Genomic DNA, 115343 nt, shown 5'->3' with positions numbered 1-115343 from the left:
CGCCAGTACTCCTGTCGTGAGCGGGACCAGTAGGTGACCCGACCCTCGGTCATCGTCCGGCGGACGGCCTCGGCGTCCATCCACCCGAGCATGAGCACCTCGCGGGAGTCCCACTGCTGCACGATCGCGGGGAGCAGGCCTTGCGCGTCGAAGGTGAGCTGGCCGATCGCGGTCTCCGGATCGGCGCCCACGGGGATGGTGATGTCCGCGCTCATGCCCGCACCGTCCAACCGGCGTCGGCGAGTTCCTGTTTGACCTGGCCGATCGTCAACTCGCCGTTGTGGAAGACGCTCGCGGCGAGGACGGCGTCGGCACCCGCGGCGATCGCGGGTGGGAAGTCGGCGAGGCGGCCTGCTCCCCCGGACGCGATGACCGGAACCCGGCTGATCTCGCGCATGGCGCTGATGAGCTCGGTGTCGAACCCGGCCTTGGTGCCGTCGGCGTCGATCGAGTTCACCAACAGCTCGCCCGCACCGCGTTCGATCGCCTCGGTGGCCCAGGCGAGCGCGTCGAGCTCGGTCTCACGTCGGCCGCCGTGTGTCGTGACGATCCATCCGGATGCGCTGCCGGCGTGTCGCTTCACGTCCAGGGAGAGGACGAGGACCTGAGCGCCGAAGCGGTCGGCGATCTCCCCCAGCAACTCCGGCCGGGCGATCGCGGCGCTGTTCACGCCGACCTTGTCCGCCCCGCTGGCCAGCAGCCGCGAGACGTCCTGGGTCGAGCGGACCCCGCCGCCGACCGTGAGCGGGATGAAGACCTGCTCGGCGGTGCGGCTGACGAGGTCGTAGGTGGTGTCGCGTTCGGCGACGGTGGCCGTGACGTCGAGGAAGGTCAGTTCATCGGCGCCCTGCTCGGCGTAGCGCTTCGCGAGTTCGACCGGGTCGCCGGCGTCGCGGAGGTCGAGGAAGTTGACGCCCTTCACGACGCGCCCGTCGGCGACGTCGAGACAGGGGATGACTCGGGTGGCGAGTGACACGGAGGCCTCCGCAATGCGACTGGGACGGGTGATGATGGAGGGGCGACTCAGAGTCGGGCGGCGTGGATGGCCGTGACGAGGATGGCGCGTGCGCCGAGCTCGTAGAGGCGGTCCATGACGTCGTTCGCGTCGCCGCGAGGGATCATGACCCGGACCGCCACCCACTCGGGGTCGCGGAGCGGCGAGATCGTCGGCGACTCGATGCCACCGGCGACGGCGGTCGCCTGCTCCAGCAGCCGGACCGGGAGGTCGTAGTCGACGAGCACGTACTGCCGCGCGACGAGGACGCCCTGCAGTCGGCGGATGAGCGTCGCCGTGGTGGGCTTCGTCTCCGGCGACGCGATGAGCACGGCGGTGGAGTCGAGGATCACCGGGCCGAAGATGCCCAGGCCGGCCTTCCGGAGGGTGGTGCCGGTGGACACGACGTCGGCCACCGCGTCCGCGACCCCGAGCTGGACGGCCGACTCGACCGCACCGTCGAGGTGGACGAGCGTCGCATCCACTCCGGCGTCGCGGAGGAAGTTGCCGACGAGGCCGGGGTAGCTGGTGGCGACCGTCTTCCCCGCGAGATCGGAGAGCTCGGAGAACTCGTCGGCCGGTCCGGCGAAGCGGAACGTCGAGCCGCCGAAGCCCAGCTCGGCGAGTTCGGTCGCGGCGGAGTGCGAGTCCAGGAGCAGGTCGCGCCCCGTGATGCCGATGTCGAGGGCGCCGGAACCGACGTAGGTCGCGATGTCGCGCGGACGGAGGTAGAAGAACTCGACGTCGTTCCGTGCGTCGACGACGTGGAGCTCCTTGGTGTCGCGACGGGTCGCGTAGCCGGCCTCCTGCAGCATCTCGACGGCGGTCTCGGACAGCGAGCCCTTGTTGGGCACGGCGACTCTCAGCATGGGGTGACTTTCGTGTTGTGCGATGGTGTCTCGACAGGGTGTTCAGGAGGCGCGGCGCATGCGCCGCGACGTGCTCCTACAGATGTCGGTAGACGTCGGCGGGGGTGAGCCCCTTCGCCACCATCATCACCTGCACGTGGTAGAGCAGCTGCGAGATCTCCTCGGCCGTCTCGGTGTCGCTCTGGTACTCGGCCGCCATCCAGACCTCGGCGGCCTCCTCGACGATCTTCTTCCCGATGCCGTGCACACCTGTGTCCAGTTCGCGGACGGTGCCGGAACCCTCCGGCCGGGTCTCGGCCTTCAGGCGCAGCTCGTCGAACAGCTCGTCGAAGGTTTTCACGTGCTCCAGGGTACCGGTTCCGGGCGGCGGCGCGCACCGCGGGGGCGCTCGACCGGCCAGCCGAGTCAGTGTGTGTGCGTCGACGCCTCGGCTGCGGCCCGGAGGAGCGCGATGTTCGAGGCAGGATCGGAACCGCTGTAGACGGCCGACCCCGCGACGAAGGTGTCGGCACCGGCGGCGGCCGCGATCCCGATCGTGTCCGCGGAGATCCCGCCGTCGACCTGGAGCCAGACGTCGAGACCGGTGCGTGCGACCTCGGCTGACAGCGCCTGCAGCTTCGGCATGGTCTCCGGCATGAACGACTGTCCGCCGAAGCCCGGTTCGACCGTCATGACGAGCACCTGGTCGAACTCCGGCAGGAGTTCCAGGTACGGCTCGATGGGCGTGCCGGGCTTCACGGCGATCCCGGCACGTGCCCCGATGGAACGCAGGCGTCTGGCGAGGGCGACGGGGTCGCTGGTGGCCTCGGCGTGGAACGTCACCGAGAACGCCCCGAGCTCGGCGTAGCCGGGAGCCCATCGATCGACGTCCGAGATCATGAGGTGGACGTCGAGCGGGACCGGAGACACGTCCTGGATGCGACCGACCATCTGCGGACCGAACGTGAGGTTCGGGACGAAATGGTTGTCCATGACGTCGACGTGGACGAGGTCGGCGCTCGCGATCCGCTCCAGGTCGGCCTGGAGGTTCACGAAATCGGCGGACAGGATGCTCGGGTTGATGCGCGCGGACATGTGCTCGAGCCTATCGATCGACAGTGGGTTCGGCCGACTCCGCGGGCTTGCGGAGCAGCGCGATGTACATGGCGTCGGTGCCCTGGCGGTGCGGCCAGAGCTGGACCGCGCCACCGGGCGCCGCGGCGTCGAGCGGTTCGGTCGTGACCTGGTCGAGCACCGCGGAGGTGTCGAGTCGCTCCATCCCGGGGTGGGCTCGCAGGGCGCTCTCCACGATCAGTGCCGTCTCGCCGACGTGCGGCGAGCACGTCACATACGCCACGATCCCGCCGGGAGCGAGCGCGGTGATGGCGGCGTCGAGCAGTGAGCCCTGCAGTCGGGTCAGTTCGGAGACGTCCTTCGGGGTCTTGCGCCACCGCGCCTCCGGGCGTCGTCGCAGTGCGCCGAGCCCGGTGCACGGGGCGTCGAGGAGGATGCGGTCGTAGGTCCCGGGATGCTCCGCAGCGAGCTTCGTGCCGTCGGCGGTCGAGACCGACACGTCGAGCGGGACACCTGCGAGGGCGCGTTCCACGAGACGGGCCCTCGCGGGGACCAGTTCGTTCGCGTCGAGACGTGCCTCCCCGGCGAGGGCTTCGGCTGCGAGCAGCGCTGCCTTGCCACCCGGCCCCGCGCAGAGGTCGAGCCATCGCTCGCCGGGCCGCACCGGTACCGCCCGCGTCAGCGCGAGCGCGGCGAGCTGCGAGCCCTCGTCCTGGACGCGGAGGCGCCCGCCGCCGGTCCCGACGAGTTGGACCGGGTCGCCGCCGGGGCTCCGGAAGCCGTACGGGGAGAAGCGGTTCGGCTCGGCGTCCTCGGGCCGGTCGGCGAGCCCTGGGAGCGCGATGAGGTTCACCTGTGGGGCGAGGTTGTCCGCGGCCAGCGCCTCCTCGAGTTCGTCGCCGCGGTCCTGCAGGTCGAGCGCCTGTCTGATGGCCCGAACGACCCACGACGGGTGGGCGGTGCTCACGGCCAGGCGATCGGTGTCGTTCGTGACCTCACCGAGCAGGATCCGCTCCCACTCGGCGGGTTCGGTCCGCGAGATGGTGCGGAGGACACCGTTGGTGAAGCCGGCCGCCGACCGCGAACCGGCGGACCGGGCGAGCTCGACCGACTCGTTCACGGCGGCGTGGCCTGCGACGCGCATGGAGAGCAGCTGATGGGCACCGAGCCGCAGAACGTCGAGGATCGCGTCGTCGATCTCGGTCACGGGACGATTGGCCGCGTGCGCGATGACGCGGTCGTAGTACCCGCGTCGGCGGAGGGTGCCGTACGTCAGCTCGGTCGCGAGGCCGGCATCCGCCGGACTCAACTTCGCCTCGGCCAGCCGGTGCGGCAGGAGGAGGTTCGCGTAGGCGTCCGAGGTGCTGACGGCGTGGATGACGTCGAAGGCCACTCGGCGTGCCGGCTGCACGGTCGCCGAGTCACGCGGCCGGGTGGGACGCTGGCGTCCGCGTCGGGGTTCCTCGTCGCGGGGCCGTCGGTCGCGGCGGCGCTGGCCCTCGGGCTGCTGGCCGCTCACGCGGTGACCAGCCGATCGGTTCCAGCGGACGCACCGCGCCACCAGTCGGCGGCGGGCATCGCCGTGCGCCCGGCCGGCTGCACCTGCAGGAGTTGCAACGGTGTGTCCGCCGTGCCGACCAGGACGAGGCCGTCGACGGACACGATCGTCCCGGGCGCCGGCGGGTCCGTCGGCATCGTCGACACGGGGACGGCACGGTGCACCTTCAGCCGTGCCTCGTCGAGGAGGGTGAACGCGCCCGGCTCGGGGGTCACCCCGAGGATCTGCGACCACACGTCGGCGACGGGGCGGTCCCAGACGATGCGGCCGTCCTGGCCGTCGAGCTTCGGCGCGAGCGACACCTCGCCCTGCTGCGGGGCCGCGACCGCGGTGCCGGCGGCGATGGCGGCGACGACCTCCGCGGTGAGCGGTGCGCCGAGCTCGGCGAGGCGGTCGAGGAGCTCCCCCGAGGTCTCGCCCTCGGCGATCGGCGTCTCCACCGACGCGAAGACGTCTCCGGCGTCGAGAGTCGGCACGAGCTGGAAGACCGACGCACCGGTGACCGCGTCTCCGGCCATCACGGACCGCTGGACGGGCGCCGCGCCGCGCCAGGCCGGCAGCAATGAGAAGTGCAGATTGATCCAACCGTGTGCCGGCGCGGACAGGAGGGGTTCACGGACGAGCCCGCCGTACGCGACGATCACGCCGAGTTCCGCACGGAGCGCGACGATCCGCGCGGTCGCGTCGTCGTCGAGACGTGCAGCGCGGATGACCGGGAGCCCGAGCCGTTCGGCGGCCGCTGCCACCGGCGACGGGGTCAGGACCCGCTTGCGGCCGAGCGGGGCGTCGGGTCGGGTCACGACGGCCGCGATCTCGTGCCCGGCCGAGACGAGGGCGTCGAGCGTCGGTACGGCGACGGCGGGGGTGCCGGCGAAGACCAGCCTCATGCGGTTCGGACTTCGTGGACGGGGTGGATCATGACAGCATCTCCGGATCGTCGAATCGTACTCTGAGTGTAGGCGGGGCTTTCGGTGCTCGCCTGCCGGGGGTCGGACGTCGACGCTTCGCCGCCTGCGCGACGACGGTCGCCCGCAACTGCTCGGCGACCGCCCTGGCGTGGCCGTAGTCGACCCGCAGGATCGCGACGCTGTCGCCCGCTTCGTCGACGGTCGGGCCGAGCACGCGGCTCCGGTACTCGGTGGGTAGCGCGGCGAGAGCGGCATCGACGGCGTCGCGGGTGCCGGTGAGGGTCGCGCTCCGGACCGCGGGAGGGAACCCGAGCTCTCTGCGTTCGGCGAGCTCCTCGCTCGCGAACCGCGGCTGCTGCCACAGGGCGAAGGCGTTCGCCACGGGGGCCTCGACGCCGATCAGCAGCACCGGTGCACGCGCAGCGGCCAGGGCTGCGGCGTTCGACCACCACCGCAGGCAGTCCTCGGCGACGCGGAGCGACTCCCGCGCCAGCATGCGGTCGGCGTCGACCAGGAGGACGGCGGCATAGCCGCCCGCTGCGACGGGCTCCGCGCCTCGGGTCGCGATCACCAGCGCCGGCTCCGGGCCGACCTCGAACTTGGGGGCGTCGCCGTCCGACACCACGACCCGGTATCGGGGGAACGCCCGGCCCAGCTCCTCGGCGGTCCGGCCGGTGCCGGCGGCCGTGACGCGGAACGCGGTGTCGTGACAGGTCTCGCAGGACCACCCGGCCGCGAGGTGACCGCACCACCGGCAGGAGGGTTGCGAACGGGCTGTGGCGAGTTGGAGTGGACCGTGGCACACCGAGCAGTGGGCCCTCGTCCCGCACCGTCGACAGGCGAGGTGCGGCGCGTACCCCGGCCGCGCGACCTGGACCAGCACGGGTCCGTGATGCAATGCCTCGTCGACCGCGCGCCACGCGCTCGACGGGATCCTCGCCTGGCTCGTCATGGCGTCGTCGCCGCTCGCCCGGGACACGACGACTCTCGGTCGTACCGGCGGGGTCGGTGCGACCTCGCGCAGCCAGCCGAGTTCGACGAGTCGCTGCGTCTCGGTACTGCGTGAGTGCGCGGCGAAGACGAGGGCGGAGCCGCTCATCTCCTGCCGGGTCAACGCGACGTCGCGGGCGTGCACATAGGGGGCGAGCTGCTCCTGATGGAGGGGGTCGCCGTCGTCCCAGAGGGCGATGAGTCCGAGGTCGTGCGCCGGTGCGTAAACGGCCGACCGGTTGCCGACGACGATCCGGGGTACCGGATGCAGTCCGTCCAGGTAGGCGCGGTAGCGAGCAGCCGGGGTCTGCTTCGCGTCGGCCCTCGCGACCGCGTCACCGACACCGAGGTCGTCGAGCGCCGCCAGGAGGTGTTCGACGTCCCGGTAGTCGGGGACGCACAGGATCGCACTCCTCCCCTCGGACAGCTGGTTCACGGCGAGAGCCGCCAGCGTGAAGGACCAGTCGGGGAGCCAGACGCCCGCGCTCGTCGCGGTCAGGGTGGGGATCGCGCTGATCGCGTACCGCTCCCCCGGCGCGAGACGGTCGAGGGTGCCAGGGGCGAAGCCCGGGACGGTGCGCCGCTCGACCGACGGAGGCTCCGGCGGGGTCGCGGCGGTCCAGGTCTTCTCCACCCGGACCTGTCGCGGCGGAATGGCGAGACGCAGGACGTCCATCGCGCTCCCGGCGCTGCGATCCGCGATACGGCGTGCGAGCGTCCACAGGGTCGGGGTCAGGACCGGTACCGACGACACGACCGAGCTCAGCGGGCTGAGCGCTCCGCCGAACTCGCTCGAGTCGGCGAGGTCCACGATGAACCCGTTCGCCGACCGCCCGGCCGAGCGCAACGGGACCGAGACGCGCGCGCCGAGCACGGCGTCATCGGCCAGCTCCTCGGGAATGGCGTAGTCGAACAGATGGTCGAGCTGTGGCAACGGGGAGTCGAGTACCACCCTGGCGACCCTCGCGCCGACCACGGCTACAGCCCGGCTGCTGACCGCAACGCCTCCACCCGGTCGAGACGCTCCCACGTGAAGTCGGGGAGCTCGCGGCCGAAGTGCCCGTACGCCGCAGTGGCGGCGTAGATGGGGCGGATGAGGTCGAGGTCGGCGATGATCGCGGCCGGACGGAGGTCGAAGACGTCGCGGATCGCGCGCGTGATGTCCGCCTCCGGCACATGGGCCGTCCCGAAGGTCTCGACGTAGAGTCCGACCGGCGCGGCCTTGCCGATGGCGTAGGCGACCTGCACCTCGAGACGTTCGGCGAATCCGGCGGCGACCGCGTTCTTCGCCACCCAGCGCATGGCGTATGCGGCCGAGCGGTCCACCTTCGACGGGTCCTTCCCGCTGAAGGCCCCACCGCCGTGTCGAGCCGCTCCGCCGTAGGTGTCGATGATGATCTTGCGTCCGGTGAGCCCCGCGTCGCCCATCGGGCCACCGACGACGAAGATGCCGGTCGGGTTGATCAGGTGCGTCACGTTCGAGCTGTCGAGTTCGACCGTCGCGAGGACCGGTTCGATGACGTGACGCTGGACGTCGCGACGCAGCTGCTCCGTGGAGACACCCGGATTGTGCTGCGTGGAGACCACGACCGTCTCGACGGTCTTCGGGAGGAAGCCGTCGTACCCGATGGTGACCTGGGTCTTGCCGTCCGGGCGCAGGTAGTCGAGCTGGCCGGACTTGCGGACCTCGGCGAGTCGCTCCGCGAGACGGTGTGCGATCCAGCTGGGCAGCGGCATGTACTGCGGCGTCTCGGTGGTCGCGAACCCGAACATGATGCCCTGGTCGCCCGCGCCCTGGAGGTCGTAGGCGTCGACACTGGACTGCTCGCGGGACTCGAAGGCATGGTCGACTCCGGCGGCGATGTCGGCGGACTGCGAGCCGATCGAGACGCTCACGCCGCAGGAGTCGCCGTCGAATCCGATGTCGGACGAGGTGTAGCCGATGGACCGGATGCGCTCGCGGACGATCGTCGGGATGTCGACGTAGCCGCTCGTGGAGACCTCACCGGCGACATGGACGAGCCCGGTGGTGACGAGCGTCTCGACGGCGACTCGACTGCGCGGATCCACCTCGAGGAGTGCGTCGAGGATGCTGTCCGAGATCTGGTCGCAGATCTTGTCGGGATGTCCCTCGGTCACGGATTCGGAGGTGAACAGGCGCAGCTCGGTCATGCGGTCTCCCGTCGGAAGTGGTGGTGCGATGGTGGAGGGATCGGCCGTCGCGGTGTTCCGGGACCCGACCGTTCATCACTCTAGTCGAGGCCTCGGACACGTCGTCCGTCCATGACGCAAGGCGTCGCGGTGGTGGGAACGGGCCCGACACGACGAATCCGCCGGTCGTCTGGCGCCCGGCGGATTCGTCGTGGTGAAGCGGTTATTCGGCGATCGGCTTGATCTGGAGCTTGTCCTCGTTGATCTCGTGCATCGCGATCGAGAGCGGCTTGTCCTCGACGGACGAGTCGACCAGCGGCCCGACGTTGTCGAACAGGCTGCCCTCGTGGAGGTCGGCGTAGTAGTCGTTGATCTGGCGCGCGCGCTTGGACGCGAAGATCACGAGTGCGTACTTGGACTCGACCTTGGTGAGCAGGGAGTCGATGGGCGGATCGATGATGCCCTTGAGCTTGTCAGCCATGCAGGTTCACACTCCTCGTGTGGTTGTGTTCGGGGAAGATCGGATCGATGCGGGGTGCGCGTCGGACGTCAATCCCCGTGAATCTTCATCAAGTCTACGACCTCTTGGGCCGCGCGGGCCACGTCGTCGTTGACGACACGGTGGTCGAACTCGTCCGCGGCGGCCAGTTCGACCTTCGCGGTGCGCAGTCGGCGCTCCCGTTCCTCCTCGTCCTCGGTGCCTCGTCCGACCAGTCGACGGACCAGTTCGTCCCAGCTCGGGGGCAGCAGGAACACCAGGGTCGCCTCCGGCATCGCCTCCCGGACCTGCCGGGCACCCTGGATGTCGATCTCGAGCAACGCGCTGTCGCCGGCCGCGAGCGCACGCTCGATCGGCTCGCGTGGCGTGCCGTAGCGGTACGCGTTGTGGACCGTGGCGTGCTCCAGCAGGCGGTCGCCCTCGATGAGGCCGTCGAACTCGTCGTCGGTCACGAAGTAGTAGTTCACCTCGTGCTGCTCCCCCGGCCGGGGCTTGCGTGTCGTGGCCGAGACGGAGAGGTGGACCTCCGGGTAGTGGTCGCGGATGTAGGCGGCCACCGTCCCCTTGCCGACGGCCGTCGGGCCGGCGAGCACGACGAGTCGGCTGCGCGCGGTGCCCGGGTAGCGTTCGGCGATGAAGGCGCGGAGGCGATCCCGCTGCAGTCGGCCGAGACCGCCGAGGCGCTTGACCGAGGAGATGCCGAGCGATTCGAGGATCCGCCCCAGTTTGGTGACGCCGACACTCGGGATGCTGAGGAGGTACTCGGTGATGCGGATGCCGCCCTCGATGCCGTCCGGATCGGCGGTCGCGGCGTCGAGCACCTCCAACGGGGTGCGGGCGCCGGAGGCGATGGACGCCTTGACGGTCGCGCGGGCGCGGCGCTTGCGAACGGCCTCACGTGAGGCGGCGGCCCGGTCGACCTCCGGCATGTTCCTGCCGGGCTGGTCCTGCTCCTGGTCAACCACGGGCGCTCCTCACGGCTGCGACGGAACGTTCGACGGCGTCCGCGATCCCCGAGGGTCCGGCGGCGAGGATGCTCCGGGACTCGGAGACGATGACACCCGGTGCGAGGTCGCCGTAGATGGATCCGAGGTCGGCGACCGCAGCTCCCTGGTGGCCGAAGCCGGGTGCCAGGATCGGGAGCGTGGTCGTCGGCGGTACCTCCGTCAGGCCGAACTCCTCGAGACGGAGCGTGGCTCCGATGACCGCACCGATCGAACCGGTCGCCCCGGGGTGGTGCCGTGCGTTCCAGTGGTCGATCTCGTCGAGCATCGACGCCGCGACGGTGAGGCCGGCCCTGTCCTCGGCGAGCTGGACGTCGCGACCCTCCGGGTTCGAGGTCGCCGTCAGCACGAACACGCCCTTGCCGTGCTGCTCGGCGAGCTCGAGTGCCGGCTGCAGTGAGCCGAAGCCGAGATAGGGGTTCACGGTGAGGGCGTCGACCTCCAGCGGTGAACCGGGGGTCAGCCACGCTTCGGCATAGCCCTCCATGCTCGTCCCGATCTCACCGCGCTTGGCGTCGCCGATCACGAGGAGCCCGGCGTAGCGTGCCGCGGCGAGGACCCCTTCGAGGGCGATGTACCCGGCCGACCCGAACCGTTCGAAGAACGCCACCTGCGGCTTGACGATCCCGGCGCGACCGGCTGCGGCTTCGACGACGGCGAGGCCGAAGGCCCCCGCGCCGGCGGCGGTGTCGGGCAGTCCCCACGCCTCGAGCAGGAAGCGGTGCGGATCGATGCCGACGCAGAGTCGGCCCGACCGGACGAAGACCTCGTCCAGTCGGGTTCCGAACGAAGCCGTCACGAGCGCGCAGCCCGATCGAGTGCGTACTCCTGGAGCGAGCGGACCTCGAAGCCCCCGCCGAGCGCCTCGAAGGAGCCGACCGCGGCGGTGAGCTGCGCGATCGTCGTGAAGAGCGGCTTGTCGGCCGCGACGGCGGCCGCGCGGATCTCGTAGCCGTCCGCGCGAGCCGACCGGCCACTCGGGGTGTTGATGACCATGTCGACCTCGTCGCGGTTGATCAGGTCGACGATCGAGTCGTCCTCGCCCGCGGCCGTGGTCTCGCTGTACTTGCGCACCGTCCGGGCACTGATGCCGTTCCGGTTCAGCACCTCGGCCGTGCCGTCGGTCGCGAGGATGTCGAACCCGAGCTGCTGGAGGCGCAGCACCGGCAGGATGATCGAACGCTTGTCGCGGTCGGAGACCGAGACGAACACCGTTCCGCTCGACGGCAGGCCGCCGTAGGCCGCCTCCTGGCTCTTCGCGAACGCGCGCGGGAAGTCCTTGTCGATGCCCATCACCTCGCCGGTGGAGCGCATCTCCGGGCCGAGCACGCTGTCGACGATCTGGCCGTCCTTCGTGCGGAAGCGCTTGAAGGGCAGCACGGCCTCCTTGACCGACACCGGGGAGTCGATCGGGACCCGGGATCCGTCGACCGGGGGCAGGAGCCCGGAGTCCTTGAGCTCGGCGACCGTCGCGCCGGTCATGATGAGTGATGCGGCCTTCGCCAGCGGGATGCCGAGCGCCTTCGACACGAACGGCACCGTGCGGGACGCACGCGGGTTCGCCTCGATGACGTAGAGGATGCCGGCGCCGATCGCGAACTGGACGTTCAGCAGACCACGCACGCCGATCCCCTGGGCGATCGCGAGCGTCGCGTTCCGCACCCGGTCGATCTCGGCGCGACCGAGAGAGACGGGCGGCAGGGTGCAGCTCGAGTCGCCCGAGTGGATACCGGCCTCCTCGATGTGCTCCATGACGCCACCGATGTAGAGCTCCTCGCCGTCGAACAGGGCGTCGACGTCGATCTCGATCGCGTCGTCGAGGAAGTGGTCGACGAGCAACGGCTGGGCCGGGCCAACGATGCCCTGGTCCTCGATGCGCACGAAGTAGTCCGTGAGCGAGGCGCTGTCGTAGATGATCTCCATGCCGCGTCCGCCGAGCACGAAGCTCGGGCGGACGAGGACCGGGTAGCCGATCTCCTCGGCGACGCGCAGCGCACCCTCGATCTCCACCGCGGTGCCGTTCTTCGGTGCGACGAGGCCGGCGGCGTCCAGGATCTCCTGGAACTGGCCGCGCTCCTCGGCGAGGTCGATGGCGGTCGGCGTGGTGCCGAGGATCGGGACGCCTGCGGCCTCCAGACCCTTCGCGAGCCCGAGCGCCGTCTGGCCGCCGAGCTGGACGACGACACCGACGAGTTCGCCCGACTCGCTCTCGGCGTGGATGACCTCGAGGACGTCCTCGAGCGTGAGCGGCTCGAAGTAGAGGCGGTCGCTCGTGTCGTAGTCCGTCGAGACGGTCTCCGGGTTGCAGTTGATCATGATGGTCTCGAAGCCGGCGGCCTGCAGCGCGAAGGAGGCGTGCACGCAGGAGTAGTCGAACTCGATGCCCTGGCCGATGCGGTTCGGGCCGGACCCGAGGATGACCACCTTGCGGCGGTCGCTGGCGACCACCTCGGTCTCCGCGTCGTAGCTCGAGTAGTGGTACGGGGTGAGCGCCGGGAATTCGCCGGCGCACGTGTCGACGGTCTTGTAGACCGGGCGGACACCGAGGATGTGGCGGACCTCGCGCACCTCCTGCTCGCCGAACCCGCGCAGCTGACCGATCTGCGCGTCCGAGAAGCCGTGGTTCTTCGCGGTACGGAGCACCTCGGTGTCGAGGCGTTCCGCCGCGGCGATCCAGTCGGCGACGTCGTTGATCAGGACGATCTGGTCGATGAACCACGGGTCGATCTTGGTGGCCTCGAAGACCTGCTCGGCGGTGGCACCCTTGCGGAGCGCCTGCTGCACGACGACGATGCGGCCGTCGGTCGGGGTCTTCATGACCTCGAGCAGCTCCTCGACGCTGCGGGACTCGTCGCCCCAGTGGAAGCTGGAACCGCGCTTCTCGAGCGACCGCAGCGCCTTCTGCAGGGCGGTGGCGTAGTTGCGTCCGATGGCCATCGCCTCACCCACCGACTTCATGGTGGTCGTGAGCGTCGGGTCGGCGGCGGGGAACTTCTCGAACGCGAAGCGCGGCACCTTGACGACGACGTAGTCGAGCGTCGGCTCGAAGCTCGCGGGCGTGACCTTCGTGATGTCGTTCGGGATCTCGTCGAGGCGGTACCCGATGGCCAGCTTCGCCGCGATCTTCGCGATCGGGAAGCCGGTCGCCTTCGAGGCGAGGGCACTCGAGCGCGAGACACGCGGGTTCATCTCGATGACGATGATGCGGCCGTCGGCCGGGTCGACCGCGAACTGGATGTTGCAGCCGCCGGTGTCGACGCCGACCGCGCGGATGATGTCGATACCGATGTCGCGGAGCTTCTGGTACTCGCGGTCCGTCAGCGTCAGGGCGGGGGCCACCGTGATCGAGTCCCCGGTGTGCACGCCGACCGGGTCGACGTTCTCGATCGAGCAGACGACGACGGTGTTGTCGGCCGTGTCGCGCATGAGCTCGAGCTCGTACTCCTTCCAGCCGAGGATCGACTCCTCGAGGAGCACCTCGGTGGTCGGGCTCTGGTGGAGGCCGTCACCGACGATCCGGCGGAGCTCCGTCTCGGTGTACGCGAAGCCCGAGCCGAGGCCGCCCATGGTGAACGAGGGGCGCACGACCAGCGGGTAGCCGAGGTCCTCGGCGTAGCCGACGGCCTCCTCGACCGTGTGGGCGATGTACGAGCGGGCCACGTCCGCGCCCGCGTCGAGCACGAGCTGCTTGAAGATCTGGCGGTCCTCGCCCTTGTTGATCGCCTCGAAGTTCGCGCCGATGAGCTCGACGTCGTACTTCTCGAGGATGCCGTGCTCGTGCAGCTGGATCGCGGCGTTCAACGCCGTCTGGCCGCCGAGGGTCGGCAGTATCGCGTCGGGCTTCTCCTTCGCGATGATCGTCTCGATGACCTGCCAGGTGATCGGCTCGACGTAGGTCGCGTCGGCGAAGTCGGGGTCGGTCATGATGGTCGCCGGGTTCGAGTTGACGAGGATGACGCGGACGCCCTCCTCGCGCAGCACGCGGCATGCCTGGGTGCCCGAGTAGTCGAACTCGGCGGCCTGCCCGATGACGATCGGCCCGGAGCCGATGACGAGGACGCTGTTGATGTCGTCGCGCTTGGGCACTAGTTGTTCTCCTTGGTGCTGGAAGTGGTGGCGTGGCCGGTCACGAGGTCGCGGAACCGGTCGAACAGGTAGACCGCGTCGTGCGGACCCGAGGCGGACTCGGGGTGGTACTGGACCGAGAACGCGGGGATGTCGATGCAGTTGATGCCCTCGACGACCTCGTCGTTCAGGCTGTAGTGGCTGACTTCGGCAAGGCCGAACCCGGCGGGCGTCTCGTGGCGGCCCTCGATCGGCAGGTCGACTGCGAAACCGTGGTTCTGCGAGGTGATCTCCACCCGACCGGTCGCCTTGTCGAGGACCGGCTGGTTGATCCCGCGGTGACCGAACGGCAGCTTGTAGGTCTCGAAGCCGAGCGCGCGGCCGAGCAGCTGGTTGCCGAAGCAGATGCCGAAGTACGGCACGCCCGCGCGGAGCACGTCCTGCAGGAGGGCGACGTGCGCGTCGCTCGCGGCCGGGTCACCGGGGCCGTTGGAGAAGAACAGGGCGGACGGCTCGAGCGCGAGGACCTCGGCCGAGGTCACCGACTGCGGCAGCACCACGACGTCGAAGCCGCGAGCGGCGAGGTGGTTGAGCGTCGACGTCTTGACGCCGAGGTCGAGGACCGCGACGGAACCGACGCGCTCGCCCACCGCCGGTACGGTGTACTGCTCGGTCGTGGAGACCTGGCTCGACAGGTTCAGACCGGCCATCTGCGCGCCGGCTCGGACGAGACTGAGCTGCTCGGCGCCGGACAACTCGAAGTCCTCGCCGGAGAACACGCCGCCGCGCATGGAACCGGCGGAACGGATGTGCCGGGTCACCGCGCGGGTGTCGATGCCGCTGATGCCCACGACGCCGTCCTGGACGAGTTCGTCGTCGAGCGAGCGGTCCGCTCGGAAGTTCGAGACGACGCGCGACGCGTCACGCACCACGTATCCGGCGACCCAGACGCGGGCGGACTCCATGTCCTCGCGGTTGACGCCGGTGTTGCCGATGTGCGGCGCGGTCATCAAGACGATCTGTCCGGCGTAGGACGGGTCGGTCAGCGTCTCCTGGTAGCCGGTCATGCCGGTGGCGAAGACGACCTCGCCGAGCGTGCGGCCGGTCGCGCCGTAGGCGTGCCCGACGTAGCGGTTGCCGTCCTCGAGGACGAGTACCGCTGGACTGGGTGGGGTGAAGGAGGTCATGGTCAAGCCCTCTCGTGAGGCGGTGGGGTGGAGTCGTCGGCCGAGGTGATGTCGGCGACGGTGTCTGGGGTGCCGGTCGGCCGGAGTCCGGCGTCCGCGGCGGGGATGAGGCTCGTGACGGTGTCGATGATGCGGGCGCGGTCCGCCTGCTCGAGGACGCGGAAGGTGCTGTCCGCGATCACCGTCGGGACGGGGCGCCAGCTCAGGCGGATGAGCCCGCCCGGCTCGACGACCCGGTCGATCGTGAGGTTGGTCTGGTCGACGCCGACGATGCTCGTCGCCGGGATGAACGTCGGCCGCTCCCCCGGGACGTCGACGACGACTCCGGCGGCACCGAGTTCGAGCGTGACCCGGGATCGGTAGCGCAGTCCCTGCAACGCCAGCCGTTCGAGCGGCTGGTCGTGCTTCGACGTCGCGACGTAGAGGACCTCGACCGTCAGTGACGGGACCGGCCGCGGGTCGGGGAGCTCCGCGAGGGGACCGACCTGGGCGTCGCGCGCGACGCGGCGTCGCCAGGCGAAGGCCATGAGGGCGAGGATGCCGAGGAGGACGAGGGCGACGAGGACGGCCGCGAGGATCCGCCCGTCCATCAGTGCTCGACCTCCGCGGATCGCGCGGCACGGCGTGCTGCGGCCGCGACCTGCTCCGTCGGGAGCACGGCGCCGTCCAGGACGGTCGCGTAGCCCCGGTGGAAGGTGGCGACGACGCGGCCGGGCAGCTCCAGGCCGAGGTAGGGCGAGTTCACGCCCTTGCCGGCCAGGTCGGCCGTGCCGAACGGACGGGTGGCGGCGGTGTCGTAGAGCACGACCTCCGCCGGAGCACCGGCCTCGATCGAAGCCCCCTGCCCGGTGATCCGTCCGATCCTCGCCGGCGTCGCCGAGAGCACCCGGGCGACGTCGTTCCAGTCCAGGAGCCCGGTCGCGACCATCGACGCGTGCACGACGGAGAGGGCGGACTCGAGGCCCACCATGCCGTTCGCGGCGGCGTCCCACTCGCAGTCCTTGGCCTCGACCGGGTGCGGTGCGTGGTCCGTCGCGACGATGTCGATCGTGCCGTCCGCGAGGGCCTCGCGCAGCGCCTGGACGTCCTCCGCCCGTCGCAGGGGCGGGTTCACCTTGTACCGGGCGTCGTAGCTCGCCACCAGCTCCTCCGTGAGCAGCAGGTGGTGCGGCGTGACCTCGGCCGTGACGGGGATGCCCCGGGCCTTCGCCCAGCGGATGACGTCGACGGAACCGGCCGTCGAGACGTGGCAGATGTGGAGGCGGGAACCCACGTGCTCGGCGAGGAGCACGTCGCGGGCGATGATCGACTCCTCAGCGACAGCCGGCCATCCGGTGAGACCGAGCTCGCCGGAGAGTGCGCCCTCGTTCATTTGCGCACCGACGGTGAGTCGGGGCTCCTGCGCGTGCTGGGCGATCACGCCGTCGAAGGCCTTCACGTACTCCAGCGCGCGACGCATGAGCAGCGGGTCTGACACGCAGAGGCCGTCGTCCGAGAAGACCCGGACCTTGGCGCGTGAGGAGGCCATGGCGCCGAGTTCGGCGAGTCGTTCTCCGGCGAGTCCGACCGTCACGGCACCGATCGGCTGCACCGTGGCGTAGCCGGCGCGCTCACCGAGCGACTGCTCCTGCTCGACGACCCCGGCCGTGTCGGCCACCGGCGAGGTGTTGGCCATCGCGAACACCGCGGTGAAGCCGCCGGCGGCTGCGGCACGCGTGCCGGTGAGCACCGTCTCGCTCTGCTCGAACCCGGGTTCCCGGAGGTGCGTGTGGAGGTCGACGAGCCCGGGCAGCGCGAGGAGGCCGTCCGCGTCGATGACGGTCGCGCCGACGGCGCTCAGCCCGGAGCCGCGTTCCGCGATCCGTCCGTCGCGCAGGAGGAGGTCGGTGCGTGTCCCGTCGGCGAGCGTCGCTCCGGTGATCAGGGTGACGTCGTGGTTCGAAGTGGGCTCAGACACGGGTGGATTCCTCTCGATCGCCGGACAGCAGCAGGTACAACGCGGCCATCCGGACCGACACCCCGTTGGCGACCTGTTCGAGGACGGTCGACCGGGGTGAGTCGGCTGCCCCGGACGAGATCTCCAGACCGCGGTTCATCGGCCCGGGGTGCATGACAATGCTAGCCGGATCGAGGCGGGCGAGCCGCTCGTCGTCGAGCCCCCAGCGCCTGGAATACTCCCGGCTGTTCGGGAAAAAGGCGGCGTGCATGCGTTCGGACTGGATCCGGAGCATCATCAGCACGTCGGGACGCTGGGCGATCGCGTCGTCCAGGTCGTAGCGGACGGTTGCCGGCCAGGGGCCGAGGTCCACCGGAAGCAGTGTCGGCGGGGCGACGAGGGTCACCTCGGCGCCGAGCGTGTCGAGCAGCCAGACGTTCGATCGGGCGACCCGGGAATGCAGGATGTCGCCGACGATCGTCACCGCCACCCCGTCGAGCGCGCGACCGCGGGAACGCTCGCCGTGAAGGCGCTTGCGCATCGTGAACGCGTCCAGGAGGGCCTGCGTCGGGTGCTCGTGCGTCCCGTCCCCCGCGTTCAGGATGCCGGCGTCGATCCAGCCGCTGTCGGCGAGGGTCTGCGGCGCACCGGAGGCGGAGTGTCGGATCACGACGGCGTCGGCGTGCATCGCGGCGAGGGTCTGTGCGGTGTCCTTCAGGCTCTCGCCCTTCGAGACGCTCGACCCCTTCGCGCTGAAGGTGATGACGTCTGCGGACAGCCGTTTGGCGGCAGCCTCGAACGAGATGCGCGTGCGGGTAGAGTCCTCGAAGAAGAGGTTGACGACCGTCTTCCCACGGAGGGTCGGGAGCTTGCGGACCTCACGGAACTGCGTCTCGGCCATGTCCTCCGCGACGTCGAGGATCTCGATCGCCTCGTCGCGGGTGAGGGTCTTCGTCGACAGCAGGTGCCTCATTCGCCGCTCCCCTCGATCGTCACCGAGTCGTCGCCGTCGAACTCCGTGAGCCGGACGAAGATGCGCTCCGCCTGCGAGGAGGGCAGGTTCTTCCCCACGAAGTCGGGGCGGATCGGGAGCTCGCGGTGGCCGCGGTCGACGAGCGCGGCGAGCCGCACGACGCGCGGGCGGCCCAGGTCGGTCAGTGCGTCGAGGGCGGCGCGGATCGTGCGTCCCGAGTACAGGACGTCGTCGACGAGGACGACCGTGCGCCCGTCGATCCCCTGTGGCGGCAGCGTCGTGGGCTGCGGTGCACGGGTCGGGTGCTTCGCCAGGTCGTCGCGGTACATCGTGACGTCGAGTGCACCCGAGACGATGGTCGCGCCCGAGATCGAGGAGATCGTGGCGGCGATCCGCTTCGCGAGGATGACCCCGCGCGTCGGGATGCCGAGGATCACGAGGTCGTCTGCTCCGCGGTTGGACTCGAGGATCTCGTGGGAGATCCGAGTCAACGCCCGCGCGATGTCAGCTTCGTGCAGCACGGTACGTGCGCTCATCGCCGACTCCCTTCTCCGCCTCTCTGGACGGTCTTAAAGGTTGTCTTGGTCAACACCCGAGCCTAGCAGTCGGATCAGGCCTCGTAGAGCTCCAACGGGAGGCCGTCGGGATCGAAGAAGAACAGCATCTTGCGCGAGGTGTGCGGGTCGATCCGGACGTCTTCGACGCGGACACCCAGCTCCACCAGACGGGCGTGGCCGGCGTCGACGTCGTCGACGGCGAAGGCGAGGTGGCGCAGTCCGAGCGCTTCGGGCCCGGATGCGCGCGCCGGCGGGTCCGGGAAGGAGAACAGCTCGATGAGGTACTCACCGTTCAGGGCGAGGTCGCCCATCCAGGAGTCGCGCTCGGCCCGGTACACCTCGGTGAGCAGCTCGCAGCCGAGCACCGAGGTGTAGAAGCGCTTGGAGGCCTCGTAGTCGCTGGCGATGATCGCGATGTGGTGCACGCGCTTCAGCGGCAGGGCCGGGCCGGTCTCGTCGCTCATCGTCACCGCGGGTTGATCTGCGAGATCTTGCCGAGCAGGCCGTTGATGAAGCCGGCCGAGTCGTCGGTCGACAGCGTCTTGGCCGCCTCGACCGCTTCGTCGATGGCGACGCCGTGCGGCACCTCGTCGTTGAACAGGATCTCCCAGATCGCGATGCGCAGGATGGCCCGGTCGACCGTGGGCATCCGCGCGAGCGTCCAGCCCTGCGCGTACGTCTCGATCTGTTCGTCGATCTCCTCGGCATGGTCACCGACGCCGTCGACGATTTCTCTCGCGTACAACCACGAGGCCTGGCGGTCGGGCTCGCTGACGGCGCGAGAGGCTTCCGCGGACAGGACTTCAGCGAGGGTCTGCTGACGGACGTCGGCCTGGTACAGCAGATCGAGGGCGCGCTTGCGCGCCTTGGTACGAGCGCTCACTCGTTGACGCGACCGAGGTAGTCACCCGTGCGGGTGTCGACCTTGACCTTGGTGCCGGTCTCGAGGAAGAGCGGGACCTGGATCTCGTAGCCGGTCTCGACGGTCGCCGGCTTCGTGCCACCGGTCGAGCGGTCGCCCTGGAGCCCGGGTTCCGTGTAGGTGACCTCGAGGATGACCGACGCGGGGAGTTCGACGTACAGCGGGTTGCCGTTGTTGAGCGCGACCGTGACGTCCTGGTTCTCGAGGAGGAAGTTCTTGGTGTCGCCGACGACGACGGCGGGGATGGTGATCTGGTCGTAGTCGCTCTTGTCCATGAAGACGAAGGAGTCGCCGTCCGCGTACAGGTAGGTGAAGTCGCGGCGGTCGACGTTCTCGACGTCGATCTTCGTACCGGCGTTGTACGTCTTGTCGACGACCTTGCCGGTCATGATGTTCTTCATCTTGGTGCGGACGAACGCGCCACCCTTGCCCGGCTTGACGTGCTGGAACTCGATCACCGTCCAGAGCTGCCCGTCGATGTTCAGGACGATGCCGTTCTTGATGTCAGCGGTAGAAGCCATGCGCGAGAATGTCCGTTCGTGGAAAGTGTGCGGCCGGATACGACCCAACGAACGAGTGTAACCGCTGCGAGGACCCGTGACCAACGCGCGCGTGGCGGACCAGGGCGCCTCGCACCTCACTCGGTGCTGCGGCGGACCACGAGGTCGAGGGCGAGGCGGTACGAGTCGAAGCCGAAACCGGCGATCACGCCGGTCGCGACACCGGAGATCACGCTCGTGTGCCGGAACGCCTCTCGGGCGTGCGGATTCGAGAGGTGCACCTCGACGAGCAGGAGACCCGCCTTCGTGACCATGGCCGCCGCGTCGCGGAGCCCGTAGCTGTAATGGGTGAACGCCGCGGGGTTCAGGATCACGGACGAGCGGGAGTCGACGGCCTCGTGGAGCCAGCCGATCAGCTCGCCCTCGTCGTCCGTCTGACGCAGGTCGATCCGCGTCCCGTCGCCCGCGTCGGCCTCGAGCACGGTGCGCAGCGCATCGAGGTCGGCCGAGCCGTAGACATCGGGTTCACGGCTGCCGAGGCGTCCGAGGTTCGGTCCGTTGAGGACGAGCACGGTGGTCATGAGTCGAGGGTATCCGTTCGGGACGAGCGCTCGCGGAGCGCGCCGGCGTCGGTCAGGAGCCGATCTCCTGGTAGGCGGCGAAGAGCAGCGAGGTCTCGGGCCCCTGGAGGACGGTCGGCTTGGCGAGGTCGTCGAGCACGATGAACCGCAACATCGAACCGCGCGTCTTCTTGTCGCGCTGCATCGTCGCGAGCAGGGTGTTCCAGCGGCCCACCGGATAGGCGATCGGCAGGCTGAGGAGCTCCAGGACGCGACGGTGGCGGTCGACGACCTCGTCCGACAGCCGGCCGGCGAGGCGGGACAGCTCGGCGACGTACATCATGCCGATCGCCACCGCGGCACCGTGTCGCCACTGGTACCGCTCGGCGTGCTCGATGGCGTGCCCCAGCGTGTGCCCGTAGTTGAGGATCTCGCGGAGCCCCTGTTCGGTGAAGTCCTCGCTGACGACGTCGGCCTTCATCCGGATCGCGAGCTCGATGCAGCGGCGGAAGGCGGGCGTGTCGGGGTCGGTCGCGGCGTCGACGTCGGCCTCGATGAGGTCGAGGATCTCCGGGTAGCGGATGAACCCGGCCTTCGCCACCTCGGCGAACCCGGCGAGGATCTCGTTCTTCGGGAGGGTGTCGAGCGTGTCGAGATCGCAGACGACGGCGGCCGGGGCGTAGAAGGCGCCGACGAGGTTCTTGCCTTCCGCGGTGTTGATGCCCGTCTTGCCGCCCACGGCCGCGTCGACCATGCCGAGGACCGTCGTGGGGACCTGCACGAGGCGGACGCCTCGCAGCCAGGTGGCGGCGACGAAGCCGGCGAGGTCGGTGACCGCGCCACCGCCGAACCCGATGACCGCGTCGGAGCGCGTGAAGTCGGCCTGCCCGAGGACTCCCCAGCAGAACGCGGCGACCTCGACCCGTTTCCCGGCCTCGGCGTCCGGCACCTCGGCGAGCAGTACCTGGTACCGGTCGCTCAGGGTCTCGCGGAGCTTGGCCGCCTTCTCACCCAGCGTCGCCGGGTGGACGATGAGGACCCGCTGCACGCCGGTCCCGAGGGCGTCGACGAGCACGTCCTCCAGCCCTCTCCCGATCGTGATGGGGTACGGGGAGGATCCCGTCACCTCGATGACGGTCCGCTCGGTCGGGGTGGTCGGTTCGGTGCTCATGCAGGCTCCTTCACCCAGGCGACGAGCTCGTCGACGATGCCTGAGATGGGTCGGTGCGAGGTGTCGAAGGTGACATCCGCGAGTCGTTCGTACACGGGACGCCGGGCGGCGGCGATGCGCGACCACGCGCCGGGGTCGTCGCGGAGCAGTGGACGCTTGTCGAGGTTGGCCCGTGCCAGCACGGCCTCCTCGGTGACCGTCAGCAGCACGACGCGTGCATCGGCGAGCTCACGCTGCGTGTCCTCGTCGAGGACCGCTCCCCCGCCGAGCGACACGATCGCCGGCTGCTCGAGCGCGGCGGCGACCGCCGCCCGCTCCAGGGCGCGGAAGTGAGGCTCGCCGTGTTGCTCGAAGATGCGCGCGATCGCGCCGTGCTCGCCGGACACGACGCTGTCGGTGTCGACGAACGGCAGGCCCAGGCGCTTCGCCAACTGCTTGCCGACCCGGCTCTTCCCCGACCCCATCGGTCCGATGAGGACGACGGGGAGTCGGAGATCGGCGGCCTGCTCAGGCATCGGCGCGGGAGGCGTGGTCGCCTCGCGTGCGCAGGTTCGACGGGATCGCTGCCAGGTATCCGTCGAGGTTGCGCTTCGTCTCGGGGACGGAGTCGCCACCGAACTTCTCGAGCACCGCTTCGGCGAGGACCAGGGCCACCATCGCCTCGGCCACGACACCGGAGGCCGGGACCGCGCAGACGTCCGATCGCTGGTGGTGCGCGGTGGCGGCCTCGCTCGTCGCGACGTCGACGGTGCGGAGCGAGTGTGGGACGGTCGCGATCGGCTTCATACCGGCGCGGACGCGGAGGACGGTACCGGTGGTCATGCCGCCCTCGGTGCCGCCGGCGCGATCGCTCTGTCGGGCGATGCCGTCGCTCTCCTGGACGAGCTCGTCGTGGGCCGCGGAACCGCGACGCGTCGTCGTGAGGAAGCCGTCGCCGACCTCCACACCCTTGATGGCCTGGATGCCCATGAGCGCTGCTGCGAGCCGTGCGTCGAGTCGGCGGTCCCAGTGGACGTAGGAGCCGAGTCCCGGTGGGAGTCCGTAGGCCAGGACCTCGACGATGCCGCCGAGGGTGTCGCCGTCCTTCTTGGCCGCGTCGACCTCGGCGACCATGCGCTCCGAGGTCGCCTTGTCGAAGCAGCGCAGCGGATCGGCGTCGAGTGCGTCGACGTCGGCCGGGACCGGCAGTGGGCTGTCTTCGGGAACGCGCACCGGGCCGATCGACAGCGTGTGGCTGACGAGGGTGATGCCCAGCTCGCCGAGGAAGGAGCGCGCGACGGCACCGAGGGCGACGCGCGCTGCGGTCTCGCGTGCGCTGGCGCGTTCGAGCACGGGACGCGCCTCGTCGAAACCGTACTTCTGCATGCCCGTCAGGTCGGCGTGACCGGGACGCGGACGGGTGAGCGCGGCGCTGCGGCCACGCGACTTGTCGGAGATCTCGGTCGGCTCGGGGCTCATGACCTCGGCCCACTTCGGCCACTCGGTGTTGCCGATGCGGATCGCGATCGGGCTGCCCATGGAGAAGCCGTGGCGGACGCCGCCCGACAGGTTGAGCTCGTCCTCCTCGAACTTCATGCGGGATCCTCGGCCGTAGCCGAGCTTCCGTCGGGCGAGGTCGGCGCGGACGCCGTCCATGGAGATGGGGACGCCGGACGGGAGTCCCTCGAGGACGGCGATGAGTTCCGGGCCGTGAGACTCTCCGGCAGTGAGCCAACGAAGCATGGTCCTATCCTTCCATAGAGCCGGGACGCGACCGTGCGCCTTCGGTCGACGGCCCGGCGGGCGTGCAGGTGGGCGACGGATGCGTCTGGAGCGGTCAGTGCGAGGCGACCGGCGCCCCGGTGTGATCGAGGTGGACCGTGTCGAGCATCGCCCGGAGCACCGTCGTCTCGTCCTCGAGTGGCAGGAGCGGATCGCCGAGGACGAAGATCCGGACCTGGAGCAACGCCTGGTGCACGAGCATCGACAGCCCGCTGAGGACCGACCCGCCGGCCTGCGACCACGCCTCCGCGAGCACACTCGGCCACGGGTCGTACGCGACGTCGAGGAGGAGCGCGCCTGGAGCATGGGACAGGACCGGACCCGGTTCGGTGAGGGCGCCGCCGGGAAGGGTGCTGATCACGAGTGGTGCGTCAGGCGTCTCACCGTCGAGCGGCCCTGAGGTGAACCGCAGCCCCAGCCGGCCGGCGAGGTCCTCGAGTGGTCGCGCCTGGGCCGGTCGTCGGAGCGACACGTGGACGTGCTCGGCACCGAGGTCAGCCGCCGCCATGATCGCCGACGAGGCCGTCGCTCCCCCGCCCAGGACGACCGCGGACGCGATCGTGTCGACTCCGGCCGCCCCGATCGCGCGGACGATGCCGCCGACGTCGGTGTTGAACCCCTCGATCCGACGGGATCCGTCCTCGGCTCGGCGGAGACGCAGCGTGTTGACCGCCCCGGTCTCGGTTGCGGCGCGGTCGGCCACGTCGGCCAGCTCGAGCGCGCGATGCTTCAGGGGCATGGTCAGCGAGAGCCCCCGCCAGTCCGAGCCGAGGTCGTCGAGGAAGGCCGAGAGGCCGGCCGCCTCGAGTTCGTGGCGACCGTAGTCCCAGTCGAGCCCCAGCACCCGGTAGGCGGCCTCGTGCAGTGCCGGGGACTTGGAGTGGGCGATGGGCGCGCCGAGCACGGCGAGCCGCGGCTGCCCGTCCTCGCCGTGACCCGGCCCTGTTCCACTCATGCGCGCCACGCTCCCGCTACTGGTACTCGGGGTGCTCGTCCATCCAGGACAGCCACTTGTCGACCGCGGCCTCGTGCTCCTCCTGGGTGGTGGAGAAGATCGTCTCGCCGGAGTCGAGGTTCCAGGTGACGAAGTAGAGCCACGGTCCGTCGGCCGGGTGCAGCGCGGCGTCGATCGCGAGGTCGCCCGGGTTCGAGATCGGTCGCACGACCATGCCCGGGTGGACGTAGGTGTTGTACGGGTTCGAGGCGTCGGCGCGCTCGGCGTCCGTGGTCGACACCCGGTGGGTGTTGCCCGTCCCGTACGCGACCGTGGCGTCGGACTGCAGCAGACCGCTCTCCCACTGGGCCGGGTCCAGCCGGTTGAGGAAGACCCGCGACACCTTGTAGTAGTCGTCGCGGAGGCCGGCCTCCTTCTGGATGAGCGAGGCCAGGACGATGGTCTTCCAACGATCCTCGGGCTTCACCCCGGCGTCGTCGAGCGCCTGGAACGACCGGTTCACGAGGGTCTGGAGGACCGCGTGCGCATCGCCGCCGTCGGGGAGGCTGTAGGTCGCCGGGAAGAGGAACCCCTCGAGCGAGGTCGCCTCGGCGGGGAGGCCGAAGGACGCGACGTCGGCGGCCGCCGCCTGGAGTTCCTCCAGCGGGATGCCGGTGCCCTCCGCGATCGACGGCAGGGCGTCCTGCTCAGCGGTGCCCTCGGGGATGACGAAGGTGTCCTCCATGCGGTTCGCCTCATCGGTCAGGGCGGCAAGGGCGGATTCGGCGCTCATCTTGAGCTTCAGCTTGTAGGCGCCCGGGAAGAACTCCGGCTGGGTGGGCTGGGCGAGGAGGAGGTCGTAGAAGGCGTCGAACGACTTCGTGACCCCCGCGTCGTGCAGGCTCGTCGCGATGTCCTCGCCGATGTCGCCCTCGTTGACCATGACGACGGCCTCGCCGCTGCCGGCACCCTCGTAGTCGTTCGGTTCCTCCCAGCCGAGGACCTTGCGGATCTGCGGCTCGTAACTCGTCCACACGACCGCGGCGCACGCGACGAGACCCCCGACGACGACGATCGACACGATGAGTGCGATGAGTCCGCGTCGGCCACGTCGGCGCTTCGGCGGTTCCCCGCCGGCCAGCGCACGACGGCGCCCCCGATGGATCGGCTGCGGCCCGCTGTCGTTCGCCGTGTCGTCCTCGGCGAGCAGGTCCTCGAACGCTGGGATGGTCGTGGTCCTGGCCCGGGACGCTGAGGAATCGGTGTCGTCCGACTCGGGCGCACGTGAGGTCGGCCCGCTCAGGGGTGTGTCGCTCGCGGCAGGCTCGCTGACACTGGAGTCGCCCGACGACGCCGTCGTGGGGTCGGCCGACGACGCAGCGGTCGGGGCCGGTTCGGCCGTGTCGCTCGTGGCGTCTTCCTCGACGGGCTCGGACGGCGTCGAGGCCGCTTCCGCGGCCTCACGCTGCTGACGTGCCTCGCGTCGGGACAGTGGCACCGGCTGCTCCCCCGCGGCGTTCCGTTCGGACGTGAAGAGGTCGGCGAGCGGATCGTCTGCTGGGTTGTTCTGAGGTGTCAGATTCGACACAGGCACGTCCTGTTCACGGGTCGACGGGGCTTCCGGGGGGTCGCCCCGAACCGCGTTCGGCGTCGAGGGCGTACTGCAAGAGTATGACGGCCGCCACCTGATCGACAATCGAGCGGGTCTGCTTCTGTCGTTTCCCAGCGGAGCGCAAGGCGCTGTGGGCGGTCACCGTCGTCAGGCGCTCGTCGACGAGACGGGCCGGGACACCGGTGATCGATCTGAGCCGGGCCGCGAACTCCCGGGCGTCCTGCGTGGACGCCGTGTCCTTCCCCGACAGGGCGATCGGGAGACCGACGACGAGCTCCACCGCGCCGAGTTCTTCGGCGATGACCGCGATCGCCCGGATGTCGGCATCGCCCCCGAGGTCCCTTGGGACCGTCTCCACCGGCGTGGCCAACAGGCCGTCGGGATCGCTTCTCGCGACCCCGACCCTGGCCTTCCCGACATCGATCCCGAGTCGGACTCCGCGGCGGAACTCGTCCGTCACGTCAGGCGATCTCGCGTGCGATCGCCGCGAGGGCGTCGCCGAGCGCGGTGGCGTCGACGCCGCCACCCTGTGCGAGATCGTCCTTCCCGCCACCGTTGCCGCCGAGGACACCGGCAGCGACCCGGACGAGGACGCCTGCCTTGAGCCCGGCGTCGCGGGCACCCTGGTTCGTCGCGACGACGATCGCGGGCTTCCCGCCGACGACCGCGCCCAGGGCGACGACCGCCGGGCTCGCGCCGAGCTGCTCGCGGAGCTGCGTGACGAGCGTCCTGACGTCGTTCGGTGACCCGAGCTCGCCCAGGTGCTCGGCGACGAGCGACACCGGGCCGACGTGGTGAGCGGTCTGCGCCAGTGCCGGGAGGCGTTCGCTCAGCCCACGGGCTTCGAACGCGGCGATCTTCTTCTCTGCGGCCTTGAGGTTCGCGACGAGTTCGGCGATGCGGTCGGGCAGCTGCTCCTTCGGCGTCTTGAGGCTGCCGGAGAGCTGTGAGACGAGCGCGCGCTCGGCGGCGAGGTCGCGGAAGGCCTCGAGTCCGACGAGCGACTCCACCCGACGGTTCGTCGAGCCGACGGACGACTCGCTGACGAGGTTGATCAACCCGATCTCGGCGCTGGAGCTGACGTGGGTGCCCGCACACAGCTCACGCGACCACGGTCCGCCGATGTCGACGACGCGGACGGTCTCGCCGTACTTCTCACCGAACAGCGCCATGGCGCCGAGCGCCTTCGCGTCGTCGAGCGCCATCTCGCGGGTGCTCACCTGCAGGTTGTCGCGGATGGCGTTGTTGGAGATCTCTTCGATCTCCGACTTCGTCGCCGGTGACAGCGGCTGGTTCCAGGTGAAGTCGAGCCGGAGATAGCCGGCCTTGTTCGACGAACCGGACTGGTGGGCGCTGTCGCCCAACACCTGCCGGAGGGCGGCGTGGATGATGTGCGTGCCGGAGTGCGCCTGCTGCGCGCCGCGGCGGTAGCTCGCGTCGACGATGGTCGTCGCCGGTGCGTCCACGCCGACCTCGCCCTGGCTCACCTGCACCTTGTGGGCGATGAGACCCTTGACCGGCTTCTGGACGTCGAGCACCTCGAGCTCGTATCCGGGACCGACGATGACGCCCTGGTCGGCCTCCTGCCCGCCGGACTCCGCGTACAGCGAGGTCTCCGCCAGGATCACCTCGGCGATGTCACCGGCGACCGCGCGCTGCACCGGGTGGCCGCCCACGATGATGCCGAGGATGCGGCTCTCGGTCTCGAGCTCGGTGTAGCCAGTGAACACGGTCTCGCCCTTGGCGCGGATCTCGCTGTAGACCGAGAGGTCGGCGAGGACACTCTTCTTCGCCTTCGCGTCGGCCTTCGCCCGCTGGCGCTGGGCGGTCATGAGCGAATCGAACGCGTCGCGGTCGACGGAGAGGCCTGCCTCCTCCGCGATCTCGAGGGTCAGGTCGATGGGGAACCCGTAGGTGTCGTGCAGGAGGAACGCGGAGTCGCCGGCGAGGGCCGTCCGGCCCGTGCCCTTGGTCTGCTCGAGCGCGAGGTCGAGGATGGTCGTGCCGCTGGCCAGCGTCCGGAGGAAGGTCTCCTCCTCGGCGTAGGCGCTCTGCGAGATCCGGCCGAAGTCGGTCTCGACCTCGGGGTAGGCCGCCTTCATGGCGTCGCGCGACGCGGAGAACAGCTCGGGGAACGTCGCGGTGTCGACGCCGAGGAGGCGCATCGCACGGACGGTCCGTCGCATGAGGCGGCGGAGGATGTACCCGCGTCCCTCGTTCGACGGGGTGATGCCGTCGCTCATGAGCATGAGCGAGGAACGCACGTGGTCGGCGATGACGCGCATCCGGACGTCGTCGTCGTGGTCGGCGCCGTACCGACGGCCGCTCAACTCGGCGGCGCGATCGAGGACCGGGCGCACCTGGTCGATCTCGTACATGTTCTCGACGCCCTGCTTGAGGAAGGCGACCCGCTCGAGCCCCATGCCGGTGTCGATGTTCTTCTTCGGGAGTTCGCCGACGATGTCGAAGTCGACCTTGCCGCGGACGTTCTCGATCAGGTACTGCATGAACACGAGGTTCCAGATCTCGACGTACCGGTCGTCGTCGGTCGCCGGGCCGCCGTCGGCTCCGTACGCGGGACCGCGGTCGAAGAAGATCTCCGAGCACGGGCCGGCCGGTCCGGGCTGACCCGTCGACCAGTAGTTCGTGTCCTTGTCGAGCCGCTGGATGCGGTGCTCGGGGAGCCCCGCGACGCGCTTCCAGAGGTCGATCGCCTCGTCGTCGTCCTTGTACACGGTGACCCAGAGGTCCTTCTCGTCGAAGGCGAGGCCGCCGCTCGACTCACTGCCGGTCAGGAGCTCCCACGCGTAGGTGATCGCCCCCTCCTTGAAGTAGTCGCCGAAGGAGAAGTTGCCGTTCATCTGGAAGAAGGTGCCGTGCCGGGGCGTCTTGCCCACCTCTTCGATGTCGTTGGTGCGGATGCACTTCTGGACGCTCGTGGCGCGATCGAACGGCGCAGGGACGACGCCGGTGAGGTACGGCACGAACGGCACCATGCCGGCGACCGTGAAGAGGAGCGAGGGGTCGTCGCTGACGAGGGAGGCGGAGGGGACGACGGTGTGCCCCCGATCGCCGAAGAAGGTGAGCCAGCGGGAGCGGATGTCAGCGGTGTCCATGGTGTCCGTACGTCAGGGGTGTGCGTGTCGATGTTCGTGCGCTGCGGCGATGCCCGTCCGGGCGTGCCGCTACGGCTTGGTGAGGTCTTCTGCGGCGTCCTCGACGCGCGCGACGACGGACTCCGCCGTGTCGCGCAGCTGCGCCTCGCGCTCCTTGTAGGCGTCGCCGACGGTGTCGGTGAACTCCCTGACGCGTGAGTCCAGCTCGGAGAAGAACCGCTTGCCGGACTGTGTCTTGTTGATCTCGTGGGCGACGACGAAGCCGGCGCCGATGCCGACGATCAGCCAGAACGCGTTCTTCATGGGGAACTCCTCATCTGCGGTGCGACCACCCGGGCGTCGCCGGGCGTACCAAGCATCCATCGTAGTCGAGCGCGGTGGACCGATGGCGTCGTACAACGACGAAGAGGCACCGGCCGGAGCCGATGCCTCTTCGTGTGGTGCCCGGAGCCGGGCCGCAGTCCTAGCGGGCTGCGTAGTACTCGACGACGAGCTGCACTTCACAGGTCACGGGGACCTCAGCGCGCTTCGGGCGACGCTCGAGACGTGCCTGGAGCTTGTCGAGCTCGACCGAGAGGTACGCGGGCACCTTCGGCAGGACGTCGACGTGACCGCCGGCAGCGGCGACCTGGAAGGGCTCGGTGCCCTCAGAGCGCGGCTTGACGTGGATGAGCTGACCCGGCTTCACGCGGAAGGACGGGCGGTCGACGAGCTGGCCGTCGACCATGATGTGGCGGTGCACGACCATCTGGCGAGCCTGAGCCGTGGTGCGGGCGAAGCCGGCACGGAGGACGAGCGCGTCGAGACGGGTCTCGAGGATCTCGACGAGGTTCTCACCCGTCAGGCCCTGGGTGCGACGTGCCTCCTGGAAGGCGATCTTGAGCTGAGCCTCGCGGATGCCGTACTGGGCGCGCAGACGCTGCTTCTCGCGCAGACGGACGGCGTAGTCGCTGTCGGCCTTGCGCTTGGTGCGGCCGTGCTCACCGGGAGCGTAGGGACGCTTCTCGAGGTACTTGGCGGCCTTCGGGGTGAGGGCGATGCCGAGTGCCCGCGAGAGGCGGGTCTTGCTGCGGGTACGTGACTTGGTAGACACGGTTTCCTTTCGATGAAGTCTCAAACGATGAATGACCGGCGCGAAGACGCGTCGGTGATCCGGAATCACACCGGACAAAGTCAGAGGGGTCCGCCGGGGCTGTTCGGCTACAGAACACGCCCGTCGAACACGGTGATCGAGCAGCCGCGCAGTCACACCGGTTCTAGGCGAATCAATACTAGCACGACGTGCCCCGGTCGCCGGGCCGCCGCGACCCGACGTTCACTCGCCCCGGACGATCTTCCGGAGTTTGTCCAACCGTGCCGAGATGTCGCGTTCGTGGCCGTGGTCGGTGGGCTGGTAGTACCGGACGTCGCGGAGCTCGTCGGGCAGGTACTGCTGGGCGACGACGCCGATCGGGTGGTCGTGCGGGTAGCGGTAGCCCTTGCCGTGTCCGAGGCGCTTGGCGCCCGCGTAGTGGGCGTCGCGCATCGGCTTCGGCACACGTCCGAAGGCTCCAGCCCTGACGTCGGCGATGGCCTGGTCGATGGCCACGTAGGCCGCGTTCGATTTGGCGGCGGTGGCCAGGTACACCACGGCCTCGGCCAGCGGGATACGACCCTCGGGCATGCCGATGAACTGGACGGCGTCGGCGGCCGCCACGGCGATGGGCAGCGCCTGCGGGTCGGCGATGCCGATGTCCTCGGCCGCGGAGATGATGATGCGGCGGGCGATGAAGCGCGGGTCCTCCCCCGCCTCGATCATCCGAGCGAGGTAGTGCAGCGCGGCGTCGACGTCGGATCCGCGGATGCTCTTGATGAACGCGCTGATGACGTCGTAGTGCTCGTCGCCGTTGCGGTCGTATCGGAGCAGGGCGCGGTCGACCGCCTGCGAGACGAGCTCATCGGTGATGACGGGACCGCGGGGCGCCCGCGTCGCGGGGTCGGAGTCGGCGTCCGCCCCGTCATCTTCGTCTTCATCATCCTCATCGCCGACGTCGAGGAGGCCCGAGTCGTCGAGATCGAGCTCGTCGGGATCGACCGGAGCGCCGAGATCGGAGTCGGCGGCGATCGCGGCCGCCTCCAGTGCCGTCAGGGCTCGTCGGGCATCGCCGGACGACAACTGGATGATCGCGGCGCGGGCCTCCGGCGTCACAGTGAAGCGACCGGCCAGGCCGCGCGGGTCGGTCACGGCGCGGTCGATGAGGATGCCGAGGTCGTCGTCGCTCAGCTGTTCGAGCGTGAGGAGCAGCGAACGCGACAGCAGCGGGGAGATGACCGAGAACGACGGGTTCTCGGTCGTCGCGGCGACCAGGATGACCCAGCCGTTCTCCACGCCGGGGAGCAGGGCGTCCTGCTGGGCCTTCGTGAACCGGTGGATCTCGTCGAGGAAGAGGACGGTCGAGCTGCCGTAGAGGTCGCGGCTCGACATCGCCTCCTCCATGACCTGCCGGACGTCCTTGACGCCCGCCGTCACGGCCGAGAGCTCCACGAACCGGCGGCCGGAGCTGTGCGCGATGGCCTGCGCCAGGGTCGTCTTCCCGGTGCCCGGTGGGCCCCACAGGATGACGGACACGGCCGCCTGCGTCCCCTCGTTGTCGCTCGCCAGGCGGACGAGCGGCGAGCCGGGACGGAGCAGGTGCTGCTGGCCGGCGACCTCCTCGAGGCTGCGGGGCCGCATGCGCACGGCGAGCGGAACCGGTGCGCCGGCGATGCCGGGTCCTCGACTGAACATTCCACCAGGCTAGCCGCAGCCTGCGACACGCGGACCCGCTGCAGAACGGGGTCGCCGCCGTCGTGCGTCGTTTGGTCCGCGCGGAGCGCTCCCCGTAAGGTTCTCCTGGGCAGTCCGCCGCGGGCGTGGTGCCAGATGACAGCGCGATGCCGCCGCTCGGCCGACGGCACCTGGAGGGAACGACGTGGCAACGAGCAAGGGTCCGGACAAAGAGGCACGCGCAGCACGCGCACGACTGCGCGCCTACAACGCCCGGCGCACCGTGCACGAGCACCGCTCGAAGCGCCGCGTCCGCGACAACGTGATCGCCGCGGCGGCGCTCGTCGTCATCCTGGCCGGTGCCACGGCTGCGCAGGTGTTCTTCTTTGCCGGCGGTCCGGGCACCCCGGTCGCGACGCCCACGGCTTCCGCCGAGGCCGGGGCCTGCGGTGTCACCGGGGCCACGGACGGCGCGAACACCGGCGAGGTCCCCGCGAGCACCATCGCCGAGGACCGTGACTGGAGTGGTGAGATGACGATCAACGACGTCGTCATGAACCTCACCCTCGACGGAGCCTGCGCGCCGCAGGGCGTCTCCTCCTTCATCTCCCTCGCCCAATCCGGCTTCTACGACGGCGTCACCTGCCACCGCCTCACGACGAGCGGCATCTACGTCCTGCAGTGCGGCGACCCCGACGGCACCGGCACCGGCGGCCCCGGGTACAGCTACGGCCCGGTCGAGAACGCACCGACGGACGACGTCTACCCGGCCGGCACCATCGCCATGGCACGCCAGGGAGGGAACGGCTACAGCAACGGTTCGCAGTTCTTCCTCGTGTACCAGGACTCGACCATCCCGTCCGACGCCGCCGGCGGCTACACCGTGCTCGGCCAGATCACGAGCGGTCTCGACCAGCTCGTCTCGGGTGTCGTGTCCGGCGGTGTCGCAGACGGCAGCGGTGACGGTGCCCCAGCGGTCCCCGCCACCATCACGTCGGTGACGGTCCAGTAGCGCGTGCAGTAACCTGCACCAGACGGAACCGACCGGCGCAAGCGGTCGCCCCGAGCAGGACTCGGGGTAATAGGCTTGTGGATCGATCACGATCGCCACGAACGGCGGTCAACACACAGCAAGGGTGATGCGCGTGACCAGTCCAGAGATCGAACCGTGGGGCCGTGTCGACGACGACGGCACCGTCTACGTCCGTGAGGCCGACGGTGAACGAGCGGTCGGACAGTACCCCGACGGTTCCAAGGAGGAGGCGCTCGCGTACTTCGAGCGCAAGTTCACGGACCTCGCCGGACAGGTGACGCTCCTCGAGCAGCGCGCGAAGCGCGGTGCACCGGCGACGGACGTCGCGAAGGCCGTGAAGTCGATCACCAAGCAGGTCGAGTCCGCCAACGCGGTCGGCAACCTCCAGGCGCTCCTGACCCGCCTCGCGGCGCTCGACGGCACCGTGAGCGAGCTGACCGAGGCGCAGAGCCAGGAGACCAAGGCAGCCCTCGAGGAAGCGGCACGTGCGCGTCTCGCGATCGTCGAGGAAGCCGAGCAGCTCGCGCAGCAGGATCCGGCACGGGTGCAGTGGAAGCAGACCTCGGCGAGACTCGACGAACTCTTCGCCGAGTGGCAGCGCCAGCAGCACGACGGTCCGCGTCTCGCGAAGAACGACGCCAACGACCTCTGGAAGCGGTTCCGGACGGCGCGCGCGACGATCGAGCAGCACCGTCGTGCGTTCTACACGGAGCTGGACTCGGTCCACAAGGAAGCACGCGCGATCAAGCAGAAGCTCGTCGAGCGCGCCGAGGCCCTCATCGCCAAGGGCGCCGAGGGCATCCCCGCCTACCGCAGTCTGCTCGACGAGTGGAAGGCCTCCCCACGTGCCGGGAAGCGCCAGGATGACGCACTCTGGGCGAAGTTCAAGGCCGCGGGCGACGCGATCTACGGCGCGAAGGCCGAGATCGACGCGCGCGACAACGAGGAGTTCCAGGGCAACCTGGATTTGAAGCTCGCGGTGTTGGCGGATGCCGAGCCGATCCTGGCCGACACGAATCGGGACTCGGCGCGCAAGGCGCTCACCGACATTCAGCGTCGGTGGGACGAGATCGGCAAGGTCCCGCGCGAGCAGGTCCGCGTCGTCGAAGACCGTCTCCGCAAGATCGAGACCCACGTCAAGCAGCTCGAGGACGAGCACTGGAAGCGCAACAACCCCGAGACGAAGGCGCGTACCGAGGGGCTCGCGAGCCAGCTCGCCGACGCCATCGCCAAGCTCGAGGACGAGGTCGAGGCTGCACGAGCCTCGGGTGACGCCGACCGGCTCACCGCGGCCATCGAGGCGCTGGATGCACGCAAGGCGTGGCTCGGGGCGATCCGCTAGGCGGATCCGCTCCACCAACCGCGTGACGGTCGCGGTTCTCCACAGATCCGTCGACGATCCTCCTGCTACCGGACGGCTACAGGAGGATCGTCGTATGTCCACGGCACTCCAGACGTCCTCCCCCATCGAGCCAGACTGCGCGACGGATCCCTCGGCCTCCACGAGCCGCCTCCCCGCCTACCTCCAGCCACCTGAGCTCTCCGTCGCCGAGCTCGCCGCCGCGCGGCTCGACGGCGAGCTCTTCGCCTTCGAAGACGGCTACTGCAGTGTCGACGAACCCGACACCGTCAGGCTGCGCGCGGCGGTCCTCGAACAGCTGCCCGGGCTGGCCGGCGCGGTCATCGCTGAGACGAGTGCCGCCTGGCTGCACGGCGCGGCGCTCATCGCACCGAGGGTCCACACGGGCTTCGTGTCGATGGAACGGCGCAGCGCGCGTTCGCCCCGCTTGCGTCTGCGTCAGGTGTCACTCCGCCCCGACGACAGCGAGCGGTGCGGCGCACTGCGGGTCACGACCCCCACGCGCACGGTCGCGGATCTGGCACGGCGCACCGGCGCCGAAGCTGAGGAGGCCATGACGACGATCCGCAACTACTTCCTGCTCGGGCTCACCAGCCCTGAGGAGGTCGTCGCCTGGGTCCGCTCCGTCCCGCGGGTCCTCGGCGGCACACGGATCGTCCGTGTCGTGTCGAGTGCCACCGAGGTGATGCTCCCCGGCCTCGAGCCGACTCGGAGCGAACTGGCGTCCTGGTCGCTCCCGCTCAGCCGCCGTTGACCCGGTAGACGTCGTACACGGTGTCGATCCGCCGGACCGCGTTCAGCACCCGGTCGAGGTGGGTGGTGTCGCCCATCTCGAACACGAAGCGGCTGATGGCCAGGCGGTCGCTCGAGGTGTTCACCGTCGCCGACAGGATGTTGACGTGGTACTCGGACAGCACCCGCGTCACATCCGACAACAGTCCAGCTCGATCGAGTGCCTCGACCTGGATCTGGACGAGGAACACGCTCTTCGACGACGGCGCCCACTCCACATCGATCATGCGCTCGGGTTCCTGCAGGAGTCCCTGGACGTTGTGGCAGTCCGAACGGTGGACGGAGACGCCGGAGCCCCGCGTGACGAACCCGACGATCTCATCACCCGGCACCGGGGTGCAGCACTTCGCGAGCTTGACCAGGATGTCGGGAGCACCGAGCACGAGGACCCCGGAGTCGCTGTTCTGCAGCCGCTCACGGCGGCTCCCGCGCACCGGGACGGTGTACTCGGCGTGCTCGCTGTCGGCGTCCTTCTGCAGGAGCGCGACCACCTTCTCGAGCACGGACTGCGTCGAGACGTGGCCCTCGCCGACGGCCGCGTAGAGCGCCGTGACGTCCTCGTAGCGCAGCTGCGCCGCGACCTCGGCGAACGAGTCCTGGTTCATGAGCTTCTGGAGCGGCAGGTTCTGCTTGCGCATCGCCCGCGCGATCGCGTCACGGCCCTGCTCGATGGCCTCGTCGCGTCGCTCCTTCGTGAACCACTGGCGGATCTTGTTCCGCGCCCGAGGGCTCTTAACGAAGTTCAACCAGTCCTGGCTCGGACCGGAGTCGGGGTTCTTCGAGGTGAAGACCTCCACCACGTCGCCGGTGTTGAGCGAGCTCTCCAGCGGCACGAGCCGCCCGTTGACCCGGGCGCCCATCGTCCGGTGGCCGACCTCCGTGTGGACGGCGTAGGCGAAGTCCACCGGCGTCGCGCCGGCGGGCAGGCCGACGACACGCCCCTTCGGGGTGAAGACGTAGACCTCCTTCGCACCGATCTCGAACCGCAACGAGTCGAGGAACTCCCCCGGGTCCGCCGTCTCCGCCTGCCAGTCGGAGATGTGGGCGAGCCAGGCCATCGAGCTGTCGGGCTCGGCGGAGGACGCGGTCTTCCCGCTGTTCATCCGCTCCTTGTACTTCCAGTGCGCGGCGACACCGAACTCGGCCCGCTGGTGCATCTCGTTCGTACGGATCTGGATCTCGACGGGCTTCCCGCCCGGTCCGACGACGGTGGTGTGCAGCGACTGGTACAGGTTGAACTTCGGCGTGGCGATGTAGTCCTTGAAGCGCCCTGGGACGGGGGTCCACCGCGCGTGGATCGACCCGAGGACCGCGTAGCAGTCGCGGAGCGAGTTGACGAGGACACGGATGCCGACAAGGTCGTAGATGTCGTCGAACTCGCGGCCGCGGACGACCATCTTCTGGTAGATCGAGTAGTACTGCTTCGGACGACCGGCGACCTTGCCGCGGATCTTCTGCGCCTTGAGATCCTCGTTCACCGCGTCGATGACGTGCTGCACGTACTCCTCGCGCTGCGGCGTCCGCTGTTTGACGAGCGATTCGATCTCGGCGTAGAGCTTCGGGTACAACACGGCGAAGGACAGGTCTTCGAGCTCCCACTTGATCGCCTGGATCCCGAGGCGGTGCGCGAGCGGTGCGTAGATCTCGAGGGTCTCCGTGGCCTTCTTCGCCGCCTTCTCGGCCGGGACGAATCCCCAGGTCCGGGCGTTGTGCAGCCGGTCGGCGAGTTTGATGATGAGGACGCGGATGTCCTTCGACATCGCGACGATCATCTTCCGGACCGTCTCGGCCTGGGCGCTGTCGCCGTACTTGACCTTGTCGAGCTTCGTGACGCCGTCGACGAGCATGGCGACCTCGTCGCCGAAGTCCGCGTGGAGTTGGTCGAGCGAGTAGTCGGTGTCCTCGACGGTGTCGTGGAGGAGGGCGGCGACGATCGTCTTCGGTCCGATGCCGAGGTCGGCCAGGATCTGGGAGACGGCGACCGGGTGCGTGATGTACGGCTCGCCGCTCTGGCGCTTCTGCCCGGAGTGGGCTCGCTCGGCGACCGTGTACGCACGTTCGATGAGCGCCAGGTCGGCCTTGGGATGGTGCTGCCGCACCGTCCGCATCAGGGTGTCGACGGCGCCGGCCGGCTGTGCCTTCGAGAAGATCCGTGGGACGAGACGGCGCAGGGAGGCCGTCGAGGATGTCGTGGTGTCCGCCATCTCAGGCCTCCCTGCGCTCGTGCACGCGGTTGTCGGTCGCTGTCAGGGTCAACGCGCCAGCGGCGCGTCTGCTTCCGTGCGTTCGCCCTCGGCGTCATCCGAGGTCTGAGCGCGCTCGCGCGCCTGCAGCACGCGCTTGTCGTGCTTGGCGATGCGGGGCTCGTTGTGCCGGAAGTTCGCGTAGAGCGGTGCGGCGACGAAGATCGTCGAGTACGTGCCGACGAGGATACCGACGAGCAGAGCGAGCGAGATGTCGCGCAGCGTGTCGGCACCGAGGACGAAGGCACCGAAGAACAGGATCGCCGCGACCGGGAGCGCCGCCACCACGCCGGTGTTGATCGAGCGCACCAGGGTCTGGTTGACCGCGAGGTTGACCGACTCCCCGAACGTCCGGGCCGCGCCGTCGGCGTCGAGCGTCGTGTTCTCGCGGATCTTGTCGAACACCACGACGGTGTCGTACAGCGAGAACCCGAGGATGGTGAGGAAACCGATCATGGCGGCCGGCGTGATCTCCCAGCCCGTCGCGGCGTAGACACCGGCCGTGATGATGAGGTCGTGCATGAGGGAGAGCAGCGCGGCCGCGGACATCTTCCAGGTGCGGAAGTACAGGGCCATGAGGATCGCCGCGAGCACGAGGAACACGATGAGGCCGACGATCGCCTGCTTGGAGACGTCCTGACCCCATGACGGGCCGATGAACGAACTCGTGATGTCGGACTGTTCGACGCCGTAGGCCTCGGCCAAGGCTGCCGACACCTGCTGGGTGACCTTGTCGTTCTTCAGCTGGTCGGTCTGCACGCGGACCGAGTTGCCGCCCACGACGGTCACGTGGGTGGTCGCGCCGCTGACGACGGACGCGACCGCGTCTTCGGCCAGCGTCTGATCGGTGCTCTTGACGTCGGCGATCTGGAACTGCGAACCACCGCGGAACTCGATGCCGAAGTTGAATCCGCCCTTGACGACCGGGATCAACACCGAGAGGACGACCGCGACGATGGCGATCGTGTACCAGATCTTGCGCTTGCCGACGAAGTCGTAGGAGCGCTTCCCGGTGTAGAGCTCGTTTCCGAACCGTGCGAACGCACCCATCAGGAGTCCTTCCCATCGGTCGGCAGATCGTCTGCTCTGGTGTCGGAGCCGCCTCCGACGAGGGCGGCCTGCTTGCGCTCGGCGATCGTCTGGCGCTTGGCCGCCTCACGGCTGCTGGACGCGGCCTTGGCGCCGGGCACCGAGACGGGCTTCCGGAACTCTGCACGACCGCGGTAGATGGCGCCGAGCGCCGACGGGTCGAGACCGGTGAACGGCTTGCCGCTGTTGAAGAGCTTCGTCTGGCCGAGGAGCTGCATCATCGGGTGGGTGAACAGCAGCACGACGATGACGTCGATGATCGTGGTCACGCCGAGGGTGAGGGCGAAGCCGCGGACGTTGCCGATCGCGAGGACGTACAGCACAACGGCCGACAGGAGGTTGACACCCTTCGCCGCGTAGATGGTGCGCTTCGCGCGCTTCCAGCCGGCTTCGACGGCGGACTCCAGACCGCGGCCGTCGCGGAGTTCGTCCTTGATGCGTTCGAAGTACACGATGAACGAGTCCGCGGTGAAACCGATCGCGACGATGAGACCTGCTATCCCGGCAAGGGAGAGCCGGAAGCCCTGACGCCAGGACATCAGCAGGATCACCACATACGTGAGCACCGCTGCCGCGACGAGCGAGGCGATGGTCACGGTGCCGAGGAGCCGGTACTGGAACAGCGTGTAGATGACGACCAGGATGAGCCCGATCAGACCGGCGATGAGGCCGCTCTCCAACTGCGTCGAACCGAGGGTCGCCGAGATGGTGTCCTGGCTCTGCACGACGAAGCTGATCGGCAGGGCGCCGAACTTGAGCTGGTCGGCGAGGGTCTTGGCGGACTCCTCGGTGAAGGAGCCGCTGATCTCCGGCTTGCCGTCCGAGATGACGGCGAGCGACTGCGGTGCGGAGATGACATTGCCGTCGAGCACGATCGCGAACTGGTTCTGCGGGCTCTGCAGCGAGGTCAGGCGGCCGGTGACGTCGGCGAAGAGCGCGGTGCCCTTTTCGTTGAAGACCGGGTACACCGCCCACTCGCCCGTGCTGGCACCTGACGACGTCGTCTTGATGCCGGCGCTCGCGTCGGACAGGTCTTCTCCGGACACCTCGACCGGGCCGAGGACGTACTTGAAGGTGCCGTCGACGTCGCACGTGATGAGCGGCTCGGCAGCAGGCGCTGCGGTGGCGTCGAGCGAGTCCGCGTTCGCGGCGCAGTCGTAGGCTTGGAAGGCGGCGTACAGCGCGGGCGTCACCTGCGACAGGTCGCTCGCGTTCGTCGGCGACGCGGTCGGCGTGCTCTCGAGGCCCGGATCCGGCGTCGGATACGGGGTCGAGGCGCCGTCCTCACCGATGAAGGTGTTGGACGGCTGACCGGGAGTCAGCTGCTGCGAGGTGAGGACCGGACGGAACTCGAGCTTCGCGGAGCTCTCGATGCGGTTCAGCGTCGCTTCGTCGGGGGTTCCCGGGATCGAGACGACGACGTTCTGACCCTGCGTCGTGATCTCCGCCTCCGACACGCCGGACGCGTCGACGCGCTGGCGGATGATCGCCACGGCCTGGTTCAGCTGCTCGTTGGAGACCGTCTGGCCGGACTCCAGCTTCGGCGCGAGGATGATCTGGGTGCCGCCCTCGAGGTCGAGGGCCAGCTTGGGCGCCCATGAGCTGTTCCCCCAGAGGACCCCGGCCGCGTTGATCGCGAACAAACCGATGAGGATTACGCCAAGCCAGGTGAGCGAACGCCACGCTTTCTTGACCGGAGTCGACTTTGCCAAACTCGGAACTCAGCTTTCTCTGCCGGCGGTGGCACGACGGCCACCACCCGGGAAGGGGTTGGGACTAGTCGTCGCTCTTCTGCGGCTTCGAGGTGTCCTCGACGCGCTGGCCGAATTCGGGCTTGGAGAGGTCGAGTGTGGAGGCGTCGTCGGGGATCGACTCGACGACGGGGGCCTCCTCGGCGGTCTCGGCGACCGTCGGTGCGACGACCGCACCCGCGTAGCGCGGGTCGATGGTGACGATGACGCCGGGGGCGATCTCGACATCGGCCTTGCGGGAGTCGCGGTCCATCGAGATGAGGGTGCCGTAGACACCGAAGCCGGTGAGCACCTCGGCGCCGGGGACGAGCTTCTGCTCGGTCTCCGCGGCTTGCTTCTTCCGCTTGTTGTTGCTCACCATCATGAACACGATCATGACGCCGGCGAGGCCGAACAGGACGAGGGTCATTGCATCCACGATGGGAACCTTCCAGAGGAGATTGAGGGCGGGAGACGTTGGGAACGCACCGCCAAAGGGAAATTATAGGCCATCGAGGGTCGAGCCATGCTGAGAAGGTGTTCTGCCGAAGTGCCGCCAGGCGGCCGGGGTCGCCACGCGGCCCCGTGGCGTGCGCGTGATGAGGCCGATCCGGACGAGGAACGGCTCGACGACGGACTCGATCGTCTCCGCTTCCTCGCCGACCGAGACCGCGAGCGTGCTGAGCCCGACCGGGCCTCCGGCGAAGCGGTCGAGCATGCCCTCCATGACCGACCGGTCGAGTCGGTCGAGACCGAGGGCGTCGACGTCGTAGAGCTCGAGCGCGGCCTGGACGGTCTCCAGGTCGGCGCGGCCACCGTGCACGAGTGCATAGTCCCTGACCCGGCGGAGGAGTCGGTTGGCGATGCGCGGCGTACCCCGACAGCGTCCGGCGATCTCGGCGACGGCCCGACCGTCGATGTCGAGCCCGAGCATGTCGGCGGTGCGGTGCAGCACCTGCTGCAGTTCCGGCTCGTCGTAGAACTCGAGGTGGGCGGTGAACCCGAAGCGGTCGCGGAGCGGGTTCGGCAGCAGACCGGACCGGGTGGTCGCCCCGACCAGGGTGAACGGCGCCAGCTCGAGGGGGATACTCGTCGCGCCGGCACCCTTGCCCACCATGATGTCGATGCGGAAGTCCTCCATGGCGAGGTACAACATCTCCTCGGCAGGGCGGGCCATGCGGTGGATCTCGTCGATGAAGAGGACCTCACCCGGGGTCAGCGACGACAAGACCGCGGCGAGGTCGCCGGCGTGCTGGATGGCCGGGCCGCTCGTGAGCCGGAGCGGTTTCCCCGTCTCGTGCGCGACGATCATCGCGAGGGTCGTCTTGCCGAGTCCAGGAGGGCCGGCCAGCAGGATGTGGTCGGGGGTGCGGTTCTGCATCCCGGCCGCCGTGATCAGGAGTTGCAACTGACCGCGCGCCTTGGACTGACCGACGAACTCGGAGAGCGACCGCGGACGGAGCGCCCCCTCGAACGCCAGTTCCGCATCGGACTCGGCGGCTGGATTGGTGAGGTCTTCTGGAGCGTCCGTCACGAGGTACGGCCTCCGGCGTGCGCCGGGCCGAGTCTGCCGAGGGCCAGGCGGATGAGCGACGGCACGGTCGAGAGGTCGTCCGCACTCGCGGAGGCGGAGGCCTCGACGACCGCCTGCGTCGCCGTCTTCTCCGGCCAACCGAGCCCGATGAGCGCCGTCACGACCTGATCGGCGATCGCTGCCGCGTTCACGGTGGTCGCCGGAGCTTCAGGCGTCGTCCTGGTGACGCGGAGCTTTCCGGCGAGCGAGACGGTGATGAGCTTCGCCGTCTTCGGCCCGATCCCGGAGACCTTCCGGAACGGGGCGTCGTCGTCCGCGGAGATGGCGGCGGCGATCTGCTCCGGTGTCAGCGCCTCCAGGACGCCGAGTGCCGACTTCGGGCCGACCCCGGTGACGCTCACCAGGAGTTCGAACACGGACAGCTCCTCGGCAGATCGGAACCCGAACAGGGAGAGCGAGTCCTCCCGCACGATCAGTGTCGTCGAGAGGAGTGCTTCGGTGCCGACCCGGAGTGAGAGGGCATGGGCCGGCGTGACCTGGACGGCGAATCCGACGCCGCCCACCTCGATCACGACGAGGTTGCCGACCGCGCTCAGGACGGTGCCGCGGAGGGAGGAGATCATGCTTCCAGCCTAGGGCTCCGCGCTGCCCGGGCCCGGACGGCCGCCTCGCGCGGAGCGCCGCCGCGTTCCGCAGCCGCCCACGCACGCTGGGCCGGGGTGAGTGCTCCACTCCCCTGCGGAGGTGCGCCGACGGGTGTCGCCGCAGTCGACACGACTGGTCGCCAGGCGTGGCAGATCGCGAGCGCGAGCGCATCTGCGGCGTCAGCGGGCTTCGGGAGTTCGTCGAGACCGAGGATCCGCGCGACCATGGTCTGCACCTGGAGCTTGTCTGCTCGTCCGTAGCCGGTCACCGCGGCCTTGACCTCGCTCGGGGTGTGCAGGCCGACGGGGATCCCGTTCGCGGCCGCAGCGTGCAGGGCGAGCCCACTCGCCTGAGCGGTGCCCATGACCGTCCGGACGTTGTGTTGCGCGAACACCCGCTCGACGGCCATCGCGGTCGGCGAGGTGCGCTCGATCGCCTCGGCGATGCCCTGCGCGATCATGAGGAGTCGCTGCTCGAGTGGGGCGTGCGCATCCGTCCGGATGACGCCGTACTCGACCATCGTGGCCTGCCGTCCCGGCAGGACGTCGACGACCCCCACCCCGCATCGGGTCAGGCCGGGATCGATGCCGAGGACGCGCAGAGTCATGCTCCGACCCTAAGCGCGGGCGATGCGCCGAGCACTCCGCGAGGACGGAGTGTCGTACATCCGTTCGAACGAGCTCCGCTCGGCACGGACGCCGGACTACTCGTCGTCGGCCTCCAACTCGGCCTGCACCTCGGGGGTGAGGTCGAAGTTGCTGTAGATGTTCTGGACGTCGTCGTTGTCCTCGAGGGCGTCGATGAGCTTGAAGACCTTGCGCGCCGTGTCGGCGTCGATCTCGACCTTGAGGTTCGGGACGAAGGCGACGTCGGCGGAGTCGTAGTCGATACCGGCCTCTTGCAGGGCGGTCCGGGTCGCGACCATGTCGCTCGGCTCGGTGACGACCTCGAAGGTCTCACCCTCGGTGTTCACCTCTTCTGCGCCGGCATCGAGGACGGCGCCGAGGACGTCGTCCTCGGTGGTGCCCTCGGCCTGGACGACGATGAGGCCCTTGCGCTGGAAGTTGTAAGCGACGGAGCCAGGGTCGGCCATGGTGCCGCCGTTGCGGGACATCAGCGTCCGGACATCGGCTGCTGCACGGTTCTTGTTGTCGGTGAGGCACTCGACGAGCAGGGCGACGCCGTTCGGCCCGTAGCCCTCGTACATGATCGTGGTGTAGTCGACGACCTCACCGGTGAGGCCGGCACCGCGCTTGACGGCGCGGTCGATGTTGTCGTTCGGGACCGAGGTCTTCTTCGCCTTCTGGATGGCGTCCTGCAGCGTCGGGTTGCCCGCGAGGTCTGCGCCGCCCATCTTGGCCGCGACCTCGATGTTCTTGATGAGCTTGGCGAACGACTTCGCGCGACGGCCGTCGATGACCGCCTTCTTGTGCTTGGTCGTCGCCCACTTGGAGTGTCCGGACATGTGCTCCCTAACTGCGTGAAAAGAACCTGACCAGTCTAGGCCAGCGGCCCGGAACTCGCGATCACGCCGGGACGGGCCGCGGGATCGGGCGCCAGCGCTTCAGCGGGATCGCTCGACCTTGTCGAGGAAGTAAGCGTGGAAACGGGTGTCGCCGGTGACCTCGGGGTGGAAGGACGTGCCGAGCAGGTTCCCCTGCTCGACGGCGACCATCCGACCGTCGGGCAGCGAGGCGAGGGGTTTCACCGCCGGACCGGCGGCTTCGACCACCGGTGCGCGGATGAACACGGCGTGCACGGGCGGGTCGCCGAGGACGGGGATCGACAGGTCCGTCTCGAAGGAGTCGAGCTGCGACCCGAAGGCGTTGCGCCGGACCGAGACGTCGAGTCCGCCGAGACTCTGCTGGCCGGCGATCCCGTCGAGGATCCGGTCCGCCAGGAGGATGAGCCCGGCGCAGGTGCCGTACACGGGCAACCCGGCGGTGATCGCTTCGCGCAACGGTCCGGCGAGGTCGAAGGAGCGAGCGAGCTTGTCCATCACGCTCGACTCCCCGCCGGGCAGGACGAGTCCGTCGATGCCGGTCAGTTCCGAGGGGCGCCTGATGAGGCTGACGTCCGCCCCGAGGCCGGTGAGGACGGCCGCGTGCTCTCGGAAGTCCCCTTGCAGGGCGAGGACGCCGACGCGTGCCGCCCCGGTCACGACGTCACCTGGTTCAGGCCGGACGCGGGGCTACCAGCCACGCTCGGCGAGGCGGTGCGGTGCCGCGAGGTCGGCGACGTTGATGCCGACCATCGCCTCACCGAGACCGCGGGAGACCTCGGCGATGACCTGAGGGTCGTCGAAGAAGGTCGTCGCCTTGACGACGGCCGCCGCCCGCTGAGCCGGGTTGCCGGACTTGAAGATGCCGGATCCGACGAACACACCGTCGGCACCCAGCTGCATCATCATCGCAGCGTCCGCCGGCGTCGCCACACCCCCGGCGGTGAACAACACGACCGGGAGCTTGCCGGTCTCGGCGATCTCCACGACGAGGTCGTACGGGGCCTGGAGCTCCTTCGCCGCGACGTACAGCTCGTCCTTCGACATCGACGACAGGTGCGCGATCTCGGAGCGGATCTTGCGGATGTGCTTCGTCGCCTCGGACACGTCGCCGGTGCCGGCCTCACCCTTCGAGCGGATCATCGCGGCACCCTCGTTGATACGCCGCAGCGCCTCTCCCAGGTTGGTGGCGCCGCACACGAACGGCACGTCGAAGCCCCACTTGTCGATGTGGTTCACGTAGTCGGCCGGGCTCAGGACCTCGGACTCGTCGATGTAGTCGACGTCGAGTGCCTGGAGGACCTGGGCTTCGACGAAGTGTCCGATGCGAGCCTTCGCCATGACGGGGATGGACACCTCGGCGATGATCGATTCGATGAGGTCCGGATCGCTCATGCGAGCCACGCCGCCCTGGGACCGGATGTCCGCGGGGACGCGCTCGAGGGCCATCACGGCGACGGCCCCGGCGTCCTCCGCGATACGGGCCTGCTCGGCGGTGACGACGTCCATGATGACGCCGCCCTTGAGCATCTCCGCGAGTCCGCGCTTCACGCGGTTCGAGCCGTGCTGTCCAGTGGTCGTGCTGCTCTCGGTCATGATGGCGAGCGTACCGCCGGGTGGCCTGACGGTGCTCCGTCCACAGGCCGGAAATTGGACTTGGGTGGACCGGTCCAGATGGACCGGCCGACGACGGATCAGGCCGAGGTCGGCCAGGCGTCCGCGATCGCCTGTCGGACATCGCCGAGCAGCTGCGGGAGCGCCTTGGTCTGGGCGATGATCGGGAAGAAGTTGGCGTCCGTCGCCCAGCGCGGCACGATGTGCTGGTGCAGGTGCGCCGCGATCCCGGCGCCGGCCACGGCACCCTGGTTCATGCCGAGGTTGAAGCCGTCGTTCCTCGAGACGGACCGGACGACCCGCATCGCCGTCTGCGTCAGGGCACCGATCTCGGCGACCTCCTCCGTCGTCGCGTCGTCGTACATCGCGACGTGGCGGTACGGGCAGACGAGCAGGTGCCCGGAGTTGTACGGGAAGAGGTTCAGCAGCACGAAGGCGTGCTCGCCCCGATGCACGATGAGCGCTGACTCGTCGTCGAGCGTCGGCGCGATACAGAACGGACAACCGTCGTCGGATGGCTGGCCCTGCTTGATGTAGACCATCCGGTGGGGCGTCCAGAGACGCTGGAACGCGTCCGGGACGCCCACCAGGTGGGAGGTGTCGATCGACTCGAACGACTCCGGTTCGGTGCCCGGGGTCATGCCGGCAGATCCGCTGCGGTGTTCACCTGCAGTTTCGCGGCGATGGCGGCGCGGATTCGGCGCACAGCGTCGGCGACGGGGACACCGTTCTCCTGAGAGCCGTCGCGGAATCGGAAGCTCACCGCGCCGTTGGCCTGGTCCTCCTCGCCGACGATCAGCTGCAGCGGCGTCTTCGCCTTGGTGTGGTTGCGGATCTTCTTCTGCATCCGATCGTCGGAGGCGTCGAGTTCTGCACGGACCCCGGACGAGCGCAGCTCAGCGACGACTCCGCCGAGGAACTCCTCGTACTGCTCGGAGACGGGGATGCCGACGACCTGCACAGGGGCGAGCCACACCGGGAAGGCACCCGCGTAGTGCTCGAGCAGGATCGCGAAGAAGCGCTCGATCGAGCCGAGGAGGGCGCGGTGGATCATCGCCGGACGCTTGCGCGTGCCGTCCGCGGCCGTGTACTCCAGCTCGAACAACTCGGGCAGGTTGAAGTCGAGCTGCACGGTGGACAGCTGCCACGTCCGACCGATCGCGTCGCGCGCCTGCACCGAGATCTTCGGACCGTAGAAGGCTGCGCCAGCGGGGTCGAGGACGAGCTCGAGACCGGACTCGACCGCCACCTGCCGGAGGGTCTCGGTCGCTTCGTCCCAGACCTCGTCAGTGCCGACGTACTTGTCGGGGTCCTTCGTCGAGAGCTCCAGGTAGAAGTCGTCGAGACCGTAGCCGCGGAGGGTCTCCAGGACGAACTGCAGTTGGCGGCCGACCTCGTCCTTGACCTGGTCGTCGGTCACGTAGATGTGGGCGTCGTCCTGCGTGAGGCCACGGACGCGCGTGAGCCCGGAGAGGGTGCCGCTCTTCTCATACCGGTAGACCGTGCCGAACTCGGCGAGCCGCAGCGGCAGTTCGCGGTAGCTGCGCCCCCGAGCCCGGTAGATCAGGTTGTGCATCGGGCAGTTCATGGGCTTCAGGTAGTAGTCCTGCCCCTGGCGGGTGACGTGACCGTCGGCGTCGACCTCCTGATCGAGGTGCATCGCCGGGAACATGCCGTCCTTGTACCAGGCCAGGTGCTGGCTGACCTCGAACAGGTGCCCCTTCGTGATGTGCGGGGTGTTCACCAGCTCGTAGCCGGAAGCGAGCAGGCGCTCGCGCATGTAGTTCTCGATCTCGTTGCGGATGATGCCGCCCTTGGGGTGGAACACCGCGAGACCCGAGCCGATCTCCTCGGGGAAACTGAAGAGGTCGAGCTCGGCACCGAGCTTGCGGTGGTCGCGCTTGGCCGCCTCCTCGATCCGCGTCTGGTAGGCGCGCAGCTCATCCTTGGTCGCCCAAGCGGTGCCGTAGATCCGCTGCAGCTGCGGGTTCTTCTCGCTCCCCCGCCAGTACGCCGCGGCGAGACGCGTCAGGGCCCAGCCGTTGCCGATCATGCGCGTGTTCGGCAGGTGTGGACCGCGGCAGAGGTCCTTCCAGACCGTCTCCCCCGTCTTCGGGTCGACGTTGTCGTAGATGGTCAGCTCCGCGCCGCCCACCTCGACGTTCTCGTCGTCGGCTGCCGATCCGCCCTTGAGGCCGATCAGCTCGAGCTTGTAGGGCTCCCCCGCGAGCTCCTCGCGAGCCTCGTCTTCGGTGACGACGCGTCGCACGAAGCGCTGGCCCTGGCGGATGATGCGGTCCATCGTCTTCTGCAGCACCTTGAGCGCCTCAGGCGTGAACGGTGCGGCGACGTCGAAGTCGTAGTAGAAGCCGTCGGTGACCGGCGGGCCGATGCCGAGGTTCGCGTGCGGGTCGACCTGCTGCACGGCCTGCGCGAGCACGTGGGCTGCGGAGTGGCGGAGGATATTGAGACCGTCGGGCGAGTCGAGGTGCACCGGCTCGACGGTGTCCGTCTCCGTCACCGTGGCGGCGAGGTCCTTCAGTTCGCCGTTGACGCGCATGGCGACCACGGATCGGTCGGTGAACAGTGCGAACCCGTCACTCACGGATGATCTCTCTTTCTCAGGTGAAACCTTGGCCGTGCAAGCCTATCGTCGTCCACGACGAGGAGACGCTGCCGTCGGTCGGCGGCCGTGGTTCGTGCTCGGCCGCATCGCTAGAGTGAAGGCCTACGACGTGACGGGGGTGGCGCTGATGACGGCTGTGCAGAGGAGCAGGGCTGCGACGGCGCTGTTCGCCGCGCTGCCCGTGGTCGCGCTCGTGCACATCATCGCCCTCGCCTCCGGTCAGGAGTGGCTGTCGCTCCTCACCAAGCCGTTCATCATGCTGGTCCTCGCGCTGGCGCTCGTGTGGTCGGTTCGACGACTGTCGGCCGCTGCGGTCACGGCGCTCGTCGCGATCCTCTGCAGCTGGCTGGGCGACGTCGCCCTTATGGTTCCGGGTGAACTCGCGTTCGGCGTGGGGATCCTGTTCTTCATGCTCGCTCAGGCCGGCTATGTCGTGCTCTTCGTGCGGCATCTGCGCATCAGGAACCGTCCGCCGGTCTGGGCGCTCGTGTACCTGGTGTGGCTCGTCGCCGGCATCGCGCTCCTCAGTCAGCAGGACATGGGGGCGCTGTATCCGGCGGTCGTCGTCTATGCCGTCGTGATCGGGGCCATGGCGGCGTCTTCCACGATGACGACGCCGACGATCGCCGTGGGCGGTGCGCTGTTCCTCGTCTCCGACTCGTTGATCGGGCTCGACCGCTTCGTGCCTGCAGTGACGATCTGGGCGGCAGACGAGATCATCATGGCGACATACGCCGCGGGTCAAGGCCTCATCGTGTGGGGCGTCGCGGAGGTCCTACGTCGCCGGGAGCGGGCGGTCCTCGCCGTCTGAACGGACGTTCGGGCGTGCGACGGGTGATTTGCGCAAGAGGTGGCCTGTGGAACGACGAAGGGCCCGAGCTGTACGCTCGGGCCCTTCGTGTTCCTGTGGGCGATACTGGGATCGAACCAGTGACCTCTTCCGTGTCAGGGAAGCGCGCTACCGCTGCGCCAATCGCCCAGGTGAGTGGTGTTGCCAGCGAGGTGGCGACGGGATTCGAACCCGTGTGGACGGCTTTGCAGGCCGCTGCCTAGCCTCTCGGCCACGCCACCACGTGTGATGAAACACACTGTCGAGCGGAACGCTTGCACGTTCTCACTGACACTCGAGCGGATGACGAGATTCGAACTCGCGACCCTCACCTTGGCAAGGTGATGCGCTACCACTGCGCCACATCCGCATTGCATCCCGTTTCCGGGTGCTTGGAAACTCTAGCCGATGTTCAGGGCGCTCGTTGACACCTCGGCGCGGGCGAGTCGGCCCAACCCTTGATGTTCCGCGGAAAATCGGGCCGAAATTCCGTCTTCCTCGGCGCGTCGGCCAGGCGGGGGACAGTACGTGGCTGGGCAGTGGGTGGAGCCACTCACCGGCGCGCCTGCTGGCTCCAGTCGTCGTTCGCATCGGCGAGGTGCGGGTAGATCTGGAGCATCCGAATCGGCTCCACCTCCCAGACATCGTCGTCCCAGGTGCGCCGGCCGTCGCCGTCAGGGTGGTACTCCGGGTAATCGCGGAGCCGTTCCTCGGCGTTCGATGCCGCGATGGCCCGCCGCGTGTGTTCCGAGAGTGGGCGGATCGCCCCGGCGTCCGCGAGCCACTGGACAACGGAGTCCATCACCGCCGGCATCGCCCCCATGCCCCTCGAGTCGTCCATCAGGGAGGAGTGCGTCCGACCGGGCATGACGAGCCAACCGTCGGTGTCGGGCGTGTCACCGCGGCTGGCGACCTGTCGTCCCCACGCTCTGGCCTCGACGATCTCACGGAGGAGGTACTGCTCGCACTGGGCGAACGCCACCCGGCCCGACCGGCTGAGCGCCGGGTACGGGGCGGCGGCGTGGCCCGGGTCCGTGGGATGCCGTCGCGGTTTCGCGTTGCTTGACTGCCACCAATCGCCGATGCGGCTCATGCCACACGTCCGTCGCGCCATGGCGACGAGCGCCGCTGCGGCCCGGTGGTCTCCGCCATGACTCGCTGAAGCATGGTCCCCCTGCGTTGCCTGCACGTGCTCGAACGACGAAAGCCCCCGGGGGTCCGGGGGCTTTCTGTGGTGGGCGATACTGGGATCGAACCAGTGACCTCTTCCGTGTCAGGGAAGCGCGCTACCGCTGCGCCAATCGCCCGGGTGGCGTATGTGAACACGACGCCGGGATGTTGCTGGTGGAACTGTGTTGCTGAGGTGAGGTGGCGACGGGATTCGAACCCGTGTGGACGGCTTTGCAGGCCGCTGCCTAGCCTCTCGGCCACGCCACCATGTGTGACCGAACACACTGCCGAGTAGGATTCCTGCCGGAACAACACCACTGACACTCGAGCGGATGACGAGATTCGAACTCGCGACCCTCACCTTGGCAAGGTGATGCGCTACCACTGCGCCACATCCGCATTGCCCGCATCACTGCGTGCTCGAACGACTCTAGCCGAAACCGGGACCGATGTTCAAACCGGCGCGCATACTGGGTCGACAGCGGTGCGGATGTGCGTTCGTCCCCCGGCATCGGCTAGTATCGTGACTCGCGGCTGTTCGGCACCTCTCCGGTGCGGACGACCTGCGGGCGATTGGCGCAGTTGGTAGCGCGCTTCCTTCACACGGAAGAGGTCATCGGTTCGAGTCCGGTATCGCCCACATCATTCACCATCGCCCGGGTTGTTCCACCTCCACGGCTGCGACTCACTCCGCGAGATCAGGACGTTCCGCCCTGGCAGAACCGGTCCGGCGGGCATCACTCGGGAAGAAGTGTCGTTCGACGGGTGCACCGTCGGCGTGGGCCAGCGCTGCAGCGCGGATGTCGCGGTCGCGGCCGGTCAGACGCTGCGTCTCCTGTCGTCGGAACTCGCCCCACGACGGCACCATGAAGGTCTCCAACTGCACGTCGGACTCCTCGCCGCTCCGGAACAGGGCCCATCTCGAGGCACCGGTCCGGCGACGAGAGGACTCGACATGGCCCATGGCCTTCTGGAACGCGGCGAGCGAGTCGGGACGGACCGTGTAGGAGATCTGCACGAGGACCGGCCCGTCGGTCGGCTGTGGCTCGAACACGAGCGTGGGTGTGGGCCAGGACATCGAGATGCTGCGGTCGACGGCCCCTGTTCCGGGGAGCAGGGGCAGCACCCGCACACTGGCCGCCACCAGCAGGAGCAGGACGGCCGAAGCGCTGTAGGCGAGCGACGTCCCGAGCCACTGCGCCACGATGCCCCAGCCGGTCGAGCCGATGGCCATCGCCCCCATGAAGACGAGGATGTAGATCGACGCGCCACGCGATCGCACCCACTGCGGCAGGGTGAGCTGCAGGGCGGCGTTCAGCACGGTCAGCGTGCCGATCCAGGCCAGCCCCGCGAGGACCAGGAGCACCAGCGTCGGGACGACGGGCAGGACAGCCGCTGCGAGCGACCCCGTCGCGAAGAGGACCGCGCTCACCGCGATGACGAGGTTGTCTGAGAACCGACGGCGAGCGAGCGGCAGGGCGAAGATGCCCAGCACCGCGCCGACGCCGAGCGCGCCGAGCAGGACGCCGTAGCCGCTCGAGTCGAGTTGGAGTCGCTTCGCGGTGAGGGGCAGCAGCGCCCAGAGCGCGCTGGCCGGCAGGGCGAAGAGCGCGGAACGCAGCAGGATCCGGCGGACGAGGTGCGCGGACACGACGTACCGGACCCCCGCTCGCAACGCCGCCCCGAACGGCTCGCGGTCGTCGAGACCGGTCTGCGCCGGCCGCTTCCACCAGATGAGGGCGATCACGGCCCCGACGAAGCTCAGCGCGTTGACACCGAACACGACGGGGGCTCCGAAGGCCGACAGGACGACGCCGGCCAGGGCGGGACCGACCGCGCGGGCTCCGTTCACGGTGACACCACCGAGCGCCGACGAAGCTGCGATCAGGTTGCGCGGCACGAGCTCCGGCTGGATCGCCTGCCATGCGGGTGAGGTCAGGGTGGAGGTGATGCCGAGCAGGAAGGTGAAGGCCAGGATCGTCCACGGCGACAGCGCGCCGATCCACGCCACGACGGTGAGTCCGGCCGCGAGGACCGCACTCGCCGACGACCCCCAGATGAGCAGCCGTCGCCGGTCGAGCGAGTCGGCGAGGACCCCTGCCGGCAGGGCGACCAGGATGGCGGGCGCGAGGCTCGCGGTCTGCACGAGCGCGATGACCGCTGCGCCGGCTGCGGCCTCGACCAGGACCCACTGGGCCCCCACGGTCTGCATCCAGGTGCCGATGTTGCTCCCGAGCTGGGCGAACCACAGCACCCTGAAGGCGGTGATCGCCATGGGAGCCCATGCTGACGGTTGCGACGATGGAACTGCGGAGGGTGACGACATGGTCGAACGATAGGACGCCGTCGCGACCGGGGCATCGTCGGTTTGTCGCAATCATCGAACTGTGCATCACCGTCGCGTGGACGGCCGCCGGCGTCGCTCCATGGAGGATCATCGTCGAATCGTCAAGGTCTGCGGCCGCCGAATCGTGCTGGCTACCGTGGATCCATGGCCATCACGGAACTGATCCTCGTCCGCCACGGTGAGAGCGCCGGGAACGTCGCCGCACTCGAAGCCGATCGCTCGGAATCCCACCGCATCGCCGTTCCGAGCCGTGACGCCGACGTCCCGCTCTCAGCACTCGGGCTCGAGCAGGCGGCTGCGGTGGGGAGACGTCTCGCGGCCCTCACACCCGCCGACCGGCCGGACATCGTGTTCAGTTCGCCCTATCGGCGAGCGCACGAGACGGCCGTGGTCGCCCTTCGGGCCGCAGCGCTCGACGCCGATGAGCTTCGTCCTGTCGTCGACGAGCGGCTGCGTGATCGCGAACTCGGTATCCTCGACACCTTCACCTCGATCGGCGTCGACGCCGAGTTCCCGGAAGAGGCCGCTCGACGACGGTTCCTCGGCAAGTTCTACTATCGACCGCCAGGAGGTGAGGCCTGGACGGACGTGGCCCTCCGCCTCCGCTCGTTCATCGGCGACCTGGACCGGCACACCGACCGCACGCGGGCCCTGGTGGTCTGTCACGACGCCGTCATCTCGCTCTTCCGCTACATCTGCGAGGGGTGGGACGAGCGTCGCGTCCTGGAGGAGGCCGCTCTCCGTCCGACGCCGAACGCGTCCTTCACCCACCTCGTCCACGACGGACGGGCGTGGAAGGCGCGGGCGGCGAATGCGACTGCGCACCTGCAGCAGGCGCAGGTTCCGGTCACCGAGCACTCGGGGGCGAACGATGTCCGAAGCTGACCCCGCCACGCTCACGCCCGAGGTCCTCGCCGACTGGCCACTCCCCGATCCCGGATCGTCGAAGGACGATCGTGGGTCGGTGCTCGTCGTCGGCGGCGCGCGGATGACGCCCGGGGCGGTCGCCTTGGCGGGCCTCGCCGTTCTCAGGGTCGGCGCGGGTCGGATCACGCTCGCGGTCGGTGCGTCGGCAGCGTCCCCACTCGCGATCGCCTTCCCGGAGGCAGGCGTGATCGGGTTGGCGGAGACCAGCGGCGGAGCCGTCCGGGGTGACGGTGCCGGCCCCCTCGAGGACGTCCTGGACGTCGACTGTCTGCTGCTCGGTCCTGGCCTCGACGACGCGGACGAAGCCGTGGCACTCCTCCACGGCGTGCGCCCGCTCCTTGGCGCCGACACCGTCGTGGTCCTCGACGCCTTCGCGCTCGGTGCCCTGTCACACGCTCCCGACTTCTCGAAGGGGCTGGAGGGCCGCCTTGTATTCACGCCGAACGTGGCCGAGGCCGCGATCCTCCTCGACGTGGATGAGGCCGACCCGGACACGGCGGCGCTCGAGCTGGCGCGACGGTTCGGAGCCGTCGTCACCTGTCAGGGCAGGGTCTCCGACGGGGAGCGGGACTTCATCGCGCCCGGCGGGAGTCCGGCCCTCGGGACGGCGGGGAGCGGTGACGTCCTGGCCGGTGCGATCGCCGGGCTCGCGGCACGCGGACTCTCCCCGCTCGCGGCGAGCTGCTGGGGTACCGTGCTGCACGCCGCCTCCGGCGATCGGCTCGCCGACCGGATCGGCCCCCTCGGAGCCCTCGCCCGCGAGTTCGCGGACGAGTTCCCGACGCTCCTCCGAGAGCTCGAGCGACCCGTCACGGGGCGGTCCTAACCGACAGCGGGCCAGCGCCAGCCGGTGATCTCGGGTGCATCCTCGCCGAACTCCCTGGTGTGCGCTCGGGCTCGGAGCCGGGCGTCCTGCATCTCCTGACGGAGACCCGCGAACCGCTCGCCGAGCCCCGGCGTCCGGTCGATCGCGTCGCACACGAGCGAGAACCGGTCGATCTCGTTGAGCATCACCATGTCGAACGGTGTCGTGGTGGTCCCGTTCTCGAGGTACCCGCGGACGTGCAGCTGATCGTGCCCGTGGCGCTTGTACGTCAGCCGATGGATGAGCCACGGGTACCCGTGGTAGGCGAAGACGACTGGACGGTCCGTCGTGAACACGCTGTCGTACTCGGCGTCGGAGAGGCCGTGCGGATGCTGATCCTCGCTCATGAGTCGCATGAGGTCGACCACGTTCACGACCCGGACGGACAGCTCCGGGATGCGTTCGCGCAGGATACTCACGGCGGCCAGCGTCTCGAGCGTGGGGACATCCCCGGCACAGGCCATGACGAGGTCCGGGCGCTCCCCCGCACGCTCTGAACCGGCGAAGGGCAGGATGCCGAGCCCGCGGGCGCAGTGCGCGCGAGCGTCGTCGATGCCGAGCCACACGGGTTCCTGGTCCTTGCCCGCGACGATGACGTTGATCTCGTCCGTGCTCTGCAAACAGTGCTCCGAGACGGCCAGGAGCGTGTTCGCATCGAACGGCAGATACACCCGGATGACATCGGGCTTCTTGTTCACGACGTGGTCGATGAACCCGGGATCCTGGTGGCTGAAGCCGTTGTGGTCCTGACGCCAGACGTGGCTCGTGAGGAGGTAGTTGAGGCTCGCCACCGGGCGCCGCCACGGCAACTCACGTGAACCGTTCAGCCACTTCGCGTGCTGGTTGAACATGGAGTCGACGATGTGGATGAAGGCCTCGTAGCAGGTGAACAGGCCGTGCCGACCGGTGAGCAGGTAGCCCTCCAACCAGCCCTGGCACTGGTGCTCGCTGAGCATCTCCATGACCCTGCCGGCGCGGGCGAGATGCTCGTCGCCCGGGACGGTCTCGGCGTTCCACTGCCGTTCGGTCACTTCGAAGACCGCCTGGAGTCGGTTACTGGCGAGTTCGTCGGGAGCGAAGATCCGGAAGGTGGTCGGGTTACGCCGGATCGCCTCCGTGAGCCACGACCCCAGGACACCCGTCGCCCCGGCGTCGCGAGCACCCGGGGCGTCCACCACGACGGCTGCGTCGTCGATCGCGGGGAGGTCGAGTTCCGTGCGCAGCAGACCTCCGTTGGCGTGCGGGGTCGCGCTCATCCGGGCCTCCCCGAGCGGAGCGAGTTCCCGCACGAGCGGAACCACCGCACCATGTTCGTCGAAGAGCTCCTCAGGCCGGTAGCTCCGCATCCAGGACTCCAGGATCCGCGTGTGCTCCTCGGTGTCCCGAGCGTCGGCCAGCGGGACCTGATGCGCGTGGAACGTCCCCTCGACCCGGACGCCGTCGATCACCTCCGGGCAGGTCCAGCCCTTCGGTGTGCGCAGCACGATCATGGGCCACACCGGCCGTCCGGTGTCTCCGGCGGCGGCCCGGGACTTGATGGCCGCGATGCGGTCGAGCACGACGTCGAGGACCTCGGCGAACCTGCGGTGGACCTCCATCGGATCCTCGCCGTCGAACCCGCCCTCGACGAAGAACGGTTCGTGTCCGTATCCGCGCAGGAGACTCTCGAGTTCGGAGCGTGGGATGCGCGCCAGGACCGTCGGGTTCGCGATCTTGTAGCCGTTCAGGTGCAGGATGGGCAGGACGACGCCATCCTGGACCGGGTCGATGAACTTGTTGGAGTGCCAGCTGGTCGCGAGCGGTCCGGTCTCCGCTTCACCGTCGCCGACGACCGCTGCGACGAGGAGATCTGGGTTGTCGAAGGCCGCGCCGTACGCGTGGCTCAGGACGTACCCCAGTTCGCCACCCTCATGGATGCTGCCGGGTGTCTCGGGCGCCGCATGACTCGGAACCCCGCCGGGGAAGCTGAACTGACGGAAGAACCGGGTCAACCCGGCCTCGGTCTCGGCGACGTCCGGGTAGATCTCGCTGTAGGTGCCGTCCAGGTAGGCGCTCGCCAGGATCGCCGGCCCGCCGTGCCCGGGCCCGGCGATGAACATCGCCGACTGGTGGCGCTCCGCGATCACGCGGTTGAGATGCGCGTACGTCAGATTCAATCCCGGAGCGGTCCCCCAGTGGCCGAGGAGCCGGCGCTTCACATGAACGGCTTCGAGCGGGCGGCGGAGGAGCGGGTTGTCGAGCAGGTAGATCTGCCCGACGGACAGGTAGTTCGCGGCGCGCCACCAGGCGTCGACCTGTTCGATGCTCCGCTCGGACACCGGCTCGCTCGTGCCGCGAGACCACCAGCTGTCCGTCGTCGACCCGTCCCGTGCGTTGTGCGTCATCGTTCCACGATCCCAGGTCGAGCGACCGGAGGCCAGGGTGGTGCGTCGCTCCTGCGAGCGTGCTAAAGCGTCGGCGGGCGGTGCCGACCGGTACCGGCCGTCGCGCCCCACCAGTCGAGGTACGCGCTCGCGGTGTCCGGCAGCGCCGGGCGGAGGCTACGACCGGCGGGCAGGCGCGTCCGGGAGGGATCAAGCCAGGCCGCGGCCAACTCGGCGTGAAGCGTCGACGGGTCGTAGCGGACCATCGTCTCCGGGCGCAGTTGGTCCATCTCCGCTGCATAGCGCGAGTCGACGACGAGCGGTCGGCGGCCTGCCTCGACCCAGTCGAGCATCGAGCGTGACGCGGAGACATGGCCGTGCGCGGCCAGGGGGATGCCGGGGCGCGAGATCTGCGCGGTGAACGCCGCATCGTCGAGATATCCGGTCACCTCGAACGAGACTTCGGCGGCGCGCGCTTCCGTTTCGAGGGCGAGCACGTCCGCTTCATGCCCGGCCGAGGGGCCGCCGATGGCTCGGACGACGACGTCGGCGACCTGGTGACCGGTGGCACGGAGATCCTCCGCCGCTCTCGATGCCGCCTGGATCGCCGCTGCGTGGCCCTTCCCCGGGTAGATGAACCCGGCGATGAGGACGGTGAGCGGACGGACCGCTCCGGGCTGCGACGCACCGTCCACGGTGGCCGGAGCGGATGCGATCCGGGAGCCGAGCGGGATGGCGTACGGAACGACCGAGGCACTGACCCCGAGGAACTCCTCGGCGAGCACCTGCTCGTGCCGGCTGTTGACGGCCGTCGCGTGGGCGGCGGCGATGAACCGGGCGTAGGCGGCGATGCGGCGGTCCAGCATCCTGCCGTCCGAGGTCTGCGGGATGTCGTGGAGGGTGACGGTCAATTCGGTGACGTCCGCGAGGCGCTCGACGGCGTCCGCCGCCTCCTCGGGTGATCGACCGAACAGGCGGTCGGTGACGTGGACGTGTGCTCGGGCCACGCCGTCGAGCAGGTGCACGGCGTCGGACGGGGTCGGGGCGTCCAAGCGTTCCGCGCGAGGGTCCGTGGCGACCACGGCGTCGGCGACGTCGATCGCGTACTGGACGACGCCGTGGTGCTGTGGGCCGACCATGAGGAGACGGGGTGGGGCTGCGATCACCTGCGTCATGGTGGTGCAGTGGGGGGCCTGCGTCAAGGGTCGCGGGCACTCTCGTCATCGGACCTATGTTCGGAGGACGGCGCGCGCATCGCGCCGACCCGTCCGCGCGTCTCGCGCCCGCATCCGTACAGGGGATCCCGCCATGCAGTCGACCGCGACGCCGCACGCCACCGCTCGAGTCGCCGACCCGACGTCTCGCCCGATCCGTGTCGTCTCGATCCCGGCCGCGCACCCCTACGTCGGCCGGGTCTCCGCCTCACCCGAGATCGACGTCCTGGACGATCCGCCGGTCGAGGGAGCGCCATCGGGCGTCTGGTGGCCCCCCGTGGCCCTCGATCCGAGCTGGATCCGCGACCACGCCGCCGATGCCGATCTCCTGCACATCCACTTCGGCACGGAGTCGTTCCCACCCGGACACGTGACCGCGTGCCTCGAGGCCGCGCACGAGGTCGGCTGGTCGGTCGTCTACACGGTGCACGACCTCGAGCACCCGCAGCTGGAGTACCAGGCGGCATACGAGGCGCAGCTCGACGAGCTCGTCCGTGGAGCGGACGCCCTGATCACCCTGACTCCTGGCGCCGCCGCCGGCATCCGGGAACATTGGGGCCGCGACGCCGTCGTGATCCCGCACCCGTCGCTCCTGTCGGATGACGTCACGGTTCCGCTCGTGTTGCCGTCGGCGGAGACGCGGGTCGGCGTCCACCTGAAGGACCTGCGCCCCAATGTCGATGCGGTCGGTGCCGTCACCACCCTCATCGACGCGGTCGAACGCCTGCGCCGCCGTGGAGCGGACGTCGTCGCAGAGGTCCGGATGCACCATGCGGTCCGGGATCCGGAGGCACGCGAGGCCGTCCGACGGCTTGTCGGCAGATCGGAAGCCGCGCTGCTCATCGAGCACGAGCGTCTCGACGACCTCGGACTCGCCATCGCACTCAGCCGCCTGGACGTCTGTCTCCTTCCGTACCGGCACGGCACGCACTCGGGTTGGCTCGAACTCTGCTGGGATCTCGGCGTGTCCGTCGCCGTCCCGTCCGGGATCGGAGCGTACCTCGAGCAGCATCCCGACGACACGGTCTCCGCGTACGACCTCGGGGACGGAGCGTCGCTCGAGCGTGCCGTCGGCGAGCTCCTCGAAGCGGATGGCACGTCCCGAGCCGGTTCGGCCGGTCGGGGCGCGACCGTCGCTGATCGCCGTGCCCGTCGCGTCGTCGACGACGCCGTCGGTGCAGCAGCGCACGCCGAGCTGTACCGCCGAGTCATCGCCGAGCGCGCCTCGTGACGGCCTGTCCACGACTGCGCGTCGTCGTCATCGCCCCGCTGCGCTTCCCCATCCGTCGTCCACACGCCGGCGGGCTCGAATCCGCCGTGTGGTCGGAGGTCACCGCGCTTCGCGCACGAGGCCACGAGGTGACGCTCATCGGCGTCCGCGGGTCCGACTTCGTCGAGCGCGGCAGCGTCTTCGAACTGCCGGAGTTGCGGTGGCCACGCTGGTCCTCCCCCGACGACGAGCGGTATCCCCCGGGCCACCTGACACGATCCGTCCCGGCATTGCGTCGCGCGCTCGAAGCGATCGCCGCTCGGCCAGGGCGATACGACGTCGTGTCCAACCACTGCCTGGACGCACTCCCGGTGGAACTCGCGCCTGAGCTGGGCGTCCCGATGATCACCACCCTGCACACGCCGGTCGACGAGGCAGTCGCCGCTGCCGCGAACCGGGCCGGTTCCGACGGCAGCCGGTTCCTGGCGGTGAGCGAGTTCACGAAGCGCACCTGGGCGACGGCCGGTATCGAGTCCGACGTGCTCCTGAACGGCATCGATCCCGATGCCTGGCGAGCCGGCCGAGGCGGTGACGACCTCGTGTGGTTCGGACGGGTCGTCGCGGAGAAGGCTCCGCACCTCGCGGTCGACGTCGCCCGTCGACTGGGGCGACGGCTCGTCATCGCCGGTCGCGTGGGCGATCCGGTGTACGCCGAGCGCGTGCTGTCGCCGCTGCTGGGACGTGACGTCCGACATGTCGGGCCGCTCGACCCGACGCGACTCGCCACGCTCGTGGGGCGGAGCGCGGCAGCGGTCTCGACGCCGGCATGGGCCGAGCCGTTCGGTCTGGTCGCACCGGAGGCGCTGATGACCGGGACCCCGGTGGTCAGCTTCGCCGTCGGCGGCGTGCCCGAGATCGCCCAGGCGAGCGTCGGTATGCAGGTCGTCGCACCAGGAGACCTGGCGGCCATGGCGGACCGCGTGGACGGGTTGATCCGGCAGTCGGAGCTCGACCGAGGGTTCCGCGCCTCGATCCGGGCATCCGCCCTCGCGCGGTTCTCGCTCGACGCCAGGGTGGGCCGGCTCGAGGAGCACTTCGCCGCGCTCCTCGGCGACTCGCCCGTGCTCGGTTCCGGTCGCGTCGACGAGTTCAGCTCGTGAGGCCCCGCATCGGTTGGTACGTGCATCACCACGGACGGGGGCACGTGACACGTCTGCTCGCCGTCGCACCCCACCTCGACGCCGACATCGTCTGCTTCAGCTCGTTCCCGGCGCCGATGGGACTCCCCTCGAACTGTTCCTGGGTGGTGCTCGACCGGGACGACGACGTGCCGGACGGTGCGTCTCCCCCGGACGACTGCGATCCGACCGCGGAGGGGCTGCTGCACTGGGCGCCGCTCGGTCACGCCGGTCACCGTGCTCGTCTTGCGACCATCGCCGCCGCCCTCGCGCAGCAGCAGATGGACGCGATGGTGGTGGACGTCTCCGTCGAGGTGGTGCTCCTCGCACGCCTGCTCGGCGTCCCCGCCGTCGTCATGGCACAGCCGGGCCACCGCGACGACGAACCGCACGCGCTCGCCTTCCGTGCGGCGTCGACGATCATCGCCCCATGGCCTCACGGTGTGCTGCAGCTGGAGCACCTCCATCCCGTACGGGACAAGGTGGTGTACACCGGCGGCATCAGTCGCTTCGAGGGTCGCGAGCGGACTGCCGCGGAAGCCGGGCGCAGCGGGGTGCTCCTCCTCGCCGGGGCCGGCGGCTCCTCGGTGTCGCAGGAAGCCGTGGAGGAGGCTTCCCACGCCAGCGGTCGCGTCTGGACCTCGCTCGGCACCGGTGCCGGGTCCGTCTGGACCGACGACCCGTGGGACGCGCTCTGCCGGGCGGAGGTGGTGGTGTCGTGGGCCGGTCAGAACGCGATCGCCGATCTCGCCGCGGCCGGCGTCACGGCGGTCGTGGTCCCACAGGAGCGCCCGTTCGACGAGCAGGTGTCCACCGCCCGCGCACTCGAAGCCGCCGAGCTGGCGGTCGTGCGGTCGACCTGGCCCGACGCCCCAGACTGGAAGGGCACCCTCGACCGCGCCTCGAAGCTCCAGCCCGACTGGTCTCGTTGGCAGGTTGCGGGTGCCGCCCGACGAGCAGCGGAGGCCATCGAAGCGGTCGCGGTCGGCGATCCCGCAGGGGGTGGACGATGAGGACGTCTGTCGTGACCCTGTGCTCTCGCCCCCGACTCGGACACCTCGAACGGCAGCTCGAGGCCGTCGGGACGTCCATACCGACCTCGGGCGACGTGGTGGAGCGACTCGTCGTGTGGATCGGCGACGACGCACCACCGACCCTCGACGCGGAGCTGACGGTCCACCTTCCACCGGGGTCCGACGGACTCCGTCTCGCGGCAGGCCGGAACGCCGGTGCAGCGCTCGCCATCGACCGCGGTGCCGACCTCATCGTGTTCCTCGACGCGGACTGCGTCCCCGGGCCGGCCCTGCTCGACCGATACCGTGAGGCGTCCGATCGCCACCCGGGCGCCGTCCTCTGCGGCCCGGTGACCTACCTGCAGCCAGGCGTGGACGTCACCGACCGCCGCGCATTGGCGGCGGCGACGGCACCGCATGCGGCGAGACCGAACCCGGACGACGGCGCGGAGCGCGTCGCCTCCGAGGACGAGTACCCGCTGTTCTGGTCGTTGTCCTTCGCGACGAGTGCGTCGACCTGGTCCCGGAGCGGAGGCTTCGACGAGGGGTACGAAGGGTACGGCGGAGAGGACACCGACTTCGCGTTCACCCTGAGCGCGTCGCGGACACCCCTCGTGTGGGTCGGAGGCGCGCACGCGTACCACCAGCACCACGAGACGCAGCGCCCGCCCTGGCAGCACTTCGACGACATCCTCCGGAACGGCGCGCGGTTCGCCGACCGGTGGGGAACCTGGCCGATGACCGGTTGGCTGGAGGCGTTCGCTCAGGCTGGTGCAGTCCGACGGATCGGCGACGACTGGGTCCGGGTTCAGCCGACCGGCCCGAGCAGTCCGTCGACTGCGGCCACCAGCGCCGCGGCGACAGGCTCCGGCGCGTAACGATCGACGGACGCACGTGCGGTCGCGGCCCGCGTCAGGGCGTCCGACGGCGCGTCCAGCACCCTTCGAAGCGCTCGCGCAAGGGCTCCGTGGTCTCCCGGCGGCACCATGAGACAGTCGACGCCGTCCGTACAGAAGTCGTCGTACCCGCTCCCGGTGGTCACGACCAGCGGGGTCCCGATCGCCTTCGCCTCGAGTGCGACGTTGCCGAACCCCTCCCAGCGCGAGGGGCACATGACCACCGTCGCAGCTCCGACGGCCCGATAGAGCTCCGCTCCCGCCACATGCCCGAACCACACGACCCGGTCCCGTACCGACTCGGGCAGGACGGACAGCAGCGCCGTCAGGTCCGGTTCGAACCGCCGGTCACCGCTGGAACCGGCGAGGACGAGTCGGGCATCGGGCTTCTGCCGGACGAGCAACGCGAACGCCTGAAACGCCTCCACGACACCCTTCCGCCGCTCGAGCCGGCCGAGGAAGAGCACGACCGGTTCCGCCCCGGTCGGCCACTGAGCCGGCAGCCCGGCGGTCGACGCGGCAACGCGGACGGCGTCGACGTCGATGCAGTTGCGCACGACGGCGGCCGGCGGCAGGGCGCCGAGCAGGTCCTTCGTGCGCGCGAGCATCGCGGTCGAGATCGCGACGAGCGCAGCAGACCGTCGGATCTGTCGGGTCTCGAGCGTGTCCTGGACGATCACCGCGATGCGCCCTGCGATCGGCAGGTCACCGAGGCGGAGTCCCGAGACGAGGTTGGAGAGACGAATGCTCGTGGCGAGGTTCGTCACGAGGGGCGCCGAGCGCGGCAGCGCCGATCCGAGGGCGCTCCACTCAGGCAGGAAGATCCGATCGTACGAACCGCGTCGGAACACCCGGCGGACGGTTCGGGCGCCGAGGAGCATCCTGAGGACGCGTGGTGATCGACTGCCGTGCCGTACGGCGTCGATGAGACGGACGCCGTCGATGTCCGCGCCGACGGGCAGCTCGTCGTCCGAGCACACGACGAGGTCGATCTCGACTCCCGAGCGGACGAGGGCGGGAAGGAGCGCGGCGTAGTGCCGTCCGATCCCGCCCGTGTAGCTCGTGAGCCCCGCATACTCGGTCGCGGCCACGAGCCAGCGCTGCCGTCGTGGACCACGCGGGACGTCACTCACCGGTATCGCCTCGGCACCGTCCACCAGGAACCGAACTCCGCGTTGTACCGCTCCGGGTCGAACGGACTCTCGCCACCGGCGGGGTAGCTCGTCAGCTCACCGAACACGATGCGGTCGCCGAGGTCGTAGAGGTCCACGCGGACGAAGTCGGTGTCGGCGGCCAGCCGCTCGGCCAGGTCGATCATCTCGTCGAGCCGTTCGGGCGCCGACGGTTCCGGGTCGGCCCACGCGGGTCCACCACTGAGTGGCAGGTGCCGCCAATCCGGCAGGAAGAAGTCCTGGGTCCGGCGTCCGAACCTGCCGGAGTCGAGCTGGATGTACCGGCAGCGCCCGTGGAAGACGAAGAACTTGAGGTCGTCGGGGATCCCGCCATCCGGTCCCTCCAGCAGCTCCTCGACGATGATCCTGCGCGGCACCCGTCCGTACACCCACTCGCGGTTCGGTCCCTGACCGTACAACTGGGACACCCAGCCGTTCGCGAGTTCGACGAGTCGATCGCGATCAACCGTCTCCGGTCGGACGTGCCGGTACTCCCAGCTCCCCGCCTCGGTCGGCAGACGGGCATCGGGGCGGGCGGACGACGAGACGACGATGGCCGCCCCGCTGCCGTGCGTTGGCTTGACGACGTAGGACTCCGGGAGCTCCAGGTCCCGCAGCTCATGCGGGTCGTCGAGGATCCCGTACACGCGCGGGAGCAGGTGCGGACCGATCCGCGAAGCCACGAGATCCCGCACGGCGGCCTTGTCCGCGAAGGTGACGATGAGCGGACGACGGTCACGGAGCATCTTGTATCGGACCTTCTCCCGGAAGGTCACCGGCCGGCGCGTCCGCCAGAGCCGGACGGCACGCACCAGCCGGCTCCGCTCTCGCCAGGGCACCGTGCGCGGCGCGCTCGGCGCATCGGGGAGGATGGCGCGCAGGCGGCGGCTGCGATGGAACCATCTGACGGCGGGCAGGTCCTCCGGCCAGTGCACACGCAGGGTGCTCCAGCCCCGACGCATCCGGAGCGCGAGCGAACCGGTGTCGGTGAACGGGCGCATCGAGATCCCCATTCCGAGCGAGCGGTCGAAGCGCACGCGTCGGTGGAGACCCAGATGGGCCGAGACGTCCAGATCGTCGTGCAGCTCAGCATCCTCCCGGTGCACCGCCTCCGCGATCTCCTCCCACGTCGCGCGCAGGATCGCGCAGTTGGACCCGAAGATCGGGACCTGGGCGAGGGCTGCTCCGACGAAGAACCGGTACGCCCCGAGGTAGAGCGCGGCGAGCGGCGCACGGAGCAGGCGGGGACCGTCGATGAAGACGGCGGGGCCGGTGAGTGCCGCCAGCTCGGGGTCCGTCGTGAACGCCTCGGTGATCCTCGTCACCCAGTCCGGCGGCGGCACGCAGTCCGCGTCGAGTCTCGCCACGACCGTCGCGGTCGCGTGGTCGAAGCCTGCTGCGTTCGCCGCGGGGATGCCGGGCATCGGCTCATCGATGAGGACCGCGTCGTACCGCTCGGCGATGGCCGCCACCTCGGCGCGATCGCGGCTGCCGTTGTCGACCACGATGATCGATGCGGGTCTGGTGTGCTGCGCGCGTAGCGAGCGGAGACAGCGTCGGAGGAGTGCGGCGTCGTCCTTCACCGGAACGACCACGTCCACGGTCACGAGCGGGTGGGCCGCGGTCTCGAGCGTCTCGACCGTCATGCGTCTCGCCCATCCGCCAGCAGCTGTGCCTCAGCGAACACCCGCGGGTGGGCGAGGATCCGGAAGTGTCCGCCGGTGTCGAGTTCCACGTTCTTGGCGCCGTCGAGTCGGCTGCCGCCCGGGATGTGCGGATCGAAGCGCCCGTAGACGGAGACGATCCGCGGATTGACGGTCGCCTCTCGGGAGAGCGCGAGGATCGTCGGGTCGTCGGGGGTGAAGATGCGCAGGCTCGGGAGGAGCATGAGCCTCGCGTACCGCGATCCGGCGAACGGCGCCGCGACGGCGAGCATCCCCGAGATCCGGGCTCCGCCGCCGCCGAGCGACATGACGTACTTGCCGACGAGCCCGCCCTTGCTGTGCGCGAGGAGGACGACGTCGCCGAGCCCGTTCGCCTCGAGGTAGTCGGCGACGAGTCGTGCCGCCACCGGAACCGAGCGGTCGTTGCGTCCGAGCGGGTCGATCACGTGCACCGGGTGCCCGTCGTCGTGGAGTCGGCGGATGAGCGGCTCGAGGAACCGCCAGGTCTCGTAGACGCCCGGAAGGACGACGATCGGTGACCGGTCGCCGGACAGGAAGTCGTGCGGGTCGGTCCGGCTGACGAAGGCCCGGACCTGCCAGACGAGTGCGTAGGCGTAGTCGCGCGCCCACCAGCCGAGCGTCCCCAGCGCCGAACGGATCACCGGCGATCACCGTTCGCGCGGCTCAACCGTCTCCCCGCAGGACCTCGGGGCATCGCTCTGTTCCCATGTCCTCACCGTAACCGGACCACCCGGCGTGACCCTGGACCTTGACAGCGGCCGGACCGGGCCGGGCGGATCGGGACCGTCGATGCCCGGCGTGGCTCACCACGGGTCCGGTGCGCTGATAATCTGGCAGCTGCGGTGGCCTCGGGGTGTTCGTGTGCCCGGACGATCGAGGAGTGCAGTGGGAGAGATCGACGGAGAGTTCGGCCGCGTCCGGGACGCGCTGGAGCGTCCTGCGATCCGGCTGCTGAGCCGGCCGACGGCACCCGCTGTCGTGGCGATCTTCCGCACCACGTTCGGCCGCGACGTCCAGTTCGTCGCAGCGGACCGCTTCCATCTGCAGGTCGAGGAGTACCTCGGCGAACTCGTGGCTCGCGGTGCGCGGATCCCGGCGGGCGGCGACGAACGCGGTGGCGGACGGACCCTTTGCCGGGAGTGGGTGCACGACCAGTGGCTCGTCCGGACGAGCACCGACGACGGCGAGGAGCAGTACTCGCTCACCTCGCACGCGCTCGAAGCGGTCTCGCTCGTCGACGGCCTCGCACACGACCGCGCCCTCATCAGTGAGTCGCGCCTGACCATGATCCTCGACTCCGTGCGCCGATGGGCGCTGCAGGCCGACCCGGACCGTGACGAGCATCTGCGTCGCATCGACGCGCAGCTCGCCGAGCTCCAGGCGGAACGCGAACGGGTGGCGGCCGGCGGCACCGTCGTCGCGGCGAGCGACGACCGGATGCAGGACGGCTACGCGAACATCGCCGACCTCATCCGTCAGCTCCCGAGTGACTTCCGCCGGGTCGAGGAGTCGGTCATCGCGATGCACCGGCGGATCGTCGAGGACTTCCGGAACGACACCCGTCCGATCGGCGAGATCCTCGACGACTACCTCCGGCGCACCGACGAGCTGATGACGGCGACGGCCGAGGGTCGGGCCTTCGAGGGCGCTTTCGAGCTCCTCCGCAACGACGATCTGCTGCAGGACCTCAAGCGCGACCTCTCCACGATCCTCGACCACCCCTTCTCGTCCAGGCTCGGGCCCGCGGAGCTCCGTGGCTTCCGGGGTGCCGTCGGGATCATCCGACAGGGGATCGACGACGTCCTCGCGCAGCGTCGGCGGCTCACCGCGACGCTCCGCGACCACATCGTGCATCACGACGTCGTGCAGGACCGCGAACTCGACACGACCCTGCGTGCACTGAACCAGCGCCTCGGCATCTGGATGCGGACCGCCGGACCACGCGCGACCGTCGACCTGCCGCTCCTCCCCGAGACCATCGACATCGAGCACCTGCGCGAGCGGTTCTACGATCCGGACGTCGAGGTCGCTCCGCCGCCGATCGCGACGTCCGTCGAACGGACCGACGGCGCGGCGATGTCGCTCGACACCCTCCGGTCGCAGGGCGGTCCGCTGCTCGACGAGCTCCGGGTCGGACTCCTCGATGCGGTGACCTCCGGTGCCGAGGATGCCCATGCGGCGTTCTCCGGGCTCGATCCGGAACTCCGACGTCCGGTGGAGCTGTTCGGCCTCGTCCACCTCATGACCCAGCTGGGCACGTATGACGAGCAGGCACCACGCCGTCGCTACGAGACGGTCCGTCCGGACGGGACGACCACCGCGTTCGAACTCCCGGCCTTCCCGCTCGGTGAGGCCGGTGTCGCGGCGCTGATGCGGGCCACGACGACCACGACCACTGCTCCGGCCGACCAGGCCCGGCGCGGAACGGAATGACATGACCTCCGAGACGGATCCCACCGTGACGGCGACGACCGACCCGATGTCGGACGACCTGACGACGGACGGACTCGACGCCTTCGCACCCGCCGAGGCGCCGGTCGCCGGCCCGGATGACGACTCCTTCGCCCTCTTCGAAGGGGACGAGGGACGTCTCGATGCCGCTCAACGTCGTGCGCTGGTCGCTCTGCTGAAGCATCGCTACGTCAGCCCCGCGCTCCAGCCTGCCGAGTGGCGGACGGTCCTCGAGTCCGAGTCGCTGCTCCGGTCCCGTCTCAACGAGCTGTTCCTGGAGCTCGAGGTGGACCGCTCGGCTGAGGTCGCCTTCAAGCGTCAGGCGGGCTCGGAGAGCGGGCGGCGTCCCTTCCCGACCCTGCTGCACGACACCAGCTACAGCCGCGAGGAGACGATCCTGCTCGTCTACCTGCGGACGCGCCTCCGGACCGAACTGGCCAACGGCGCACGAGCCGCGATCGTCGAACACGACGAGCTGCTCGGCTTCGTCGCGAGCTTCCGCCCCGAGCACGCCACCGACCGCGCCCGTGACGACGGACGCGTCGAACGCGCGATCGACAAGCTGCTGACCGCGCGGGTCCTGCTGCGGACCAAGGACGCCCGCCGCCACCGGATCGCGTCGGTGGTGGAGACGCTCCTCCCCCTCGAACGCCTCCAGGAGCTGCTGGAGTGGCTCGAAACGCAGACCACAGCGGTCGATCCGGCCTCCGAGCAGCCGCGACCCGATGCCGACGCGGACTCGGACTCGGACTCGGACGACGAGCCCGACGGCACCGCAGCCGAGTCGCAGGACGCCCCCGACGATCAGACCCAGCCACCAGCAGAGGACGACCGATGAGCCGCTCCACGGACACCGACACCCTGCTGGACCTCGTCGAGCAGTGGCGCATCGAACGGATGCAGGTCATCAACTGGGGTGGGTTCGACGGGTACCGATCGGTCGACTTCGCCTCCCGCGCGACGCTCATCTCCGGCGCCTCCGGAACCGGGAAGAGCTCGCTCATGGACGCGTACCTCGCGGTCATGATGCCGTCGGACGTGCCGTTCAACGGAGCCTCCAACGACGCGGCGGTCGGACGGGCGCGGAATCCAGACCAGCGCAACCTGCTCACGTATCTCCGCGGCAAGGTCGACTCGGCACGGGACCCGCAGACCGGGGCGATGCGCGACATCAACCTGCGCGGCACGGATCAGCTCACCTGGGGTGCCGTGGCGGTGACGTTCCTCAACGACGACGACCGTCGCTTCACCGTCGTGCGCGCCTACCTCGTCCCCCGACGTGCGCTGCGCACCGGTGACCTGTCGATGACGATGGCGACCGTCGATGGGCCGTTCGAGCTCACGGACCTCGAGGCGTTCGTGCCGAAGCGGTTCGACGCCGGTGAGCTCCAGGGTCGCATCCCCGGATTCGTCGTCCGCGACACCTACGCGGAGCTGTCCTACACCCTGCACACCCGTCTCGGCATCGGTGCCGGAGGCGACGGTGGTCGGGCGATGCGTCTGCTGGCCCGGATCCAGGCGGGACAGCACCTGCCGACGGTCGACGGCCTGTACAAGTCGATGGTGCTGGAGCGTCCGAGCACGTACGACGCGGCCGACCGGGCGCTGTCGCACTTCGAGGCGCTCGACGAGGCGTACCTCGCGATGGAGACCGAGAGCCGCAAGGCTCGGGTGCTCGAGCGGCTCGGTGAACTGCGTCGTGACTACGAGGACGGGCACCGGGCGGCTGCCGACCTCGAGCGCCTCGGCTTCACCGAGGACGGCACGACACCGTTCACCGTCTGGCGCAGTCGCGCACACGAGGCACTGCTCGATGCAGCGGTCTCCAGGAACCGGCGGGAGAAGCTCGAGGCCGGAGCCACGTTGGAGGCTGCGCGGGCACGAGCCGCTGCGGCGGGTGTCCGTGTCCGTGAACTCGAGCGTCAGGTGTCGGAGCAGGGCGGGAGCGCGCTGCGGCGTGCCGAGGAACGCCGTGAGGCCGCGGAGGCGCAGCGCGCCGAGGTGGCGCGAGCCAGGTCGCTGTTCGACGAGCGCACCGAGGTCCTCGACGATCCGATCGAGGATGAAGCCTCGTTCCGGCGTGCGCTCGGCCGCAGCGAGGACTTCCTCGCCGACGACGACGCCGCGCTCGACGCCATCGAGACCGATCGCGCTCAGCTGCACCGCGAAGCGTTCCCACTCGAGGAGCGCAACACCGAACTCCGCCGTGAGCTGCAATCGCTTCGCGGCCGTGACGGCGCGGTCCCCGATCGACTCCACCGGGCGAGGCTCGCCCTCGCCGAGGCCGCTGGACTCGACCCGGAACAGCTGCCGTTCGTGGCCGAGCTCATCGACGTCGCTCCCGCCCATGCCGCCTGGCGTCCCGCGATCGAGGTCACCCTGCACGGTCTCGCGAGGACGGTCCTCGTCGACGAGGAACACCTCGATGCGTTCGGCCGCGCGATCGACGCGGTCCGGATCCCGGTCCGCCTGCAGTTCGAGGGTGTCCCGCTGCACGAGCCGTCCTCCCCAGACGCGGGTGACCCCGCGTTCATCTCCGGCCGTGTCACGTACCGCACCTCGCCGTTCAGCAGGTGGATCGAGCAGCGCGTGACCTCGGACCGGATCGACGCGCGGTGCGTCGAGTCTCCGTCGGAGCTCTCGGGTGGCGGTCGCCGCGTGACCGTGAACGGCCAGCTGCGTGACGGCCGCCGCGGCTCCCACGGCGACACGGGCGGTGCACCGATCCTCGGCTTCACCAATGAGGCGCGGATCGCCTCGATCGAGGCGGAGACGGCCGAGATCCGTGGGCGCCTCGAAGTCATCGCCGGTCGACAGGCCGGCATCCAGCAGCGGTTGTCGCGTCGTGAGGCCGAGCGGGCCGCCCACCGGTATCGTCTCGACACCGAGTGGGCCAGGATCGACGTCGCCGGTGCTGCTGCGCATCGCGACGCAGCCGCGGCCGAGCTGGAGCGTCTGCTCGACGCCAGTGACGTCCTGCAGGAGCTCCAGGGCTCGGTGGCGGCCGCCCAACGTGAACTCGACGCCGCCAACGCCGAGCGGTTCCCGGCCGAGGACCGTGTCAGACGCCTCGACGAGGAGCACGGGGTCCTCGTCGATCAGCAGGACGCGGCGACGACCGTCATCGACCGTTTCGAGCGCTCCGAGGTGGAGGAGGTCTCCCCCGCCGACATCGATCGGATCGAAGCCGCCCTCGCGGCGGTGGGCGGTGTGCCGTCACTCGGCGGGTTCGGCGATGCGATGAAGCGGCTCCGCGCCCGGCTCGGCGACGAATTGTCCTCGGCCGTCCGCCAGGCGGAGCAGGCCGCGCTCGCACAGGTGCACGTGTTCGAGCAGTACCAGTCGATCTGGCACGACCCCAACCTCGGCACGACGCTCGAGTCCTACCGCGACTACCGGGCGATCCTCGACGGCATCCTCGGCACCGGTCTCCCCGAGCGCCGCCAGGAGTGGCGCCGTCGGTTGTCCCAGTGGAGCGGTGAGGACCTGGTCCCCCTCAGCAGCGCGTTCGACAGCGCCGTCGAGGAGATCGAGGACCGCCTGGTCCCGGTCAACGACATCCTGCGCGACCTGCCGTTCGGACCGGCGCACGATCGTCTGAAGATCGTCCTCCGCCGGGTGCATCGCGAGGAGGCCTCCGCCTTCCGGCGCGAGCTGCGCGCCCTGTCGAGCGAGGTCGCCGCGAACCTCGGCGACGACGAGTTGGAGGCCCGGTTCCAGCGGCTCCGCCGGTTCATGGAGTCGATGCGCGACACGGGTGCCGGGTCCCAGTCGACCCGCGACCAGGTGCTCGACGTGCGCCGTCACGTCGAGATCACCGCCGTGCGCTACGACACGTCGGGGCAGGACGTCAGCGTCTACTCCTCGCTCGGCGACAAGAGCGGTGGCGAGACCCAGGAGCTCGTCGCGTTCATCGTCGGCGCTGCCCTGCGCTACCAGCTCGGTGACGAGGACCGCCCGCGTCCGAGGTTCGCGCCGGTGCTGCTCGACGAGGGCTTCATCAAGGCGGACTCGGAGTTCGCCGGCCGCGCGGTGGTCGCCTGGCTGCGGCTCGGCTTCCAGCTCGTGATCGGGGCCCCGCTCGACAAGGTGACGGCACTCGAGCCCTATATGGACCGGCTCCTGTCGATCCGGAAGGATCCGGAGACCCGACACGCCTGGGTCGCCGAGATCGACCGGTCGGCTCCGGTCGAGCCGCTCGAACGCGTCGGATAGACAGGAGACCCGCCGACCCGCCACCATGCGCGGTGATCGATCCCTCCGGTCGCGGCGCTGAGCTAGGTTGCTGGGATGAGCGAGTACAGCGGTGATGGAGCCTCCGGTCAGCCTGTGCGCGCGACGGGGCAGGCTGAGGCACGACCGTCGCGCCCGTCGGGTGTGCGCCCGACCGCGGTGCTCCTCGACTTCCACAACACCTTGGCGGTGGTCCGGTCGGTGGACGACTGGATCGACGAAGCGAGCGACCTGCTCGCGGGTGGGCCTGCACCGGGGGCGATCCCACGTGAGCGGATCCGAAACGTGTGGGTTGAAGCCAGACGGCTGTTCCCGGCTCTCGACTGGGACCTCGACCCCACCGCGCATCGGCACGCCTTCGTCTCGACCCTGAACCATGACGACGCGATACCGATCGACGTCGCCGAAGCGCTGTACGCGGTGATGCCGAACCAATGGATGTTGAACGCAGGCGCATCCGACTTCATCGCCCGAGCATCAGCAGTGGGGACACGTCTCGGGATCGTCTCGAACATCGCACTGGACATCCGCCCGGCGCTCGAACGCTGGGGTATCGCCACTGCATTCGACGCGGTGATCCTGTCCTACGAGGTTGGTTGTGTGAAACCCGATCCGCGGATCTTCCGACTGGCCGCAGACGCCCTCGGCGTCGATCCGACGGACTGCCTCATGATCGGCGACTCAGCGCACGACGATGTCGGCGGTGCCGCCTTGGGGATGCCGTGCCTGATCGTGCCCCCGGACGGGACGTGGCGAGCGTTCGCCCTGGCGAGCCCGTCATGAACGATCATCGGCCGGTCCCCTCTCTTCGTTAGCCTGGGCGGGTGAGCGTGGTGCCGGCAGTCGGGTTCGATCTGGACGGGACGTTGTTCGATCATCGCGGTTCCGCGCGAGTCGCAGCGCGGAGCTTCCTCCGGTCGCTGGGCATCGCTCCGACGTCGGTGGCGCTCGAATCATGGTTCGCAGCCGAGGACGAACACTTCGAACGCTGGCGATCCGGCCTGGTCAGCTTCGCCGAGCAGCGTCGAGAGCGTCTGCGCACCGTGCTGCCGTTGTTCGACGTCACTCCGCCGATCGAAGAAACCGAGCTGGACGCGCTGTTCGACGAGTATCTTCATGCCTATCGTGAGGCATGGCGGATCTTCCCTGACAGTCTGGAGACGCTTCACGGATTGCGATCCCGTGGCTACCGAGTGGGCCTCCTGACGAATGGGACACAGGCTCAGCAACTCGACAAGTTACAACAGACCGGTATCGCCGAAGCCTTCGACGTGATCTGCACATCCGAGCGCATCGGCGTGCAGAAACCTAATCCGAGGGCCTTCCACATCCTCGCCGCAGAGCTGGGCGTTGAAACATCAGCGTGCCTGTTCGTGGGCGACAATCCCGCGCAGGATGTCGAGGGCGCCCGCGCCGCAGGGATGCGCGGGTTGCTCGTTGACCGGTATGAGAGACACGCAGCCGGCATCCAAGACCTCATCGATCACGAACTCGCCGCCCTCGCTCGGGCGCTCCGGTAGCGCAGTAAGCCGCTCCAGCAGGGTGGTCGCTGCTCGGCGAAGACGCCGCACAGGGATCCTGCACGAGCTCGGATCTCGTCTCTGTGTCGGCCACCGTGAGAGCCATACCGATGCTCCGAAGTGCCGAGACTGGTGGCCCCAGTGTGAAGGCCGCAGCCCGATCGGGCTCACGAGGCATTGCTATGGTGAGGGAACTTCAGACCGGGGGTCGGGTTGAAGCACAGGGGGGGCCATGCGTATTCGCACGACACTATTCATCTTCGGAATTACGGCGCTCACATTCACCGGCTGCTCGGGCACTGCGTCGCCGGCACCTGGTCAGCCAACTACCGTGGAGGATAGGCCGAGCAGCGCTGCGGCGAGCGTCTGTGGCGCATCCGCGGCTGAGGCAGAGAACACGCTGACGACTGCTCCGACGAATCGGTGGGAGTTGGTCGGTGCGATCGCGGCTACTGCGGAAAACAGCGACAGCGGTCCATTCGTCGTGAAGGAGAACGGCGAACGCTACTGCTTCGTGCGTACTGCGTACGGAGCGCTCGGAGCTGCGGTCGGCTACACCGCCTTGGTATCAACATCGGACCGTGAACTCCTGTCGCGGCTCATCCCCTTGGTGATTGCTCCAGGTGTCGGCAGAGACGCCGCGCTGACGTCACCGGGCGATCTCGCAAATCCGGCGCTTGGTGCACCACAGGTTGTCGCATTCGCCATCGATGAATACGACGCAGACTTCGCCCTCGTCGATATCGTGTGGCGGGATGCCGCGCAGGGAGATGCCTTGGTCAGCGCGCCGACCTCGCTGCAGTGGATCGAGGGCGACTGGAAGATCGTTCTGAACGATCGCGCTCAACCACCGTCGCCGTCCATCGTCATCGACGACCTCGAAGGCTACATTCCGTGGTCGGCCAACTGACGCCACCGTGACTCGAGAACACCTCGCTCGGATACCGTTCAGAGCCGGATGTCCACGATCGGCGTCACGCGGGGACTCATCGGCCACCGTATGCTTCGGTGCCGCCTGGGTGGAGCTCGCCTACTTCGATACCGTCAGCGTCTCGTCGGACCGGAAGCCTGTGACTGAGCCGACTCTCGAGAAGTGCGACCTCTGTCTTGACGCAGAGCGGTCACCGATGTCTTGCGTCACGACAGCCAGTCTCACCTTGACATCCCCCGAAATCGAACATATGTTCGAATCATGTCCGACCGGCCCGCTGCCCCGCCGATCCGCATCGGTGAGGCCGAGTGGATCGTGATGCGGGAGGTGCCCGACCGGCCGGCCGGTCTGGTGAAGTACTTCGCGCCAAGCGGCGCACCGGCCTACTTCCGCTGCGTCACCTGGGCACCGCGGTCGGAGGACCGTCGGTTGATCGGTCGGTTCGCGACGCTCGCCGAGGCGGAGCGTGCCGTGCCGGGTGGACGACGGTCCGCCGCACCGGCCACTCCCCGGTCCGCGGACGCCTGGGAGCGCGGGCAGGCGCCGTGGGACGCAGCGCCGCGACGGAGCGACCGGTACGCCTGAGCGACCGGTCGCAGGTCGGTCAGCGCCACCCGTACCGCGAACGGAGCCCAGCGGCGACGCGGTCGAAGCGATCACGCGGGACCTGAGCCGCCTCCCGCCGCATCCCGTCGGGGTGCACGCGGAAGACGCGGTCGAGGTTCGCCCAACTCGGACGGCCGGCACTGTCCCATCCTCCAGTGCCGAGCGGCACGAACTCACCGTCCTGCGAATGATCCTTGCTCGTCAGCTGCACCGCCAGCACCCAGCCTCCGGTCGAGCGCGCCACGATGAGCACCGGACGGTCCTTGCCACGTCCGTCGCGCTCCTCGTATGGCACCCAGGTCCAGACGATCTCGCCGGGATCGGGATCGCCGTCGACGGCCGGGGCGTAGTCGATGGACACGGCGCCGACCGCCCGCGGATCGACCTCGACCGTCGCCGTCCGGCCTGAGCGTCCGGGTGAAACGGCGGTGGTGGTCGGTGGCGTCGCGAGGCCGGCAGTGCGCACCGCACTGGAGGCGGCGCGGGTGGAGGGCCCCAGGAGTGCGTTCGCGACGCGGCGGATGATCGAGGTGAAGGTTGACACGCCGTCACCCTATCGTCCGCGGCTCCCACCACAGGGGACGCCGAACGGGCGCCGTCCTGGTGGACGACGCCCGTTCGGCGAAGCAGAGGCGGTCGAGGTCAGTCGACGAGGGCGTACCCCTCTTCGCCGTGCACGGAGGTGTCGACGCCGGCGATCTCGTCCTCGTTCTTGACGCGGAAGCCGATCGTCTTCTCGATCGCGAAGCCGATGACGAAGGCCACGATGAAGGAGTAGACGAGGACGGCGAAGGCGGCGATGGCCTGGACCGCAAGCTGCTCGATGCCGCCGCCGACGAAGAGGCCGGTCTCGGTCGCGAAGAAGCCGAGGTACAGGGTGCCGATGAGGCCACCGACGAGGTGGATGCCCACGACGTCGAGGGAGTCGTCGAAGCCGAGCTTGAACTTCAGCTCGACGGCGATGGCGCAGACGGCGCCCGCCACGATGCCGAGGAGCAGCGCCCAACCCGGAGTCAGGTTCGCACACGCCGGGGTGATGGCGACGAGACCCGCGACGGCACCGGAGGCGGCGCCCACCGAGGTCGCCTTGCCGTCCTTGAACTTCTCGACGACGATCCAGCCGATGATGGCGGCCGCGGTGGCCCCGACGGTGTTGACGACGATGAGTCCGACGTTCGCGAGCTCGTTCAGCCACTCGGCGCCGGCGTTGAAGCCGAACCAGCCGAACCACAGGATGGCGGCACCGAGGAGGGTGAGCGGCACGTTGTGCGGCTTCGTGATGCCCTTCTGGAAGCCGATGCGCTTACCCAGCACCAGCGCGAGGGCGAGTGCTGCGGCTCCGGCGTTGATGTGCACCGCGGTTCCACCCGCGTAGTCGATGACGCCGATGCCGGCATCCTCACCGAACAGCGTGGTGCCGAGGTTCATGATCCAGCCGCCGCCCCAGACCCACGCGGCGATCGGGAAGTACGCGATGGTCGCGAAGAGGCCGGCGAAGATCATCCAGGAGCCGAACTTCGCACGGTCGGCGATGGCGCCGGAGATCAGCGCGATCGTGATGATCGCGAAGGTGGCACCGTAGGTCGCTCCCACCAGGTCGGTGTTCGCGGTCTCGCCGCTCGCGAGTGCGGTCATCCCGAAGTCGGAGAACGGGTTGCCCGCGAACTCCAGCGGGCTGCCGACGGCCGACATGTTGAAGCCGTAGAGGATCCACAGCACGCTGATCAGGCCCAGTGCGCCGAAGCTCATCATCATCATGCTGACGACGCTCTTCGCCTTCACGAGGCCGCCGTAGAAGAATGCGACGCCGGGGGTCATGAACAGCACCAGAGCGGTTGCCGTGACTCCCCAAGCGATACTGCCTGTATCCATTGGATCTTCCTCACACATCGTGGTCTTGCAACGGGTGCCCGAGATGGTGAGGACTGGCTGAGCTCGGTCTCGCCGTCCGACTCGGTACAGCGACCAGTCTGGGGAACGGAGGTTTCCGCACGACTGTCAGCGTGTTTCCGACGTGTTACGCGAGTGCCGCCCAGGTAAACAGCGTGTTTCGTGACCCGGTGGGACCGGTCAGTCCATCGAGGTGAGGGCGATCATGCGCGACATCGCGCGCAGGTACTTCTTGCGGTATCCACCGTTGAGCATGTCTCCGCCGAACACCTCGTCGAGGGCCGCGCCGGTCGTGACCACGGGGATCTGTGCGTCGTACACCCGGTCGATGAACGCGACGAGCCGGAGCGCCTGGCCCTGGTCGGTCAACTCGTGGACGTCGCGGAGCGCGATCAGGTCGACGCCGTCGAGGAGTCCGATGAACCGCGAAGGGTGGACGGCGGCGAGGTGGGTGATGAGACCGTCGAAGGTGTCGACCGTGACATCTCGGTCGGCGGCCGCCGCCTCCGCGGTACGGGCGTCGAAACGCTCCTCGGAGCTCACCACGGCGTGTCCCTCGATGCTGCGGCGGCGGTAGTCGGTGCCGTCGATGCGGAGGGTCTCGAAGTTGGCGCTCATGGCCTGGATCTCGCGGAGGAAGTCGGCTGCGGCGAAACGGCCCTCCCCCAGGGCGTTCGGCGGCGTGTTGGAGGTCGCGGCGATCCTCGTCCCGGTCGCGACGAGTTCCCCGAGCAGTCGGGTCATGACCATCGTGTCCCCCGGGTCGTCGAGCTCGAACTCGTCGATGCAGATGAGCGTCGCGCCCGTCAGCTGCGCGACCGCCGCCGCGTAGCCGAGCGCACCGACGAGGGCCGTGTACTCGATGAAGGTGCCGAAGTACTTCTTCCGACCGGGCGCATCGTGCCAGAGCGCCGCCAGGAGGTGGGTCTTGCCGACGCCGAATCCACCGTCCAGGTAGATGCCCGGCTTGGCCGTCGGCGCCTTGGACTTCCGCCGTCCGAAGAAGCCGCCACCGCCACCGGCCTGGGGCGCGAAGAAGCCGCGGAGCTTCTCGACCGCGGCCGCCTGGCCCGGGAAGTCGGGATCCGGACGGTACGAGTCGAAGCTCGCCTGCTCGAACTGCCGGGGTGGCGTCAGGCTCGCGACGATCTCGGCACCACTGACCGTGGGGACACGGTCGGTGAGGCTGCGGAATCCGGTCGGGACGGAAGGCGTGGTCACGGCAAACCTCTGGCTCTGCATGGGTGCTGGGGTTACGGCGTCTGACGCATCGGTGCGGTTCGGTGGTGCGGACGGCGTACTGTCGAAGGGACAGGCTTCCAGCCTAGATGCACGACACCCGAGCCCCACCGCAGCCAGCTGCACGACCGGAGGTACCCATGACCGTCGACGCCGATTCGACCTCGACCAAGTTCACCGCCTACGCCCACCCCGAGCGCCTCGTCACGGCGGAGTGGCTCGAAGCGCACCTGGGTGAACCCGGTCTCGTCGTCGTCGAGTCCGATGAGGACGTCCTCCTCTACGAGACCGGCCACATCCCCGGCTCGGTGAAAGTCGACTGGCACACCGACCTCAACGACCCGGTCGAGCGCGACTACATCGACGGAGCCGCCTTCGCCGCACTGCTCGGATCCAAGGGGATCTCGCGAGAGGACACCGTCGTCATCTACGGCGACAAGAACAACTGGTGGGCCGCCTACGCCCTGTGGGTCTTCAGCCTCTTCGGACACGAGGACGTCCGGCTGCTCGACGGTGGACGCGACAAGTGGATCGCGGACGGCCGGGTGATCACCCGCGATGCCACAGAGCGCGAAGCCGTCGAGTACCCCGTGGTGGAGCGCGACGACTCGGCCCTCCGCGCCTACAAGGACGACGTGCTCGCCCACCTCGGCAAGCCGCTCATCGACGTCCGCTCCCCCGAGGAGTACAGCGGTGAACGCACCACGGCGCCCGCCTACCCCGAAGAGGGTGCGCTCCGCGCCGGTCACATCCCGAGTGCGCAGAGCGTCCCGTGGGGCAAGGCGGTCGCCGACGACGGCACCTTCCGGCCGGCCGAGGAGCTGGACGCGATCTACCGCGACGGCGCAGGCCTCGCCGAGGGCGACGAGGTGATCGCCTACTGCCGCATCGGCGAGCGGTCGAGCCACACGTGGTTCGTCCTGCAGCACCTGCTCGGGTTCGACAACGTCCGCAACTACGACGGGTCCTGGACGGAATGGGGTAGCGCCGTGCGCGTGCCGATCGTCCAGGGTGCCGAGCCGGGCGACGCACCGACGCGCTGAACTCGTCCACCCACCGCCCTTCCGCACGGCTGCACTGTGCGGGAGGGCGGTCCGCTGTTCCTGGCTGCGATACTGGAGTGACCATGACCGATTCCCTCCTCGCCCCGAACCTCGCCGAGATCCGAGATGAGTTCCTAGCCGTCGAGGAACGCTCACGGCTGCAGCTGCTCCTCGAATTCAGCGACGAGCTGCCGGACCTCCCGGAGCGCTACCGCGACCACCCCGATCTGATGGAGCGGGTGCTCGAGTGCCAGGCGCCCGTGTTCTTCTTCGTCGAGGTCGACGAGGACGGCATCGTGCACCTGTTCGCGACGGCCCCCGAGGAAGCGCCGACCACTCGTGGGTTCGCGAGCATCCTCGTCCAGGGGCTCGCCGGACTCACCGTCGACGAGGTGCTCGCCGTCCCCGACGACTTCCCGCAGATGATCGGACTCTCCCGAGCGGTGTCGCCACTGCGACTGCGTGGGATGTCGGCGCTGCTCGGCCGGACGAAGCGCCGCCTCCGCGAACTCGCCTGAGTCGTCGGCCCGTCGGTCAGTGCCCGGGCGGTAGCGGCACGAGCTCGTCGAGCCAGTCCGAGACCGCGGCGGTCCAACGCTCCGGGTCGTAGTTCCAGAGCTTCGTGTGACGGGCGACGGTGAACGGCACGAACGTCACGATGTCCGGTCGTGCGAGGGCGAGCGCCCGCGACGGCCCTGCCGGGACGTAGCCGTCGTCGTCACTGTGCATCAGCAGGATCGGCAAGGCGAGGTCGGCGGCGTTGGCGACGTAGTCGAGCCGACCGAGATCGATGCTCGTCGCCTGCCCGGTCAGAAGGCGTCCCCACCGGCGGCTGATGGCGAGCAGGGCGACCCGACCGACCACGCTCGGGATCCGGTTCTCGCGGGCCTGGTGCTGCAGGACGTCCACCCAGTCGATGACCGGCGAATCGAGCGCGACGGCGCGGAGGAGTTCGGGGTGCGTCGTCCGCCGTGAGGCCTGGAGCACGATCGCTCCGCCCATGGACCAGCCCATGAGTACGACGTCGGCGGCGCCCTGTTCACGCACCCAGCCGATCGCGGCGTCCACGTCGCGCCACTCCTCGTCGCCGAGCGCGTAGCGGAAGTCCAGCGCGGGCGGAGCGTCGCCGTCGTTGCGGTAGGAGACGAGCAGGCACGAGTATCCGGCGTTGCGGAAGCTCGGCACCGCTCGGAGCGCCTCGGATCGCGTGGTCCCCCGGCCGTGCACCAGGACGGCCCAGCGGGTGGACGGTCCGTCTTCCGGGTGGATCGCCCACGCCGGCGCCGGCCCGAGTGGGGTCGGTACGAGCACGTCCTCGTGGGCGAGGCCCAGCTCCTCCGGGCGGCGGAAGAACCAGCCGCTGAACTCGGCCTCCTGGCCGACGCGGAGTGCGTCGACGTCGCCGCCGAGGAGGGTCCGGACCACGGTGTGCTGCCGTACCTCGAGGATGTCGCCCAGCTGCACGTACGCGGCACGTCTCGTCACCCAGCTGCCGTAGCGGCCGGGGACGATCGTGTCCGGGGACGCGACGAGTTCGACCGTCCCGTCGGCACGGTCCAACCCGACGATGCGAGCCTCACTCGGGCGGTCCCGAGCCGGGACCACCACCTTGCGGGCGATGGTCGCGACGACGGCGAGCCCGAGGGCGCCCACGGCGGCAGCGGCTCCACCGGCGATGACGATCGCATCCGTCGCCGAACCCCGCCGTCGGATGCCGGTGCTCGCCGCTCCTCGACCGCCTGCCTGCGACCCGGGTCCGCGTCTCCGCCCGGCGTGCCTCTGCCCATTCATCGGGATGTAACTCTAGTCTTCACTCGTGGTAGAGAGTCCGACGACGGCAAAGGTTCCCGAAGAGTTCGCCCGAGCGGTGGACGCTGTTCGCGCTGCAGCCGTCCGGCCCGATCTGAGAGTCACGGAGATCCCCGCGCCGAGCAATCTCGCGCCGTTCGCCATCGCCCTCGCGGCCGACGTCTCACCGAGTCGCCACGATGCCGACTCCGACCTCGGTACGGGGCGGTTCGTCCTCCTCTACGACCCGGACGGCTCTGACGCCTGGGGTGGACGCTTCCGCGTCGTCTGCTTCGCCCAGGCCCCCCTGGAGACCGAGATCGGACTCGACCCGTTCCTTGCCGAGGTCGCCTGGTCCTGGCTCGTGGACGCCCTCGACACCCGCGGCGCCTCCTACCAGGCGGCGTCCGGCACCGCGACGAAGATCATCTCGAGTGGTTTCGGGGAGCTCGCCCGGCAGGGCGACGGCGCACAGATCGAGCTTCGAGCGTCGTGGACACCGCTGGAGAGCGACGTCGCGGCGCACGTGGAAGGATGGGGAGAGCTGCTGTGCATGCTCGCCGGCTTGCCTCCGACCACCGAAGGGGTCTCCCTGTTGTCCGTCAAACGAGCTCACCGTGAGTGACGCGGCGCCCGAATCAGCACCGCTCCTCCCCCCGCCCGCGCCCACCGCACCACGGGTCGTCACCGACACCCGCGAGGCCTACCTCGCCTCACTCGAGGTGCTCGCCGCGGGTCACGGACCGTTCGCGCTCGACGCCGAACGCGCGTCGGGTTACCGGTACTCCCAGCGCGCCTACCTCATCCAGGTCTACCGTCGCGGTGCCGGGGTCTTCCTCTACGACCCGCCCGCCATCGGCTCCATGGCCGAACTCGGCGCCCTGATCCAGGGTGAACGATCGATCCTGCACGCGGCCAGCCAGGACCTCGCCTGTCTGCGCGAAGTGGGCATCGACCCGAGCGAGCTCTTCGACACCGAGCTGGGGGCCCGTCTGCTCGGGCTGCCGCGTGTCGGGCTCGGCGCAGTGGTCGAGGAACTGTTGGGCATCCATCTGGCGAAAGAGCACTCCGCCGCCGACTGGTCGACCCGCCCGCTCCCCGCCTCCTGGCTCGAATACGCGGCGCTCGACGTCGAGTTGCTCGTCGACGCCGCGGAGGAACTGGCCGCCCGCATCGAGGACGCCGGGAAGAGCGACATCGCGCGCCAGGAGTTCCAGGCGACGCTCGCCCGGGAGGCGAAGGCACCCCGCGCCGAGCCCTGGCGCCGCCTCTCCGGACTCCACGCCGTGCGCGGACAACGCAACCTCGCCGTCGCTCGCGAACTCTGGGTCGCGCGTGACGAACTCGCGCAGCGCCGCGACACCGCCCCCGGGCGGCTCATCCCCGACGCCTCGATCACCGCGGCCGCGAAGGCCAACCCCGGCTCGAAGCGCGACCTCGCAGCGCTCTCGGACTTCCGTGGGCGCGCGAGCCGCACCGAACTCGACCTCTGGTGGAACGCGATCCACACCGGCCAGACCACCGAGGACCTCCCCGGTGCCCGACCGGCGAGCGACACGCTGCCACCCCCGCGCAGCTGGTCCGACAAGAACCCGGACGCGCACGCCAGGTACACCGCGGCACGGACGAAGATCCTCGCGACGGCGGAGTTCCTGACGATGCCGGTCGAGAACCTGCTCACGCCGGAGACGCTGCGCCGACTGGCCTGGACGCCGCCCGAACCGCTCACCGTCGAGACGGTCGCCGCGGCACTCGCCGAGCACGAGGCACGCCCCTGGCAGATCGACGCGACCGCCCGGGCGATCACCGACGCCTTTGTCGAGTCGGCCCAATCCCCGGTGGAGCCTGACCCGGACGCTTCGTAGGAAGCGCTGCACCCGGGTGTCCACCCGTGTCTGCCGCCTAGGATCGGGGCGTACCCCGAGAATGAGGAGGCAACGTGGCCGAACAAGCCGACGTCGTATTCGTTGATGGAGTCCGGACACCGTTCGGACGAGCCGGCGAAAAGGGCATGTACTGGAACACCCGGGCTGACGACCTGATCGTCAAGGCGATCATCGGACTGCTCGAACGTCATCCTGGTCTGCCGCTCGACCGCATCGACGAGGTCGCCATCGCGGCGACGACCCAGCAGGGCGACCAGGGGCTCACGCTCGGCCGCACCGCCGCGCTGCTCGCCGGCCTCCCGAAGTCCGTCCCCGGATTCGCGATCGACCGCATGTGCGCCGGAGCGATGACCTCGGTCACGACGCTTGGCAGCGGCATCGCATTCGGTGCCTACGACCTCGTGCTCGCCGGTGGCGTCGAGCACATGGGACGTCACCCCATGGGGCTGGACGCCGACCCGAACCCGCGGTTCCTCGCCGAGCGCCTCGTCAGTGAGGACGCGCTGAACATGGGCAAGACGGCCGAGCGCATCCACGACCGGTTCCCGCAGCTCACGAAGGAACGCTCCGACCGCTTCGGCATGCGCAGCCAGCAGAAGGTCGCGGCCGCCTACGAGGCCGGACGGATCCAGCCCGACCTCGTCCCGGTCGCGCTCCGGAGCGACAGCGGATGGGGACTCGCCACCGGCGACGAAGGGCTCCGGCCCGAGACCACGATGGAGGGGCTCGCCGGACTGAAGACGCCGTTCCGGCCCCACGGCCGTGTCACCGCAGGCAATGCCTCGCCGCTGACCGACGGCGCCACGGTGAGTCTGCTCGCCAGTGCCTCGACGGCGAAGGAGCTCGGTCTCACGCCGAAGATGCGCCTCGTCAGCTTCGCGTTCGCGGGCGTCGAGCCCGAGATCATGGGCATCGGTCCCGTCCCCTCCACGGAGAAGGCTCTGCGGAAGGCCGGTCTGTCGATCGAGGACATCGGTCTGTTCGAACTGAACGAGGCCTTCGCCGTCCAGGTGCTCTCCTTCCTCGACCACTTCGGCATCGACGACGAGGACCCGCGGGTGAACCCGTGGGGTGGCGCGATCGCCGTCGGGCACCCGCTCGCAGCCTCCGGCGTCCGACTCATGATCCAACTCGCGGCGCAGTTCGCCGAGCACCCCGAGGTGCGCTACGGCCTCACGGCGATGTGCGTCGGCCTCGGCCAGGGCGGCACCGTGATCTGGGAGAACCCGTACTTCACCGGCAAGAAGGGACGCAAGTAGATGACCGACTACACGACCATCGACTTCTCGGAACTCGTCGCGATCAGCGGCGACGACGAGGTCGTGACGCGCTCCTTCGTCAAGGACGTCACCATGGCGAGCGGACGCACGATCGCGCTCATCACCCTCGACAACGGACGCGACCACACGAGGCCGAACACGCTCGGCCCGGTCACGCTGCTCGAGCTCGACGGCGTCCTCGAGGCGCAACGGACCCGTGCCGCATCCGGCGAGATCGACGGCGTCGCCATCACGGGCAAGCCGTTCATCCTGGCGGCCGGCGCCGATCTGAGCAAGGTCGGCGACATCCCGTCCCGTGAGGTCGCGACCAAGCTCGCGCAGCTCGGCCACCATGTCTTCGGCAAGCTCGAGGACCTCGGCGTACCGACCTTCGTCTTCATCAACGGACTCGCGCTCGGTGGCGGACTCGAAATCGGCCTCAACGCGAACTACCGGACCGTCGACGCCTCGGCGCCAGCGATCGCGCTCCCCGAGGTGTTCCTCGGACTCATCCCGGGCTGGGGCGGCGCCTACCTGCTCCCGAACCTGATCGGCATCGAGAACGCACTCAACGTCGTCATCTCCAACCCGCTCAAGAACAACCGGATGCTCAAGGCGCAGGACGCGCTCGCCTACGGAATCGCCGACGTCATGTTCCCATCCGCCAACTTCATCGAGGACTCGTTGCGCTGGGCCGACGGGGTGCTCGGTGGCACCGTGACCGTGCAGCGCAAGAACGTGCCGGGCAAGGTGGAGCGGACGATCAAGTGGCCGCTCGCGATCAGCACCGCTCGCAAGATGCTCGAGAGCAAGATCGGCACGGTCGCGAAGTCGCCCTACGCAGCCCTCGACCTGCTCGAGGCCGCCCGCAGCGGCACGAAGGCACAGGGGTTCGAGCGGGAGGACCGGGCGCTGTCCGAGCTCATCGTCGGCGACCAGTTCCAGGCGAGCATGTACGCGTTCGATCTCGTGCAGAAGCGCGCCAAGCGCCCTGCAGGAGCGCCCGACAAGCAGCTCGCCCGTCGGGTCACCAAGGTCGGCATCATCGGGGCCGGGCTCATGGCGAGCCAGTTCGCGCTGCTCTTCCTCCGGCGACTCCAGGTGCCGGTGGTCATCACCGACCTCGACCAGGGCCACGTCGACGCCGGCGTCGCCCGGATCCACGGCGAGATCGACACGCTCCTCGGGAAGGGCCGCATCTCCCCCGACGAGTCGAACCGCCTGAAGGCGCTCCTGTCCGGCACCACGGACAAGGCCGACTTCGCGGACTGCGACTGGGTCATCGAGGCTGTCTTCGAAGAGGTCGGCGTCAAGCAGAGCGTGTTCGCCGAGGTGGAGCAGTACGTCTCGGAGCAGACGGTCCTCGCGACGAACACCTCCTCGCTCTCCGTCGAGGAGATCGGGGCGAAGCTCGCGCACCCCGAGCGGCTCGTCGGCTTCCACTTCTTCAACCCGGTCGCCGTCATGCCGTTGCTCGAGGTCGTCCGTACACCCCAGACGGACGACGAGACGCTCGCGACAGCCTTCGCCACCGCGGCGAAGCTGAAGAAGAGCGCCATCCTCACCGCAGACGCTCCCGGCTTCATCGTCAACCGGCTCCTGGCGAAGGTCATGGGTGAGGCGGCGCACGCCCTGGACGCCGGCACCCCGCTGCTGACGGTCGAACGTGCCTTCGCGCCCATCGGCCTGCCGATGACGCCCTTCCAGCTCATCGACCTCGTCGGTTGGAAGGTCGCCGCGCACGTGCAGGACACGATGGTCGGAAAGTTCCCCGACCGGTTCTTCGCGTCGGAGAACCTCCACCGGCTCGCAGGCCTGGACTCGGTCGTCGAGAAGGACAAGGGCGGCAAGGTGACCGGCTTCACGAAGCAGGCTCAGAAGGTACTCGTCACGGGCGACAGCCCGCTCACCGAGGACGAGATCCTGCGACGGGTCGAGGACGGCCTCGCGTCGGAGATCAAGCTCATGTTGGACGAGGGCGTCGTCTCAGCCGCCCAGGACATCGACCTCGGGCTCATCCTCGGTGCGGGTTGGCCGTTCCAGGACGGCGGAGCGACGCCGTACCTGGACCGCGTCGGTGCGAGCGAGCGTGCCTTCGGCGACACCTTCCACCACCCGCCCATCCGGGGCGTCCAGGCGTAGTCCGCGCGGTGTCGCGAGAGCGGGGTGTCCTCCACCATCGGTGGACGGCACCCCGCTCTCGTCGTTGAGGCTCGCTGCGGCTGTCGGACGTCAGCGGTTGACGGTGCTCATGTCCGGATACCGGTCGCCGGCCGGGAGACGGAGTGCGTCGAGTCGAGCGAGCGCGTCGGCCGACAGGGAGAGCTCGTCGGCGCCGAGGTTCTCCTCGAGGTACGGGATCCGCTTCGTGCCGGGGATCGGCGCGATGTCGTCACCCTGGGCCAGCAACCAGGCGAGCGCCACCTGGGCCGGTGTCGCATCGAGCGACGCGGCGATCCGGTCGACCTCTTCGACGATCGCGATGTTCGCAGCGAGGTTGTCCCCCGTAAAGCGCGGGTTGGCGCGACGGAAGTCGGTTTCGTCGAGCACGTCGAGCGATCGGATCGTGCCGGTGAGGAACCCACGACCGAGCGGCGAGTACGGGACGAAGCCGATGCCCAACTCACGGACGGTCGGCAGGAGCTCCGCCTCCGGGTCGCGGCTCCAGAGCGAGTACTCCGTCTGCAGAGCCGTGATCGGGTGCACGGCGTGTGCACGCCGGATCGTCTCCGGAGCCGCCTCCGACAGACCGATGTACCGGATCTTGCCCTCGGTGACGAGCTCCGAGAGTGCACCCACCGTCTCCTCGATGGGCACGCCCGGATCCACGCGGTGGAGGTAGTAGAGGTCCACGACGTCGGTCCCGAGCCGGCGCAGCGATCCCTCGATCGACAGGCGCACGTTCGCGGCGCTGCCATCGGCGCCGAACTGTCCGTCACTGGAATTGCGGATCGTCCCGAACTTGGTCGCGAGGGTCACCTCGTCCCGGCGTGACCCGAGTGCAGCGCCGAGCAGTTCCTCGTTGAGGTAGGGACCGTACATCTCAGCGGTGTCGAAGAAGGTGACGCCGAGGTCCAGGGCACGGTGGATCGTCGCGGTCGACGCCGCATCGTCGAGGGCGGCACCGGTGTAGAACGCCGACATCCCCATGCAGCCGAGGCCGATCCGGGCGATGTCTGGTCCGGCTGTGCCGAGTGTGATGTGCTTCATCGTGTTGCCACCTGTTCTGTATAGAGTTCGATCTTGCGATCGATGACCTCCAGCGACTGCTGCATCTCCTCGAGGCGGGCCAAGAACGAGATCCGATGCCGCAGCAGCAGCTCGAGCCTCGCCTCGGCGGTGTCGTCACCGCGCTGAGCCAACTCCGTGTACTCGCGGAGCGTCGCGATCGGCATGCCCGTCGATCGGAGCCTCGTCAGGAACACGACCCAGGACACGTCGCCCTCGCTGTAGCGGCGGTGCGTCGATGAGCTGCGGCCGATCGGACGTGGCATGAGCCCTGCGCGCTCGTAGTAGCGGAGCGTGTGGACGCTCAGTCCGGTTTGTTCGGCGACGTCGGAGATGGCGTAGCCCTCGTGGAGAGTGGTCATGTCGACACGATACGACTTCGAGTGCACTCGAAGTCAAGCGCGTCACAGCCCGCGGTCAGGCGCCGTGCGGCCTCGTCGTGCTCCGCTCCGAAGACGTGTCCTGCTCGACGCGGTCGTCAGGCAGTGGACGGGCGACGGGGATCCGGCTGCCGAGGACCTGTGCCACGACGTCGCGGGCGATCTGCTGCGCTGTGAGGCCCGCATCCTCGAGGATCTGCTCGCGGGACGCGTGGTCGATGAACTCGTCCGGCACGCCGAGCTCGTCGACGGCCGTGTCGACGCCGGCCTCGCGGAGGGTCTGCCTGATGCGGGTGCCGATACCTCCGACGCGGATGCCGTCCTCGATGGTGATCACGAGCCGATGCGCCGCGGCGAGCTCGACGAGCGATTCGGCGACGGGGACCACCCAGCGGGGGTCGACGACGGTCGCGCCGATACCCTGCTGGGCGAGTCGGTCCGCCACGTCGATCGCGATGGGCGCCATCGGGCCGACGGCGACGATGAGGACGTCCGGCTGTTCGGTCGTCCGGAGGACGTCGACACCGTCGTGGAGACGTTCGACGGCCGGGAGCTCGGCGGGGGCGCTGCCCTTCGGGAACCGGATGACGGTCGGGGCGTCGTCGATCGACACGGCCTCGCGCAGTTCCTCGCGCAGCCGCTCACCATCGCGCGGCGCCGCGATCCGGATACCCGGGACGACCTGGAGGATCGCGAGGTCCCAGATGCCGTGGTGGCTCGGTCCGTCGGGGCCGGTCACGCCGGCGCGGTCGAGGACGACCGTCACTCCCGCACGGTGCAGCGCGACGTCCATGAGCAGTTGGTCGAAGGCGCGGTTCACGAACGTCGCGTACACGGCCACCACCGGGTGCAGCCCACCGAACGCGAGCCCGGCCGCCGAGGTGAAGGCGTGCTGCTCGGCGATGCCGACGTCGTGCACGCGCTCGGGGAAGCGTTCGGCGAAGGCGTGGAGCCCGACCGGTCGCAGCATGGCGGCGGTGATGGCCACGACGCGGTCGTCGGCCTCGGCCACCGCGAGCATCTCTTCGCTGAACACGGCCGTCCAGGACGGGCGGGCGGCCGCCCCGACGGGCTCCCCGGTCTCGGGATCGATCACGCCGACGGCATGGAACTGATCGGCGTCGTCGTCCCGTGCCGGCTGGAACCCACGACCCTTCTCGGTGATCGCGTGGACGATCACCGGCGCACCGTAGTGCTTCGCCTGGGTCAGGGCCTCCTCCATCGCGTGGATGTCGTGTCCGTCGACCGGCCCGATGTACTTGATGTCGAGGTTGGAGTAGAGCGCCTCGTTGTTCGTGAGGCGGGACAGGAACCCGTGGGCACCTCCGCGGACGCCCCGATAGAGCGCGCGTCCCGGACTGCCGAGGAGGTTGAAGGCCCGCTGGCTGCGCTCGCGCAGGTCGCGATAGCTCCGGCGGGTCCGCACACCGCTCAGGAACCGTGCCATACCGCCGATGGTCGGCGCGTACGACCGACCGTTGTCGTTGACGATGATGACGAGCCGGCGGGTGTTGTCATCGCTGATGTTGTTGAGCGCCTCCCACGTCATGCCGCCCGTCAGCGCACCGTCGCCGACGACCGCGACCACATGGCGCTCGTCCTGCCCGGTCATCTGGAAGGCGCGGGAGATGCCGTCCGCCCAGCTGAGCGAGCTCGAGGCGTGCGAACTCTCGACGATGTCGTGCTCGGATTCTGCACGCTGCGGGTAGCCGGCGAGACCGCCCCGGGTCCGGAGCCCGCTGAACTCCTGACGGCCGGTCAGGAGCTTGTGCACGTAGGACTGGTGACCGGTGTCGAACACCATCGGGTCCGTCGGGGAGTCGAACACCCGGTGCATCGCGATGGTGAGTTCGACGACGCCGAGGTTCGGACCGAGGTGTCCGCCGGTCTTGGAGACGTTGGCGATGAGGAAGGCGCGGATGTCGCCGGCGAGTTCGACGAGTTCCGCCTCGGAGAGGCCGTCGAGGTCCCGGGGTCCGTTCACCTGATCGAGCACTGTCATGCTGTCGTCCCTCCACCGTGGGCCGACCGATCGCTCGGAGCCCGTCTTTCGAGTGTACGCGTCGTGGGCGGGATGGGCGGCGAACGCCGCAGGCCGGCCCCGACGGTTGCTGTCGGGACCGGCCTGGTGGTAGAGCCTCGTCGTCAGACGAGGCTGCGAAGCACGTACTGCAGGATGCCGCCGTTGCGGTAGTAGTCGGCTTCACCGGGCGTGTCGATGCGGACGACCGCGTCGAACTCGACCGGCTCCTTGCCGGGAGCCGAGTGCTCGCTCGGGACGGCGCTCACGCGGACCGTCTTCGGCGTGGTGCCGTTGTTGAGCTCCTCGAGACCGGCGATCGACACGATCTCCGTGCCGTCGAGTCCGAGCGAGGCCCAGCTCTCGCCTTCCGGGAACTGCAGCGGGACGACGCCCATACCGATGAGGTTCGAGCGGTGGATGCGCTCGAAGCTCTCGGTGATGACCGCCTTGACGCCGAGGAGGCTCGTGCCCTTGGCCGCCCAGTCGCGGGAGGAACCGGAGCCGTACTCCTTGCCACCGAAGATGACGAGGGGCGTGCCCTCGGCCTGGTAGTTCTGCGACGCGTCGTAGATGAACGACTGCGGTGCGTCGGCCTGTGTGAAGTCGCGGGTGTAGCCGCCCTCCACGCCGTCGAGCAGCTGGTTCTTCAGGCGGATGTTCGCGAACGTGCCGCGGATCATGACCTCGTGGTTGCCGCGGCGCGAGCCGTAGGAGTTGTAGTCCTTACGACCGACGCCGTGCTCGTCGAGGTACCGGCCTGCGGGCGAGTCGGCCTTGATGTTGCCGGCCGGGCTGATGTGGTCGGTCGTGACCGAGTCGCCGAGCTTCGCGAGGACGCGGGCACCGACGATGTCGGAGACGGGGGTCGTCTCCATGGTCATCCCGTCGAAGTACGGGGGCTTCCGCACGTACGTCGACTCCTCGTCCCACTCGAAGGTCGAGCCCTCGGGGGTCTGGAGCGAACGCCAGCGCTCGTCGCCGTCGAAGACGCCGCTGTACTCGTGGTCGAACATCTCCTTGTTGATGGAGGTGTCGATCGTGTCCTGGACCTCTGCCGCGTCGGGCCAGATGTCCTTCAGGAAGATGTCGTTGCCGTCGGCGTCGACACCCAGGGCGTCGACCTCGAAGTCGAAGTTCATCGACCCCGCGAGGGCGTAGGCGATGACGAGCGGCGGGCTCGCCAGGTAGTTCATCTTGACGTCCGGGTTGATCCGGCCCTCGAAGTTGCGGTTGCCCGAGAGGACGGCGGTGACGGCGAGGTCGTTGTCCTGGACGGCGGTCGAGATCTCGTCGAGCAGCGGACCGGAGTTGCCGATGCAGGTCGTGCAGCCGTAGCCGACCGTGTAGAAGCCGAGGTCTTCGAGGTACTCGGTGAGACCGGCCTTTGCGTAGTAGTCGGTGACGACCTTGGAACCCGGTGCGAGCGTGGTCTTGACCCACGGCTTCGCCTTCAGGCCCTTCTTGCTGGCGTTCCGGGCCAGGAGGCCTGCAGCCAGCATGACCGACGGGTTCGAGGTGTTGGTGCACGAGGTGATCGCGGCGATCGCGACGGCGCCGTGGTCGAGGGTGAAGTCGACCCCGTTCTCCTCGAGGGTGACCTGGGTCGGCTTCGAGAGGGATGCCGGAGCGTGGCTGCGGTGCGTGTGGTGGTGGTGGTTGTTCTCGTCCTCGTCCTGCGGCGTGGTGCCGGCCGGGTCGGAGGCGGGGAAGGAACCGGCGCCGACGAGGTCGACGATGTCGTGCTCGACCGTGGCGTAGTCGACGAGGTCGCGCTCGAACTGGGCCTTCGCGTCCGTCAGCTCGATGCGGTCCTGCGGACGCTTCGGGCCGGCGATCGACGGGACGACGGTGGCGAGGTCGAGCTCGAGGTACTCGCTGAAGACCGGCTCCTGGTCGGCGTCGTGCCACAGCTTCTGGGTCTTGGCGTAGGCCTCGACCAGTGCGATCTGCTCGTCGCTGCGACCGGTGAGGCGCAGGTAGTCGAGCGTGACGTCGTCGATCGGGAACATGGCGGCCGTCGAGCCGAACTCGGGGCTCATGTTGCCGATGGTGGCGCGGTTCGCGAGCGGCACCTCGGCGACGCCTGCTCCGTAGAACTCGACGAACTTGCCGACGACCCCGTGCTTGCGGAGCATCTGGGTGATGGTGAGGACGACGTCCGTCGCCGTGACACCCGTCGGGATGGAGCCGTTCAGCTTGAAGCCGACGACCTTCGGGATGAGCATCGAGACGGGCTGGCCGAGCATGGCGGCCTCCGCCTCGATACCGCCGACGCCCCAGCCGAGCACGCCCAGGCCGTTGACCATGGTCGTGTGCGAGTCGGTGCCGACACAGGTGTCGGGGTAGGCGCGCAGAACGCCGCCGACCTCGCGCGTCATGGTGACGCGGGCGAGGTACTCGATGTTGACCTGGTGCACGATGCCGGTTCCCGGCGGGACGACCTTGAAGTCGTCGAACGCCGTCTGGCCCCAGCGGAGGAACTGGTACCGCTCGCCGTTGCGCTCGTACTCGAGCTCGACGTTGCGCTCGAGCGCGTTCTCGCTGCCGAAGAGATCGGCGATGACCGAGTGGTCGATGACCATCTCGGCCGGGGCGAGCGGGTTGATCTTGTCGGCGGAGCCGCCGAGTGCCTCGACCGCTTCGCGCATGGTGGCGAGGTCGACGATGCACGGCACGCCGGTGAAGTCCTGCATGACGACGCGAGCCGGGGTGAACTGGATCTCGGTGTCGGGGTCCGCGGTCGGAACCCAGTCGCCGATCGCGCGGATGTGTGCCTCGGTGATGTTGGCACCGTCCTCGGTGCGCAGCAGGTTCTCGAGGAGCACCTTGAGGCTGAACGGCAGCTTCTCGTGACCCTCCACCGTGTCGATGCGATAGATCTCGTAGTCGGTCGTCCCGACAGTCAGGGTGTCTTTCGCCCCGAAGCTGTTCACGGTGGACATATCGTCTTCTCCTTCGTTGGCGGCGGCGAGTGCTCACTCACGTGCGTTCCGACCAATCTTGCTGCTGGCGGGTGCTCCGCGGCTAGCAAGGCTTGCCTAACTACAGGCTGGGGCGCGTCGTGTCATCTCGGCATCGCTCATCTATCTTGATGTCGAGACAATTCTAGCATCGAGGATCGGGTCCTTCCGACATGGCGAGAGCCCGGCCCGAGACACGCTGACGCGTCGGGCCGGGCTCTCGGCGGATCACTCGGTGGATGCCTGCGGCGCCTTCGGGAACACGGCGCGGACGACGAGCCAGCTGAGGACGAGCAGTGGCGCGTAGAGCGGGATGCCCATGAGGAGCCGGAGTGTGCCGAGGAGTTCGACGTTCCCACTGAAGTAGAGGGGCAGCTGCACGAGGAGTCGTGCGGCGAACATGGCAACCCACACCAGCGTCAGCCACCGCATGGCGCGTCGTTGTCCGGGGTGGGAGCGCCAGCTCGTGCCGCTGCCCATGAGGTAGCCGGCCACGAGTCCGACGACGGGCCACCCGACGAGCACCGAGACGAGGAGGGCCACGGCATAGGCGCCGTTGGTCCAGAACCCGACGACGTAGAAGTCCTCAGCGCGCCCGGACAGCAGAGCCAGAGCCGCTGAGAGTGCGATGCCGAGGAGGCCGCCGACGGCCTGCGTGACCGGCTGCCGCTGCACGAGGCGTGCCACGGAGAAGAGGACCCCGAGTGCGACCGGAGCGATGATCGACGGGAGCAGGTCGAGGGTCAGCGTGTAGACGACGAGGAACAGGAGTCCTGGCAGGATCGCCTCGACGATGCCGCGCACGCCGCCCATGGCGAGCAGCAACGCCTTGCCGGTGGGGGCGTCGCCCTCGGCCATCGCGCCCAGACCGGACTTGCGTGCGGCGGCACCGAACGCAGCGGACATCGATTCACCGAGCCGCTGCCGATCCGCATCTCCCGTGGCATCAGGGGAACCCGACGCGTCACGGCGATCGACCGGGTCGACTCCGCGGGGCTCCGGTTCTCGTGCGTCCGTCATCGACTACGCGCTCGTGGCGGTCGGCATACGCAGCGGGATGAGGTCGCGCGGCGGCATGGGCGAGTTGCCCCGGACGACGACGAGGCTGCGGAAGAGGTCGTCCACGAGCGCTGCGGCGTCCGGCTTCGACGCGCCCTCCCCCGCGACGACGCCGCGGAGGAACCAGCGCGGACCGTCGACGCCGATGAATCGTGCCAGGTGGGTCGCGTCGGTGCCTGCGGCACCACCGGTCGGCACCTCGGCGACGAGCTCCGGGCCGAACTCGCCCTCGCGCTCGGTCACGGTGCCCCCCTGCTGGGCGATCTGCTCGGCGATCTGCGACCGGGTCTCGTTCCACAGGCCGGTCGACCGCGGCGCGGCGAACGGCTGGACCTGCAGGGTGGAACCGGCGTAGTCGAGACCGACCGCGACGACCCGCTTCGTCGCCTCCTCCACCTCGAGGCGGAGGTTCAGTCCTTCGCGAGGCAGCACCTTGACGCCACCGAGGTCGATGTAGGGGCGGACGGGGTTCGCCTCGCTCTCGTCGAACGGGCCGGCGGTCTCGCGGTCCTCGGGTGCGGACTTCGCGTCGTCGGGCAGCTCCGCGTCGAGGTCGAGGTCTGGGAGGTCTTCGAGTTCGCTCATGCGAGGGTTCCTGTCTGCGCGGCACCGTCGGTGCTGATGGTTGGGTCGGTGGCGGCCGGTGTCGTGGCGAGCGAGCCGACGCCGGTCGAACCGAAGCCTCCGGCTCCTCGTGCACTGCCTGGCAATCGCTCCACCGGGATGAAGTTGGCGCGGGACACCGGCATCACGATGAGCTGGGCGATGCGGTCGCCCGGTTCGACGGTGAAAGAGGTGTGACGGTCGGTGTTGAGGAGCGTGACCTTGATCTCGCCGCGATACCCGGCGTCGACCGTGCCCGGCGAGTTGACGACGGTGATGCCGTGTTTCGCCGCGAGACCGCTTCGTGGGACGACGAACGCGGCATGGCCGTCGGGCAGTGCGATCGAGACGCCGGTGCCGACGAGGGCGCGCTCACCCGGCTCGAGCACGACGTGCTCGGCGGACACGAGATCCGCACCCGCATCGCCGGGGTGTGCATAGCCGGGCAGATCCGGCGCGATAATGAGTACGTCAACGCTTTCGGTCACGAATCGAGGGTAGTGCAGTTCTCTGAGACAAGGCAGACATGCAGCCGTACCGTGAAACCCTCTGGCCCAGCCCCTGGGTCATCATCGCCCTCGCCCTCGTGGTGCCGGCGACCATGCTCGTCCTCGCGCCCGTTTCGCTCGAGGCGGGGATCGTCGGGGCGGTGGTGCTGTACGGCGGGTGCCTTGCGCTGGCGTTCGGGACGGCGCCGAGGATCCAAGTCTCCGAGTCGAGCCTGTCGGTCGGGAAGGCGTCGATCCCGCTCGGGTTCATCGGTGAGGTCGTGGTGTACACCGGGACGGACGCGACCGCTCAGCTCCGCACCAAGCTCGATGCACGCGCCTGGCTCATGATCCGCGGGTGGGTGCACAGCCTCGTGAAGGTGGAGATCGTCGACCCCGCCGACCCGACGCCGTACTGGCTGCTGTCGTCCCGTCGGCCGCAGGCCCTGGCGGATGCGATCGCCGCCGCACGCACGCACGCCTGAGGCGGACACAGTCTGGATCGGTCTCCGATTGAAGCCGCAACGACGGAACCCCTCCGGATCGTGATCCGGAGGGGTTCCGTGTGCCGCTCGCGCGGCGGTGCTGTCAGGCTGCGCACTCCGCGCAGATCGGGCCGAACTTGCCCTCGTGGTCGAGCTGCGAGCGGTGCTTCACGAGGAAGCACTCCATGCAGGTGAACTCGTCCGCCTGGGGCGGGAGCACGACGACGTCGAGGTCGAGGTCGGAGAGGTCGGATCCACCCAGGTTGTAGTCACCCGGGTTGTCAGCGTCTTCGGAGTCGACGACTCCGGACAGCTTGTCTGGAACGCGCTCCTTCAGGGCCTCGATCGACTCGGAATCGTCGTCGGTCTTGCGGGGAGCGTCGTAATCAGTTGCCATGCCTATCCACTTCTCGATGCCGTCGGAACAAAATCGGCGGGCACAGTTTGCATCAGTTCCGCATGAATTGCAAACCGTGTTCGGGAGGGTGTGCGGAACCTTCCCGTGCAACTGACGGCACGCCCGGCGTATTCCCCGAATACGCCCGTGATCCGTGAGAACGTGGGTCAATCACGTGGCACGCTGAGAGGCATTCATCATGCAGGAATTGAAGGTAGTCGGAGCGGAGCTCGGCGCTCTGATCGTTGCAGATCGGAACGAGGAGGAATACCGCCTCATCGTCGACGATTCGTTCCACGTCCACCTGCGGCGGGCGAAGCCGGCCGGTGCGCCGATCGGTGGGAACACCAAGATCTCCCCGAGGGAAGTGCAGGCGCACATCCGCAGCGGGCTCTCCGCCGAGGACGTCGCAGCGGTCACCGGTGCCTCACTGGAGTACGTGCAGCGGTTCGAGGGTCCGGTGATGGCGGAGCGCGAGCACATCGTCGGCACCGCCCTCGGCGTCGCCGTCCTGCCGACGACCGACACGTCGGCCGACGACATCGAGGCCACCTTCGGGAACGTCATCCGGGCTCGACTCGAGAAGCTCGGCGCGACCGACGAACGGTGGACGAGCTGGAAGGAGCCTGAGGGTGGCTGGATCGTCAAGCTGTCCTTCACGGCCGACCAGGTCGACCACGACGCCCGCTGGGCGTTCGAGCCGAAGAAGCTCGCCCTCACGCCCATCGGCAGTGAGGCCACGACCCTCTCGCGTCAGGGCGACCTGCCGGCCGCGCTGATCCCCCGCTTGCGTGCTGTCGACACCGACGACTCCCCCGACACCTCACGCTTCGACAGCGGCGCGTTCTCCCTGGACCGCGTGTCGACGCCGCAGCAGAGCGAGACCGACCGTCCCGCCGAGACGCGTCCGATCGAGCCGTTGCCGTTCGCGGCCGACACGGGCTTCGGCCGTGCACCGTCCTCGAAGGCTGCGACGCAGGCCGCGATCAACCGTGAGGCCTCGAGCCCCGAGCAGCACAACCAGACCGCCGACTTGCTCGAGGCGCTCCGCAAGCGCCGTGGCGAGCGGGAGTCCGCCCCCAGCGAACCCGAACCTGCCGAGCGCCCCAGTGCGCCGCACGCCGTCCCGGATCAGCAGACCCCGCTGGCGGTGTTCGACACCGGTGAGTTCGAGGCCGCGCAGCAGCGACGCGCGGGCGATGCCGAGTCCTCCGATGGCGGCACGCCGTCCGGAGCCAAGGCGCGCCGCGGCCGGGCGTCGATGCCGTCCTGGGACGAGATCGTGTTCGGTGCGAAGTCCGACGACGACCCGGTCTGATCGGTCAGGGCCTCAGGGCTCGTAACGACCGAGGCCGAGGAGTGGTATCCGGCGTTCGTCGTCGGTGAGCGATCCATGCTGTCCGATCATGCCCCTCGCGCTCTGATCGGCGGGACGTGAGTCGTAGTAGGCAATGCGCTTCCGCGCTGCCACGATGACGTCGCCGATCCGTGGCAGCACCTCGGGGTCGACCTCGCCGTACCAGCCGTGGTCGATCGCCTGCTCGCGTGTCGCGATCCAGGCGCGCCCGCCTTCCTCGGCTCGCCAGGCCTCAGCCAGGCGCTCCCGATCCGCTGGGCCTGCATCGGCGTCGAGATAGAGGTGGAGGCATCGCGGCTCCCCGCCGATATGGCGGACACCGGCGACCAGCTCGGGCACCTGGTCGAAGAGTACATGTTGATGGGGTGCGACGTCGATCACCCCGTGGTCGGCGGTGATGAGCGCGCCGGTCGACGCGGGCAGGCGGGACGACCACCGCTTGAGATCGCCGTCGAGCTCCTCGAGGAGCGCCGTCCAGCGTCCCGACTCCCATCCGTACTCGTGCGCCGCCTGATCGAGCTCGGGGACGTACACGTAGCTGAGTGTGGGTCCGGCGGTCGTGGACACGATCTCTCGGGCCGCGTCGAGGCGGTCCGCCATCGAGCGTCCGGCCCGGTAGTCCGCCCCTCGGAGCACGGCTCGGGTGAAGCCCGAATTGCGGTACCGCTCCTGACCGATCACCGTCGTGGTGACGCCCTCGCCTCTCGCTCGCTCGAACACGGTCGGGAGGCGCTGCCAGGTCTCGGGCACCATGCCCGCGTCCCAGCCGCTGAGTTGGTTCACGACCCGGTCCCCCGCCACGTCCCGTGCTCGGTAGCTGACGAGGCCGTGCCGGCCCGGCAAGGCCCCGGTGGTCAGCGTCGCGATCCCGGCCGCGGTCGTCGACGGGAACGCCGACGTCGTGGTGGAGCGCGGGCCGAGGCGCGGCGCGAGGAACCGAGCGTGGGCGGCGGCTCCGCGGAGGTTCGCGGCGCCGAGGCCGTCGACGAGGACGACGACGGCATGGTCGGCCGCGGGCAGCGATCCACCGCCCACCGTCAGGGATGCGAGGCAATCCGGGAGGACACCGGCAAGGCTGCGTGACTCCGGATCGACCGTCGGTAGCATGGTGGTCATCGGGCTCAGTCTCGCACACCGCGCTGACGACCACGCCCCGCCATCCTCGCCGAGCACCGGCTCGACTCCCCTCAGCAGAGACACGGAATGACCCGCCAACAGCAGACCCCGCCGACGGAGACCAGTGGCGAGCGCATCGAGGACATCGATGTCTCGTCGGAGATGCAGACCTCCTTCCTGGAGTACGCCTATTCGGTCATCTACGCCCGTGCCCTCCCCGACGCGCGCGACGGCCTGAAGCCGGTGCAGCGCCGCATCCTGTACCAGATGACCGAGATGGGCCTGCGCCCGGATCGTGGCCACGTGAAGTCGGCCCGCGTCGTCGGTGAAGTGATGGGGAAGCTGCACCCGCACGGCGACACCGCGATCTACGACGCACTCGTCCGCCTCGCGCAGCCCTTCACGCTCCGCGTCCCGCTCATCGACGGGCACGGGAACTTCGGCTCGCTCGACGACGGACCCGCCGCGCCGCGGTACACGGAGGCCCGGCTCGACGCCGCCGCACTCGCCCTCACGGCCGACCTCGACGAGGACGTCGTCGACTTCGTCCCGAACTACGACAACCAGTTCATGCAGCCCGAGGTCCTTCCGGCCGCGTTCCCGAACCTCCTCGTGAACGGCGCCAGTGGCATCGCGGTCGGTATGGCCACCAACATGGCGCCGCACAACCTCGTCGAGGTGATCGGTGCCGCACGGCACCTCATCGCGCATCCTCAGGCCACGCTCGAAGACCTGATGGAGTTCGTACCGGGTCCCGACCTCCCCTCGGGCGGCACGATCGTCGGTCTGGACGGCATCAAGGACGCTTACGCCACCGGGCGTGGCTCATTCAAGACCCGCGCGAAGGTCTCCGTCGAGCCGGTCACCGCGCGCAAGACCGGCCTGGTCATCACCGAACTGCCCTACCTGGTGGGTCCGGAGAAGATCATTGAGAAGATCAAGGACGGTGTCAGCTCCAAGAAGCTCAACGGCATCTCCGACGTCACCGACCTGACGGACCGCATCCACGGGCTCCGCCTCGTGATCGGGATCAAGACCGGCTTCTCCCCAGAGGCCGTCCTGGAGCAGCTCTACCGCTACACGCCCCTCGAGGACTCCTTCAGCATCAACAACGTCGCGCTCGTCGACGGCGGCCCGCAGACGCTCGGCCTCCGGGAACTGCTGCAGGTGTACGTCGACCACCGCATCAGCGTGGTCACCCGCCGGAGCCGGTTCCGGTTGGCGAGACGCAAGGAACGCCTCCACCTGGTGGAGGGTCTCCTCATCGCCATCCTCGACATCGACGAGGTCATCCAGGTCATCCGCGCGAGCGACGACTCCGAACAGGCGCGCGCGAGGCTCATCGAGGTCTTCGACCTCTCGCAGCTGCAGGCCGAGTACATCCTCGAACTCCGTCTCCGACGACTCACCAAGTTCTCGCGGATCGAGCTCGAGGCCGAGCGCGACAAGCTGCTGGCCGAGATCGCCGAACTCGAGCGGTTGCTCGGGAGCCAACGACTCATCCGGGCCGCGGTCTCCGCAGAGCTCGCCGCTGCGGCCGAGCAGTTCGGCACACCGCGCCGGACCATGCTGACGAACGCGAAGCCGAGCGTCGCGACGACCGGTCGAGGGAAGAGCGCACCGGTGCTCGAGCTCGCCGACACCCCGTGCCGCGTCTACCTCAGCGCGACCGGACGGGCGCTCCGCGTCGACCTCGAGCAGGACGCACCCGCACCACGACCCGGTCGGCGGAGCAAGCACGATGCGATCCTGAGTGTCGTCGAGACCACGAGCCGCACCGAACTCGGTGCGGTCACGAGCCTCGGTCGCGTCATCCGGTTCACCCCGCTCGACCTCCCCGCGGTGCCGGCGGCCTCCATCCAGCTCGCGGCCGGCGTCCGGATGGGCGAGTACCTGTCGCTCCCGAACCGTGACGAGCGCGTGCTGGCGATCGTCTCGCTGACCTCGGAGCAGCCGATCGTGCTGGGAACCGAGACCGGCGTCGTCAAGCGGGTCATCCCCGGCGACCTGCCGAACAAGCCGGACTTCGAGGTCATCACGCTCAAGCCGCGCGACCACGTCGTCGGGGCCACCCAGGTCGGCGACGACGCGGAACTGGTCTTCGTCGCCTCCGATGCACAACTGCTCCGTTTCGCCGCGACGTCCGTCCGTCCGCAGGGGCGGGCCGCGGGTGGCATGGCCGGCATCAACCTGGCGGCCGGTGCGAAGGTCATCTCGTTCACGGCGGTCCTGCCCACCGACGACGTCGTCGTCGTGACCGTCGCGACCAATTCGCTGACGCTCGCCGGAACGGACACCGGGAGCGCGAAGGTGTCGGAGTTCTCCGAGTTCCCCGCCAAGGGTCGTGCGACCGGCGGTGTCCGGTCGCAGCGCTTCCTGAAGGGCGAGGACCAGCTGGCCGTCGCGTGGGTCGGCGCCGCTCCGGCGCACGCCGTCGGGACGGACGGGACACCGCGGACGCTCCCGGAGGTCGGTGCGAAGCGCGATGCCTCAGGGGTGCCGCTCGACGCCCCCGTCGGGTTCATCGGTGGAGCGATCACCGCACCGGCTGCACTGGCGACGGACGACGCGGTAGCGAACGACGAATCGTCCTGATCGGAGCTGCACACTGATGAAGGCCCGGACTGAGCGCACTGCTCGATCCGGGCCTTCGTCCTCGGTCCTGCTTCTCGGTGGACGACCGACGATCAAACGTCGATGCTCTCCCGCGACAGCCGGTCGGAGCTGTCGACGATGAACTCCTTGCGCGGGGCGACGTCGTTGCCCATGAGGAGTTCGAAGATCCGTCCGGCCGATTCCGCATCCTCGACCCGGACACGGCGCAGCGTCCGGTGACGGCGGTCCATGGTGGTCGTGGCCAGCTGGTCGGCGTCCATCTCGCCCAGGCCCTTGTAGCGCTGGATCGGTTCCTGGTGCTTCTTGCCGGTGCGCTTGAGGTCGCTCAGCACCGCGTGTAGTTCGGCTTCGGAGTAGGTGTAGATCGTCTCGTTCGGTTTGGAGCCGGGGTTGATGACGATGACGCGGTGGAGCGGCGGTACCGCGGCGAACACGCGACCCGCTTCGATCAGCGGCCGCATGTACCTGAAGAAAAGGGTGAGCAGGAGCGTCCGGATGTGGGCGCCGTCGACGTCGGCGTCGCTCATGAGGATGATCTTGCCGTAGCGGGCGGCGTCGAGATCGAACGATCGTCCGGAGCCCGCGCCGATGACCTGGATGATGGACGCGCACTCCGTGTTCGACAGCATGTCGGAGACGGAGGCCTTCTGCACGTTGAGGATCTTGCCACGGATCGGGAGCAGCGCCTGGTAGGAGCTGTCTCGAGCGAGCTTCGCCGTGCCCAGTGCCGAGTCGCCCTCGACGATGAAGAGTTCGCTGGACTCGAGGTTGCCCGAGCGGCAGTCGACCAGCTTCGCCGGGAGCGACGAGTTCTCGAGCGCGTTCTTGCGGCGTTGTGTCTCCTTGTGGGTCCGCGCGGAGATCCGGGACTTCATCTCGGACACGATCTTCTCGAGCACGAGCGCGGTCTGCGCCTTGTCGTCGCGCTTGGTCGAGGCGAACCGCTCCTTGAGCTCCTTCGTGACGACGTTGGCGACGATGGCGCGGACGGCCGGCGTGCCGAGGATCTCCTTCGTCTGGCCCTCGAACTGCGGCTCGGCGAGACGAACCGTCAGCACCGCCGTGAGGCCCGCGAGGACATCGTCCTTCTCGAGCTTGTCCGAGCCGACCTTGAGTCGACGGGCGTTCTGCTCCACCTGGGCGCGGAGGAACTTCAGCAGGCCCTGGTCGAATCCGAGTTGGTGCGTGCCGCCCTTCGGCGTGGCGATGATGTTGACGAAGCTGCGCATGACCGTCTCGTACCCGGTCCCCCAACGCAGCGCGATGTCGACCTCTGCCTCGCGCTCCACCTCGGTGGCGACCATGGTGCCCGACGGCGACAGCACCGGGACGGTCTCGGTGAACGTGCCGCTGCCGGTGAGGCGCCAGGTGTCGGTGAGTGCCGTGTCGCCCGCGAGGTAGTCGACGAACTCGGAGATGCCGCCCTCGTAGCGGAACATCGCCTCGGTCGGCTCCTCGACGGTCTCGTCGCGGATGTGGATGCCGAGACCCTTGATCAGGAAGGCGGTCTGGCGCGCGCGGCCGAGGAGCTCCTCGGCCTGGAACTGGGCGCCCTTCGTGAAGATCTGGCGGTCGGCCCAGTAGCGGATCCGGGTGCCGGTCACGCCGCGCTTCGTCTTGCCGATGACGCGGAGCTCGCTCTGCTTCTCGAACGGCGTGAACGGTGCGTCCGGGGTCGGCTCCCCCGTGTCGGCGAAGATCCCCGGCTCACCGCGGTGGAACGACATGGCGTAGGTCTTGCCGCCGCGATCCACCTCGACGTCGAGTCGCTCGGACAGGGCGTTGACGACGGATGCGCCGACGCCGTGCAGGCCGCCGGACGCGGCGTACGAACCGCCGCCGAACTTCCCGCCGGCGTGGAGCTTGGTGAAGACGACCTCGACACCGGAGAGGCCGGTCTTCGGCTCGATGTCCACCGGGATACCACGTGCGTGGTCGCGCACCTCGACGCTCTGATCGGCGTGGAGGACGATCTCGATCTGATCGCCGTACCCGCCGAGGGCCTCGTCGACGGAGTTGTCGATGATCTCCCAGAGGCAGTGCATGAGGCCACGCGAGTCGGTGGAACCGATGTACATGCCCGGTCGCTTGCGCACCGCCTCGAGGCCTTCGAGGACGGAGAGATGCCTTGCGGAGTAGTCGCTGCTCACGCTTCCCAGCGTAGTCGTCGGCGCCGACACGCCGAGGGAGACACTCGGCGCGCGATCGTCCGGAGCCGCGCGACGGCGCGTTGTCTCGGGTCGTCGACCCATCCGGCTGCAGGGTTGATCCGAATCATCTACGCGCACAGCGAAAAGAACACGGAATGGGACCCCGTTGTGACAATCGCGTGCTTTCATGAGTACTACGAGTTTCGTAGCCGCCCGAGTCAGGAGGAGCACATGTCACAGACTGCTACCGAGAGCACGCCGAGTGACCTCGACGCCCAGCAACTGACTGCCGCCGATCGTTGCGATCTGTGCGGAGCACAGGCCTACATCCGCGTGCAGATGAACAGCGGTGAACTGCTGTTCTGCGCGCACCACGGCAAGAAGTACCAGGAGAAGCTGACGCAGGTCGCCACCGACTGGCACGACGAGTCCGCGCGACTCTTCAACGAGCAGCGCGCCTAGTCCACCGGCATCACGACGAAGGGCCCCGGATCCGAGATCCGGGGCCCTTCGTCATGTCATCGAGGAAGCGCGGTCTCAGACCAGCGCGGGCTCGATCGCGCGCGGACTCAGGCGAGGGCCGAGACGATCTGCGCTCTAGCGTTTGCGGCGATCTCGTCGAGGGCGTGAAGCTTTGGCGATTCGTCGAGCATCGAAGTCCCCCCGGCGACCGTGATCGCCAGACGGAGCAGCCGATCGGCCAGTTCCGGGTTCTTGGCGAGGACGGGGCCGTGCAGGTGGGTTCCGACGAAGGGGCCGACCAGCGCACCCTCCGTGCCGTCGCCGTTGCCTCGTCCGTGCTGCACGGTGCCGATCGACTCGACCCCCGTCCCGGCTCGGAAGTCCCGCCCGTGGTTCTCGTACCCGACGAGTACCGGGGCGTCGAGCTCGAGGCCGCCGCTCGGCACGACGACGAGGTCGTCACTCGCCCGCGTGCGCCGCAACGGTGCGTCGCCCTCGATGATGGCGAGGCCCTCGACCCAGCTCCCCGGTACCAGCTCGAGCCGGCGAGTGAGGAGCTTCCATCCGTTGGCGACCGCGAGGACGGGCACGCCGGCCTCCACCCAGGCGATGAACGCGTCGCGGAACGGCCGGAGCGTCTCGAGCACCTGTGGCGCCGACGGGTCGTCGCACGACCCGAGGACGACCGCGTGGACCGTGCTCGGGAGCTCGGCGACCGACTCGACCGGGACGAGCTCGACGGCGAGGCCACGCGCGCGGGCCCGGCGAGCGAGGACCGCGCCGTTCTCGGCGTCGCCGTTCACATTGCAGCTCGATGGCAGGAGGACGGCGATGGTGATCGTCGGCTCGGTCGTCATGCGTCGTCCTGATCGTTCGAAGCGAGGCCGAGGTGCGCGCGGGTACGACGCATCGAGTCGGCGGTGAAGATCACGGTCTTCCGACCGTGCGCGGGCGCAGGGAGAGCGAGGAACGCGTCCAACGCCGTGCCGAGGTCCGGTTCGATCCGGTCGATCTCGACGCCGTCGTAGCCCAGCTGCAGCGCGGCCTCCCAGGCCTTGGACCCCGACACGATCGCCACACGACCGAGCCTGGACGTGTCGACCGGCCAGAGGTACGAGGGATCGCGGACGTCGCTCCCGACGGCCACCAGGATCTGCTCGGTGTCGGCCGCGAGGCTGTCGACGTTGAGCTGATAGCTCGCGGGGTTCTGGACGAGGACAAACTCGACCTCGACACCGCGGACGGTCGTCACCTCACCGCGGCCGAACACCGGCGTGAGCGCACGGAACGACTCAGCCGCGATGGTGAGCTGGAACTCGGGGCCGAGGATCGCGGCGGCGCCGGAGAGGGCTGCGGCCGCATCCACGGCGTAGTGCACGCCACGAGCCGGCAGACGGAACCGGACGGTCTCGCCGCAGTGGGTGATGGACACCAGGTCGCCGTCGAGGGCTTCGACGACGGTTCCGGAACCGGGATCGACCCGATCGGACGAGGTCGTGCTGTACCCGAGGCCGCGTGCGCTGGCGCCGAGCACGGCCGTCGAGACGCCGTACCGCCATCGCGTCGCGGCGCTGCCTGGCGCGACGGCGTCGACGAGCGCGTCATCGCCGTTCAGGACGAGCGACGTGCTCGATCGGGCAGCGATCGCGTCGAGCATGCGCGCCACCATGGCAGCGTCGTGGAAGCGGTCGATCTGGTCGACGGACACGTTGGTCAGGATGACGTGGGCGGGCGCGAGTCGCGGCGCGATGAGTGCGCCGTGTCCTTCGTCCATCTCGAGCACCCCGAGCTCGGCGTCGATCCGGCCGCGGAGGTCGGCTCGTTCGAGGAGAGCCGAGGTGAGGCCCTGGGAGATGTTCGCCGTGGACGGGTTCGTGAAGACCGACACGCCGTGGGCACGCAGGATGCCGACGAGCATCTTGGTCGTCGTCGACTTCCCGCTCGAGCCGCTCACGATCACGAGACCACGCGGGAAGGCGTTCAAGGTGTCGGGGAGGAACCCGGGCGCGATGCGGTTGACCACGAGGCCGGGAACGGCCGATCCCCCGCCCGGCTTGCGCAGCCTGGCGAGGAATCGGACGGCACGACCGGCGAGGATGGCCGGGGCGTAGCGCATGCTCCTACTCGAGGTAGTCGCGGAGCGACTGGGATCGGCTCGGGTGACGCAGCTTCGCCATGGTCTTCGACTCGATCTGCCGGATGCGCTCACGGGTGACCCCGAAGGTGTCGCCGATCTGGTCGAGCGTCTTCGGCATGCCGTCGCCGAGGCCGAAGCGCATCCGGATGACGCCCGCTTCCCGCTCGGAGAGCGAGTCGAGAAGCGACTCCAGCTGCTTCTGCAGCATGGTGAAGCTGACGGCGTCGGCCGGCACGACCGCCTCGGTGTCCTCGATGAGGTCGCCGAACTCGCTGTCGCCGTCCTCGCCGAGGGGCGTGTGCAGCGAGATGGGCTCGCGGCCGTACTTCTGGACCTCGATGACCTTCTCGGGCGTCATGTCCAGTTCGCGGCTGAGCTCCTCGGGCGTGGGCTCGCGGCCCAGGTCCTGCAGCATCTGCCGCTGGACGCGGGCGAGCTTGTTGATGACCTCGACCATGTGCACCGGGATGCGGATGGTGCGCGCCTGGTCGGCCATGGCGCGCGTGATGGCCTGACGGATCCACCAGGTCGCGTAGGTGGAGAACTTGAAGCCCTTGGTGTAGTCGAACTTCTCGACCGCACGGATGAGGCCCAGGTTGCCCTCCTGGATGAGGTCGAGGAACTGCATGCCGCGGCCCGTGTACCGCTTGGCGAGGCTCACGACGAGTCGGAGGTTCGCCCCGAGGAGGTGGCTCTTGGCGCGGGCGCCGTCCTTCGCGACCCACTGGAGCTCACGACCGACGCGCGAGCGCTTCTCGAGGTCGGAGAGCTGGGCGAGCTTGTCCTCGGCGAAGAGGCCCGCCTCGATGCGCATCGCGAGTTCGACCTCTTCGGCCGCGTTGAGGAGCGCGACCTTACCGATCTGCTTCAGGTAGTCCTTGACCGGGTCGGCGGTGGCGCCGGTGATCGCGGCCGAGTACACCGGGATTTCGTCGTCGTCGCTGTTGGAGAGCACGAGTGCGTCGGTGGGGAGGGTGATCTCCGGCACGGACTTGTCGTCCTCCTCCTCGACCGCTTCGGTGGCGTCGCTTGCGGGCGCGTCGATCACGGCGTCGTCGGCGACGACCTCGACGACGACGTCCTCGTCGTCCGTGCCCTCATCGGGCTCCGTGCTCGACTTCGTACCCGCCTTGGCGCGGGTGGCCTTCTTGGGAGCAGCCTTCGCTCGGGTCGTGGTGGCCTTGGTGGTCCGAGCCTTCGCTGCGGGAGCCTCCGTGGCCTCGTCTGCTGGCGCTGCTTCGTCTGCGCGAGCCGTCTTGGTGGCCATAGCTGCACCTTCCTGTTCGGACCCGGCATGGACAGTCATCGCCGGATCGTCCGTGATTTCGGACATTACGAGGACCCATGTCAAGTCTTGGTGCAGTGCAACCCGAAAAGGGCCGCCGACATTCCGAGAGGTGAACGGGTCCGTGTTCCATTATAGCGCGCGCCGGAAGACCTCAGAGCCACAGGCCGTTTGTCAAGGGTGGGATCGGTGGACGAAGCGAACGCTCAGCGACGGCGCCCGAGCCTCGCTCGGACCGCGATCCACAGCGGACCGACGGCGATGCCCTCGTCCTCGGCGAAGCGTCTCCGCGTGCGGGACCGGGCGACGAGCAGCATCGCGACCCCGAACCCGACCACCAGGTACTGGACGGAGAAGGCGATCCGGAAGCTGTCCATGGAGTAGTCGGCACGGGATCCCCCGCTGACCGCGTCGATGATGAGACCGATGAGAAACATCATGACGAAGCTCGCGAGGAACCCACCGACGTTCACGATGCCGTTCGCCCCGCCGAGCGCGCGGATGGGGTTGAAGGTGCGGGCGAAGTCGAACCCGATGAGTGAACCGGGGCCACCGACCCCGACCACGACGAACAGGACGATCACGAGCCACATCGGTGGGACGCCCGGCCAGAGCAGCAGTGCGGCCCAGGCGACGCCCATGACCGTCACGATCCCGAGCACGAGGTTGCTCCGCCGGTAGGGGAACCGGGCGGTGAGCACCCCGAGGATGGGTCCGGCGATCATGCCGGAGACCACGATCACGATGAGCAACGATGCGGCGAGGGGCTGCGGGTAGCCGAGGGCGTAGACCATGAACGGGAAGCCCCAGAGGAGCGTGAGGACGGTACCGGAGGACTGGGTGACGAAGTGCGACCAGAACCCGAGACGCGTCCCTGGCCGACGCAGACTGATGACGACCTCGCGGACGACGTGGCCCCAGGTCTCGGGGCGCGGCGCCTCGTCGGAACCGGACGGCCGGTCGCGGACGACGATCAACACCCCGACGAGCGCCAGGAGGACGAGTCCGGCCGCACTGAGGAACGCCGGCGACCAGCCGAAGGCGTGCAGGACGAAGGAGAACGGCACCGCCGAGAGGATCTGTCCGATCTGCCCGATGTTGCCGACCCACTGCGAGACGATCGGCACCCGACGGGTGGGGAACCAGGAGTTCACGAGCCGCAACACGGAGGTGAACACCGCGGCGTCGCCGAGGCCGACCAGCATCCGGCCCACGATCGCGCCGCCGAGTTCGGTCGTGAGCCCCAGCCAGACCTGGCCCGCCATGACGACCGTCAGCCCCGCGATGATCAGGACGCGAGGTCCGAGGCGGTCGATGAGCACCCCGACCGGGACCTGCATCGCGGCGTACACGATGAGCTGCGCGACGGCGAGGGTCGACAGCGCGGCGGCGTCGATCTGGAACCGCTCAGTGGCGTCCACCGCTGCCACGCCGAGCGTCGACCGCTGCATGACGGTGATGAGGTAGGCGAACACGCCGACGCCGAACACCCACCAGACGCGTCGAGATCCCACCGATCCAGCTTAGGTGGTCGAGCGGTCCTCGTCGCCGTGGCGCCGGCTCGCGAGGAACTTCTCGAGCTCCGCGGCGATCTCGTCGGCCGTCGGGAGCGCCCCGTCGATGTCGGTGAGCGGCGATTTCGGCGAGTTGTCGGCCATGTAGGCGTCGTACCGCTCCTCGAGCGTCGTGACCAGCTGGCCGAGCTCGTGGTTGGTCCCGACCTGCTCGTCGATCTTGACGAGGAAGTCGCGGCTGTCCTCGCGGAGGCGGTCCGTGGGGAAGATGAGCCCGGTCGCCGCGCTGAGGCTCTCGATCGCCGTGATCGCCGCGGCCGGGAACTCCGTGTCGGCGAGGTAATGCGGAACGAGGAGCACGAAGGCCGCGATGCTGTCGCCGCGCTCGTAGAGGCGGTACTCGAGGAGGTGGAGCACGTTGGACGGTACCTGGGTGCGGGGGCGCCAGACCGAGAGCGACTCGATGAGGTCGAACCGGTTGCCGCTGACGGTGACGCCGATCGGCCTGGTGTGCGGGACCGGCATCGGGATGGCGTGCACCCACGTGGTGTCGCTGACCCGGAAGCGGTCGACGAGCTCGAGCACGGCTGCGACGAAGCGGTCCCAGAGGAAGTCGGGCTCGAAACCGGTGAGCAGGAGGAATGGCGACCCGAGCTCGTCGTGGGCGAGCGACAGGGTCAGCCGAGGTGGCCGGTACTCCGTCAAGTGGTCCTGGTCGAACGAGATGATCGGCCGGCGGGCCCGGTAGTCGAGCAGGACGTCGGCGTCGAACTCGGCGATGACCGTCGTGTCGAGGACGTCGTCGAGGTAGGCGTTCAGCTGCCCGACCGCGCCGCCGGCGTCGGAGAACCCGGTGAGGCCCGCGACGAGGTGGAGGCCGGCGGGGATGTCGATCTCCGGGTGCACCTCGTAGAGGTCGTCAGGCGTAGGCATGGTTCAACTCTAAACGGGGGTGTCGCAGCGACCTTCCCCTCCGAGCGTCGGCGGTACCGCCGAGAGCGAACACCGGCGGCCCCGCCTCGGTCCGGAACGGTACGTGCCTACGATGGAGGCATGACGATCCCCGTGCTCTCCGTGTTGTCCGCCGCCGTCGAGGGAGTCGAGGCCGAGCTGCTCGTCCTCGCGGTGAAGAAGGGCGACGACGGACCGGAGCTCTTGGCGCCCGATGTCTACGCACCGCTCGCGGACGAGCTGCGCGCCTCCGGTGTCACGGGGGCCGAAGACCAGGTGCGACGCCTCCCCGACCGGTTCGGCGCGGCCTCCGGTCTCGTGCTGGTCGGCCTCGGTGCGGATGCGGACGACGCGGCCTTCCGACGAGCCGCGGGTGCGGTCACCAGGACGATCGACGGCCAGGCCTCGATCGCGTTCGCGTTGACGGAGGAGACGGCCGCCGCCGCCGAAGCCGTCCTCGAGGGGGCGGCCATCGGCGCCTACCGCTACACCGCGTCGCGCGGTGTCGGATCCGCGCCGGCACCGACACCGCTCGGGCAGATCACCGTCGTCGTCCCGTCGACCGTGGACGCACCGGATGCCGGGCTCGCTGAGCACGCCTCCGCGGTCGCCGAGGCCATCGCGCTCGTGAAGGACCTGGTCAACACGCCGCCGAACGAGCTCTACCCGGCGACCTTCGCCGACGCGGCCCGAGCAGCGGTCGACGGCCTCGACGTCGAGGTCGAGGAGTGGGACGAGACCCGCTTGGCCGAGGACGGCTTCGGCGGCATCCTCGGTGTCGGGCAGGGTTCCTCTCGGCCTCCGCGACTCGTCAAGCTGAGCTACCACCCTGAGGCGGCCCGGAGCCACCTGGCCCTCGTCGGGAAGGGCATCACCTTCGACAGCGGCGGCCTCTCCCTGAAGCCGCCGGTCTCGATGGTCGGCATGAAGTACGACATGACCGGTGCGGCGACCGTGCTCGCCGTCCTGGCCGCGGCCGCGCGTCTCGGGGTGCCAACCCGGCTGACAGCCTGGCTCTGCCTCGCCGAGAACCTCCCGTCGGGCACGGCGATCCGGCCGAACGACGTCCTCACCATCCGGGGTGGACGCACGGTCGAGGTCACCAACACCGACGCCGAGGGCCGGCTGGTCCTCGCCGACGGACTCGTCGCCGCAGGCGAGGAGGGCCCGGACGCCATCATCGACGTGGCGACCCTCACGGGAGCCGCCGTGGTCGCGCTCGGCAACCGCTACACGGGCGTCATGGGCGATGCTTCGTTCGTCACCGACCTCATCGCGACCGGTTCCGGTGCGGACGAACTGTTCTGGCCGATGCCGTTCCCCGCGGAGCTGCGCAAGGTCCTCGACTCCGACGTCGCCGACCTCGCGAACGCGAAGCCCGGGACCACCGCGGGCGGCATGCTCGTCGCAGGCACGTTCCTGCAGGAGTTCATCGCCGACCGCACCGACGAGGAGGGCGGCACCACCCGCATCCCGTGGGCCCACCTGGACATCGCCGGAAGTGCGATGAACGGCGACGCCCCCTATGGCTTCACCGCCAAGGGCCCGACCGGCGTCGCGGTCCGCACCCTCCTCGCAATGGCCGAGGAGATTAGCCACCCGTAGTAAGGTCGGTGGGGGCGGTTCGACCCGCCTCGACGCCGCCGAACACACCACGACGGTTTCCGATCGACCACGAAGCACACACAAGGAGCAACGGAGTGTCCGAGCAGAATTTTGACCTGGTAGTCCTGGGAGGCGGAAGCGGCGGATACGCTGCGGCGTTGCGCGCTTCGCAGCTCGGCCTCACCGTCGGCATGATCGAGAAGGACAAGGTCGGCGGCACCTGCCTCCACCGCGGTTGCATCCCGACGAAGGCGCTGCTGCACTCCGCCGAGGTCGCGGACGCATCGCGCGAGTCGGAGAAGTACGGCGTCAAGTCCACCTTCGAAGGCATCGACATCGAGGGCGTCACGAAGTACCGCGAGGGCATCGTCGCGAAGAAGTACAAGGGACTCCAGGGCCTCGTGAAGGCCCGCGGCATCACCACCATCGAGGGCGAGGGCCGTCTGGTCTCCCCGACGAGCGTGCAGGTCGGCGACGACCTCATCACCGGCAAGAACGTGATCCTCGCGACGGGCTCGTACAGCCGCTCGCTCCCCGGTCTCGAGATCGGTGGCCGCGTCATCACGAGCGAGCAGGCGCTGCAGCTCGACTTCGTGCCGAAGAAGGTCGCCGTCCTCGGCGGCGGCGTGATCGGCGTCGAGTTCGCGAGCGTCTGGAAGTCGTTCGGGACCGAGGTCACGATCATCGAGGCACTCCCCCACCTCGTCCCCAACGAGGACGAGTCGATCAGCAAGGCGCTCGAGCGCGCGTTCCGCAAGCGCGGCATCGAGTACTCGCTCGGCGTGCGGTTCCAGGGCGTCACCCAGGACGACTCGGGCGTGCACATCACGCTCGAGGACGGCAAGACGATCGACGCCGAGCTGCTGCTCGTCGCCGTCGGCCGTGGCCCGTCGACCGCCGGACTCGGCTTCGAGGAGGTCGGTGTCACCATCGACCGCGGCTTCGTCATCACCAACGACCGTCTCGAGACGAACATCCCCGGCCTCTACGCCGTCGGCGACATCGTCCCCGGCCTGCAGCTCGCGCACCGCGGCTTCCAGCAGGGCATCTTCGTGGCCGAGGAGATCGCCGGTCTCAAGCCGGTCATCATCGAGGACGTCAACATCCCGAAGGTCACCTACAGCGACCCCGAGATCGCGTCCGTCGGTCTCAGCGAGGCCAAGGCGGCCGAGCAGTACGGTGCCGACAACATCACGAGCTACGACTTCAACCTGGCCGGCAACGGCAAGAGCGAGATCATCGGCACGAGCGGCAACGTCAAGGTCATCCGCGTCAACGACGGCCCCGTCATCGGTGTGCACATGATCGGCGCCCGCGTCGGTGAGCTCATCGCCGAAGGTCAGCTCGCCGTCAACTGGGAGGCCTACCCCGAGGACATCGCGCCGCTGATCCACGCGCACCCCACGCAGAACGAGGCGCTCGGCGAAGCATTCCTCGCGCTCGCAGGCAAGCCCCTGCACGCGCTGTGACGCATTCCGAACACCCCAATAAGCTAGTGAACACACAACAGGTTTCAAAGGAGACAAGGTCATGAGCGAATCCGTCAGCCTCCCGGCACTCGGCGAGAGTGTCACCGAGGGTACGGTCACCCGCTGGCTGAAGAATGTCGGCGACACCGTGGAGGTCGACGAGCCACTGCTCGAAGTGTCGACCGACAAGGTCGACACCGAGATCCCTTCGCCCGTCGCGGGTGTCATCGAAGCGATCCTCGTCCAGGAGGACGAGACCGTCGAGGTCGGCACCGCTCTCGTGACCATCGGCGATGGTTCGGGTGCGGCTGCGGCCGAGGAGCCCGCGCCCGCCGCGGAACCGGCTGCTGCCGAGCCCGCTCCGGCTGAGCCCGCTCCCGCGGCCGAGCCCGAGCCGGCACCTGCTGCCGCGCCGGCTCCCGCTGCTGCTCCGGCTCCCGCCGCTGCGCCTGCTGCTGCACCGGCACCGGCACCTGCTGCTGCTCCGGCTCCTGCTGCTGCTCCGGCTCCTGCTGCTGCTCCTGCGCCCGCCGCTGCTCCGGCTCCCGCCGCTGCACCTGCTGCTGCTCCGGCACCAGCTGCTGCGCCTGCTGCTGCGGCTCCGGCCGCCGCTTCGACGCCTGCCGCCGGCGGGGTCGTCAACTCTGGCTACGTCACGCCACTGGTGCGTCGTCTCGCCAACCAGCACGGGGTCGACCTCAGCACGGTCACCGGCACCGGTGTCGGCGGACGCATCCGCAAGGAAGACGTCCTGCAGGCTCAGAGCGCCGGTGGCGCCACGGAGTCGCCCGCTGCTCCGACCGTCCAGGTCTCCGAGCTGCGTGGCACGAGCAAGGCCATGTCGCGTCTGCGCAAGGTCGTCGCCGAGCGCGCCGTCGCTTCGATGCAGGGCACCGCCCAGCTGACGAGCGTCGTCGAGGTCGATGTCACGAAGGTCGCGGCACTCCGCACGGCCGTCAAGGACGAGTTCCTCGCCAAGACCGGCAACAAGCTGTCGTTCCTGCCGTTCTTCGCCCTTGCTGCCAGCGAGGCGCTCCAGACCTACCCGATCATCAACGCCACCGTCGACGGCGACCAGATCGTGTACCCGGAGACGGAGAACCTCGCGATCGCCGTGGACACCGAGCGTGGCCTGCTGACGCCGGTCATCCGCAACTCGGGCTCCAAGTCGATCGCCGAGCTCGGCGCCGAGATCGCCGATCTCGCGCAGCGGACTCGCGACAACAAGCTGCAGCCGGACGAGCTGTCGGGCGGCACGTTCACGCTGACCAACACCGGTTCGCGCGGCGCCCTGTTCGACACCCCGATCGTGTTCCTGCCACAGTCGGCGATCCTCGGTACGGGTATCGTCACGAAGAAGCCGGTCGTCGTCACGGTCGACGGTGCAGACGCCATCGCGATCCGTTCGACGGTCTACCTCGCGCTGAGCTACGACCACCGCATCATCGACGGCGCGGACGCTGCACGCTTCCTCGTCCAGGTGAAGAACCGCCTCGAAGCAGGCGACTTCCGCGGCTCGCTCGGGATCTGATCCCGAACCGGCCGCACCGTGTCCACCGCCTCATCCGGCGGTGAACACCTCCCGCAGACGCCAGCCCGTCTCGCCCCTCACCACGAGGAGCGTGACGGGCTGTCGTCGTCCTGCGGCGGCTTCGTCCGTCTCGGACGGCTCGGCCGTGCCGCGGAGGACCGCCGCGTCGCCCTGACGGTCGACGAGGTCCAGACTCGCCGCATCGATCGATCCGATCCCGACACCGAGGTGCTCGTCGTCGTCGAACGGGGACCCGCGTTCGACGGAGTCCCACACGCACCCCTCCTCCCCCGTCGTGCGGCACTGATCCCGTCGGCGGACGAGCTCGCGGGCCGCGGCCGCCGGATCGTCGCCGGTGACCACGTCGACGGCGTCAGCTTCGTCCGCCGGTGACGTCGGCGTCTCCACCGGCGGCGCAGTACCCGTGACCGGTTCGGGCGCCGGGCCGACCGAACCGGCCGGCGTCGGCGCGATCGCGGTGCTCGGGTCTTCGGACGGCAGGAACACCATCGCAGCCGACACCAGTGCCGCTGCCGCGCCCGCCGCTCCGATCACGAGTCGACGACGTCTCGGGCTGGATTCGACGGACGGCGTCGAGCGGGCCGCGGCCGTGACCCGTGTGCCTCGACCGGGTCGCCAGGCCAGACGACGACGCAGCGACGACGCGGGATGTCGTGACCGACGCCTCGATTCGACTGCGGCTCGTCGGGTCGGCGGGAGCGGAGCGGTCCGCTGGGCGCGATCGGCGGAAGCACGGATGGCATCGGCAGGTGATGCGGACGGCGGGTCGACGCGGTCGAGCAGGACCGGGAGCGGTCGTGCCAGGGCGTGGATCCGCTGTTGCAGTCGGTTGGCGATCTCGTGGTCGGCGAGTTCAGGCACGACGTCGGCCCAGGCCACGGTCGAGGGGGCCTCGTCGGGGTCGGTCGCCTGCAGGACACCGTCCATGAGCCCCGCGAACGCCGTCCAATCGGCAGCGAACGCCGGAGCGGTGCGGCCGAGCCCACCATCGATCGTCTGGTGGTCGACGGGAGCTGCGCCCGACCAGCCGGAGAGGACCGGTCGGCCGTCGTCGGCGAAGCGCACGGCTGAAGCGCTGATCGACCCGTGGCTGATCCCGGAGAGGTGCGCCGCGCGGATGGCGTCGACCAGTGGCGCCAGGATCGTGACGGCCTCACCGGGAGCGATCGACTCCCGGCGGCGCAGCAGTTCTCCCAACGTGCCGCCGGCGAGCCGCTCGACCAGTAGACACGGGAGCCCGGTGGCATCCTCGGCGACGTCGACGAGTCTCACGATGTGCGGGTGGTCGAGTCGGGACAGGATGGCCGCGCGACGCCAGAGGTTGCGTTCGGCGGCGTCCGCCCTCGCTCGGAGCAGCACAGCGTCGCCCGCCGGGGCGGCCTGGTCGGTACGTCCTCCACGCGCGGATCCGGCGTGGGCGAGCACCGTCGAGTAGGCCGTCCACTCCCGGCCCTCACCCAAGCGCCGGACGAGACGACGGCCGGCAACCCGGGTTGTGGTGGCGGACGGGTCTGGCAGTGTTTCCATAGCTCGATCCTCCGACACGGAGCCCCGTCCG

100 protein-coding genes, 7 tRNA genes and 1 pseudogene (1 of these 108 cut by a window edge) are annotated in these 115343 nt (G+C 69.2%); 31 read left to right on the top strand and 77 right to left on the bottom strand.

Features of this window, described 5'->3' with window-relative positions; all coding sequences use genetic code 11:
* The 32 genes and pseudogenes from hisI to GV015_RS13090 all read right to left on the bottom strand — a co-directional run.
* Positions 1-215: the 5' portion of a phosphoribosyl-AMP cyclohydrolase gene (gene hisI / locus GV015_RS13245; protein ID WP_079705938.1), read on the bottom strand. It extends 175 nt beyond the left edge of the window; 215 of the gene's 390 nt are visible here — the first part of the coding sequence; it begins with the start codon at positions 213-215; its stop codon lies beyond the left edge, outside the window.
* Complete coding sequence (gene hisF, locus GV015_RS13240; protein ID WP_079002513.1) at positions 212-976, bottom strand: imidazole glycerol phosphate synthase subunit HisF; 765 nt, start codon at positions 974-976, stop codon at positions 212-214. The genes hisI and hisF overlap by 4 nt, the downstream gene beginning before the upstream one ends.
* 47 nt (positions 977-1023) lie before the next feature.
* Positions 1024-1863, bottom strand: coding sequence for an ATP phosphoribosyltransferase (gene hisG / locus GV015_RS13235; protein ID WP_064293848.1), 840 nt, complete (start codon positions 1861-1863; stop codon positions 1024-1026).
* 76 nt (positions 1864-1939) lie between these two features.
* On the bottom strand, positions 1940-2203 hold the full coding sequence (locus tag GV015_RS13230) for a phosphoribosyl-ATP diphosphatase (RefSeq protein ID WP_064293847.1): 264 nt from the start codon (positions 2201-2203) through the stop codon (positions 1940-1942).
* A gap of 65 nt (positions 2204-2268) precedes the next feature.
* Positions 2269-2937, bottom strand: a complete 669-nt coding sequence (gene rpe, locus GV015_RS13225) for a ribulose-phosphate 3-epimerase (protein WP_137241677.1) — start codon at positions 2935-2937, stop codon at positions 2269-2271.
* A 10-nt stretch (positions 2938-2947) separates the two neighbouring features.
* Positions 2948-4435 carry a transcription antitermination factor NusB gene (locus GV015_RS13220; RefSeq protein ID WP_371416571.1) on the bottom strand — a complete coding sequence of 496 codons (1488 nt, stop codon included), beginning with the start codon at positions 4433-4435 and terminating at the stop codon, positions 2948-2950.
* Positions 4432-5361 carry a methionyl-tRNA formyltransferase gene (gene fmt / locus GV015_RS13215; protein WP_159878801.1) on the bottom strand — a complete coding sequence of 310 codons (930 nt, stop codon included), beginning with the start codon at positions 5359-5361 and terminating at the stop codon, positions 4432-4434. The genes GV015_RS13220 and fmt overlap by 4 nt, the downstream gene beginning before the upstream one ends.
* Positions 5362-5389: 28 nt before the next feature.
* A complete protein-coding gene (locus GV015_RS13210; protein WP_236555460.1) occupies positions 5390-7324 on the bottom strand; it encodes a primosomal protein N' in 1935 nt (644 codons plus the stop codon).
* 26 nt (positions 7325-7350) lie between these two features.
* Complete coding sequence (gene metK / locus GV015_RS13205; RefSeq protein WP_064293843.1) at positions 7351-8544, bottom strand: methionine adenosyltransferase; 1194 nt, start codon at positions 8542-8544, stop codon at positions 7351-7353.
* 202 nt (positions 8545-8746) lie between these two features.
* Positions 8747-9004: a DNA-directed RNA polymerase subunit omega gene (rpoZ, locus tag GV015_RS13200; RefSeq protein WP_056005756.1), complete on the bottom strand. Its 258-nt coding sequence runs from the start codon at positions 9002-9004 to the stop codon at positions 8747-8749.
* Between the two features lie 68 nt (positions 9005-9072).
* On the bottom strand, positions 9073-9951 hold the full coding sequence (gmk, locus tag GV015_RS13195) for a guanylate kinase (protein ID WP_064293842.1): 879 nt from the start codon (positions 9949-9951) through the stop codon (positions 9073-9075).
* Between the two features lie 28 nt (positions 9952-9979).
* Entirely contained in the window at positions 9980-10825 is an 846-nt protein-coding gene (gene pyrF / locus GV015_RS13190) for an orotidine-5'-phosphate decarboxylase (RefSeq protein WP_201299391.1), read from the bottom strand.
* Positions 10822-14112, bottom strand: coding sequence for a carbamoyl-phosphate synthase large subunit (gene carB, locus GV015_RS13185; protein ID WP_159878797.1), 3291 nt, complete (start codon positions 14110-14112; stop codon positions 10822-10824). The genes pyrF and carB overlap by 4 nt, the downstream gene beginning before the upstream one ends.
* On the bottom strand, positions 14112-15278 hold the full coding sequence (gene carA, locus GV015_RS13180; RefSeq protein ID WP_085510883.1) for a glutamine-hydrolyzing carbamoyl-phosphate synthase small subunit: 1167 nt from the start codon (positions 15276-15278) through the stop codon (positions 14112-14114). The genes carB and carA overlap by 1 nt, the downstream gene beginning before the upstream one ends.
* A 2-nt stretch (positions 15279-15280) precedes the next feature.
* Entirely contained in the window at positions 15281-15868 is a 588-nt protein-coding gene (locus GV015_RS13175) for a hypothetical protein (protein ID WP_124769343.1), read from the bottom strand.
* On the bottom strand, positions 15868-17235 hold the full coding sequence (locus GV015_RS13170; RefSeq protein ID WP_191941107.1) for a dihydroorotase: 1368 nt from the start codon (positions 17233-17235) through the stop codon (positions 15868-15870). Before GV015_RS13170 ends, GV015_RS13175 begins: the two co-directional genes overlap by 1 nt.
* Complete coding sequence (locus GV015_RS13165; protein WP_071260160.1) at positions 17228-18187, bottom strand: aspartate carbamoyltransferase catalytic subunit; 960 nt, start codon at positions 18185-18187, stop codon at positions 17228-17230. Before GV015_RS13165 ends, GV015_RS13170 begins: the two co-directional genes overlap by 8 nt.
* Positions 18184-18729: pseudogene (gene pyrR, locus GV015_RS13160) on the bottom strand (bifunctional pyr operon transcriptional regulator/uracil phosphoribosyltransferase PyrR); the annotation flags it as partial. The gene GV015_RS13165 and the pseudogene pyrR, both read right to left, overlap by 4 nt.
* 68 nt (positions 18730-18797) lie before the next feature.
* Positions 18798-19208 carry a VOC family protein gene (locus GV015_RS13155; protein ID WP_159880285.1) on the bottom strand — a complete coding sequence of 137 codons (411 nt, stop codon included), beginning with the start codon at positions 19206-19208 and terminating at the stop codon, positions 18798-18800.
* A 2-nt stretch (positions 19209-19210) separates the two neighbouring features.
* On the bottom strand, positions 19211-19627 hold the full coding sequence (nusB, locus tag GV015_RS13150; RefSeq protein ID WP_064293834.1) for a transcription antitermination factor NusB: 417 nt from the start codon (positions 19625-19627) through the stop codon (positions 19211-19213).
* Positions 19624-20187 (bottom strand): elongation factor P, encoded by a 564-nt coding sequence (gene efp, locus GV015_RS13145; RefSeq protein WP_056005785.1) that lies wholly within the window; start codon positions 20185-20187, stop codon positions 19624-19626. The genes nusB and efp overlap by 4 nt, the downstream gene beginning before the upstream one ends.
* A gap of 116 nt (positions 20188-20303) precedes the next feature.
* Entirely contained in the window at positions 20304-20747 is a 444-nt protein-coding gene (locus tag GV015_RS13140) for a type II 3-dehydroquinate dehydratase (RefSeq protein ID WP_159878795.1), read from the bottom strand.
* A gap of 52 nt (positions 20748-20799) precedes the next feature.
* On the bottom strand, positions 20800-21897 hold the full coding sequence (gene aroB, locus GV015_RS13135; RefSeq protein ID WP_079705926.1) for a 3-dehydroquinate synthase: 1098 nt from the start codon (positions 21895-21897) through the stop codon (positions 20800-20802).
* On the bottom strand, positions 21894-22412 hold the full coding sequence (locus GV015_RS13130) for a shikimate kinase (protein ID WP_079705925.1): 519 nt from the start codon (positions 22410-22412) through the stop codon (positions 21894-21896). The genes aroB and GV015_RS13130 overlap by 4 nt, the downstream gene beginning before the upstream one ends.
* Positions 22405-23619 carry a chorismate synthase gene (aroC, locus tag GV015_RS13125; RefSeq protein WP_159878793.1) on the bottom strand — a complete coding sequence of 405 codons (1215 nt, stop codon included), beginning with the start codon at positions 23617-23619 and terminating at the stop codon, positions 22405-22407. Before aroC ends, GV015_RS13130 begins: the two co-directional genes overlap by 8 nt.
* A 94-nt stretch (positions 23620-23713) precedes the next feature.
* The gene (locus GV015_RS13120) at positions 23714-24613 is read right to left on the bottom strand and encodes a shikimate dehydrogenase (RefSeq protein ID WP_159878791.1); all 900 of its coding nucleotides are present in this window, start codon (positions 24611-24613) and stop codon (positions 23714-23716) included.
* A gap of 16 nt (positions 24614-24629) precedes the next feature.
* Positions 24630-26180, bottom strand: a complete 1551-nt coding sequence (gene mltG / locus GV015_RS13115; RefSeq protein ID WP_236555458.1) for an endolytic transglycosylase MltG — start codon at positions 26178-26180, stop codon at positions 24630-24632.
* Between the two features lie 13 nt (positions 26181-26193).
* Positions 26194-26664: a Holliday junction resolvase RuvX gene (ruvX, locus tag GV015_RS13110; protein ID WP_079705923.1), complete on the bottom strand. Its 471-nt coding sequence runs from the start codon at positions 26662-26664 to the stop codon at positions 26194-26196.
* Between the two features lies 1 nt (position 26665).
* On the bottom strand, positions 26666-29320 hold the full coding sequence (gene alaS, locus GV015_RS13105; RefSeq protein ID WP_159878789.1) for an alanine--tRNA ligase: 2655 nt from the start codon (positions 29318-29320) through the stop codon (positions 26666-26668).
* 69 nt (positions 29321-29389) lie between these two features.
* Positions 29390-29623: a hypothetical protein gene (locus tag GV015_RS13100; RefSeq protein WP_159878787.1), complete on the bottom strand. Its 234-nt coding sequence runs from the start codon at positions 29621-29623 to the stop codon at positions 29390-29392.
* Between the two features lie 160 nt (positions 29624-29783).
* Positions 29784-30413: a 30S ribosomal protein S4 gene (gene rpsD / locus GV015_RS13095; protein ID WP_064293825.1), complete on the bottom strand. Its 630-nt coding sequence runs from the start codon at positions 30411-30413 to the stop codon at positions 29784-29786.
* Between the two features lie 222 nt (positions 30414-30635).
* Positions 30636-32087 carry a replication-associated recombination protein A gene (locus GV015_RS13090; protein ID WP_159878785.1) on the bottom strand — a complete coding sequence of 484 codons (1452 nt, stop codon included), beginning with the start codon at positions 32085-32087 and terminating at the stop codon, positions 30636-30638.
* A gap of 184 nt (positions 32088-32271) precedes the next feature.
* On the opposite strand from GV015_RS13090, the gene GV015_RS13085 reads away from it, so the two are divergent.
* The 3 genes from GV015_RS13085 to GV015_RS13075 all read left to right on the top strand — a co-directional run bounded on the left by GV015_RS13085 (position 32272) and on the right by GV015_RS13075 (position 35213).
* Positions 32272-33078 (top strand): peptidylprolyl isomerase, encoded by an 807-nt coding sequence (locus tag GV015_RS13085; RefSeq protein ID WP_079705920.1) that lies wholly within the window; start codon positions 32272-32274, stop codon positions 33076-33078.
* Positions 33079-33211: 133 nt separating this feature from the next.
* Positions 33212-34441 carry a DUF349 domain-containing protein gene (locus GV015_RS13080; RefSeq protein ID WP_369808437.1) on the top strand — a complete coding sequence of 410 codons (1230 nt, stop codon included), beginning with the start codon at positions 33212-33214 and terminating at the stop codon, positions 34439-34441.
* Positions 34442-34535: 94 nt separating this feature from the next.
* On the top strand, positions 34536-35213 hold the full coding sequence (locus tag GV015_RS13075) for a hypothetical protein (RefSeq protein ID WP_124769335.1): 678 nt from the start codon (positions 34536-34538) through the stop codon (positions 35211-35213).
* Here the strand turns inward: GV015_RS13075 and GV015_RS13070 are convergent.
* The 12 genes from GV015_RS13070 to thrS form a co-directional block, all read right to left on the bottom strand.
* On the bottom strand, positions 35200-37455 hold the full coding sequence (locus GV015_RS13070; protein WP_079705918.1) for a bifunctional (p)ppGpp synthetase/guanosine-3',5'-bis(diphosphate) 3'-pyrophosphohydrolase: 2256 nt from the start codon (positions 37453-37455) through the stop codon (positions 35200-35202). The two genes, GV015_RS13075 and GV015_RS13070, sit on opposite strands and share 14 nt — an antisense overlap.
* Before the next feature lie 48 nt (positions 37456-37503).
* Positions 37504-38544: a protein translocase subunit SecF gene (secF, locus tag GV015_RS13065; RefSeq protein WP_079705917.1), complete on the bottom strand. Its 1041-nt coding sequence runs from the start codon at positions 38542-38544 to the stop codon at positions 37504-37506.
* Positions 38544-40295, bottom strand: coding sequence for a protein translocase subunit SecD (gene secD, locus GV015_RS13060; protein WP_071260131.1), 1752 nt, complete (start codon positions 40293-40295; stop codon positions 38544-38546). Before secD ends, secF begins: the two co-directional genes overlap by 1 nt.
* Positions 40296-40359: 64 nt before the next feature.
* On the bottom strand, positions 40360-40743 hold the full coding sequence (gene yajC, locus GV015_RS13055; protein ID WP_236555583.1) for a preprotein translocase subunit YajC: 384 nt from the start codon (positions 40741-40743) through the stop codon (positions 40360-40362).
* A 72-nt stretch (positions 40744-40815) separates the two neighbouring features.
* Positions 40816-41847: a Holliday junction branch migration DNA helicase RuvB gene (gene ruvB / locus GV015_RS13050; protein ID WP_079705916.1), complete on the bottom strand. Its 1032-nt coding sequence runs from the start codon at positions 41845-41847 to the stop codon at positions 40816-40818.
* The gene (ruvA, locus tag GV015_RS13045; RefSeq protein WP_064293816.1) at positions 41844-42470 is read right to left on the bottom strand and encodes a Holliday junction branch migration protein RuvA; all 627 of its coding nucleotides are present in this window, start codon (positions 42468-42470) and stop codon (positions 41844-41846) included. Before ruvA ends, ruvB begins: the two co-directional genes overlap by 4 nt.
* Positions 42467-43099 (bottom strand): crossover junction endodeoxyribonuclease RuvC, encoded by a 633-nt coding sequence (ruvC, locus tag GV015_RS13040; RefSeq protein ID WP_064293815.1) that lies wholly within the window; start codon positions 43097-43099, stop codon positions 42467-42469. The genes ruvA and ruvC overlap by 4 nt, the downstream gene beginning before the upstream one ends.
* A gap of 96 nt (positions 43100-43195) precedes the next feature.
* Positions 43196-43957, bottom strand: a complete 762-nt coding sequence (locus GV015_RS13035; RefSeq protein WP_079705914.1) for a YebC/PmpR family DNA-binding transcriptional regulator — start codon at positions 43955-43957, stop codon at positions 43196-43198.
* Between the two features lie 99 nt (positions 43958-44056).
* A complete protein-coding gene (pdxT, locus tag GV015_RS13030; RefSeq protein ID WP_159878781.1) occupies positions 44057-44653 on the bottom strand; it encodes a pyridoxal 5'-phosphate synthase glutaminase subunit PdxT in 597 nt (198 codons plus the stop codon).
* A 30-nt stretch (positions 44654-44683) separates the two neighbouring features.
* Complete coding sequence (pdxS, locus tag GV015_RS13025) at positions 44684-45589, bottom strand: pyridoxal 5'-phosphate synthase lyase subunit PdxS (RefSeq protein WP_079705912.1); 906 nt, start codon at positions 45587-45589, stop codon at positions 44684-44686.
* 98 nt (positions 45590-45687) lie between these two features.
* Positions 45688-46248 carry an HIT domain-containing protein gene (locus GV015_RS13020; protein WP_079705911.1) on the bottom strand — a complete coding sequence of 187 codons (561 nt, stop codon included), beginning with the start codon at positions 46246-46248 and terminating at the stop codon, positions 45688-45690.
* Positions 46245-48167: a threonine--tRNA ligase gene (gene thrS / locus GV015_RS13015; RefSeq protein ID WP_236555581.1), complete on the bottom strand. Its 1923-nt coding sequence runs from the start codon at positions 48165-48167 to the stop codon at positions 46245-46247. The genes GV015_RS13020 and thrS overlap by 4 nt, the downstream gene beginning before the upstream one ends.
* 193 nt (positions 48168-48360) lie before the next feature.
* Here thrS and GV015_RS13010 point away from each other — a divergent pair, with 193 nt between their 5' ends.
* Positions 48361-49044: a lysoplasmalogenase gene (locus GV015_RS13010; RefSeq protein WP_159878777.1), complete on the top strand. Its 684-nt coding sequence runs from the start codon at positions 48361-48363 to the stop codon at positions 49042-49044.
* Positions 49045-49140: 96 nt separating this feature from the next.
* Here the strand turns inward: GV015_RS13010 and GV015_RS13005 are convergent.
* The 7 genes from GV015_RS13005 to GV015_RS12975 form a co-directional block, all read right to left on the bottom strand.
* Positions 49141-49212: transfer RNA gene (locus GV015_RS13005), tRNA-Val, on the bottom strand.
* A 21-nt stretch (positions 49213-49233) separates the two neighbouring features.
* Positions 49234-49304: transfer RNA gene (locus GV015_RS13000), tRNA-Cys, on the bottom strand.
* Between the two features lie 56 nt (positions 49305-49360).
* Positions 49361-49432, bottom strand: a tRNA-Gly gene (locus GV015_RS12995).
* A 183-nt stretch (positions 49433-49615) separates the two neighbouring features.
* Complete coding sequence (locus GV015_RS12990) at positions 49616-50155, bottom strand: hypothetical protein (protein WP_159878775.1); 540 nt, start codon at positions 50153-50155, stop codon at positions 49616-49618.
* Positions 50156-50294: 139 nt separating this feature from the next.
* A tRNA-Val gene (locus GV015_RS12985) sits at positions 50295-50369 on the bottom strand.
* 59 nt (positions 50370-50428) lie between these two features.
* Positions 50429-50499, bottom strand: a tRNA-Cys gene (locus GV015_RS12980).
* Between the two features lie 60 nt (positions 50500-50559).
* Positions 50560-50631 (bottom strand) — tRNA-Gly (locus GV015_RS12975).
* A 168-nt stretch (positions 50632-50799) separates the two neighbouring features.
* Between GV015_RS12975 and GV015_RS12970 the strand changes: the two genes are divergently transcribed.
* Positions 50800-50872, top strand: a tRNA-Val gene (locus GV015_RS12970).
* A gap of 45 nt (positions 50873-50917) precedes the next feature.
* Here GV015_RS12970 and GV015_RS12965 read toward each other — a convergent pair.
* Entirely contained in the window at positions 50918-52558 is a 1641-nt protein-coding gene (locus GV015_RS12965) for an MFS transporter (RefSeq protein WP_159878773.1), read from the bottom strand.
* A gap of 165 nt (positions 52559-52723) precedes the next feature.
* On the opposite strand from GV015_RS12965, the gene GV015_RS12960 reads away from it, so the two are divergent.
* Complete coding sequence (locus tag GV015_RS12960; RefSeq protein WP_124769327.1) at positions 52724-53464, top strand: histidine phosphatase family protein; 741 nt, start codon at positions 52724-52726, stop codon at positions 53462-53464.
* On the top strand, positions 53451-54332 hold the full coding sequence (locus GV015_RS12955) for an ADP/ATP-dependent (S)-NAD(P)H-hydrate dehydratase (protein WP_201299390.1): 882 nt from the start codon (positions 53451-53453) through the stop codon (positions 54330-54332). Before GV015_RS12960 ends, GV015_RS12955 begins: the two co-directional genes overlap by 14 nt.
* Here the strand turns inward: GV015_RS12955 and GV015_RS12950 are convergent.
* Both GV015_RS12950 and GV015_RS12945 read right to left on the bottom strand, forming a co-directional pair.
* Positions 54329-56755, bottom strand: coding sequence for a phosphoketolase (locus GV015_RS12950; protein ID WP_159878769.1), 2427 nt, complete (start codon positions 56753-56755; stop codon positions 54329-54331). The two genes, GV015_RS12955 and GV015_RS12950, sit on opposite strands and share 4 nt — an antisense overlap.
* Positions 56756-56817: 62 nt before the next feature.
* The gene (locus tag GV015_RS12945; RefSeq protein WP_236555452.1) at positions 56818-57909 is read right to left on the bottom strand and encodes a hypothetical protein; all 1092 of its coding nucleotides are present in this window, start codon (positions 57907-57909) and stop codon (positions 56818-56820) included.
* A 133-nt stretch (positions 57910-58042) separates the two neighbouring features.
* On the opposite strand from GV015_RS12945, the gene GV015_RS12940 reads away from it, so the two are divergent.
* Genes GV015_RS12940 through GV015_RS12925 form a run of 4 tightly spaced genes read left to right on the top strand, consistent with a single transcriptional unit; the run spans position 58043 to position 62227 of the window.
* Positions 58043-59179: a glycosyltransferase gene (locus tag GV015_RS12940; protein WP_159878767.1), complete on the top strand. Its 1137-nt coding sequence runs from the start codon at positions 58043-58045 to the stop codon at positions 59177-59179.
* Positions 59176-60318 (top strand): glycosyltransferase, encoded by a 1143-nt coding sequence (locus tag GV015_RS12935; protein ID WP_159878765.1) that lies wholly within the window; start codon positions 59176-59178, stop codon positions 60316-60318. The genes GV015_RS12940 and GV015_RS12935 overlap by 4 nt, the downstream gene beginning before the upstream one ends.
* Positions 60319-60362: 44 nt before the next feature.
* Positions 60363-61349, top strand: a complete 987-nt coding sequence (locus GV015_RS12930) for a glycosyltransferase (protein WP_236555451.1) — start codon at positions 60363-60365, stop codon at positions 61347-61349.
* Positions 61346-62227 (top strand): glycosyltransferase family 2 protein, encoded by an 882-nt coding sequence (locus GV015_RS12925; protein WP_236555450.1) that lies wholly within the window; start codon positions 61346-61348, stop codon positions 62225-62227. The genes GV015_RS12930 and GV015_RS12925 overlap by 4 nt, the downstream gene beginning before the upstream one ends.
* Here GV015_RS12925 and GV015_RS12920 read toward each other — a convergent pair.
* The 3 genes from GV015_RS12920 to GV015_RS12910 are packed head-to-tail and all read right to left on the bottom strand — an operon-like array spanning position 62158 to position 65743.
* Complete coding sequence (locus GV015_RS12920; protein ID WP_159878761.1) at positions 62158-63378, bottom strand: glycosyltransferase family 4 protein; 1221 nt, start codon at positions 63376-63378, stop codon at positions 62158-62160. The genes GV015_RS12925 and GV015_RS12920 overlap by 70 nt on opposite strands.
* On the bottom strand, positions 63375-65063 hold the full coding sequence (locus GV015_RS19190) for an ATP-grasp fold amidoligase family protein (RefSeq protein WP_236555449.1): 1689 nt from the start codon (positions 65061-65063) through the stop codon (positions 63375-63377). The genes GV015_RS12920 and GV015_RS19190 overlap by 4 nt, the downstream gene beginning before the upstream one ends.
* Positions 65060-65743, bottom strand: coding sequence for a triacylglycerol lipase (locus GV015_RS12910; protein ID WP_159878759.1), 684 nt, complete (start codon positions 65741-65743; stop codon positions 65060-65062). The genes GV015_RS19190 and GV015_RS12910 overlap by 4 nt, the downstream gene beginning before the upstream one ends.
* Positions 65744-65987: 244 nt before the next feature.
* On the opposite strand from GV015_RS12910, the gene GV015_RS12905 reads away from it, so the two are divergent.
* The 7 genes from GV015_RS12905 (at position 65988) to GV015_RS12875 (ending at position 74822) form a co-directional block, all read left to right on the top strand.
* Positions 65988-67535 (top strand): DUF3375 domain-containing protein, encoded by a 1548-nt coding sequence (locus tag GV015_RS12905; protein WP_159878757.1) that lies wholly within the window; start codon positions 65988-65990, stop codon positions 67533-67535.
* A 1-nt stretch (position 67536) separates the two neighbouring features.
* The gene (locus GV015_RS12900; protein ID WP_159878755.1) at positions 67537-68391 is read left to right on the top strand and encodes a DUF4194 domain-containing protein; all 855 of its coding nucleotides are present in this window, start codon (positions 67537-67539) and stop codon (positions 68389-68391) included.
* Positions 68388-71768 (top strand): ATP-binding protein, encoded by a 3381-nt coding sequence (locus GV015_RS12895; RefSeq protein WP_159878753.1) that lies wholly within the window; start codon positions 68388-68390, stop codon positions 71766-71768. Before GV015_RS12900 ends, GV015_RS12895 begins: the two co-directional genes overlap by 4 nt.
* A 75-nt stretch (positions 71769-71843) precedes the next feature.
* The gene (locus GV015_RS12890; RefSeq protein WP_159878751.1) at positions 71844-72569 is read left to right on the top strand and encodes an HAD family hydrolase; all 726 of its coding nucleotides are present in this window, start codon (positions 71844-71846) and stop codon (positions 72567-72569) included.
* Between the two features lie 41 nt (positions 72570-72610).
* Entirely contained in the window at positions 72611-73306 is a 696-nt protein-coding gene (locus GV015_RS12885) for an HAD family hydrolase (RefSeq protein WP_159878749.1), read from the top strand.
* Between the two features lie 232 nt (positions 73307-73538).
* A complete protein-coding gene (locus GV015_RS12880; protein ID WP_159878747.1) occupies positions 73539-74216 on the top strand; it encodes a hypothetical protein in 678 nt (225 codons plus the stop codon).
* 282 nt (positions 74217-74498) lie between these two features.
* Complete coding sequence (locus GV015_RS12875; RefSeq protein WP_159878745.1) at positions 74499-74822, top strand: hypothetical protein; 324 nt, start codon at positions 74499-74501, stop codon at positions 74820-74822.
* Positions 74823-74841: 19 nt separating this feature from the next.
* Here the strand turns inward: GV015_RS12875 and GV015_RS12870 are convergent, their stop codons facing one another.
* From GV015_RS12870 to zapE, 3 genes are all read right to left on the bottom strand, one after another.
* Positions 74842-75387, bottom strand: a complete 546-nt coding sequence (locus GV015_RS12870; RefSeq protein WP_236555447.1) for a type II toxin-antitoxin system PemK/MazF family toxin — start codon at positions 75385-75387, stop codon at positions 74842-74844.
* A 98-nt stretch (positions 75388-75485) separates the two neighbouring features.
* Positions 75486-76715, bottom strand: a complete 1230-nt coding sequence (locus GV015_RS12865) for an ammonium transporter (RefSeq protein WP_064293796.1) — start codon at positions 76713-76715, stop codon at positions 75486-75488.
* A gap of 198 nt (positions 76716-76913) precedes the next feature.
* On the bottom strand, positions 76914-77975 hold the full coding sequence (zapE, locus tag GV015_RS12860) for a cell division protein ZapE (RefSeq protein ID WP_159878743.1): 1062 nt from the start codon (positions 77973-77975) through the stop codon (positions 76914-76916).
* A gap of 137 nt (positions 77976-78112) precedes the next feature.
* On the opposite strand from zapE, the gene GV015_RS12855 reads away from it, so the two are divergent.
* Both GV015_RS12855 and GV015_RS12850 read left to right on the top strand, forming a co-directional pair.
* Positions 78113-79015: a sulfurtransferase gene (locus GV015_RS12855; RefSeq protein ID WP_159878741.1), complete on the top strand. Its 903-nt coding sequence runs from the start codon at positions 78113-78115 to the stop codon at positions 79013-79015.
* 83 nt (positions 79016-79098) lie between these two features.
* On the top strand, positions 79099-79533 hold the full coding sequence (locus GV015_RS12850; protein WP_071260092.1) for a SufE family protein: 435 nt from the start codon (positions 79099-79101) through the stop codon (positions 79531-79533).
* Positions 79534-79549: 16 nt separating this feature from the next.
* Here the strand turns inward: GV015_RS12850 and GV015_RS12845 are convergent, their stop codons facing one another.
* Complete coding sequence (locus tag GV015_RS12845; protein ID WP_159878739.1) at positions 79550-80806, bottom strand: S9 family peptidase; 1257 nt, start codon at positions 80804-80806, stop codon at positions 79550-79552.
* Positions 80807-80831: 25 nt separating this feature from the next.
* On the opposite strand from GV015_RS12845, the gene GV015_RS12840 reads away from it, so the two are divergent.
* The 4 genes from GV015_RS12840 (at position 80832) to GV015_RS12825 (ending at position 86090) form a co-directional block, all read left to right on the top strand.
* Positions 80832-81428 (top strand): DUF3000 domain-containing protein, encoded by a 597-nt coding sequence (locus GV015_RS12840; protein WP_079002473.1) that lies wholly within the window; start codon positions 80832-80834, stop codon positions 81426-81428.
* Positions 81421-82668, top strand: coding sequence for an HRDC domain-containing protein (locus GV015_RS12835; protein ID WP_159878737.1), 1248 nt, complete (start codon positions 81421-81423; stop codon positions 82666-82668). Before GV015_RS12840 ends, GV015_RS12835 begins: the two co-directional genes overlap by 8 nt.
* Before the next feature lie 74 nt (positions 82669-82742).
* The gene (locus tag GV015_RS12830; protein ID WP_064293790.1) at positions 82743-83948 is read left to right on the top strand and encodes a thiolase family protein; all 1206 of its coding nucleotides are present in this window, start codon (positions 82743-82745) and stop codon (positions 83946-83948) included.
* Positions 83949-86090: a 3-hydroxyacyl-CoA dehydrogenase NAD-binding domain-containing protein gene (locus tag GV015_RS12825; RefSeq protein ID WP_159878735.1), complete on the top strand. Its 2142-nt coding sequence runs from the start codon at positions 83949-83951 to the stop codon at positions 86088-86090. It abuts the gene before it with no gap.
* A gap of 90 nt (positions 86091-86180) precedes the next feature.
* Here GV015_RS12825 and GV015_RS12820 read toward each other — a convergent pair whose 3' ends face one another.
* The 7 genes from GV015_RS12820 to dut form a co-directional block, all read right to left on the bottom strand.
* Positions 86181-87158 (bottom strand): aldo/keto reductase, encoded by a 978-nt coding sequence (locus GV015_RS12820; protein ID WP_159878733.1) that lies wholly within the window; start codon positions 87156-87158, stop codon positions 86181-86183.
* Complete coding sequence (locus GV015_RS12815; protein ID WP_079706306.1) at positions 87155-87538, bottom strand: MerR family transcriptional regulator; 384 nt, start codon at positions 87536-87538, stop codon at positions 87155-87157. The genes GV015_RS12820 and GV015_RS12815 overlap by 4 nt, the downstream gene beginning before the upstream one ends.
* Positions 87539-87593: 55 nt before the next feature.
* Positions 87594-89558, bottom strand: a complete 1965-nt coding sequence (gene dxs / locus GV015_RS12810) for a 1-deoxy-D-xylulose-5-phosphate synthase (protein WP_159878731.1) — start codon at positions 89556-89558, stop codon at positions 87594-87596.
* A 143-nt stretch (positions 89559-89701) separates the two neighbouring features.
* Positions 89702-92521 (bottom strand): aconitate hydratase, encoded by a 2820-nt coding sequence (locus tag GV015_RS12805; protein ID WP_124769307.1) that lies wholly within the window; start codon positions 92519-92521, stop codon positions 89702-89704.
* Positions 92522-92767: 246 nt separating this feature from the next.
* Complete coding sequence (locus GV015_RS12800) at positions 92768-93445, bottom strand: DUF3159 domain-containing protein (RefSeq protein ID WP_086473786.1); 678 nt, start codon at positions 93443-93445, stop codon at positions 92768-92770.
* Between the two features lie 117 nt (positions 93446-93562).
* A complete protein-coding gene (locus GV015_RS12795) occupies positions 93563-94183 on the bottom strand; it encodes a DUF3710 domain-containing protein (protein WP_086473327.1) in 621 nt (206 codons plus the stop codon).
* Positions 94180-94689, bottom strand: coding sequence for a dUTP diphosphatase (dut, locus tag GV015_RS12790; protein WP_079705885.1), 510 nt, complete (start codon positions 94687-94689; stop codon positions 94180-94182). The genes GV015_RS12795 and dut overlap by 4 nt, the downstream gene beginning before the upstream one ends.
* Positions 94690-94727: 38 nt before the next feature.
* On the opposite strand from dut, the gene GV015_RS12785 reads away from it, so the two are divergent.
* Entirely contained in the window at positions 94728-95174 is a 447-nt protein-coding gene (locus GV015_RS12785) for a DUF3093 domain-containing protein (protein WP_159878729.1), read from the top strand.
* Between the two features lie 103 nt (positions 95175-95277).
* Here the strand turns inward: GV015_RS12785 and GV015_RS12780 are convergent, their stop codons facing one another.
* Complete coding sequence (locus tag GV015_RS12780; protein WP_056005937.1) at positions 95278-95571, bottom strand: DUF4193 domain-containing protein; 294 nt, start codon at positions 95569-95571, stop codon at positions 95278-95280.
* Between the two features lie 199 nt (positions 95572-95770).
* Between GV015_RS12780 and sepH the strand changes: the two genes are divergently transcribed.
* Positions 95771-96889: a septation protein SepH gene (sepH, locus tag GV015_RS12775; RefSeq protein ID WP_138947033.1), complete on the top strand. Its 1119-nt coding sequence runs from the start codon at positions 95771-95773 to the stop codon at positions 96887-96889.
* Between the two features lie 12 nt (positions 96890-96901).
* Here the strand turns inward: sepH and GV015_RS12770 are convergent, their stop codons facing one another.
* Positions 96902-98044 (bottom strand): alkaline phosphatase family protein, encoded by a 1143-nt coding sequence (locus GV015_RS12770; protein WP_236555444.1) that lies wholly within the window; start codon positions 98042-98044, stop codon positions 96902-96904.
* A gap of 87 nt (positions 98045-98131) precedes the next feature.
* Here GV015_RS12770 and GV015_RS12765 point away from each other — a divergent pair, with 87 nt between their 5' ends.
* The gene (locus tag GV015_RS12765) at positions 98132-100639 is read left to right on the top strand and encodes a DNA topoisomerase (ATP-hydrolyzing) subunit A (RefSeq protein WP_159878727.1); all 2508 of its coding nucleotides are present in this window, start codon (positions 98132-98134) and stop codon (positions 100637-100639) included.
* Between the two features lie 92 nt (positions 100640-100731).
* Here the strand turns inward: GV015_RS12765 and GV015_RS12760 are convergent, their stop codons facing one another.
* Complete coding sequence (locus GV015_RS12760; RefSeq protein WP_236555442.1) at positions 100732-102810, bottom strand: type IIA DNA topoisomerase subunit B; 2079 nt, start codon at positions 102808-102810, stop codon at positions 100732-100734.
* A gap of 231 nt (positions 102811-103041) precedes the next feature.
* Here GV015_RS12760 and GV015_RS12755 point away from each other — a divergent pair, with 231 nt between their 5' ends.
* Positions 103042-103272, top strand: a complete 231-nt coding sequence (locus GV015_RS12755; protein WP_079705880.1) for a hypothetical protein — start codon at positions 103042-103044, stop codon at positions 103270-103272.
* A 107-nt stretch (positions 103273-103379) separates the two neighbouring features.
* On the opposite strand, the gene GV015_RS12750 is transcribed toward GV015_RS12755, so the two are convergent.
* The 5 genes from GV015_RS12750 to GV015_RS12730 all read right to left on the bottom strand — a co-directional run bounded on the left by GV015_RS12750 (position 103380) and on the right by GV015_RS12730 (position 109141).
* Positions 103380-104129, bottom strand: coding sequence for a hypothetical protein (locus GV015_RS12750; protein ID WP_159878723.1), 750 nt, complete (start codon positions 104127-104129; stop codon positions 103380-103382).
* Positions 104126-105388 carry a MurT ligase domain-containing protein gene (locus GV015_RS12745; RefSeq protein ID WP_159878721.1) on the bottom strand — a complete coding sequence of 421 codons (1263 nt, stop codon included), beginning with the start codon at positions 105386-105388 and terminating at the stop codon, positions 104126-104128. The genes GV015_RS12750 and GV015_RS12745 overlap by 4 nt, the downstream gene beginning before the upstream one ends.
* A gap of 4 nt (positions 105389-105392) precedes the next feature.
* On the bottom strand, positions 105393-106715 hold the full coding sequence (locus GV015_RS12740) for an RNA polymerase sigma factor (protein ID WP_159878719.1): 1323 nt from the start codon (positions 106713-106715) through the stop codon (positions 105393-105395).
* Between the two features lie 185 nt (positions 106716-106900).
* Positions 106901-108208 carry a nitrate/nitrite transporter gene (locus tag GV015_RS12735; RefSeq protein WP_124769301.1) on the bottom strand — a complete coding sequence of 436 codons (1308 nt, stop codon included), beginning with the start codon at positions 108206-108208 and terminating at the stop codon, positions 106901-106903.
* A gap of 9 nt (positions 108209-108217) precedes the next feature.
* Positions 108218-109141 (bottom strand): proteasome assembly chaperone family protein, encoded by a 924-nt coding sequence (locus GV015_RS12730; protein WP_079705876.1) that lies wholly within the window; start codon positions 109139-109141, stop codon positions 108218-108220.
* Between the two features lie 120 nt (positions 109142-109261).
* Between GV015_RS12730 and GV015_RS12725 the strand changes: the two genes are divergently transcribed.
* The 3 genes from GV015_RS12725 to GV015_RS12715 all read left to right on the top strand — a co-directional run bounded on the left by GV015_RS12725 (position 109262) and on the right by GV015_RS12715 (position 113764).
* A complete protein-coding gene (locus tag GV015_RS12725; RefSeq protein ID WP_159878717.1) occupies positions 109262-110764 on the top strand; it encodes a leucyl aminopeptidase in 1503 nt (500 codons plus the stop codon).
* A 95-nt stretch (positions 110765-110859) separates the two neighbouring features.
* Entirely contained in the window at positions 110860-112233 is a 1374-nt protein-coding gene (gene lpdA / locus GV015_RS12720; RefSeq protein ID WP_064293772.1) for a dihydrolipoyl dehydrogenase, read from the top strand.
* A 61-nt stretch (positions 112234-112294) separates the two neighbouring features.
* Positions 112295-113764 carry a 2-oxo acid dehydrogenase subunit E2 gene (locus GV015_RS12715; protein ID WP_159878715.1) on the top strand — a complete coding sequence of 490 codons (1470 nt, stop codon included), beginning with the start codon at positions 112295-112297 and terminating at the stop codon, positions 113762-113764.
* Positions 113765-113794: 30 nt separating this feature from the next.
* On the opposite strand, the gene GV015_RS12710 is transcribed toward GV015_RS12715, so the two are convergent.
* Positions 113795-115312 (bottom strand): protein kinase domain-containing protein, encoded by a 1518-nt coding sequence (locus GV015_RS12710; RefSeq protein ID WP_159878713.1) that lies wholly within the window; start codon positions 115310-115312, stop codon positions 113795-113797.
* Positions 115313-115343 lie beyond the last annotated feature (31 nt).

It is taken from the genome of Plantibacter sp. T3 (genome assembly GCF_902506515.1).
Lineage (GTDB): Bacteria > Actinomycetota > Actinomycetes > Actinomycetales > Microbacteriaceae > Plantibacter > Plantibacter auratus.
The sequence above is the reverse complement of the archived record's forward strand: the minus strand, read 5'-3'. Positions and strand labels throughout refer to the sequence as shown.

Coding starts and splice junctions, on each gene's coding strand:
- hisG (WP_064293848.1), bottom strand. CDS start 1,863: ATGCTGAGAGTCGCCGTGCCCAACAAGGGCTCGCTGTCCGAGACCGCC.
- rpe (WP_137241677.1), bottom strand. CDS start 2,937: ATGTCCGCGCGCATCAACCCGAGCATCCTGTCCGCCGATTTCGTGAAC.
- fmt (WP_159878801.1), bottom strand. CDS start 5,361: ATGAGGCTGGTCTTCGCCGGCACCCCCGCCGTCGCCGTACCGACGCTC.
- metK (WP_064293843.1), bottom strand. CDS start 8,544: ATGACCGAGCTGCGCCTGTTCACCTCCGAATCCGTGACCGAGGGACAT.
- rpoZ (WP_056005756.1), bottom strand. CDS start 9,004: ATGGCTGACAAGCTCAAGGGCATCATCGATCCGCCCATCGACTCCCTG.
- gmk (WP_064293842.1), bottom strand. CDS start 9,951: ATGCCGGAGGTCGACCGGGCCGCCGCCTCACGTGAGGCCGTTCGCAAG.
- carA (WP_085510883.1), bottom strand. CDS start 15,278: ATGACCTCCTTCACCCCACCCAGTCCAGCGGTACTCGTCCTCGAGGAC.
- GV015_RS13175 (WP_124769343.1), bottom strand. CDS start 15,868: ATGGACGGGCGGATCCTCGCGGCCGTCCTCGTCGCCCTCGTCCTCCTC.
- GV015_RS13165 (WP_071260160.1), bottom strand. CDS start 18,187: ATGAGGCACCTGCTGTCGACGAAGACCCTCACCCGCGACGAGGCGATC.
- GV015_RS13155 (WP_159880285.1), bottom strand. CDS start 19,208: ATGAGCGACGAGACCGGCCCGGCCCTGCCGCTGAAGCGCGTGCACCAC.
- efp (WP_056005785.1), bottom strand. CDS start 20,187: ATGGCTTCTACCGCTGACATCAAGAACGGCATCGTCCTGAACATCGAC.
- GV015_RS13140 (WP_159878795.1), bottom strand. CDS start 20,747: ATGACCACCGTGCTCGTCCTCAACGGACCGAACCTCGGACGCCTCGGC.
- aroB (WP_079705926.1), bottom strand. CDS start 21,897: ATGAGCACCGAACCGACCACCCCGACCGAGCGGACCGTCATCGAGGTG.
- GV015_RS13130 (WP_079705925.1), bottom strand. CDS start 22,412: ATGCCTGAGCAGGCCGCCGATCTCCGACTCCCCGTCGTCCTCATCGGA.
- aroC (WP_159878793.1), bottom strand. CDS start 23,619: ATGCTTCGTTGGCTCACTGCCGGAGAGTCTCACGGCCCGGAACTCATC.
- GV015_RS13120 (WP_159878791.1), bottom strand. CDS start 24,613: ATGAGTGGAACAGGGCCGGGTCACGGCGAGGACGGGCAGCCGCGGCTC.
- alaS (WP_159878789.1), bottom strand. CDS start 29,320: ATGGACACCGCTGACATCCGCTCCCGCTGGCTCACCTTCTTCGGCGAT.
- GV015_RS13100 (WP_159878787.1), bottom strand. CDS start 29,623: ATGAAGAACGCGTTCTGGCTGATCGTCGGCATCGGCGCCGGCTTCGTC.
- GV015_RS13090 (WP_159878785.1), bottom strand. CDS start 32,087: ATGTTCAGTCGAGGACCCGGCATCGCCGGCGCACCGGTTCCGCTCGCC.
- GV015_RS13075 (WP_124769335.1), top strand. CDS start 34,536: ATGTCCACGGCACTCCAGACGTCCTCCCCCATCGAGCCAGACTGCGCG.
- GV015_RS13070 (WP_079705918.1), bottom strand. CDS start 37,455: ATGGCGGACACCACGACATCCTCGACGGCCTCCCTGCGCCGTCTCGTC.
- secF (WP_079705917.1), bottom strand. CDS start 38,544: ATGGGTGCGTTCGCACGGTTCGGAAACGAGCTCTACACCGGGAAGCGC.
- yajC (WP_236555583.1), bottom strand. CDS start 40,743: ATGACCCTCGTCCTGTTCGGCCTCGCCGGCGTCATGATCGTGTTCATG.
- ruvA (WP_064293816.1), bottom strand. CDS start 42,470: ATGATCTCCTCCCTCCGCGGCACCGTCCTGAGCGCGGTCGGCAACCTC.
- ruvC (WP_064293815.1), bottom strand. CDS start 43,099: ATGACTCTGCGCGTCCTCGGCATCGATCCCGGCCTGACCCGATGCGGG.
- GV015_RS13035 (WP_079705914.1), bottom strand. CDS start 43,957: ATGTCCGGACACTCCAAGTGGGCGACGACCAAGCACAAGAAGGCGGTC.
- pdxS (WP_079705912.1), bottom strand. CDS start 45,589: ATGACCGAGAGCAGCACGACCACTGGACAGCACGGCTCGAACCGCGTG.
- GV015_RS13020 (WP_079705911.1), bottom strand. CDS start 46,248: ATGACCCCGGGCACCGAACCGGAGTCGTTCGAGTCGATCGACACCTCC.
- thrS (WP_236555581.1), bottom strand. CDS start 48,167: ATGCGCGTCAACGGCGAACTGAAGGACCTCGCCGCCACGGTGACGGAG.
- GV015_RS13010 (WP_159878777.1), top strand. CDS start 48,361: ATGACGGCTGTGCAGAGGAGCAGGGCTGCGACGGCGCTGTTCGCCGCG.
- GV015_RS12990 (WP_159878775.1), bottom strand. CDS start 50,155: ATGAGCCGCATCGGCGATTGGTGGCAGTCAAGCAACGCGAAACCGCGA.
- GV015_RS12965 (WP_159878773.1), bottom strand. CDS start 52,558: ATGTCGTCACCCTCCGCAGTTCCATCGTCGCAACCGTCAGCATGGGCT.
- GV015_RS12960 (WP_124769327.1), top strand. CDS start 52,724: ATGGCCATCACGGAACTGATCCTCGTCCGCCACGGTGAGAGCGCCGGG.
- GV015_RS12955 (WP_201299390.1), top strand. CDS start 53,451: ATGTCCGAAGCTGACCCCGCCACGCTCACGCCCGAGGTCCTCGCCGAC.
- GV015_RS12950 (WP_159878769.1), bottom strand. CDS start 56,755: ATGACGCACAACGCACGGGACGGGTCGACGACGGACAGCTGGTGGTCT.
- GV015_RS12945 (WP_236555452.1), bottom strand. CDS start 57,909: ATGACGCAGGTGATCGCAGCCCCACCCCGTCTCCTCATGGTCGGCCCA.
- GV015_RS12940 (WP_159878767.1), top strand. CDS start 58,043: ATGCAGTCGACCGCGACGCCGCACGCCACCGCTCGAGTCGCCGACCCG.
- GV015_RS12925 (WP_236555450.1), top strand. CDS start 61,346: ATGAGGACGTCTGTCGTGACCCTGTGCTCTCGCCCCCGACTCGGACAC.
- GV015_RS19190 (WP_236555449.1), bottom strand. CDS start 65,063: ATGACGGTCGAGACGCTCGAGACCGCGGCCCACCCGCTCGTGACCGTG.
- GV015_RS12900 (WP_159878755.1), top strand. CDS start 67,537: ATGACCTCCGAGACGGATCCCACCGTGACGGCGACGACCGACCCGATG.
- GV015_RS12895 (WP_159878753.1), top strand. CDS start 68,388: ATGAGCCGCTCCACGGACACCGACACCCTGCTGGACCTCGTCGAGCAG.
- GV015_RS12890 (WP_159878751.1), top strand. CDS start 71,844: ATGAGCGAGTACAGCGGTGATGGAGCCTCCGGTCAGCCTGTGCGCGCG.
- GV015_RS12880 (WP_159878747.1), top strand. CDS start 73,539: ATGCGTATTCGCACGACACTATTCATCTTCGGAATTACGGCGCTCACA.
- GV015_RS12875 (WP_159878745.1), top strand. CDS start 74,499: ATGTCCGACCGGCCCGCTGCCCCGCCGATCCGCATCGGTGAGGCCGAG.
- GV015_RS12865 (WP_064293796.1), bottom strand. CDS start 76,715: ATGGATACAGGCAGTATCGCTTGGGGAGTCACGGCAACCGCTCTGGTG.
- zapE (WP_159878743.1), bottom strand. CDS start 77,975: ATGCAGAGCCAGAGGTTTGCCGTGACCACGCCTTCCGTCCCGACCGGA.
- GV015_RS12855 (WP_159878741.1), top strand. CDS start 78,113: ATGACCGTCGACGCCGATTCGACCTCGACCAAGTTCACCGCCTACGCC.
- GV015_RS12850 (WP_071260092.1), top strand. CDS start 79,099: ATGACCGATTCCCTCCTCGCCCCGAACCTCGCCGAGATCCGAGATGAG.
- GV015_RS12845 (WP_159878739.1), bottom strand. CDS start 80,806: ATGAATGGGCAGAGGCACGCCGGGCGGAGACGCGGACCCGGGTCGCAG.
- GV015_RS12825 (WP_159878735.1), top strand. CDS start 83,949: ATGACCGACTACACGACCATCGACTTCTCGGAACTCGTCGCGATCAGC.
- GV015_RS12820 (WP_159878733.1), bottom strand. CDS start 87,158: ATGAAGCACATCACACTCGGCACAGCCGGACCAGACATCGCCCGGATC.
- GV015_RS12815 (WP_079706306.1), bottom strand. CDS start 87,538: ATGACCACTCTCCACGAGGGCTACGCCATCTCCGACGTCGCCGAACAA.
- dxs (WP_159878731.1), bottom strand. CDS start 89,558: ATGACAGTGCTCGATCAGGTGAACGGACCCCGGGACCTCGACGGCCTC.
- GV015_RS12805 (WP_124769307.1), bottom strand. CDS start 92,521: ATGTCCACCGTGAACAGCTTCGGGGCGAAAGACACCCTGACTGTCGGG.
- GV015_RS12800 (WP_086473786.1), bottom strand. CDS start 93,445: ATGTCCGCTGCGTTCGGTGCCGCCGCACGCAAGTCCGGTCTGGGCGCG.
- GV015_RS12795 (WP_086473327.1), bottom strand. CDS start 94,183: ATGAGCGAACTCGAAGACCTCCCAGACCTCGACCTCGACGCGGAGCTG.
- GV015_RS12785 (WP_159878729.1), top strand. CDS start 94,728: ATGCAGCCGTACCGTGAAACCCTCTGGCCCAGCCCCTGGGTCATCATC.
- GV015_RS12780 (WP_056005937.1), bottom strand. CDS start 95,571: ATGGCAACTGATTACGACGCTCCCCGCAAGACCGACGACGATTCCGAG.
- sepH (WP_138947033.1), top strand. CDS start 95,771: ATGCAGGAATTGAAGGTAGTCGGAGCGGAGCTCGGCGCTCTGATCGTT.
- GV015_RS12770 (WP_236555444.1), bottom strand. CDS start 98,044: ATGACCACCATGCTACCGACGGTCGATCCGGAGTCACGCAGCCTTGCC.
- GV015_RS12765 (WP_159878727.1), top strand. CDS start 98,132: ATGACCCGCCAACAGCAGACCCCGCCGACGGAGACCAGTGGCGAGCGC.
- GV015_RS12755 (WP_079705880.1), top strand. CDS start 103,042: ATGTCACAGACTGCTACCGAGAGCACGCCGAGTGACCTCGACGCCCAG.
- GV015_RS12750 (WP_159878723.1), bottom strand. CDS start 104,129: ATGACGACCGAGCCGACGATCACCATCGCCGTCCTCCTGCCATCGAGC.
- GV015_RS12745 (WP_159878721.1), bottom strand. CDS start 105,388: ATGCGCTACGCCCCGGCCATCCTCGCCGGTCGTGCCGTCCGATTCCTC.
- GV015_RS12740 (WP_159878719.1), bottom strand. CDS start 106,715: ATGACTGTCCATGCCGGGTCCGAACAGGAAGGTGCAGCTATGGCCACC.
- GV015_RS12730 (WP_079705876.1), bottom strand. CDS start 109,141: ATGCCTACGCCTGACGACCTCTACGAGGTGCACCCGGAGATCGACATC.
- GV015_RS12725 (WP_159878717.1), top strand. CDS start 109,262: ATGACGATCCCCGTGCTCTCCGTGTTGTCCGCCGCCGTCGAGGGAGTC.
- GV015_RS12715 (WP_159878715.1), top strand. CDS start 112,295: ATGAGCGAATCCGTCAGCCTCCCGGCACTCGGCGAGAGTGTCACCGAG.
- GV015_RS12710 (WP_159878713.1), bottom strand. CDS start 115,312: ATGGAAACACTGCCAGACCCGTCCGCCACCACAACCCGGGTTGCCGGC.